We start from the raw sequence: 115,343 nt of genomic DNA, 5'->3' as shown, positions 1-115,343 counted from the left end.
AACGGAATAGAACGCCCTGTTAGCTTCGAAATGAAAGATTACAAAGGTGAAGTGATAGAAATTATCCATTCGCTTGCTAAATGGAAACGTTTAGCCCTGAAACGTTATGGTATTACAGCAGGCGAAGGCATTTATACTGATATGAATGCTATCCGTAGAGATGAAGAATTAGATAATACCCATTCTATTTATGTAGACCAATGGGATTGGGAAAAAGTGATAACTCCCTCTCAGCGCACTTTATCTTATCTCAAACAAACCGTAAAACAGCTATATAGTGCCTTTCTTGAAACAGAAGCGCTTTTAGTAAAAGAATATAACAAGTGTAGAGCTTTCCTACCTCGTGAAGTAACATTTATAAGTTCACAAGAATTAGAAGATATGTATCCTAACTTATCACCTTCTGAACGTGAACATAATTTCACCAAAGAAAAAGGAGCCGTTTTTATTACTCAAATAGGCAAAACACTTCTTTCAGGAAAAAAACACGACAATAGAGCCCCCGATTATGACGATTGGGAACTCAATGGCGACCTTATTATTTGGAATCCTGTACTAAACAGCGCTTTAGAACTTTCTTCAATGGGTATTCGAGTAAACGAAGCCTCTCTACATTCTCAACTGAAAGCTTCAAAATCAGAAGAACGTGAGAAGTTAGAATATCATCAGATGCTATTACGCGGTGAATTACCCTTAACTATTGGGGGAGGTATCGGTCAATCTCGTATCTGTATGCTACTCTTGCAAAAAGCTCATATCGGTGAAGTACAAGCATCCATATGGACAGATGATATGGTTCAGTTATGCGATAAGAACGGAATTCATTTATTGTAAACGGATATTGTACATATTGAGAAAAGATGTATCTTTGCACCAAAATATAACAAGATAAACTATGAAATGGGAAGGAAGAAGACAAAGTAGCAATGTAGACGACCGTCGCGGAATAAGTGCTAAAGGTGGTCTTATAGCAGGCGGTGGTATCGTAGGTATCATCGTAGTATTGTTACAACTTTTTGGAGGCGAAACAGGACAACAAGTAGCCTCTGTAGTAAGTCAAGTAGCAGGTGGTAACCAAACTCAACAAGCGGTAGAACGCGTGGAACTCACTGCCGAACAAAAGAAAATAGGTGAATTTACCGCTACAGTACTCGCCGATACCGAAGATGTATGGGATAAAATATTTGCTCAAAATGGTTTAGGAACCTATAAGAAACCTACCTTGGTACTCTTTACCGCTAATGTAAATACAGGCTGTGGAACTGCCTCTTCTGCAGTAGGTCCATTCTATTGTCCTGCTGACCAAAAGCTCTATATGGATATGGATTTCTTTGAAGAACTCAAAACACGCTTCGGAGCTAAAGGTGGCGATTTTGCTATTGCCTACGTAATGGCACACGAGGTAGGGCATCATATCCAAACGCTTTTAGGCACTTCGCAACAAGTACGCCAAAAACAACAAGGGCTCTCCAAAGCAGCTGCCAATAAATGGTCGGTAGCACAAGAATTACAAGCCGATTTCTATGCGGGAGTATGGGCTCATCACAACCAAAAATATTTAGATGCCGACGATATTGACGAAGCTCTTAGTGCGGCTAACGCTGTAGGTGATGATGCTATACAAAAACGTATGCAAGGACACGTAGTACCTGATTCTTTCACTCACGGTACTTCTGAACAACGCAAATATTGGTTTACCAAAGGTTACAATACTGGAGATATCCGTCAGGGTAATATTCAAACTATTTATGAACAAACAAGTAATCGTTAAGGATTTAGGTAATAAAGACTACAAAGAAACGTGGGACTACCAAGAGTCGCTGTTTGAAAAAATAGTCACGCAAAAAACAAATAACAAAGCTAATGGCACAACCTTGCCTACTACTAATTATTTCCTTTTTGTAGAACACCCTCACGTATATACACTTGGCAAAAGCGGTCATATAGAGAATCTGCTCATTGATGAAGAAGGACTAAAAAATAAAGGGGCTACTTTTTACAAAATCAATCGTGGTGGAGATATCACCTATCACGGACCTGGACAGATTGTGGGATATCCTATCTTAGATTTAGAAAACTTTTTTACTGATATCCACAAATATTTGCGTTCTTTAGAAGAAGTAATTATCCGTACTCTTTCCGATTATGGTCTCAAAGGCGAACGCAGTGAAGGTGAGACAGGGGTTTGGCTTGATGTAGGAACGCCTTTTGCTCGCAAAATTTGCGCAATGGGAGTCCGTTGTTCTCGTTGGGTAACAATGCACGGTTTTGCCCTAAATGTAAATACTGATTTAGGCTATTTTGATAATATCATCCCTTGTGGTATTCGCGGTAAAGCAGTAACGTCTCTAAATGTGGAATTAGCAAAAGATAAGGTGGATACTCAAGAGGTAAAACAACGTATCCTTACTCATTTTAAAGAAATCTTTGAAGCAACATTATAAAGAATAAAAAAAGGGAGGTATCAAAATGATAACCTCCCTCCTATTTTATAGAAATATTCTTTTCTTACATTGATATAATAATAAATTCACTACGACGGTTTGCTTGATGCTGTTCTTCAGTACAGGGTACTCCATTTGAGCAACCATTTACTAATTGCGTTTCTCCATATCCCTTACCCGTAATCCTATCTTTGTGAATACCGTGAGCTATAAGCCACTTAATAGTTGATTTTGCACGTCTTTGTGACAATGCTAAGTTATAGCTATCAGAACCTCTACTATCAGTATGTAAGCGCACATCTATTTTCATAGTAGGGTATTCTTCCATTACTTTTACTATTTTAGCCAACTGTTCAGCTGCATCAGGACGAATATTAGCTTTATCATAGTCGAAGTATATATTATCTATTTTTAATTCCTTTGATAAATCATCTCCTATTTTTATAGGTTTCTTCTCAACAATAGGAGATAACAATACTTCAGCATATGTGTCTTTTAATCCTGTTAAAGTAATATTTTGCTCATCAGAAGAAAAACCTTCCTTTATTGTTTTAATTATTAGCTGTTCATCTTTGCAATTGGAAGTATAAAGAAAATTAAAAGTCCCCCCTTATCCGAGATTTGTTCTTCTATTAACTTCAATGACTTATCTAATAAAGTAATTTTAGCATCTGCTATTACTTCTAAACTTTTTGCATTTTTAACAATCCCATTAATGACTTGTTTGCACGAGAACTGTACTGGGGCTTCCTCATAAAAACTATAAATATCATCACTCCCTTTACCTCCTGGTCTGTTCGAAGTAAGATAACCTATTTTAGTATGAGTGTTAATTACATAACAGAAATCATCTTCAGCACTATTGGCAGGGCGACCTACATTCACAGGTTTAGAAATAGGATTGCCTTCCTCATCTAATTTTACGGCATAAATATCTAATCCACCTAAACCTGGAAAACCATCTGATGAATAATACAATATGTTATCATCTGAAACAAATGGGAAAGACTCTCTACCTTGTGTATTGATAAGTGCTCCTAAATTCTCTGGTTTCCCATAACCGTTTTTCAGTATTTTAGCACGATAAATATCCGATGCTCCAATAGTGCCTTTCATATCCGATGCAAAATAAATATATTTGCCATCAGGACTTAAAGCAGGGTGAGCTACACTATGAATATTACTATTAAAAGGCATTTCTTTTACATCTTCCCACTTACCGCTCTTATTTTTGGTAGCTTTAAATATTTTCAACAATACTGTTTCGTCCCCATTAGTCTTTACTTCATTATGGATAAAGTTATTACGAGTAAAATAAATCGTGTTTCCATCTTTGCTAAACGCAGCTGTCGATTCGTTAAACTTAGTATTGATACCATTGAGCTTTCCTTTCTTAAAAACTTGCAAGCTATCGGTAGTTGCCTCATACAAACTATAAAAATTATCTCCTGTCCAATCTGCACGCTTCTTTAAAATACCACCTTTGCTAGTAGCATATACTATATTATTACCATAAAAAGCTGTCCCATACTCTGATTTATTAGTATTAATCTGCAAGGGGTGTAATACCATCCTATGAGAATTTCGCTTAATTTCTGCCTGATAATCTCTATTTTTTTGAAAGAGTACTGCACGCGAATCAGTATTCCCTTTAAGAGCAACAAACTTATCCATCATTTTGTCAGAGGCTTCATAATCTTCCACTGATTTTAAAGTTTGCGCATAACGATAGTAATATTCAGGATTAATATTATAAGGTTTTCCTGTCTTAGCATCAGTATTTGCAAAGAGTTTTGCATACCACTTATTCGCTTGTTTGTAATCAGCATTATAGTAGTAAGCATTAGCCAAATTTTCTAATAGCTCTTGGGTTTCTACTCCTTTACGGGCAATACTTTCATAGGCATTAATAGCCTGTACATAATCCAAGTTCCTGTAATAGTTAGCTGCTTTCTGTAAAGCTTCTTTTTCACTTTGTCCACAAATAGTTTGTGTGAAAGTACTTACAAGAATGGCTAATAAATAGAAAGGTATTTGTTTCTTCATAAATCAATAAAAGGGAAAAATTATAAAAAAGAAGGTTTGTAATATCAACTGGGTAAATAGAAAAATAGGAGTTAATTTATAACTCCTAATCTTCCATTACAATATTTCTATTAATCCATACTTACCACAATAAACTCACTACGGCGGTTAGCTTGATGTTGTTCTTCAGTGCAAGGCACTCCATTTGAGCAACCATTTACTAATTGCGTTTCTCCATAGCCTTTCGCTTTCAATCGCTTGCGGTCAATACCTTGCTTAACTATCCATTCAAGAGTTGATTTAGCCCGACGGTCAGATAAAGCTAAGTTATAAGCATCTGTAGCTCGGCTATCGGTGTGCGAACGAATATCTATCTTCATCTTAGGATATTGTTTCATCACTTCCACAATCTTAGCTAATTCTACCGCTGCATCTGGTCTGATGTTCGACTTGTTTAAATCGAAGTATATTTCTTTTATCTCAAATACTTTAGCTAAATCAGTATCCTTTGAGATAGCTATTTCTCTCGGTTTTAACAAGAACTCGTAGAAGATATCTCCTTCTTTACCCGTTAATACTTTCACTTCTGTGGTTTCATATTTATCTTTTTCAGCTCTTAGGTAATAATATAATTCTTTACAATCCACTTTCTTGAATGCAAAAGTACCATCTTCTTTAGTTCTTTGAGTATCTACCTGTTTCATTGTTCTATCTGATAGTACTATAAGAGCATCTACAATAACGCTTTTTGTATTAGCATCTTTCAGTACTCCTTTCAGCATTTTCTCACAGTCAAAGGATAAAGGTTTCTCTTCATAAAAGCTGTAAATATCATCTTTGCCTTTTCCTCCAGCTCTGTTAGAACTTAAAAATCCTATCTTACTGTCACTATCCATTATAAAACAAAAATCATCATCAGCACTATTACCTGGCTTACCTATATTAATAGGTTTTGATACTGTTCCGTCTTCATAAAACTTTACCGCAAAGATATCCAAACCTCCTAATCCTGGAAAACCATCTGATGAGTAATATAACACATTATTCTTAGAGATAAAAGGAAAAGATTCACGTCCCGACGTATTAATAACATCTCCTAAATTTTCGGGTCTACCGTATTTATTATTTCCTAAAATCTCTACGCGAAAGATATCCGAACTCCCTAAGGTTCCTTTCATATCTGAAGCAAAATAAAGATATTTTTCATCAGGACTCAAGGCTGGGTGTGCCACATTGTATTGGTTACTATTAAATGGCACCTCTACCACATTTCCCCAATCTCCATTTTCATCTTTTGTTGCTTTAAGTATTTTTAGTAAGATAGTATTTTCTCCATTCGTTCCTATCTTTTTATTTACATAGTTATTACGGGTAAAATACACTGTTTTTCCATCTTTTGTAAACACAGCCGTAGATTCATTAAACTTTGTATTTAAAGCTGATGAAAAAGGTTTCTTATTACTTAATTCTTGCTTATTGCGGTCTGCTATATACAGGTCATAAAAACTCTCTCCTGTCCATTGTGAAATTCCTCCTTTAGAAGCTCTACCGCTATTAGCTGCTGCAAAAACTATTTTATCACCATAAAAAGCTGTCCCATATTCTGAATATTCGGTATTAATAGCTACTGGGTGTAATTGCAAACGTCCTGAGTTACTCTCTATCACTTCCCGATAGTCCTTATTCTCTTCATAAAGTACAGCACGCGTATCATTATTACCTGTAAGCTCAGCAAACTGAGACATTAGCTTATTCGCTTCGTCATATTTCCCTACTGATTTTAGTACTTGCGCATAGCGATAGTAATATTCAGGTTTGATTTTATATTTCTTATTCTCAAATAGCTGTTTGTACCAAGGTAATGCTTTCTTGTATTCGGCATTGTAGTAGTATGAATTACCAAGATTTTCTAATATATCTTGATTCACAAATCCTTTCTTAGCAATGCTTTCATATATTTTTATAGCATCAACATAAGCAAAGTTTTTATACATTTCCTTTGCCTTTTGCAACTCTTTCTCATTCTGGGCAAACAGTACAGATATTCCACAAAATAAGGCTATTATAAAAGTGTATTTTCTCATCAACAATTCAATTTTAAGTAATTTATAAAGGCTTATACTCTCTGTTCTCCTTCCTAACTAAAAGAAACGAGGAGACACTATTTTCTTATAGGTTTTGAGCAGTTCATAACGCAAAAAGATTTCGTGTGAACCTGAGTTATATTTTGATAATTCAGTCGTCTCAAAGTCATAAGCATATCCCGCAAACCAACGTTCACTTATCTGAAAACCTGCCATTACACTCACTGCTGCCGACCATCTGTAAGCTGCCCCCAACACAAACTTCTCATTAAACATAAAGTTTGCCGATAAGTCCAATTGCAAAGGTGCTCCAAAGGCTATCTTAGAAAGCACTGCGGGTTTGAATTTTGTATTCTCTGACAAGTTGAACACATAACCACCGATTAAGTACATATGCTGCGTATTTTTCAACACAGACACTGAACTCTTGTTGTAATGAGTGGTTTCCAACATATTAGGCACTGAAAACCCTAAATAATACTTATCAGTATACCAATAAATACCCGCTCCTATATTAGGTGAAAAAACGCTCTCACTGCCCGATAAGTTAGGGTCTGCTTGGTCTTGTTTGGTTAGCTCATCATAATTTATTTGAAATAAGCTACCCGAACCATTGATACCAAAAGCTAATTTAGAGTTCTCAAAGTTCAAAGTATATGAAAAATCAATCGCTAAATCCGTTTGATTTTGAGGTCCTATACTCTCTCTAAAAATACTTCCTCCCAAACCTACATTGCGTAAGCTCTCCATTGGTTGATGATAACTAATGCTTCCATTAGTAGGGGCTCCTTTGATGCCTACCCATTGGGTACGAAACATACCAAAGAAACTGCCTACCTCTCTCGAGCCTGTATAAGCTGGGTTAAACATCATAGTGTTGTACATATACTGGGTATATTGCGACTCTTGTTGTCCATATACCCCTACACTAAACATTGTTAATACTAAAATAAACGCTTTTTTAATCATTTTTAAACTGTGTATTACTTAACTATTTTTCTTCATTACTGTTAATCAGGTAGATAGTAAATCTAACTAACTTTTATTTTGGCAAAAGTACAACTTTTTTACATTTCTACCACTTTTTACACAATATTTTATATCTATACCCTTATTATTTTTGTATATACAGCCACCCTATTTGTGTTTTTTTTCGTTGAGCATCGTAATATTCTAACACATAGTAGTAAGTTCCTAAGGGCATTTTATCTCCTTTTAATACGCGAGAAGTATTATTATATCCTTTTATATCAAACACTTTTTCACCTGCCCGATTGTATACCTTAACTCTATTATTGGGGTAATGCTCTATTCCTCTGATATAAAAATAATCATTCTTTCCATCTCCGTTTGCTGACAAACCATTGTAAACAGTAATTCTTTTCAATTCACTTGTTGTTGTAAAAGTATCTGCTTTTACCTCTATTTTGGCTACTGAACTCGTTACAGTGCCACATCTATCGGTTATAGTCACATAATAATACCTCTCCCCTACTGTTTCAGTTGAAGGTATATAACTATTCGCGCGAGAATCTATTGCCTTACCACCGATATTTGTATTCATAGTACTCTCATACCACTGATACACAGGTGTAGTGGTACCCTTCACTATTACATATAAAGGCGATGGTAAAGCTTTCTGAATATAAACACCTGAGGTAGGTTGTTGTTCGATAGTTAAATAATTCACCTTCAATATTGCTTCCTCAGAGTACTGAACGGTAGCAGTTTTTACATCTGTATAACTATATTTCACCCTATACTTATTCCCGTTTAAGTCAGCATTGACAGCTTCAAAAACTAAGGTTACTTTATTTCCACTTCTAACAGAACCCTTTTCTGTATCTATATCCTTCCATTGGGTGCTTTTATTAGTTAATTCTTGCCACTGATAGTCGATGTTTTTTCCCGTAGCACTTGCTGAGATAAGTTTAGCCTCAGAAGTAAATACAGCTCTTTCTCCATTGCATAACACTTGACTCTCAGGTTGTGTTACAACAACAATATCAGGTGTTACTCCTTTTTCATTTTCTACATTATACACAAGTTGTTGCATATTGCATTCCATTAAATTATCATTACAATTCCTGCCTGCATAAACCTCAACGGTAAAATGTGTCATATCGAAGTTAGTCACTCGGTATTCCAATCGATAAACCATATCTGCATAGGCTCGTAACTCACTTAAAGAATAATACTTCTTCCCTTGCACATCTTGGGCTGTGATAACTCTTTGCTCTTTCTGTTTAATAGGGTCTACTGCTAACAATCTCAATACTTCTATACCTTGTATATTGCGGAGCATAAGCCAAATATTATCTATGGGCTCCCTATTCAAATTTTGTAACCTAAAGTCTATAAAAAAGGTCGTGTTATGTATTTTCATATTCTGAGGGGTGATAGACTGCAAAGTAATAGAGCGCTGTCCCCATAAAGCAAAGTATTCGATGTATTCTGTTTCGTAATCTTTGTCTCTCCACTATTAGCATAATGATAATAAAAACCTTCATAGGTTACCCCCATAATTACTAATTGATTATGGTTAAAGGCTTCTTCTTCGCTTGTACATACTTTTGCTTTACAAGTAGGCTGTATAAAAACTTCTATATACTGAGTCTCATCATTTTGTCCCGAAATAATTTCTGGAGGTAAATACCCCTCCGTTCCTTTCATAGGGTTAGTATAAGTATACACTTTAAAATCCTTATTTTCATTCGTTGTAAAGCTTTCTAACGGAATATACACTACATTAGTTGCCGTATTTTCTAAATAATGATACGCCACCGGCTTTACCAAATCATAACCCTTAGGCACTTTTATCTCTATAATCTTTACAAGCCTCCTAGGACGATATTCATCTTTGAATATTCTATCGGTAGTCTGCTGAATAACACTACTCTCTGTCTTATTTCGTAGAGGAAATAACATACAATCTTTCATCTTATAGCAAGAATGAACATCTTCATCAGGTATATTTACAATATAAAATACACTTTTACTCTCTTCTCCACAATGTAATTGCTCCGTATGATAACCTCTTTCATTTATGTTTTGTTCTTTTGTTTTATCAACTCTATAGAAAAAAGAACCTATCTCTTCTTTTAATTGAGAGGTTGAAGTAACATCTTCGGCAGTACAACTCTCCACTCGATAAGTAGCAACGGCAGTAAATTTCTCATCTGCTAAAACTCCTCGAGAAGGTAATGCCTCTGTTAAATTCCATAAGAAATAATTATTTTTATCATCGGTGGTCTGGCGAAGGACACCCTGCTTGGCAACCAATGTTATGAGATGCTCTCCTATCTTTAAACTAACCTGTTTAGGCAATAATACCACTGTTTTAGGTACCTGCACATAATAATAAAGATTCTTAGTAGAGCCCCCTAATTGTTCCCCCTCCGATATTATTTCAATATCGTCTAAGTAAAGAGCTCGCTTGCAGTCTTCTTGTCTCAGTTTAGCGCGCTTTTGCCGTTGGATCATTGTATAATCTGTCCAACCATATGAATTTTCAGCCCTTTCTATTGTTGTTGAAAGTGTTTTAGGGGCATTCTCAAAGCACACATCAGGACACTTGGCAACTATCGCCCTTTGTGTACAAATATAGGGTATTTTGCAATAAGTATTATACCTATTCTTATCCATTTGCCAAATTGAATATTGCAAAGAAACCTTGTTTGCCTTACAGGTTGTTAAAATCATATCAAAAGTGATATATCCCCAAACCTCATCTGCTGTGGTATAACTGAATGTTCCTCCCGAAGGGACATCAGGCAGAGTTATTGCAGATGCTACCGAACCCCCATAAGCATCGGCTTTATAAAACTTTATATTCATCATTGCCATTCCTTCGGGTAACAACAGCTCATAACGATACTTCCTTTCTGCTATTTCTTTGTGATGTGATTGTAATTGTTGAATATTGTCTTGTGTAGTTACAGAAGCAGTAAAAGATATTGAAGCCGATATAGGTTGGTTAAGTGCTAATAAGGTAGGAAATTTTGAAGTGTCCTTCACATCTTTTATTTTTCGTTTAAAAGTATGGTCACTTAATGACTCTTGTTTATGAAAAGAAATACCACACAAGTTATGGTAAGAAAGCTCAGCAATAATACTTACTGCAAATATCCCTTCGGTAGATGATAAACAGGGAATATTATCATTTCTAACTAAATCAAAACGTATTTCTAACTTTTCTTCTGGTGCCAAATCATCTCTTATCCCGTCACCATCTTCATCAGTAAGACCTATATTGCTTTGTCCTAATGCTAAATCCTTAAAACTTTCTAATTCAGCAAAGCTAATGATGCGTTTTCCTAACACACCATCAGGCATTTGTATGGCTTTATCAGGGATAATGATTTCTTTTTTCTCACTATCTATAATACGGAAATTCGTGGGTTTATAAGCCTTAAATTTCACCAAATCCTCTTCTTCATAAAGGGTCAGTTGAAGGTCATAAGCCGTTGCATTCCCTTTATTAATGTATTGTGCAGTAAACATTCCCAAAGTATTTCCACAGAAGCCTTCACTCCATTTAAAATAAGTTGCTGTACTCTGTCGATTTAAAATAACATTAGGTTTTTCATCAGTTGCCACCTGCATTGTAATCGATTGAACAGCACTACTCACTTCATATAATTCCAAAGGATTTTCTCCCCAATAAGCCTCATAACGCACCTCTCCATTGGCTTTACAACCTTTCGCTGTATACTCTTCTGTAATCCAAACTCCTTCCTTCTCTTTTAATCCTTCCGAAATTCGTATCACATACAAATCCTCTCCTCCATTTTGCCCTATATGCTGTGGCACTTTACCTATGGGAGTAAGTACTTTTTTATTGTAAATCATTTTTCGTGTTTTAACCCCTAATGGGTGTTTCACCGAAAAATAAATATCGTTTATGATACCTACTCTTTTTCCTTCTATGGTTTTATTCTCAATACTGAATACTCTCGAATAATCCCTCATAGGATTCTCTTTCACCTTTTGTGTCGTAATTTGCAGATTAGGAGTATTTAAAAAATATTCATTAGATTTTTTAGTAGCAACCGTTACCTCATCAATCATTATCCCCACTTCATCTTGAAGAGATAGATGTGTTTTCAGATAGCTGTACCCTCTTTTAGTAATTCTGCGTTTCACTAAAAGATGTGTTGTACTTCCTGGTCTACTTAGTACAGTAAGCACAGGGTTATTGGGTAAATTTATATCTTTGGGAGTAACTTTTCGTATGGCACTGTTCTTTTCAAGAGTATATCCCGCATATTCAATTCCTTCAGGAAAAGTAAATCTTACATCTATCTTTTCTTTATCTTTAGGAAAAATAATTCTCACGGAAATATAAGTACCTTCTTGAAAACTAGAAGTAGTAAATTTTATATTCTCTGAAATTACAGTTTTTAGTTGCTGTGCTTTAAGAATCTCTGTTGAAGAAAAGAGTATAAGTAGTAGTATTAGAGTAAATACATTTACTGTTCGTTTAAAATCCCACATCATTATTAAGCCTTAAAAAAACTTCTTTCTGCAAGGCAAAATTAGGTCTTCACCCATAAAAACACAAGATTTTTAACATTTATTTTTTATCAGTGCCTAATAAATATATTATTCATCTATAATAGCTGTCATTACAATACCCGCTTAGCAGGTATCAGCAATTGGAAAATAAGTGAATAAAGAAACCTTTTTAATATATCTCTCCTTCACTTTACTTCCACTTTACATTCGTTGTTCCTTCGTTTATCGTTCGTTTATCGTTCGTCTTTTGTTCGTCTTTTGTTCGTCTTTTGTTCGTCTTTTGTTCGTCTTTTGTTCGTTGTAGACCCACTGTAGACCCACTGTAGACCCACTGTAGACCCACTGTAGAGCCACTCATTGTTCGTTTATCCTATAAGCTCTGTATAAGTTACCCCTAATTTCACCATTAACCATTAATCATCTTCTATTTAATTCCTTTGTCATCAACCCATCTTGTATATTGCTTTTTCCCTTGTAGGTGTTGCATATAGGTACGCGAAAATTTGTGATAACCGTAGTTTTCAGTATCAGCAACAAAAAAGAGATAATCGTGTTGCTCAGGGTTGAGCACAGCTTCAATACTCGATATGTCGGGCATCGTGATAAGTCCCACAGGTAAACCGTAATTCCGATAAGTATTATAAGGGTTTAGCAAACTTGTATGCACCTCGGTAACACGTTTTATTACCATATTATAGTCACCCGTATGGTTTTTCATAGCAAAGATAGCAGTAGGGTCAGCCTGCAATTTCATATTGATATGTAAGCGGTTCAAGTAAACCCCTGCTATGCGGGGACGCTCGTCTACTTTAGCCGTTTCTTTCTGTACAATTGATGCCAATATACTCACTTCTATGGGCGTAAGCCCTTGCTTTTGGGCTTGGGCTTTGCGTTCAGGTGTCCAAAAACGCTCATATTCTTTGAGCATACGGTCGCGAAATTCTTCGGCAGAGGTATTCCAATAGAACTCATACGTATTGGGGATATACATTGCCAATGCAGTAGCATCGGTAAAACCGTTTTCTTTGAGGAAGTTAGCGTCTAAAAAAGCACGCATTAAAGTAGTGCTATCAGGCTCTATTTGTGCAGCGATACGTCCTGCAAAGTCTTCTAATCGCTCCTGATTGTTGAATTTGAGTTTTACTGGGGTATTACGATTGCGAAGAGTGCGCACAATATCTATATTGGTAGCCCCTTTTTTGATAATGTATTTACCTGCTTTTACTTTATCGGCATAACCTATACGCTTAGCTACTTGGATAAAAGAAGTACGGTCTTTCAACAAGGGACTCATCACGTGCAACACATCGCTAAAATCGGCTCCTGTAGGGATATATACTATTTCTTCTTTGGTTTGAAAAGCTGTATTGCTCACCAGTACAGCGCGATAAATAAAGAAGCCTAATACGGCTATCACGGCAATCACCGCTCCTATAATCCATTTTTTCATAGTTGTTTTTCTATTTTAAAATTTCCATTCTATGGTTTTGTCTTCTTTTTCTCTAAAATCCTTCTCTTTAGCAATCTCATTTTGTAAATGCTTAGTATACTGACTGAACATAAAAGCATTATATGCCTCAAAGTTTTCGTTTGTTCGCACAGAGTTCAAAGCCTCGTAATAAGCTGCTTTATCCTCTGCAAATACAATACCCAAAGGCAAACCATACCACTGTTGAATAAAGTTCATCAGCAGGCGTGAGGTTCTGCCGTTGCCATCGAGAAAAGGGTGAATGTTCACTAACTCATAATGAGCATAAAATGACAGTACTAATTGAGCTTCTTCGGTAGTTTGCTTAGGGAGTAACTCATTTAGTTTTTTTATTAACTGCTCTAATGCTGTTGGTACTTTTTCAAAACTCATAAACGATACACCTCCTGCGGTTACTCTCACCTTACGCAATTCGCCTTTGCTGGCATCTACAGTACCTAAGGCATTAGTAAGCACTTCTCCTGTAGTTTTCATAACTTTGGCAGCTATTTCCTGAATAAAAGCTACTGATAGAAGTCGTTGTTGTGTAGCTTCTTTTAGTACAAAATTTAATGCCTCATAATGATCTTTAGTTTGATTGGCAAACAATAGAGGCTTACCATTAGGAGTGTTGCCTTCTTCAATCAGTACGCGAGTTTCGTTTAAAGTTAAAGTAGAGCCTTCTATACGGGTAGAGTGACTGGTAATAAGAATCTTGTTGAACTCATTATAATTCAACGAGGATTCTAAACCAAGTGATCTGTAGGTTTGTATAATTTCTGAAATAGTCATTGGTTTCTATCTTTTAAACAACTGGCACCCCCATTTTGGGATGAGATAAACCCCTATGAGGCAGGTTACCATTACTGGGGAATAAGAATGGGTGAAATAGCTTACCAAGATATGCCATACCAAGAAGAAAGTCAATCCTGCGAGGTATATCCCAAGAGCAATTCTTGTAGCTTTTTCGTTCTTTCGACATAAAAAAGCAATGACCACTACCAAAACGAGTTGTCCTATAGAAGCTCCTATAAAATATTCAGGGTGTTCATTGGCTAAATGAGCATTCTCAGCAACTCTAGGGAGTTGCAACCATTGGGGTATCTTATCTACAAAGTCAATATACCATTGCCAGAATGAAATACTCTCTTCTACTTGATGCAAAGCGTGTAGTCCCATTATGGGTAACCACAAGTGTATATATTTATTTGTTTCCATATACTTCTGCTTTTAATGCGGTAATATAGTTTTGTTGTATCCGTTTTAAATTCCAAAAGAGAGGCGCAATAAGTCTTAAAAAGAAGTTTTTGATATGTATTTTCTCTTTAAAGCAAACTTTAGTACCTCCGTTATACGATTCAAACTTTCCTTCCCATTCTCCATAGAATAGTTTGTGTTGCATTGTAAAGGCATAATACTCATTTTTTTTCTTCTGAATATTCTTAAAAAACGTGTGTCCCCCACCTTTGTAATATTCAATAAAACCGTCTTCTAATAACTCAATATTCTCCACTTCCTTTCGCCACTGAAAGTTCTTGTTATCAGTAACAATGTTATATACCAATGCTATAGGTGCATCAATCACATCAGTTACTATTAAAATTAGAAAGGGTTTCATTTTGAAATCTTTTATCTGATGGCAAAGATACTAAAAAAAAGAAAAACCGAAAACTTTATACTATAAAAGTACAAAATCTTCGGTTTTAAAAATATTATGAATACAAAAATTCTTATAACATACGCCTATTCTTGACGTGGTTTTTGGTGATTATTGTGTCCTTTATTGCGGTCGTTGCGAGGCTTGTCGTTGTAAGGCTTGTCAGACTTAGGACGATCTTCACGCGGTGGACGTGGCAACAAAGCTTTGCGCGATACTCTTGTTTTCTTGGTTTTGGGGTCGATACCGAGGTACTTAACTTCTATAATATCACCCTCTTTAAGAGCATCTTCTATTTTGTCAATTCTATCCCAAGATACTTCAGAGATGTGGAGCAAAGAGTCTTTACCAGGAACAAACTCTACAAAAGCCCCAAATTCTACCAAGCGCACTACTTTTACAGTGTAAGTTTCTCCTTCTACAGGTTCAAATTTCACTGCGTTTACTGCCTCAATAGCTTCTTGAATACCAGCTTCGTCGGTACCTAAGATTTCTATGATGCCCAATTCGCCCACTTCTTCTACCACAATAGTAGTATTGGTGCGCGCTTGCAAATCTTGAATGTTCTTACCACCCGTACCGATAAATGCTCCGATGTATTCCTTAGGCATATCCATCTTAACGATTTTAGGTGCGTGAGGTTTCACAGTAGGGTTAGGTTTTGCAATCGTATCGGTGATTTTGCCTAAGATGTGCATACGTCCTTCGCGGGCTTGGTTCAAAGCTTTTTCGAGTATTTCGTAAGAAAGACCTTTAATTTTGATATCCATTTGGCAAGCGGTAATACCATCGGCTGTACCGGTTACCTTAAAGTCCATATCACCTAAGTGGTCTTCATCACCTAAGATATCGGAAAGTACTGCATAACGCTCGCCATCGGTGATGAGTCCCATAGCAATACCCGATACAGGTTTTACCATTTGTACCCCTGCGTCCATCAGTGCTAAAGTACCTGCACATACGGTAGCCATAGATGATGAACCGTTAGATTCCAAAATCTCGGATACTACACGCACGGTATATGGGCAATCCTCAGGAATCATACGTTTGAGGGCGCGTTGTGCTAAGTTACCGTGACCTATCTCACGGCGTGATGTTCCGCGTAACGGACGTGCTTCACCGGTAGAGAAAGGAGGGAAGTTGTAATGCAAGTAGAAACGTTCTTCACCTTGTTCTGAAGGCAAATCGATTACGTTTGCTTCGCGTGAAGTTCCCAACGTAACGGTAGTAAGCGATTGGGTCTCACCACGTGTAAAGATAGATGAACCGTGTGCTGATGGCAAATAGCCTACTTCGCACCAAATAGGGCGTATTTGGGTAGTGTTACGACCGTCTAAACGAATATTTTCGTTTAAGATAAGGTTGCGCACGGCTTCTTTTTCAGCCTCGTCAAAATAACGAGTGATGATAGGAGTAAGCTCTTCTAATTCTTCTTCGGTGAAGAGTGCCAAGCATTCTTCTTTTACCGCATTGAACTTTTCACCACGTTCTTGTTTGGTTGTATTTTCTTTGGCAATAGCATAGCATTTTTCGTAAGCCAAAGGATATACTTTTGCTTTTACCTCTTCGTTTTCTACTTCTGGCTCATAAGTACGTTTTTCGGTCTTACCTACTTTTTCAGCCAAACGCAATTGTGCTTCGATATGAGGTTTGATAGCCTCGTGTGCGAATTTGATAGCTTCAGCCATATCCTTTTCGCTCACCTCGTCCATTTCACCTTCTACCATTGCCACAAAGTCTTTAGAAGCACCTACCATAATATCAATATCAGAAGCTTCTAATTGTTCACGGCTTGGGTTTACGATAAATTTACCGTTTACACGACCTACGCGTACTTCGGAAATAGGACCATCGAACGGAATATCGGACACTGCCAAACAAGCAGAGGCAGCAAGACCTGCCAAAGCGTCGGGCATTACATTCTCGTCGTGAGAAATAAGCTGAATCATCACCTGAGTTTCAGCGTGATAATCTTTAGGGAATAGTGGACGCAATACGCGGTCTACCAAGCGCATTGTAAGGATTTCTTGGTCGCTAGGGCGCGTTTCACGTTTGAAAAAGCCCCCAGGGAAACGACCTGCTGCTGCAAACTTCTCACGATAGTCTACAGTAAGAGGCAAAAAGTCAGTTTCAGGATTGATTTCTTTTGCAGATACTACAGTAGCCAATAGCATCGCATTGCCCATTTGCACCACAACAGCACCGTCGGCTTGTTTAGCCAACTTGCCAGTTTCGATAGTGATGATACGACCATCACCTAATTCGATGATTTCTTTTTTTACTTCTGGAATCATTCTTTAATTGTTAATTAATAATTAATAATTGTTGTGTTGTGGGCTTTAGGGTCTAACCAATGAAAAACTGCTGTAATAAACAAAAGGAGGCACAAAGCCTCCTTACTATTGCTTATTTTCTGATGTTTAGCTCTTTGATAATCGCACGGTATCTTTCGATATCTGTGTTCTTCAAATAATCGAGCAAACTTCTGCGTCTACCTACTAATTTCACCAAGGAACGCTCGGTATTAAAATCTTTGCGATTTACTTTCAAGTGTTCTGTAAGGTGATTGATTCTAAGGGTAAAAAGAGCAATTTGCCCTTCTGCTGAACCAGTGTTGGTTTCTGAACCTGCGTACTTTTTGAAAATTTCCGCTTTTACTTCTTTTGTTAAATACATTCCAATATTAATTTAATGATTATTATGTACATTTTTTTTCGGGTGCAAAGATAAAAAGATTTTATAAGCTGTGCAAATTTATAGATAGATTTTTCCTCTTCTCAATTTATCCTTAACCTATACAAAGCTTATAGGAAGCTTGAACGAATCTTGGAAGATTGTTATTCAAAGGGCATATGACATATTGATTATCATTAGATTACAAATTTATTTTTTACTACAAAATATAACATTTTGTATTATATTTTTAGTTTGCTGGCATATTCTTTAACAACTTGTTTATCAAAATAAGGTTCTTCATCTATACGTAAAAGCACGGGGAGTCCTGTTTTATGAAGAATAAACTCCTCGGTAGACGGTGTGGAGGTACCACTGAAAATAATGCCGTGAACGTTGAGTCCTTTGTTTTTAAGGGCCTCATAAGTGAGCATTGTATGATTAATACTACCCAAATAGTGGCGAGAGACGAGCACTACCTTATCGGTGGGGAGGATAAGATCGAGCATAGTATCTTCATCATTTAAAGGAACATAGAGACCTCCTGCTGCTTCAATAATTAAAGTGTTATCGGTAGTAGGACGCACAATTTTGGAAAGCTCAATACGAACGCCATCTAACTGAGCAGAAAGATGTGGACTAGCAGGTGTGTGTAGCCCATAACTATTAGGGTGAAATACCGTGCGGGAGTTGCTAATGAGACGTTTTACCTTATGAGTATCGGAGTTTTCTAAATCGCCAGATTGGATTGGTTTCCAATAATCGGCTTGGAGAGCTTCGGTAAGGATAGCCGAAACGACGGTCTTACCGACTTCGGTGGAGATGCCCACCACAAAATAAGTGTCTTTCATTTTGAATGGTTTATTAGTTTTGAAAGTGCAAAAGTACATAAAAAGCACATAGCATAAAATGAAAAAGTAAAAAGAATGTCAAAAATATTTTTAAAGATAATTTGGAGGATTTGCTAAAAGTCCTTACTTTTGTTGCTTGAAAATAACCATCAGGAGGCTTCTCCTGACTTAAATAATAGATTATATGAAAGTTACAGTAGTAGGCGCTGGTGCCGTAGGAGCAAGTTGCGCAGAGTACATTGCTATTAAAGACTTCGCGTCTGAAGTAGTTTTAATTGACATCAAAGAAGGTTTTGCCGAAGGTAAAGCTATGGATTTGATGCAAACCGCCTCCCTCAATGGGTTTGACACTCGTATTGTGGGGGTAACCAATGATTATTCAAAAACAGCAGGCAGTGATGTAGCTGTGATTACCTCAGGTATTCCTCGTAAACCAGGTATGACTCGTGAAGAGCTTATCGGTACCAATGCAAACATTGTGAAATCGGTTGTAGAACAATTGGTAAAATACTCACCTAATGTAATTGTGATTGTAGTAAGCAATCCTATGGATACTATGGCTTATTTGGTACATAAAGCTACTAAGTTGCCTAAGAACCACATTATTGGTATGGGTGGAGCACTCGATAGCGCTCGCTTTAAATATCGCTTGGCAGAAGCGCTCAACAGTCCGATTTCAGACGTAGATGGTATGGTAATCGCTGCTCACAGCGATAGCGGTATGTTACCTCTTACTCGTTTGGCAAGCTATCGTGGAGTGCCTGTAACTGAGTTTTTAAGTGCTGACCGCCTCAATCAGGTTGCTGAAGACACTAAAGTAGGTGGAGCGACTCTTACTAAACTCTTGGGAACTTCGGCTTGGTATGCACCAGGGGCTGCCGTATCAGCTTTAGTACAAGCAATCGCTTGCGACCAAAAGAAACTCTTCCCTTGCTCTGTATTGCTCGAAGGAGAATACGGACAAAAGGATGTGTGTGTAGGGGTACCTGTAATCATCGGTAAAAATGGTGTAGAAAAAATTGTAGAGGTAAAACTCAACGATGCTGAAAAAGCCAAATTTGCTGAAAGTACCGGAGCAGTACGCGAAGTAAACAAAGCGTTAGCAAGCGTATTATAGTTGGGATAGAACAACTATATAAACACTAAAAAAGTGATTATTTTCAAGAGAAAGTAATCACTTTTTTATTTGTTCTATTTGAGTAAAAAACTAAGTTTTTACTTAGATGTATATCGTCTAAAACTGAAAGTAAATAAAGGGTTGTGCTCCACTTGAAGCAGTGGCATATACCACCCAAAAAGTAAGTGCCAAAATAATTGCTTTAAAGAGAATAGGCATTGCACCAAATACCTTTTTAAGCCATTCGTTTAAACTGGTGGGGAAAAAGTGCCAAACAAAGCCTATTGCCATTAACAAAAATACATTTTGATAGCCCTTGGCAATAACTTGAAATTGATGAATATCATAAGTTATAGACTGGATATTGTAGATTACACTTAAAGCGATATCGAAATCTTTGGCTCTAAAAAATATCCAGCAAAAAGCTACAAAGTGGAAAGTAATCACTACAAAAATGATATTAGCGATTCCTTTAAAAAAAGTTCTTTTCTCAGGATTCTTATTAGGAAAGAACTCCGTAAAGGTTTTATGGACAGCCAAAGCTAACCCGTGTAATGCTCCCCAAATAATGAAACGCAAATTAGCTCCGTGCCATAAACCACCTAGGAGCATTGTCGTCATCTGGTTGAAATGACTACGCACTGATTTTTGTCGGTTTTTAGAGATAAGTATAGCCAATACAAACACAACGATTGCCCCTAAGGTAATGTAAAGAGGCAACATTGTTTTTTCTTGCATATGAAATGCCCATAGCAAAGTGGAAGCAAAAAAGACGGTCGGGAAGAAGTAGCCCCAAAAAGTACCTTTGCGGTTTCCTCCTACTGAAAAGTAAAGATAATCTTTTAGCCAAGTAGATAAGGAAATGTGCCAACGTCTCCAAAATTCAGTGATATTTTTAGACTGATAAGGAGTACGGAAGTTTATGGGGAGAGTGAAGCCCATTAATAGCGCTAAACCTATAGCCATATCGGAATAGCCTGAGAAGTCACAATATATTTGTAAAGAATAGCCATATACTGCCATTAAGTTCTCAAAAGCTGTATAGCTATTAGGAGCATCGAAAACTCTATCTACAAAGTTTAGAGAGATATAATCGGAAATAACTGCTTTTTTAATTAGTCCTCCAATGATAAGGAATAAAGCAAAAGAAGTTTCTTCTTTCGTTAAGCTTATTTTTTTGTATATCTGTGGTATGAAATCCTTGGCACGCACAATAGGCCCTGCCACTAATTGAGGGAAGAAACATACAAAGAAAGTAAAATCTAAGAATGATTTAGCAGGTTCTATCTCTCGGCGATATACATCAATAGTGTAGCTCATTGTTTGGAATGTATAGAACGAGATACCTATAGGCAAGATTATATCTTGTAAGGCAAAATTGCTTTGAAGCAGTGTATTGAGACTATCAATTAAAAAGTTAGTATACTTAAAATAGGCTAAAATACCCAAATCGGCAACCATACTCACTGCCAGGAAGAACTTGCGCAATGAGGCGTTCTGTCTTCTATAGATTTGTCCTGCAAAGAAATAATTTAACAATGAGGAGATTATCAGCAACACAAAGAAGTTACCTCCTGCCTTATAATAGAAGAATAAGGAAAATAAGGTAACATAAACAGTACGGAAATGAGCGTGTTTTTTGGTAATAATATACACCAAATAAAACACCAAAAATAACCCTAAAAACAAACTACTATTAAATAATAGTGGATGATTAGGGTCATAAATGAACCATTGTCTTACTTGTTCGGTTGTGAATGAAAAATTATCAACAAACCATTTAGAGATGTTTTCAGTTGTGAATGTATCAATAAACCATTGCAGTAAGGCATCTATACTCAATTTAGATAGGGTTTTAAAGATAGTTTATATTGTTTTTTATAATTCAAGTAATTGCTCATAAAAGCATCATAAAAGAGAGCTCCTTGCTCAGTATAGCCACTTCTTGTGTAATGTATGCGGTCACCAGCAATAAGATTTTGCTGAATAAAGCGTTGAATCGCTTCATTTCCTCCTACAGCTCGATAAAGGTCGAAAACACTGTAATTATCTTTTACTGAATTATCGATGAGAGTATCGGCGTATTCCATACACAAGGGGTTAGGACTTTTCTTTTTGTAAAGAGAAGGCGGAGGTGTAGTAAGCAATATAGGACATTGACCATATTGAGAGCGAATTGCTTTTATGAATTTATTTACTTCTTCGTCATAACGAGTTGCTGACATTCGACAATAAGCTTCATTAGTACCCAAAGATATAATGATTAAATCGGGTTCTAAGGCTTTGATTTGGTCGAAAAAGAGCTGTGATTTGTTATAATCAGAGAAATGAGCTCCATTTACCCCTATGCTGTGATATATAACTCCGTTTTTATCATTTTCTAAGACAATTCCATTAAGCGTAAATGAAGAGTTCTCGGTATTGGCTGTGAGATAAACCTTATCGGAAGGGGTTAGATTATCATAAGAATAATAGCTATATAAAGAATTACCGTTTAAAATGGTAGCATTAGATAAATCTACTTTTTGTTTAGGAGTAGAAGCTACCATCTCTTTAGTAGGGATACGCAATACTTGCCCTATTCTTATTTGCGCGCTTTTTAAGTTATTAGCTTGTTGTATTTTTTCTACTGAAGTGTGATACTTCTTTGAAATACCATAAAGTGTTTGCCCTTGCTCTACTTTGTGTGAAAGTGTTTTAGGCACACTAGGTCTCAAACGAGCTACTTTACCTACATTGGTAGCTAATTCGAACAAACGTTCGTTATTAGGGGTAATAATCTTTACCGTATTAAAGGTGTAGTTTTTATTTTTTAAGTCCAATTCAATAACAAAATTCTTGTTACTGGTAGAAAGAGAATAACCTGTAATACCAACAGTTGCAGAAGAAGTATTCTTCTCACTATTCCAAGAGATATTGGAAGTAAAGCTCACATTATGTCCCCCATTAGTTCTAATAAGTGAATACGGGAATACTAAACCTAAACCAGCATTTCCAAACTCTTCTTGCAAGCGTTGTCTTACAATATTAGTCATTACATCGGCTTGAATGTGAGAGTCGCCAATATGAACAATATTAATCTTCCTATCTTTCAAGTTCTCCAAAGCAGCAAGCTTTTCGAAAAAAGGGTTCAAGGCTGAGGCATTGTACAGATTATTGTACTCCTTAGGAGAGTCATCATCACCTGCAGCATATGCCAAAGGCTGGGGAATAGCTTCCTTGAAGGCATCTTTATCAATTCCTTCTTTATTCTCTATATTTACTATCTTTGAAGTAAGTGAAGATAAATTAATAGCTGTAGTATAATTAACATTAAAATAGAGGGCTACTGTAATGATAAACAATACAGGAGCTATTAGTTTCTTTATGAATGGCGTTCGCTTTTTCATTGTTCTATTTTTTTAGTGTGTTATCTATCTTGTTATGTTATCTATGTAAATTGTCTTTTTTTTCTTTAATAGTATCTTTATGCACTTTATTTGTAATATTCTGTACTGCCTGAATTGTTGATGGTTGTACTCGCTGAGTCGTTGGTGATTGCACTCGCTGAGTAGTCGCACTTTGTACTCGTTGAGTCGTTGTACTTTGCACTCGTTGAGTCGTTGTACTTTGCACTCGCTGAGTAGTCGCACTTTGTACTCGTTGAGTCGTTGTACTTTGCACTCGTTGAGTCGTTGTACTTTGCACTCGTTGAGTCGTTGTACTTTGCACTCGTTGAGTCGTTGTACTTTGTACTCGTTGAGTTGTTACAGTTTGTGTTCTTGTTCTATTTACATTAGGTTGAGTAGTAGGAGTAACGGTTCGTACTGTTTGAATTTCTTTTATTCTTTCTTGGAACACATCAGCTTTTTCACTATTACGAGGATCTTTATAGTGCTCATACTCTTCCATAAGTTTATTATAGATGAGGTGGGCTACTTTTTTAGCTCCTCTTGGATTAAAGTGAGTATAGTCTTTACCTGCTAACGGTGGATTTGCCTCTACCCATTGTTTCATAGAGCCTCTACCCCCCATCAGTTCATATAAATTAATAAAACCAGAGCGAGTATCTTGTGCATATTTCCGTTGTGCATTTGCCAAAGGTACTACTGCTTTATCGGTTTGCATCTCCATCTCTACTTTAGTAGACTTATCGGCGGTAGAGATAACAAGAATTGAGGTATGAGGGAAGCAAGCTCTTATCTGGTTAATCACCTTTGTCATTCCGCGTTCATACCACGAATAATCGAGTGTACCGTAATTGAGTACATTAGCACCAAAGTGTAATACTACAAGGTCATATCCGCCTAACGCTCTATCGAAAGCTCTCATTAAATCAGGATTAAAGAGCGATAAGGGTAAGCCTGAGTTACCTCTGCTTGAAAAGTTATCTATATATACGCCTTTACCTTGCATTGAGCCCACTCCATAAATAGGAATAGAATCGGACTTATAGAAAGTAATACGCACTGATTTAGTGTTTGCCCCTTCGGTTAAAGGCAATACATTCAGCAATTTATCAGTGTCTAATGATTTTACTACCCTTACAGTATCGTTATAGGCAATTTCTACTTTTGCTTCTTTATTACCAGAAGCACCATAGAACAATGCTGGTGCATACAACTGACTAATATGAGCTTGGTTTGATGACCTATATTGTACCCACGTGCCATTGCCTTGTGTAAAGAACACTTGCCCAGAGACACCAAAAGGACGTTTAGGGCGTTTTACATTCACATAAGATTGGGTTTTCCAAGTATTGGAATAAGAATGGAATACGCTTCCTCTTGATTTAGCCGACTCAGAAGCAATGGGCAAAAAGCCAATTCCTAACCCCCCGAAAGCGTTTTGGAAAAGAGCTCTCAAATCTTGCACGATGAGGTCGCCATCAGTCATCGAATCGCCGTAATAAGCGATTCTTATTTTACCATTTTTAGTTTGTTCTAACTCTTCTAATTTTTTAAAGAAAGAAAAAAGATACTGGTCAGACTTTTTAAGTCGTTGTTCTTGTGCTAAAGAATCATTGGCTTGGCTGAGTACTTTGTCGATTTCTTTACCTGAAATGGCTTCCAACATTAAGCTATCTACTACTACATTGCTTCCTGAGGCTTTAGTTTCGGGAAAAATACGCGCGGGTAAGCAGTTCTTAAATCCAATGAAAATGAGTGTTGCAAATAAAACAATAAGAAAAGATTGTTTAAAATAGGGTGTCTTCACAAGTTAGCTTCTTTTTCTTCCAGCGGGCAAAGATACAAATAAATAATGAATCAACAGCAAATTTTTTACAAATTATTTTTCTAAGGCTTGTTTAAAATCGGCGATAAGGTCGTCAGCATCTTCAATTCCTACTGCTACGCGGATGAGTGTACGGGTAACGCCTCGTGCTACTTTTTCTTCTTCGGGGAACTCGGTGTGAGTAAGTGAACTGGGGTGAGTTACCAATGTTTCGACTCCTCCTAAGCTCACTGCAAAAAGGGCTACTTTTAGACTCTCGAAAAACTTTTTGGCTTTGGCTTCGGTTTTTACTGTAAAAGAAAATACTGAACCTCCACCAGAAGCTTGGCGTTCTTGTATTGCTTTTCCTTTATTTTGTGTATCAGTAGGATAATACACCTTTTCTACTTCGGGGTGCGTTTTAAGGAAATCTAATAGTTTAAGGGTATTGGCTTGTGCTTTTTCGACTCTTAGTTTAAGGGTTTTCATACTGCGCAAGAGCAACCAGCTATCAAACGGAGAAAGCAATGCCCCTATGGCTACTTGTGCAAAACGTATTTTCTCGGCTAAGGTTTCATCATTTACCACCACAGCTCCTGCGATGATATCGTTATGACCTCCTAAATATTTGGTAGCACTGTGTAATACTATGTCGGCTCCTAACTCTAAAGGGCGTTGTAACACGGGCGACATAAAGGTATTATCGACCATAGTGAGCAGATTATGTTTCTTGGCGATTTCTATTACCCCGCATATATCGGTAACGTCTAACAGAGGATTGGAGGGTGTTTCTATAAAGATGGCTTTTGTATTAGGGCGAATAGCTTTCTCTATTTTGGTTAGGTCGGTCATATCGACAAAAGTAGCTTCAAAACCAAATTTACTGAAAATATCGTGCATAATGCGATAAGTACCTCCGTAGATATCTAAGCCTAACACAAAATGGTCGCCTGTTTTAAACATTGTAAAAACAGAAGAAATGGCAGCCATACCCGATGAGAATCCGAATCCGTGTATGCCACTTTCTAATTGAGCTATAAGACTTTCAAAATCCTTACGAGTAGGGTTTGAAACGCGTCCGTATTCAAACTCTTGTTCTACACCGTATTCTTCAATAGGGAAAGTAGAAGCCATATTGATGGTGCTTCCCCAGTTTTCTGTGTTTTTATTGGCAGTTCTTACGCCGTGAATGGCTTTAGTTTCAAACTTCATTTCTTATATCTTTGCTATTAGAGCGACAAAAGTAGTACTTTTTTATATGTTACGCAAAAAAAGTTAATTATTAATGATGAATGGTCAGTGGTTAATGGTTAATGGTTAATGGTGAATTAGAGGTAGGGAATTATACAAAGATTATAGGAAACTTATAGGATAGATGGACAAAGAGTGGGGTTACAGTGGCTCTACAGTGGGTCTACAGTGGCTCTACAGTGGCTCTACAGTGGCTCTACAATGAATGAAAAGTGAATGAAAAGTGAATGAAAAGTGACTAATGAATGAAAGATAAATGAACAAATTATAAATGTAAGATGAATGTAAGGCGGAGGTAAGGAACTAGTAGGATGAACAAAAAAGGTGCAAGCCACACGGACAGATGAAGAGGGACGAGAAGTAAATATATAAAAAGAGTTCTTTCGCAGAAAATAAAGTTTGTTTTTGGAATATTCAAAATAAATAACTACTTTTGTTGCGATATTTATAATATCAACTAAAAATTAGAATAAGTATCATTATTATGTCAAAAGATAAAATAAACAAGTCTTTATCAGAATATACTGATGATGATTTTAGCGAAAAGGAGATGGCTTTTTATGAGAGTTGCCTCAACTCAGATGAAGCGCAACAGATAGAAGAAGCACAGAAAAAGAAAGTACAATCACAAAAAAATAAGCTGATTGTAATAGATGGAGCACAATTTCAGTTTGGGGCACATTTAGCAACGTTTAAACCCCTTACTAAAACATCTAAGATACAAGGAAAACTTGTAGGTACTATTGTAGAGAGACAACCGATGAACTTTACTTTTGCCGATGGTTTTCAAGTGATTTCCTTGGGGCAATGGGAGGAATATGGCACGGTGAAATTTCAGAACAACGCAGTGATATTGCAAGGCTCAGAAATTAGCTATACAGGACAAATGCCAGGGTCTAACACAGTTGAGACAGGGAAAGCAAAATGCATACAATCAGGACAGAAAAAGAGTTTTGAAGGGATAGACACGACAGACGCAACTTTTCTTGCTTATACAACAAAACCTAAAGTGGTAGAATTTTATGCTGCTGATAGAAGTTCAGATGAAATAAGAGATACTGAATACGAAGAGATGATATATTTAAAAGTGAATACCTATGGTTTGAAGGGACAAAGAATTACAATAGAGTTAGGCACCCCAGAAATAGGTTATGAATATAATGGCGAACGACTTGTAGACAATACTTTGAAAGACTATTTGGTACAATACGATGAAGAGAGAATAGAACTAAAAGTTGTAAAACCTTAAAAAATAGAATTATGCCAGTTACAACATTTACCCTTAAAGTACCCAGTATAGGGTATGAAAAAACAATATCTTTGACAGTGAACGAGAAACCTAATTTCACAGTCTTTACAGAACCTTTCCTTAATGATCCTGAAGATATTAGCTATAATTTAGACCGCTATATTAAAGAAGATACTCAAGCGGGTAGTATTACTAAATGCACTAAGGGGAGAGAACTTTACGACCAATATTACCTAAAAAACAGAATAAGAATAGGTTCTGAAGATTATATTCCTTCTTATCTTCGTATGTTTGAAAAACATAAGGAAAAGACAGGAAGAGAGGTGTTATTGTCTCTTAAAATAACTTATAACGATAGGGATAAATTAATAAAAGACAAAATAACCTTGGACTATGACGCCTCTTTGTTTGAAATAGGGTTCACCGATGATGGTACAACTATAAATACTAAAGAATTTGTTTTCGAAAAGAAATATTTTACTGAAGATTTCTATACTATTCCCGTAGAGAACAAAAATGGCGAAAATTATTTTGATGTATTCGCCCCAACAAGTAATGATCCTACGGATAAAGAACCTTTTATGATACACAAATTGCTTATCAGATGTAAAAAAGGGTTTTCAGAGGAGCAAAAAGTAACTTTTTTAAATAAGAAAGGGCAAAAAGTAGGGCTTTTAATCATAAAGCCTACTACCGAAGTTTATCATTCTAAAAGGAAATTTAGGTTTATAAAAGTTTTTCGCAAATCGCATAAAGAAAATGATTTTAGAAAGATTAATAGAGATATTTTAAAACAAAATGTAAGGGATGAAAAGTATAAAACTATAGACTTTGAGTTGCTTACTAAGACTCCTAATGACTTTGATGAGAATATAAGGTTATTCTATAAATATCTTTGCAATAATTATTATAGCAGGCTAAGGGTTGTTTATCCTCCAGAAATAGAGATTGAAGAGATGGAAATTGAGGATATCTCATTTGCAGATGAAAATTTTTACAAACAGATACGACACCTGTATATAGATAAAAAACAGCTAAAAGAAGAAGAGTATAAAAATCTTGTTTTAGTATTTTTAAGTCCGTTAGAATATAGTAATCACGGAGCTGCTATATCCTATGATAATGTATATATGTTCTCTATGATTGTATATATTCTTTCATCGGAATCTGTATTGCACGAGACCGCTCACAAAATGGGATTACCTCATATCTTTGAAGATCAATATATAGATGAATCTATTGGGAGGGCTATAAAAAGTGTAAAAACCTCTAAGGAAAACTGTGAAGAATGGATTTCTAAGTACCAAAAAATGAAAGGTAATACAATTACTTTTGGAACAGAAACTATTACTAAGGCTGAACTTGAAAAAAGGATAAAAGCTGAGCAAAAAAATATCCCCATAAAAGAGCAGATGTTAGAGTTCTTGCAAAAAATGAAACGTTATCACCAGATTTATTTTGCAGAAGGGATTTCAAATAACATAATGGACTATGCAAGTCAGCATTTTGGGTTCTTTGAGTTTCAGTTTGAAATTATTAAAAAGTTAAACGATGAATACCACCATATTTAAAATAGCTATTATTACTGTATTATGTACCCTTGTTTCTTGTGGGATAAAAACACAAACGAGAGAGAGTTCTGATATAAAAGAATTTCTTAGGGACTTACAATATGCTATAATGCATAAAAAAACAGGAATTTATGATTATCCTAATATTAAATGTAAATATTCAGTAGTAAAAGGAAATCTTAACGGAGAACTTTTATTTAGTTATGATGTAACGAAAAATAATGAAGGCTACTACTATAAAGAGAAAGATACATTTTTTTACGCTAATTTTGAGAAAAATACTCCCAGAGGATATTTGGTAAATGAAAGGTTTGGAGCTTATCATTACTATCACTCTTTATGTTTAATATTAAATATTATAGTGCGAATAGATGGAGAACGCGTAGAATTAGATAAAATTTTAAGTGGTAGAGGGATGTTAAACGCTAATGGGAAAAAAGAAGATTTTTGGATAGAAAGTAATAACTTGGGACAAAAATCAAAAGGTTGTTATAAAAATGGGATAAAAGATGGCTATTGGGATGAAACAATAGGACATACAAGAGGAATAGGCTACTATGTCAATGGGAAAAAGGAAGGTTACTGGATAGAAGATGGTCGTGTTTGTACAAGTAAGGGCTATTATGAAAAAGGAAAAAGAGAAGGTTTGTGGTTATTAGAATTTCCAAGCGAGGGGCATTATAAAGAACCTTATGAAAAAGACGGAGTATTAGTGATAGAATTTGTTCCACCAGCAGAAGGAGAAAAAGATATTATAAAAGCCTATTACAAAAACGATGTAGAAATTAAAGAAAATGAATAGAAACGATGAATACCACCATATTTAAAATAGCTATTATTATTGTATTGTGTACGCTCGTTTCTTGTGGAATAAAAACTTATACAAGAGACACGAATGATATAGGAGTTTTTCTTTATGATATGCATATATCTATGTTACATAAGGAGACAGGGAATTACGATTACCCTACTATTAAATCTAAATATTCAGTGGTTAAGGGGAAACTTAACGGAGCGTTTTTGTTGAGTTATGCCCCTAGAAAATTAGATGATAATTTAAATTTTTATAGAGGGGAAATGGATACTCTTTTTTATGCCAATTTTGAAAACAATACTCTCAAAGAAGGATATATAGTAAATAGACCCAATAATTGGAATTCAGAAACAAGTGATTACTATCGGTTTTTGTACTCTTATTTGGACTATGAAATACGAATAAATGGAGAGAGGATAGATTTGAGAAGCTTTAATTATGAAGGAAAAGGGGTGTTAAATGCTAATGGAAAAAAAGAAGATTTTTGGGTAGAAAGTAATAACTTGGGACAAAAATCAAAAGGTTGTTATAAAAATGGGATAAAAGATGGCTATTGGGAAGAAGTAAACGAAGATGATAGAAATAAAGGCTACTATGTTGATGGGAAAAAGGAAGGATATTGGGAAGAGAAAAATCAGTATTTTACAAGTAAGGGCTATTATGAAAAGGGAAAAAGAGAAGGGTTGTGGCTATTAGAATTTCCAAGCGAAGGGCACTATAAAGAACCTTATGAAAAAGACGGAGTATTAGTGATAGAATTTGTTCCCCCAGCTGAAGGAGAAAAAAGAATTATAAAAAGATATTACAAAAATGATGTAGAAATTAAAGAAAATGAATAGAAACGATGAATACCACCATATTTAAAATAGTTGCTCTTGGCTATTCACAAAAATATTTGTCGGTTTAGTAAGAAAAAAATACTTTTGTAACCCGTACTAATAACAAGACGGCACAGTATTTGTATTAAAGAAAAACGCTAAAAAAATAATTTGTACTATGGAACAAAGAACATCTGTAGATATCAGTCAGATAAACGAAATGATAGAGCGTGAAAGTGTGTTTATCGATGCGCTCACCAATGAGATGAACAAGGTGATTGTAGGGCAAAAACATATGGTAAATGCCCTGCTTATAGGGTTATTAGGCAAAGGACATATCCTCTTGGAAGGGGTACCTGGGCTAGCAAAAACGCTATCCATCAACACCCTTGCTAAATCAGTACACGGGTCGTTTAGCCGTATCCAGTTTACGCCGGACTTATTGCCTGCCGATGTGATAGGAACAATGACCTACAACATCAAACAAAACGAGTTTTCTATAAAAAAGGGACCTATCTTTGCGAACTTTGTATTGGCTGACGAGATTAACCGTGCGCCTGCCAAAGTACAGTCTGCCCTATTGGAAGCAATGCAAGAGCGACAAGTAACCATTGGTGATTCGACCTTTAAGTTAGACGCTCCTTTTATGGTAATGGCAACTCAGAACCCTGTAGAGCAAGAAGGAACTTACCCACTACCCGAGGCACAAGTAGACCGTTTTATGCTTAAAACAGTTATTGATTATCCTAAATTGGACGAAGAGCAACGGATTATGCGCGACAACCTCAGCAATAGTTATGCAGTGGTGAACCAAACAGTGAGTTTGGAACAAATCCTAAAAGCACAAACAGCCGTGCGCGAGGTGTATATGGACGAAAAGATTGAGAAATACATCTTAGACATTGTTTTTGCGACTCGTTATCCTGAAAAATACAACTTGGCAGAGCTTAAACCACTTATTAGCTTTGGGGCATCGCCACGTGGTAGTATCAACTTGGCAATGGCGGCAAAATGTTATGCTTTCATCAAACGTCGTGGTTATGTAATTCCTGAGGACGTACGTGCGGTAGTATTTGACGTATTGCGCCATCGTATCGGTATCACCTATGAAGCAGAGGCTGAGAATATTACCTCAGTAGAGATGATTCACAAGATAGTGAATACTATTGAAGTACCATAGGAGGTAAAAGATAAAAGGTAAAAGGTAAAAGGTAAAAGGTAAAGCCAGCAAGGGCTCACAGTTGGGTATGTGAATGAGTGGCAGTATTTGGGGTATCAAACAATGATAGAAGTACTCGAAATAGGCGAACCTAAAGCAGAGGTGAAAAACTACAAGGAGAGGCTTTCTCGGTGTGGTTACGACTTGCCGTGGGACGAAAAAAAGTTTGATATACAAAGCATCAATGAGCAACTCATTGCTGATGTACAAGACAATTACGAGAGTTTTAAAAGGCATTAAAATAGTTAATTAATTTTGGATACTAAAGAACTATTAAAGAAGGTACGCAAGATAGAGATAAAGACGCGCAAACTCTCCGATAATATTTTCGGAGGGGAGTATCACTCTACCTTCAAAGGTCGGGGTATGACTTTCAGCGAAGTACGTCCGTACCAGTTTGGTGATGATATTCGCAATATCGACTGGAACGTAACGGCGCGCTACAACGAGCCTTTTGTAAAAGTATTTGAAGAGGAACGCGAACTTACGCTTATGTTGATGATAGACGTGAGCGGTAGTGAGCTTTTTGGCACGAAACAGGAATTCAAAAGTGAAGTGATTACCGAAATAGCAGCTACCTTGGCGTTCTCAGCTTTACAGAATAACGACAAAACGGGCTTGATACTCTTTTCTGACCAAATAGAACTGTATATTCCACCTAAAAAAGGGAAATCGCACGTGTTGCGCATCATCAGAGAGCTTATAGAGTTTCAGCCCAAAAGTTTTAAGACTAATATCTCGGAGGCTTTACAGTTCCTCAGTAGGGTAACGAAGAAAAAAGCGATTGTGTTTATGCTCTCGGACTTTATGGATAAAGGCTATGAGAAACCTATACAGATAGCTGCCAGAAAACACGATATTACCGGTATTCGCATTTATGACAAAAAAGAAACTGAACTACCTAACTTAGGTTATGTGATGGTAAAAGATGCTGAAACGGGAGCGCTGATGCGTGTGAACACCGCTTCATCGGCAGTGCGAAATGAATATGCAAAACAATATCACGAGACGGTGAACTATTTTGAGACGCTTTGGCAAAAATCGGGTGCAGGGGTAGTGAGCTGTAGAGACGATGAGAGTTATACCCAAAAGCTGTTGGGATACTTTAAAAATAGGTAAGAGATAAGAAGAGGTAAGAGACTAAATTAAGTATTAAGCGGTAAAATGAGACGAATATTATATTTCATATTAATATTATTTGTATTTCCTACTCTTTACGCACAAGAGGTGAAGGTAGAGACTAATACAAAGAACATAAAAATAGGAGAACAGATAGAATACAAGATATCGGTAGAAGCCCCTGCTGATGCGGCTGTGGTATTTCCGGAAGGACAGAGTTTTAGTCCGCTAGAAATGGTAAAAGCCGACCCTACTGATACCTTGAAAGAGGGAGGTAAGTTTCGTTTGGAAAAAGCCTACTACCTTACCCAATTTGATGAAGGGAAGTACACCATTCCGCGACAAAGGATACACATCAGTAACAAAGACTACTATACCGATTCGCTACTCGTAGAAGTACATACCGTAGCGGTAGATACGCTCAAACAGCCTTTATACGACATTAAACCTATTACCGAGGTAGCCTCACCTACGGCTTCACGTATGTGGTTATGGATTATTTTAGGAATTATAGGACTCCTTTTAGTAGCAAGTGGATTATACTTCTTCGTCTTCCGCAAGAGAAAACTAACGGCTGAAGAAGAGCGCAAAAAGTTACCTCCTTTTGAGCGCGCCATACAAGACCTAAAAGACTTACAAAATTCTAAATACCTTATAGAATCGCAACACAAAGCCTATTATACTCGGCTTACCGATATTGTAAAAGAATACTTGGAAGACGAGGTGCATATTTTAGCCAAAGAGAGTACCACAGATGAGCTTCTGGCTAAAATTAATGTTTTGCAAGAAGCAGGAAAGCTACACTTATCGGAAGAAACTATCAGTAACCTCAAACGGGTATTACAAAATGCCGACTTGGTGAAATTTGCCAAGAGTAAGCCCTCGGACAACAATGCTGAATACGACCGTGAGACTATTGAGAATGTGGTTATCAAAACCAAAGAGGCTATCCCTGTGGTAGTAGCCGAAGGGGAAGTACCTACACAAGACGCTTTCGCAATGAGCGTACTGAAAATAAGAGAACGCAGAAAAAGACGCAACCGAGTGGCTCTTATCGTCGCGCTTTGTTTTGTAGTATTAGCTCCTGTATTGCTTATGGGATATAGTATCTTGTACAACAAATACTTCAATACTTATGCGAGTATCAATCGCAGCGAGTGGGTAACAAGTGATTACGGTTATCCTATTACTGAGCTCACTACCCCAGAGATACTCATTCGCAAGCAAATAGTAGACGTGACGGAATACAAATCGATTATAGATAAGCAATATACTTTCTATTACGGCAGTCTTAATTCACCTTTATACATAATGACCAATATCATTACCTTTAAGAAAGACGCCCAACATACAGCACCTCAACAAGAGGAACAAGGCGGTGGACTTACCTTAGACCCACAAAAGGTGAATGAAATAGTGCTTTCGCAATTGGATAAAGCTAAGGCGAAGAACATCACTACCTTGCAGGAAGAATACACCTCGCCCGGCGGTGCAAAAGGTATAAAAGTTTTTGGCAAAATGAGTATTCCTAATGAGAAAGGTAAATATTTTAGCGCTTCTTATGAGCTGTACAGTTTTACTGAAAACAATGCACTCCAACAAGTTCTTATCACCCATATAGACGAACCTAACGCCGATAAGATAGCACAAAGAGTTATCAATTCTATTGTATTTAAAACAGAATAATATGCTTAAAAATATTACTTTCGCCAATCCACAGTTCTTTTGGTTACTATTAGTCTTACCACTAATGGTGGCGTGGTATTGGCATTGGAATAAGAAATCTAAACCGAATGTAACTATATCTTCCACTATCGCTTTTAAGAAGATGAGTTCGTGGAAAGACCATTTATACCATTCTTTATTTGCCTTGCGCTTATTGGCAGTGGCCTTATTAATTATAGCATTAGCACGCCCACAAACCCATTCAGAAAACGCACACACAAAGATTACTGATGGGATAGATATTGTAATGGCAATAGACGTATCGGCGAGTATGCTTTCAAAAGACTTAAAGCCTAACCGTTTTGAAGCACTAAAAAAGGTAGCTTCACAATTTGTAAAAGACCGTCCTAACGACCGTATTGGACTTGTTATCTACGCAGGGGAAAGTTATACTAAAACTCCTGTGACTACGGATAAAGGTATTATCTTAAACGCTCTTTCTGAACTTACTTATGGACAAATAGAAGACGGCACAGCCATCGGTATGGGACTGGCAACGGCTGTAAACCGACTCAAAGAAAGTAAAGCCAAGAGTAGAGTTATTATCCTCCTTACCGATGGGGTGAACAACACAGGGTTTATAGACCCACAAACCGCAGCTGAGTTGGCTGCTGAGTATGGTATTAGAGTATATACAATAGGGATAGGCTCCAATGGAACGGCGCTCTCTCCTTACGCACTCAATCCTGACGGTAGCATAATGTACCGTATGTTACAAGTGGAAATAGATGAGCCTCTAATGAAAAAGATAGCTGAAGTAACACACGGGAGATACTTTCGTGCCACTGACAACCAGAAGCTCCAACAGATTTACAATGAAATCAACAAGATGGAGACTACCAAAATTGAAGAGTTTAAATACACTGAGGTAGATGAGAAGTTCAGACCCTTAGCGATAATTGCTGTGGTTTTATTACTTCTTGAGTTTTTATTAAAAAATACTATCTTTAGAAACGAAATATAAAAAATTGTCGTATCTTTGCCCCCGCAATGAAAAGAAAACTTATCAACATATTATTATCAGCGCTTATCCTGTTCTCCAATTCAGGGTGGGCGATTACTTTTCATTATTGCAAAGAAACCTTATCGTCAGTGTCCTTAGAGTACCCTACTTCTGCAAGTGAAGAAGAGGAAGACTGTACTACAATGGACTCTTGTTGTGCTTCAGATGACGATGAGAACGAAACAGAAACTTCACATAAAAAATGTTGTGACGACACATCTATCACTTCTTCTATTTCTGATAGTACATCGGTAGTAAAGGTATTGGAGTTGCAATTACAGCTCTTTGTAATAGCTACCCCTACCCTACCCATATTAGAGGAGGTAAGCATTACTGAGACGGTAAAGAAATCTATCACTACTGATTTCTTTACACAGCTGAATGCTCCGCCTCTGTACGAATTGTACTGCCAGAGAGTGTTTTATTCAAGTAACAGGTAAAAGATAAAAGGTAAGAGGTAAACTCCTTTACCTCTGTTTTCTAATCCTTAAATTCTAATTCCTGAACTGAATAAAACAGAACAATAATGTACAAAAAATATATCTTTTTATTAGGGCTATTGTTGCCCTTGTCGCTCTTTGCTCAAAATTTTAGCAAAGGGTCTGTAATCGATGAAAACAAGACGCCACTTATAGGTGCTGATGTATATTGGGAAGGTACCCAAATAGGGACTTCTACTGATAACGAAGGAGCTTTTACCTTAAAACGACCTGAGGGAAGTTCTACTTTAGTAGTAAGCTATGTAGGGTATAAAAAGAAAACTGTGAAAGTAAGCGGTAACACACCCTTACACATTCAGTTAGAGCCTGAAACTACTTTAGAAGAGGTAGTAGTAAGCTACAAACGTGCTAATACAATGAAATCGCAGTGGCAAGTAGCCGATGTGCACACAATGAGCAGTGGGGAACTGCTGAAAGCCGCTTGTTGCAACCTATCGGAGAGTTTTTCTACCAATCCGTCGATTGATGTGAACTTCTCAGACGCTGTTACGGGTAACAAACAGATAAAGATGTTAGGTTTGACCAGTCCGTACATATTAATGGCAGAGGAGAATATTCCTACGATGCGCGGAGCTTCGCAAGCCTACGGACTCTCATTTGTGCCTGGTACGTGGATTGAGAGTATCCAGATTACCAAAGGAGCAGGGAGTGTGATTAACGGGTATGAAAGTATTTCGGGGCAAATCAATTATGAAATAGAGAAACCTATCAGTGCCATTCCTTTTTTCTTGAACTTATACGCATCGGAGGATAACCGCTACGAAATCAACGCCCATACCAATAAAAAGCTCTCTGATAAATGGGCAACTACCCTCTTTGCTCACGGCAATGTGCGTCAGCAAAAAGCTGACCACAATCACGATGGTTTTATAGATAACCCGATAGGTAACCAAATCAACTTGTTGAATCGTTGGCAATACGCCGATGCTCAAAAGGGTTGGGTAGGCTTTTTGAACCTCCATTATATGAAAGATGAGCGCCAGGCAGGTGAATTGCGCTTTAATCCGCTGACTGACAAAGGAACTACGAATGCTTGGGGCAGTGAGGTAAACTCCGAACGCCTCAGCGCATCTAACAAAATAGGGTATGTATTTCCTGATACGCCTTATAAGAGCATAGGCTTACAGAACTCTTTTCAATCGCACAAGCAGGATTCCTACTTTGGTTTGAATCGCTATGATATACACCAAAAAAGTTGGTATGGCAACTTGATATACAACTCCATCATCACCAATACCAAGCACAAGTTTGCCACAGGGCTCAACGGTACTTACGACGATTACAACGAGATGCTTAGTACTAGAGCTCTCACAGGGGATTTTTCACGTGTAGACCGCTCGGTAGGTGCCTTCTTTGAATACACTTACGACAATTTAAGCAACTTCAGTTTTGTGGCAGGGGTACGCGCCGACAGTCATAATCACTTAGGAAACTTTATCACTCCACGCTTACACGTGCGTTACAATCCTTGGAAGCAAGCTACTTTTAGAGTATCGGCAGGACGAGGCAAACGAGCTGCTAATGTGATTGCTGAGAACCAACAGCTCTTGGCTTCTGCACGAGAGTTTACTATCGTAGGAAGTAATGGTGGTAAGCTCTACGGTTTGAACCCTGAAATCGCTTGGAATTACGGCGTGAGCTTTTTGCAAGCGTTTAAAGTATTGGGCAAGAACGCTGAGTTCTCTATAGACTTCTACCGCACTGATTTTGACAATCAAGTAGTAGTAGATTTGGATAACTCACCCCAACAAGCCTTGTTTTATAACCTGAATGGTAATAGCTTTGCTAACTCTTTACAAGCTGAGTTCAGCATCACACCTGTCAAAGGTTTGGACTTTAAAGCAGCCTACAAGTATTACGATGTGCAAACACAGTTTACCAAAGGACAATTGGAGAAGACCCTTACTCCAAAACACCGTTGGTTTGCCAATGTAGCTTACGAGACTCCCGAGCGTCACGAGAACAACCATTCGCAATGGAAGTTTGATGTAACTTTCAATTGGTTAGGAGAACAACGCTTACCTACTACGGCTACGAACCCAGTGGCTTATAGGCTTAACGATTACGCTCCCTCATTTGCTACACTCAATGCCCAAATCACCAAAGTATTCTCTAAGACTTTTGAGATATATGTAGGCGGTGAAAATATCACCAATTATAAACAAGAGAACGGAATTTTGGCTGCCAACGACCCTTTTGGTGCGTATTTTGATAGTACTATGCAGTACGCTCCTGCTTTCGGACAGATGTATTACGCAGGACTAAGATTTAAAATTCTATAATTAGCAAATAATCGTTAGTGGTTAGAAAGCTAACGATTAATGACTAAAAACGAACAACTAATAAGTATTTTTCAGAATGAAAACACGTATTTTATTATGGATAGCTTTGAGTTTCTTTGGACTCACTACCGCAAGTGCTCAACAAGCACCTAACAAAAACAAGAAAGTAGAGTTTACCGTAGGAGGCAATTGTGAACAGTGCAAAGCGCGCATAGAAAAAGCAGCTTACAGTGTAAAAGGCGTAAAGAGCGCTAATTGGAACATCAAGAGTGGGAATATGACCCTTATTTTTGACGAACGCAAATGTAGCGAAAGCGATGTACAAAAAGCCATTGCCAAAGTAGGACACGACGCAGGCAAAGAACGCGCTGACGACGAAGTGTACAATAAGTTACACCACTGTTGCTTGTACCAACGCTTGCCTTAGAACCTAAGCAAAAACACAATCGTAGGAAGAGATAAGTCCATCTCTTCCTATTTTTTTATCATTTGTATACAAAATATATCAAATAAAGTAGTATCTTTGCGACTGTTAAATTATTAGAGATGATAGATTACTATAAAACCTTAGGGGTAGAAAAAACTGCTACCCAAGACGATATAAAGAAGGCTTACCGCAAGTTGGCGCGCAAGTATCACCCTGATATGAACCCCAACGATAAGACGGCAGAGCAGAAATTTAAAGAGATTAACGAGGCTAACGAAGTACTTAGCAATCCTGAAAACCGTGCTAAATACGACAAGTATGGCGAACACTGGAAATACGGAGAAGAGTACGAAAAAGCCCAACAACAGCAACGCTCCCAAGGTGGTTTTGGAGGATTTGAAGGCTTTGGCGGAGGTAACTACTCTGAGGGAGACTATTCTGATTTCTTCAGAGATATGTTCGGCGGACGGACTTCGGGATTTGGTAGAGGTTACGGTAGTGCCTCAGGTAAGTTTAAAGGACAGGATATTTTTGCGGATATGTCGCTACCACTGCGAGAAGTGGCAACTGCTCAGCAACGTACTTTTACGGTGAACGGCAAGAATATACGTATTACAGTACCTGCGGGGGTATATGAAGGGTTGCAAATTAAGCTAAAGGGTCACGGATACGAAGGATATAACGGAGGACCTAACGGTGATTTGTATATCACTTTCCATATTGAACCCGACGCTCAGTTTGAACGCAATGGCAACGATTTGAAAACTACTGTAAATATCGACCTATATACAGCTATGCTAGGAGGCGAAGTACAGATAGATACCCTCAGTGGTAAAGTGAAAATGAAAGTAGCTCCTGAGACACAAAATGGCACTACGGTGCGCTTAAAAGGTAAAGGTTTTCCTGTGTACAAGCAAGAAGGCTCATTTGGCGACCTTTTTGTAACGTATCAAGTACAATTGCCTAAAAATCTTACGGAACAACAAAAAGCATTATTTGAACAACTTAAAAATTCATAATTATGAAAGATAGAATTTCAAGAGAAGACATCGTTCGTTTGTACAATATAGAAATCACATTCTTTGACGATTTAGAATCAAGCGGACTTATAGAAACGGAAGTGATTGACAACACTACTTATCTGCATTACGACCAGCTTTCGGCTTTTGAACGTTTTACTAATTGGCATTACGACCTTGATGTGAATATGGCTGGGTTGGAGATTATTCATAGGCTATTACAACAAATTGAAGAATTAAAGGGAGTGAGATTGGAGGTAAAAGATAATGGTTAATGATTAATGGTTAATTTGGGAGAAGCTTATAGAAAGCTTATAGGAAAGACGGTGCGAGCCGCACGGGTAGTCGTAGCACGACAGGCAGGTGCGAGCGGCACAGACAGATAAACAATTAACGAAGAAAAGACGAACAAAAGACGAACAAAAGACGAACAAAAGACGAACAAAAGACGAACAAAAGACGAACAAAAGACGAACAAAAGACGAACAAAAGACGAACAAAAGACGAACAAAAGACGAACAAAAGACGAACAAAAGACGAACAAAAGACGAACAAAAGACGAACAAAAAACGAACAAAAAACGGTGCGAGCCGCACGAGCAGATGGAGAAAGAACGAACAAATGACGGTGCGAGCCACACGGGCAGATAAACAAATGACGAAGGAAGGGCAAACAAATGACGAAGAAATGATGAAGGATAATCGGGGAAAGCTTAAGGATTGATTATTGCAGATTTAAAGGAGGTATGTTAACTTCATACTTATATATTTATGCTGTTTTAAACTTGATATCATTATAACAAAAGGAATGAAAATCATTACATTAACTACTGATTTTGGTTTACGAGATTACTCGGTGGGAGCTGTAAAGGGTGCTATTTATAGTAAGTGCCCCGAAGCTTGCGTGGTAGATATCTCGCATTTGATATCACCTTTTGATGTGTTTCAAGCTGCCTTCATCTTAAAGAATGCTTATGTACATTACCCAAAAGGGAGTATACATATCATAGGAGTAGATGCGGAGCGCACTCCTGAGAAAAGGCATATGGTAATGAAACTGAACGGGCATTATTTTATCGGGGCTGATAACGGTATTTTTCATCTTTTAGCAGAAGATAAAAAGAACGCTGAACTGTATGAAATAAAAGGCGAACAAAGCACTGAACTTTTCCCTACGCTGTATTCATTCCCTTTGATTGCCAAGAAAATATGCGAAAATATCCCCCTTAACAAAATAGGCAAGAAAACCGATACGTATTTAGAGGCTACTCATTTTAAACCAGAGATATCTGCTGATAAACGTTTCGTTTACGGTACGATTATTTATATTGACCACTATGGCAATGCGGTGAGCAATATCAGTAGGAAATTATTTGAAGAAATAAGGCAGAATAGAGCTTTTGAGGTTATCTTTAATATGTATACTTTCAAAAAGATTTATAACCAATACAGCGAATTTATTGATTTTAGTGTTCCTCTCGACCTTCGCGCTCCTGATGGAAAACGAATGCTTCTGTTTAACGACCTCGACTATTTGCAGTGTAGTGTTTACAAAAGTGATACTCATACAGTAGGGGGAGCTTCTTCTTTATTAGACATCAATTACCTTGATAGAGTGAGCGTTCACTTCATTTAATAGCAAATAAAACAACCCAATGAAGAATGAGAAAAAAGTGAATGAAGATAAAAATATGGAAACTTTTTTTGTTTATTAAGTTTTTTGTTATACCTTTGCCCCCGATTTAGAACACTTAATACAGTAATTTAAGAAAAATGAAAAAAATAATTACTACAGTTATCATAATAGTCCTTGTAGGATTAATGGGGCTCCGCCTATATTCTAACAAACAGAAAAATGCTGAAGAGGTGGCTATTGTAGCCCAAAAAGAAGCCCAAGTAGCCGTGCGTGCTGCCAAAGTAACAGAAGAAAAAGTAGCCGACCTTTTTACGGCTAACGGTACTTTTGTAGCGGAACAAGACCTAAATGTATCTTCAGAAGTAGGAGGACAAGTCATAAAAATTTACGTAAAAGAGGGTGATTTTGTGAGAGCAGGGCAAGTATTGGCGCAAACAAAAGCCGACAGAACCAATGTGCAGTTAGACAATGCCAAAGCGGTACTCGAAACTGCAAAATCGGATTTAAAGCGCTTTGAAAGTGCTTACCAAACAGGAGGAGTTACGGCTCAACAATTGGAACAAGCGCGCTTGCAACTCAAAAACGCCCAAGCGAACTACAATTCGGCAGCTATCGTATCGGGTGATACAGCGGTGCGTAGTAAAATTAACGGGATTGTAACTAGCAAAGAGGTAGAAGAAGGAACACTTGTAAGTGCCGGACAGACGTTATTCAACGTGGTAAATATCGACAATTTGAAATTGAAAATTACCGTAGATGAAAGTCAAGTAGGAGAACTAAAAGTGGGTGAAGTCATCAAAATAAAACCTAGTACTTCCTCAGAATTAGTAGACGGAAAGATTATTTTTATCGCACCGAAATCTAATGGAGCTCTCAAATTCCCCGTAGAAATATTGGTAGCCAACAAAGACAAAAAGCTAAAAGCGGGAATGTATGCGACTGCACAGTTTGGCAGTGGTAATGATGAGGTTACAGCTCTTGTAGTACCTCATTCTGCTTTCGTGGGTAGTGTGAGCCAAAATAAAATTTTCAAAATAGTAAGTAGCAAAAATGCTAAAGGTCAGGAGGTGCTTAAAGCTGAAATGGCAAATGTGAAAAGCGGTCGCAACTTTGGTGATAAGGTAGAAATCATCAGCGGACTTACTGTTGGTGAAGAAGTGATTACCAGTGGACAAATTAATATAGATAACGGAACACCTGTGAAAATAGTAGAGTAACTTACTATTTATCTTAATATTTGAATCTCTCCGTCTGTATCAAACCTAATCAGACGTGAGGGATTTTTTATTTGGGTATCGTCTTGACGGTAAGGTACTACATAATCACATTGCGCAATAATTTGGGGATTAATGAGTTGGTAATACAAAGGTGTTGGCTCTCCACTGATATTAGCAGAAGTAGAGACTATGGGTTTGCCAAAATCGGCAATCATCTGTTGGCAGAACACATCTTGTACGACCCTAATGGCTACTGTATTATCAGCAGCTATCACATTCTTAGCCAAATGCAAAGGGTGACTATAAATAATAGTGGTAGGCTCTTGCAAGGTTTGAAGATAGGTAAGCACCTTAGGAGGTATATCAGTTACATAGTGCTGTAACATCACTGTATCACTCACTAAAATGATGAGGCTTTTGCTCTCACTGCGTTGTTTTATTTGGAAAATTTTAGCTACCGCTTTAGGATTTGTAGCATCGCACCCCAAACCCCAAACGGTATCGGTGGGGTATAGAATTATCTTTCCTGCCTTTAATATTTCAGTTATCAGATGGTTATTTGCCATTAGTTTTGTAATTTTGCCCGCAAATATATGTAAAAAATGTATACCTCCATCATATCATTCTTTAAAAGTTTTTCTTTCTTCAAAGGGTGCCTCAAAACCATTGCGGTGCTTATTCCCTTAGGGTTGGGCTATTGCTTTGACCTAATGGATATTGGCATACCTATAGCTTTGAGTGTGATTGCGATTTCGCCCAGTGATATTCCAGGGAATCAAAAACACCTTTACGGAGGTCTTTTAATAGCAACGCTATTAGCGATTCTCAGTTGTGTTTTAATAAATCTCACGGCTCCTTACGAATACTTATTACTGCCTACCATATTTCTACTCACCTTCGGAAACGCTTATATTTCGTTATACGGACATCGCGCTACAATGGTAGCTTTCGCGGGATTATTTGAGATAGCCTCTACTTTAGCCCACTTGCAAACAGGGTGGGGTATTGTTTTGTACAGTGGTTGTGTGTTATTAGGAGGTTTGTGGTACAGTGTATTAGTGTATATATTCCTAAAAATACGTCCGCGTTTGTACAGTGAACAGCTGTTAGGGAAGTGCTTTGCTCTTACGGCAGAGTTTTTTTCGGTAAGAGCTGATTTACTCATCGCCAAAGACAGAAGCGAGGGACTCAAAAAGCTCATCAACCTGCAAACAAGCCTCAATGAAAAATATGAAAAGCTCCGCGAAGCCGTACTTGATTCACGGAGCAAATCAGGTAAAACCGATTACCTGCAACGCCAATTTTTGATGTTTATAGAGCTAGTGGATATCTTCGAGCTAGCTTTAGCCAACCCCGTACAATATGAGAAAGTGGACAAGGCTTTTGCCGAGCATCGTGAATATTTACAAACTTATGTAGATTTCCTCAAAGAGCTATCGAGACAGCTACAACAAATGTCCGAATACATTGGGTCACGCAAAAAGATACAATTAGACAACTGTTTAAAAGACTTATTAACGCAAACCAAAGAGAAGAACGAAGCCTTGAAAGCACTTTCAGAAGTATCGGAAGAAGATAAAGAACGCGCTTTGCTGTTGCGAAATTTTTATATTTATATAGAAAGTCAATATCATTCTATTGAAAATATCCGACATATTTTTGAGAACTATTATAGCAACGATGCAGGGGTACGCGATGAGAGTACTTATCGCAAGTTTGTGAGTTACCAAAACTACTCGTGGCGACGGCTCAAAGACCATATATCTTTAAAATCTACCTTTTTTAGGCACGCAATGCGTCTATCTATAGTGGTATTTTTGGGTTACCTCATAGGTGATATATTCCCTATCAACAATGCCTACTGGATTATCCTTACCATCTTCATTATTATGCGCCCTGGTTTTGGGATTACCCAAGAGCGCTCACTCAGCAGGGTTTATGGCACTATGATTGGTGGGGTTGCCTCGTTTGCAGTAATTTACCTACTCCCCTACCCTAGCTTGTACCTCTATGTCGCTATTTTGTGTATGCCTATTGCTTTTGGGTTGATTCAGGAGAACTATATGTACGCCTCTATATTCATCACTATCAGTGCGATATTTATTTTTGCACTGATTACACCTAATGTTTACAGCCTTATTTATGACCGCCTATTGGATACCGTTATAGGTGTTGGGCTATCGTTTGCAGGGAATTATCTCATTTTGCCCACGTGGGAACACAATACTTATAGGGAAGCGGTCACCAAATCAGTAAAAGCTAATATCGGTTACTTACAGCAAGTAAAGGAGATTTTTAACACCGGAGAAGGGATTACCACTGCCTATAAAGTATCGCGCAAAGAAGCTGTGTTAGCACTCTCAAACCTAAATACCACCTTCCAACGAATGTTACAAGAGCCAAAGTTTATGCAGTACAAAAATCCATCAGTATACGGAATTATTGTAATACAGCAAGCCTTCTTAGCCTCTGTGGCTTCGTTTGGCATTAGGTTGAACAGCAAGAAAGTAACCTTCCCTAAATCGGTATTCAACGAGGCAATTGAGAGTCTTATAGCAGCCTTGCAACACTGTTTGACGTTACTTGTTGAACCTACGGCTACTGCTCAAACTGATTATAAAACGTCTATTGAACAATTTAATCAGTCCATTAGAGAAATAATAAACACTCCTCAAAATACAGATACCTCTTCACCTATCTCAATGCGAGAGACACAATTCTATGGAGAACAGTTCAACTATCTGTTTGGATTAGCGAAGAACTTAGAACAAGCTATTCGGTCTATCAATACGTAATAAAAACTAAGGCGTCACCAAATTGATGACGCCTTAGTTTTTATTATTTATCTTATAATTATAATTGTTCTACAAATGGAATAGTTACTAACCAAAAGCCTTTAAGTAAAGTTTCGAGGTTGTTGAAAACTTCTAACATAAGTATAGTATTTTAAGATAAAAGGCAATATCTCTTAGCGAATTGTTTTGGGGTCTACCCCCATATTCACAATAGCTTGGCGAATATCAGCAAAAGTTTTGAGATTAGCCTTCCCTTTTACCAATTCGTAATTGGTTCCTTTTTTAAGGTAATTAATCAAGCTAGTCTGTCCTCCAAAGTAAGAAGGTTTAACTTGGTCAATAGAAGTACCATTTTTAAGTGCTGTAAAGAACATACTATATTGGTTCGCACGTTCCTCTATCTCTCTTCTACCTTGGTTAAATTCAAACATTACCACACTCCAATCATTGCCTTCCAAACGTTTTAAATTCATTTTCACTCTATCTACAACTTCTTCAGAACAAGCCTGTGAATTAAAGCGTTTCATATCTGTAACAAAGGTTTCTGTAAGCGATACATTTTTAGCGATAGGTCGAGTAGTATTTTCTCCTCGTTTCACTGTTTTAGGATCACGTGGCTCACTTATAGTTACAGGTCTTTCAGTATTGTGAGAAGGGGTAACTGTTTTAGGTGTTCTTCCTACTGTATTTTCATTTCTATTAACAACAGTTGCTTCAGGTCTGGTAGCAGGCTGTTCTTCTCTCTTAGGTCTTTCTACAGCTACTTCCACTTGGTCACGTGCTTTACTTTCTCTAATTATTCTTTGTAAATCTGTTTGATAAGACTTTAATTCAGAACTACCTCCTTTTAAATAAGGACGTAAAAGGCTATCTACTTGTTCGCCATTATAAGCAGAATAATCAAAATCCTTTAAGAAGTTTTCCCATACGGCTTTTTCAAACTCAGGTCGTAATTTATCTGTAAGGAAATTGCGCTTTTGAGCTTCTGCTATAAAAAGACTTCCCTTAGGGTCTGCGTGAGTTTCTTTCCAATTATTCACATCCAAAAGAAATGCCATTGCAGGCGAAATCAAATCTATTTTAAGAGTATCTTTGCTATTTGCTTCCACCATTTTAGCTAACTTATTGAGTTGTTCTTCACTTAATAACAAGGTGTCTTTCCCCTCTTCTTTGAAGCTAACAACCAATTTTGTCTCAGCGATAGGCAAGCTCTTTTTTAACCTAATATAAGAATCCTCAATCTCGTAAGTGCGCTCATCTATATTGGTTAAGAAGTGCATTTCGTCTATTTCACTCTCCGAATTGATTGCTACATAAGCCTTCACAGGATTTTTAAGCATCGGGAAAATAAACCAATAGCCTACACCTACTAATATTAAAACAAAAGCAACTGCCGAAGCAATCTTTATCCAAAACGCACGAGACTTAGTGTTCATCTCTATCGCTTCGCCTCGTTCAGTGGTAGCAACTCCTCTGTTTACTACTGATAAACCATTAGAAAACTCAGGACTCTCTGAGGCAATCATTTGTGGATTGTAAGCACCTTTAGCTCTATCAAAATTAACCTCTCCGCTCTTCGATATACTAATAACTCTTCCTGTATCTTGATTTTCAAATTCAAAATGGTATAAGTTCTCAGGTAAAACAATCTCTACAGGCGAATCACTGCGCAAGTTTTTACTGAATAGAATACCATTGATTTTTAGAGATACTGAAGTTATAGTGCTCGAAATAATCGTAAACTGATATTTCTCAAAAGGTACTGATAAGGCCACCCTATCATCTACCATATAGTTACTCTTGAAAACAATACCATTGTAACTAAGGTTGAATACATTACGTGCCTCATCTCCTTTTAGTAAAAAGTAATATCCCTTTGTATTAGAGTATAGCTTAGCTTTAAAAGTCGTACTCTCTAATGATAAGAACGAAATGTATTTCTCAAACTCTCGTTGAGGAGTTTCCACGTACACCTTAAACTCTTTTGGAGCAAACGGAATTAAATCAAAAGTATAATTGTTTTGTACTTTCTTGATATAACCTCTTTTTATTGCTTTCTTAATCGTATCGTGATAAGAGAACATCTCGTGGTATCTAGATTTTTCAAGAAGCACTTCAATAGTATCATCGTCCGAGAAGACTTCGTTCATATAGGTAGCTCCCACGTCTTTACCATTCTTCATAAAAGCTAATATCTTAATATTAGCATTAGAAGGCACAAACCGAGAAGCTCCACTACTTCCTCCTGCATAGGTTGTTTGGAAAGTAGAGGTACTTGTTCTAGGTATCGCGTATTCTGGAAAGAGAAAGTCAATACTATAAGCTCGGGGGTCTTCCACGAATTCTTTACGCAAGAACACAAGGTCTTGGTATTTCTCAAACTCAGGACGGTAAGGCATATTGAAGTACTTATCTACCTCATAAATATCCATATAAGGGAAAACCTTAGGCATATAGCTTTGGTCTAATGCGAAAGAAGCCGTTACTGGTTCCTCTACCAACTGCTTTTCATACCCTCTCAGAAGATTAAAATATGGGAATATATCCTCTTTTTCATTGAGTAACGGAATATTGTTCTCGTAATTGATATGCTCTGCAAAGTACATATCCATTAACAAGTTCAATACTTGTCGTACCCCTCTCCATTGTAAAAAATGTGGTATATACAATGAAATGGCTATATACACACCGCTCTGTCCATTCACTTCTTTTGAGGAACGGTATTGTGTGTATATCTTGTAACTATTGCTAAACTGCAATGTGTAAAAATCTACACGCGGGGTGTGTATGCGTATAAAGGCACTGATATCTTTCAATCTGTCCTTTACTTCTTGCAGCTGAAAGTTAACTCCTTGTGAGGCTAACACCTTGCATCCCTGCTTGTAACCCCATATTGTTAGACCTATTGTATTAATTTTGGATTCCATAGTATTTTTTGAGATTCTGCTAAAATTGGTACAAAAGTACACATTATTTTTAATATACAAAAATTTTATTGTAAAAAAAATACCTACAAAGGCAAATTTCCCTTATAGGTATCAAAAATTATAATTGATATGAACTATTTAAATCCTTATAATTTATTAGTTTCCAGCAGGTTGCTCAGTAGCAATTTCCGCTTTGAGCTCTTCAGCCTTTTCTGCAGGTTTTGCCTCTACTTTTGCTACTTCTGCTACAATTTCAAATGGAAAATCAACAATTACTTCACGGTGTAAACGGATAGAAGCATTGTATTTCCCAGCACGTTTGAGAGTGTTACCAGCGATAGAAATAAATTTCTTATCAATATCGTGACCCGCTTTGGCTAATTCTTGTGCCAAATCACCATTATTAATTGACCCAAAAAGCTTATCTCCAGCACCTACTTTGGCAATAATTTTTACCACCAATGACGAAAGTGCTTGAGCTGTTTTCTTAGCCTCATCAATAATGTGTTGCTCTTTGTAAGCTTTCTGTTTTAAATTTTCAGCTAATACCTTTTTTGCTGAGGGAGTAGCCAAAATTGCAAATCCTTGCGGAATGAGGTAATTACGTCCGTAGCCGTTCTTTACTGTAACGACATCGTCCTTAAAACCTAAATTATGTACGTCTTGTTTTAGTATAATTTCCATAGTTTCTACTCCTGTTATTATTTTAATAAATCGGCTACATAAGGCATTAATGCCAAGTGGCGTGCTCTCTTCACAGCGGTAGCCACCTTGCGTTGGAACTTCAATGAAGTACCTGTAAGACGACGAGGTAACAACTTACCTTGTTCGTTTACAAACTTCAAGAGGAAGTCAGCATCTTTGTAATCAATGTATTTAATACCTGATTTTTTAAAACGACAATATTTCTTTTGTTTTGAAGTGTCGATGTTTAGCGGAGTAAGATATTTGATATCTCCTTTTTTTTGTTCTACTGCCATTTTCTTACGCTTTTTTAGTGTTTAACTTTGCTCTTCTCTTTTCAGCCCACTCAATGGCGTGCTTATCTAATTTCACAGTCAAGTAACGCATCACGCGCTCATCACGACGGAATTCCAATTCAAAAGCATCAATTACTTCACCAGCTACTTTAAACTCGAAGAGGTGGTAAAATCCGCTTTTCTTGTTCTGGATTGGGTAAGCTAATTTCTTCAAGCCCCAATTCTCTTTTGCTACAAATTCTGCACCCCTTGAAGTAAGAAAATTCTCAAACTTTTCTACTGCTTCCTTTATCTGTGTATCAGATAAAACGGGATTCAAAATGAAAACAGTTTCGTATTGATTCATAAATAAAATGATTAATTTTTAATTCGAGGTGCAAAAGTACTACAATTATTTTACCTGACCAAATAATCTGCAATATTTTTTAGAAAATAATATCCAAATACCTGACAATGAATAATTATCACAACTCCCTCACCTTTCTTAAAATCTATATTAAACCTTCTTGTATCAAATTATGCAAGTGTATAATCCCCTCGTATTGCCCTTCACGCGTTACCAATAACTGCGTAATTTTATTCTTCTCCATTAGGTGTAACGCATCAATAGCCAAACTCTCCAAGTCAATCGTCTTAGGGTTAGCACTCATTATATCTTTAGCCACCAATCCCTTTATACTATCCGTTTTACTGAGCATTCTGCGGATATCCCCATCAGTCACTACCCCCACAATTCGTCCATTATCAATCACAGCAGCTACCCCCAACATCTTTTCCGATATTTCCACAATCACCTTCTTAATATCAGTATTCGGAGCCACTTCGGGTTTTTGGTTGTGCACTACAATGTCAGCCACTTTCAAATACAAGCGTTTCCCTAATGCTCCACCGGGGTGATATTTAGCAAAATCACTGCTACCAAAATGCTTCATTTCAAGCAAACACACCGCTAAGGCATCACCCAAAACCAACTGAGCGGTAGTGCTAGTCGTCGGAGCTAAGTTATTAGGGCAAGCCTCTTTCTCTACGTAAGCATAAAGCACACTATTAGCCTGTTGGGCTAAAACCGAATTTCTGTTAGAAGTAATCGCTATCAATTTGTTATTACCGCGCTTGAGCAATGGTACCAATACTTTTATTTCGGGCGTATTACCACTTTTTGAAATGCATATCACCACATCGTCCTGTTGTATGATGCCCAAGTCACCGTGAATCGCATCAGCAGCGTGCATAAAGATAGCAGGTGTACCGGTAGAATTCATTGTCGCCACTATTTTATTAGCAATAATAGCACTCTTCCCGATACCCGTAATCACCACACGCCCCTTCGATTGCAGTATATACTCAATCGATTTAGTAAAATCGTCATCTATATAGTCTACTAATTTAGCAACAGCCTGAGCTTCTTCACTGATAGTTTGTTTGGCAATGGTTATAATTTCTTCTGTTTTCATTCTCAATAAATTGTTTTGCGTGAGGCAAAAGTAATACTTTTTTTGTTCATATAAAAACACCATTCGCTTTTTTGCTTTCTAACAAACATCTTTTCTATACAATTAAAACGCTTTATTCACTCGCTTTTTGCGGTACTCTCTTGGCTAAAAAGAACTGTTTGTCGTGCTACAACCTTCTGTATAAGATGAAATCTTGAATAGCCATTTTACAAGGCACATCCTTGATTTTGCTTTAAATTTGAAATCAATTTTGTTTAATTTCTGAGGTAAAGCCTCACTTCTCTACTTCAAACTCACATTATCTACTATCCCCACATACTTTGCCAAAGTTTGAGATTCTGGCAAAGTTGAAATCACCTTCGCCCTCCTATGCACTTTTCTCTTTAACCCTTTCGTTTCTCCTCTCTTCTTCCTTCGCTTAATTAACACTTTTTAACTCTTCACCCTTCGCTCTTAATCCCTCATTCTTAACTACTTATATACCCTTTCTATACCAATCGTCCAAGATTCGTATAAGCTTCCTATAAGCTTTCTATAAGCTAACTATACCATAACCCTATCTTCGATACTTTCCGATTCTCTCCGAGACTTTCCGATATTTTATTTATCACTCAATAAATCCTCTTTACCTTATCATATTTTATTCACATACCCAACTATTATTGGGTCTACTATCTATATTTTACCTCCTTTTTTCACTTTTTTCTCCAAAAAATTTCCATTATCCAAATAATTTTTCTACTTTTGCAGGAATTTTGTAAGGTAAAATAGTTGCCTTACTGAACTTATATCAATGGAAGAACCAGTATTAGATTTAAAAGAAGTATCAGTATATCAGAAGAATACCCTCATTCTCTCCAATGTAAATCTCACCATTGGGAAAGGTGAATTAGTGTACCTTATCGGCAAAACAGGGTCAGGAAAGAGTAGCTTAATCAAGTTGCTCTACGGCGATTTGCCCCTTACCAAAGGACAAGGAAAAGTCGTAGGTTTCAACCTAAATAAACTCACCGAAGACGAAATCCCTCTGCTCCGCCGTAAACTGGGAGTCGTATTCCAAGATTTCAAACTGCTTACCGATAGAAGCGTGCACGATAATCTCGCTTTTGTGCTGAAAGCTACCGGATGGACTGATAAAGCAAAAATACAACAACGCATAGAAGAGGTACTTGCAAAAGTAAAAATGCAGAATACAGGTTTTAAGTTCCCTCACGAGCTATCAGGAGGCGAACAACAACGCATAGCTATCGCACGTGCCTTGCTCAACAACCCCGAACTCATCTTAGCCGATGAACCCACAGGTAACTTAGATCCCGAGACCAGTGTAGAAGTAATGCAAGTTCTCAAAGAAATCAACGCCTCAGGACGAACCATACTTATGGCAACTCACGACTATGCCCTCATTCTCAAGTTCCCTTCCAAAACCCTAAAATGCGATGGCGAACGCATCTTTGAGGTTGTACAGAGAAGGGTATAATTGAAATTGGCAATTTGCTAATTCACTAATTTACTAATTAAATTAATATAATGGCGATAAAGATACTTGCAAACGATGGAATTTCCGATTCAGGAAAAGAAGCGTTAGAAAAAGAAGGTTTTGAAGTTATCACTACTAAGGTAGCTCAAAACCAATTGATAGACTATATAAACAAACACGCAATCGATGTGCTCTTAGTGCGTTCGGCTACACAAGTGCGAAAAGATATCATCGATGGCTGTCCGTCACTCAAACTCATCGGTAGAGGAGGCGTAGGAATGGACAATATAGATGTGGCACACGCCAAAAGCAAAAACCTACACGTGATTAATACCCCAGCCTCTTCGGCTAATTCGGTAGCCGAGCTCGTTTTTGCTCACCTTTTCAGTGGCGTACGCTTTCTACACGATGCCAACCGCAATATGCCTTTGGAAGGTGACACTCAGTTTAACGAACTCAAAAAAAACTATAACAATGGCGCCGAATTGCGCGGTAAAACCATAGGCATTATAGGGTTCGGGCGTAGCGGACAAGCGGTAGCTCGCATTGCTATCGGTTTAGGTATGAACGTAATGGCTTACGACCCCAAAGTATCTGAGGCAGTAATAACCCTCGACTTTTTCGACGGACAAACCTTGCCTTTCACTATCAAAACCGTAGAAAAAGAACACCTACTGGCAAAAGCTGATTTTATCACTCTCAACAACAGCCCAGCAGAAGGAGGTTATATACTCGATGCAAAAGAGTTTGCCTTGATGAAAGATGGTGTAGGAGTCATCAATTTAGCACGTGGAGGCGCTTTAAATGAAGTAGCCCTTATAGAAGCCTTAGATAGTGGCAAAGTAGCTTTCGCAGGTTTAGATGTATTTGAAAACGAACCCAACCCCGCTATACAAGTGTTAATGCACCCTCAGGTATCGCTTACCCCACACATAGGGGCAGCTACTAACGAAGCTCAGAACCGTATAGGCTTTGAGTTAGCCTCACAAATTATAACCTTATTTAAATAATTATTATATGGCAGGAATGTTAGATTTTTTAGGAGGTGATAACCTTCAACAACTCGTAAAAGGATTGAGCGAGAAAACAGGTATCGGTAGCGATAAAGTAAGCTCGGTAATGGATTCACTCAAATCGATGCTCGGCAAAGCCGAAGGTAGTGAGATTTTAAACAAACTCACTGGAGACGGGCAATCGTCTACCTTAAAAGCTATCAGTGAGAAAACAGGTGTTTCATTGGATAATGTAAGCAAGATTTTCCAAAACTTAACCCCAATGATATCCAACTTTTTATCAGGCAAAGGAGGTAACATCAGTGAAATGATGAACTCTTTCTTCGACAAAAACAAAGACGGAAATGTAATGGATAATATTATGGGAGGTATTGGCAACCTCTTTGGCGGTAATAAATAATTACCTTATAACCGTATTTTTAACATTACTTTGGCAAAGTTTTTGTACTTTGCCAAAGTAATTTTTATTTCAATGAATACTGACGAATACTTTATGCAAAAGGCTTTAGAAGAAGCACAATTAGCTTTCGAGGAAGACGAGATTCCCGTAGGAGCCATTATCACCATTGATAACAGAATTATCGCCAAAGCCCATAACCTTACCGAGCGCCTCAACGATGTGACAGCACACGCCGAAATGCAAGCCATTACTATGGCAGCTCACTATTTGGGAGGTAAATACCTCACAGGTTGCACTATGTACCTCACGTTAGAGCCTTGTGCAATGTGTGCAGGTGCTTTGTATTGGAGTCAATTATCGCGTTTAGTCTATGCTGCCCCCGATACCCATAGAGGTTACAGCGTAATGGGGGGCAAACTACACCCAAAAACCGAAGTAGTTACCGGCATTTTAAGCCAGGAAGCTACGGCCTTATTAAAACAGTTCTTTCAGCAAAAAAGGAAATGAGAAAAACCTTTACTCTTATAGCACTCTTTCTCTTGGGAATGAATTATCTTCTTTCTCAAGAAATAGATACTTTAAAGGTAAAAGACTCGCTATTAGAAGGCATTTCACCTGAAAGAGAAGCTAAAAACAGAGTATTTTATGAGAGAATCAGAAACTTCTTTAGCAAATATAAGCTCACTAAAAATCTCAATAACTTTATTATAATTGAGGAAAAGACATACGAAGGTACAAGCACCTCTACCGTTACTCCTAAAAAAGCCCCTTCTTATCAAGGGAAAATCATTAGAAATATCGTTATTACTACCTTAGACCCTTTTGGGTTTGACGAGAAAGATTTAAGCAAAGTACCTAACACTCGTTTGGAGCGTTTTGGTAATGCACTTCACGTGAAAACCCGCGAAAGCACGGTACGAAAGTTTCTTCTGTTTAAAAAAGACAAGCCCTTAGACACCCTTTTGCTGAGTGAAACCGAACGTGTATTGCGCAATCAGCGGTATATCCGTAGGGCACAAGTGTGTGCTATCCCTGTGAGTCAAACCTCCGATTCAGTAGATGTGCAAGTGAATGTGCTCGATAGCTGGTCTATATACGTCGACGGCGACTTGGCAGGCAGTAGAGGCTGGACACGACTTACCGAGCAAAATCTCTTTGGGATAGGACACGAACTCTCGCTCACCTATCAACAATACTTTTCAGGAATCGGGAACAATGGCAAAGGTTTTAACTATGTGGTGAGGAACATCAAAAACACTTACATCAATGTGCGAACCGGTTATTATTCCGATTACGAGAACTATTTTTCAAAGAGCATACAGGTAGAGCGACCACTGTATTCACCTTTGGCACGCTGGTCGGGGCGCTTAGGTTATTACGAATACCGATATGAAGACGAAGGTATTAGTTATCGCGACTCTATCTATATTCCTATCCTAATGACACGCACCTTCGATGCTTTTGGTAGTTGGGTAAAGCCCCTCAAAAAAGTAGAAAATAAGCGCATCAATAACTTTATCATAGCTGGGCGTTTTCGCAATATAAATTATTACGAGAAACCTTCTCCCGAGATAGACCCCGAGCAATATTACGGCAACGAGAACCTATATCTCACTCAATTCAGTCTCAATAGTACAGGCTTTGTGAAAGACCGCTATATATTTCGCAACGGCGATATCGAGGACGTAGGAATAGGACGCTCTTTGTTTCTCACCTCAGGGATACTGCGGAAGAACTACGCTACTTTGTCCTATCTCGGTATAGGCTTTGCTGAAGCAAACTATACCAAGCGAGGTTACCATTCTATCAATTTTGAGGTAGGCACTTTCTTCAAGGACGGCACGAACAAAGAAACTGTGCTAAAAGGTGAAGGTACCTATTTCAGTAAATTGTTCGACATAGGCGATTGGCATTTTCGTCAGTTCTTGCGTTCCTCATTTGTAGTAGGTTTTAACCGAAATGTATACCAGCGAGACAGGATCAACTTAAATGAATCTAATGGTATCTTAGGCTTTAGTAGTCGTGAAGTATACGGCACACGCAAACTTATTCTCACCTCACAAACGCAAGTATATGCTCCTTTTCAGCTGATAGGTTTTAGGTTTAGCCCGTTTCTCTCAGCCGATATAGGTTTTATAGGTAGGGAAAACACTGCCTTTCTAAAAACAGAAGTATACTCTAAGGTTTCCATAGGTTTTTATATCTCCAACGACTATTTTCCCTTTGGAGCCATACAATTCTCCTTTGGGTATTATCCTAATATCCCAGGTACAGGTAACAATATCTTCAAATTTACAGGCGTTACCAACGACGATTTCAGGCTACACAGCTTTTCTCAACGCTTGCCTAATATCGTATCGTTTAGATAACTTCGCCTTACCTTCGTTCATTGTTCGTTCATCATTCGTTCATCATTCGTTCTTTCTTCATTCATTGTTCGTTCATTGTTCGTTCATTGTTCGTTTATTGTTCGTTTATTGTTCGTCTTTTCTTCGTTCATTGTTCGTCTTTCCTTCGTTCATCATTCGTCATTTCTTCGTCTATCGTTCGTCTTTTCTTCGTTCATTGTTCGTTTTTCCTTCATTCATCTGCCCGTGCAACTCATACCGTCTTTTATTCGTCTTAGCTTCAAATAGCCTTTGATTTTCAATCTTATTCCCCTTCTCTAAAAACTTTTCACCCTTCATTTCTCATTTGCTAATTATCAAATTTACTAATTTACTAATTACACCTGCTCGTGCGGCTCGCACCTCCGCATTTTTAACTACGTGACAAAATGTCTGAAACTAACTGACAGAAGAATAATGGCAATGTTTTTGCTTTTCTAAAAGGAATGTTTTATCTTTGCGCGCTTTCAAGAGAGATACAACAAGTTTAAACTGTAAAAATAAAGAACATTGAATAAGGAAATATCATCAAATCAGCTTATTAGTAATATTATAGCTGGTATAGAAAAAGTAAAAGGAACCGATATTACCATTATGGATTTGCGCGAGGTAGAGAATACCGTGTGCGATTATTTTATTTTGTGCAATGGGTCTTCTAATACCCAAGTGTCGGCTATCTCTGGTGCTATCCAAAAGGTAGTGAGTCAAGCCGAAGGTCATCAACACCCGTGGCACGTAGAAGGTGAAGCTAATGCCGAGTGGGTACTCATCGATTATGTGGATGTAGTGGTGCATATCTTCCAAACAAAAATACGTGAGCATTACGACCTCGAAGGACTTTGGGGAGACGCTAAAATTATCAACTTAGAAACTAACTATTAAAAATATGTCGGACAATAAAAGCAACGGGTCTCGTTTTTCAGCCTATTGGTTATATGCCATATTACTGCTGATACTTATAGGTTTTAATTATTATTCAGGAGCCAGTTTTTGGTCACAACCCAAAGAGATTCCGCAATCTAAATTTGAGGAATACCTTAGCAATGGTGATGTATCCAAAATCATCATCTTAAACCATAAAGAAGCTAATGTATATCTCACCCCCGATGCTCTTAAAAAAGAAGAGCACAAAGAGGTAAAACCTACGGGAAATACTTTTATGCAAGGTGCTAACGCAGGCGACGTACCCCAATACCGTTTTGAATTAGGCGATTTGAGTAATTTCGAAAACCGATTCGACCAAATTGTAAAAGATAACAATCTCAGCACTACTCGTGAGAACAAAACCCAGCAAAATATCTTCGGCGATTTGCTGTTCTCTATTTTGCCTTTTATAGTTATCATAGGCTTATGGATTTACGTAATGCGCCGTATGGCAGGAGGCGGAGGAGCTGGTGGTATCTTCAGCATTGGCAAATCTAAGGCGCGTGTATTCGATGAAAAGAAAGAAACGCGTGTAACTTTTCAAGATGTAGCAGGCTTAGAGGGAGCAAAAGAAGAAGTACAAGAGATTGTAGACTTCCTCAAAAACCCCGATAAATACACTTCATTAGGAGGTAAAATACCGCGTGGAGCCCTATTAGTAGGTCCTCCTGGTACAGGTAAAACTCTTCTTGCGAAAGCTGTAGCAGGTGAAGCCCAAGTACCTTTCTTCTCACTCTCTGGTTCTGACTTTGTAGAGATGTTCGTAGGGGTAGGTGCCTCTCGTGTGCGCGACCTTTTCAAACAAGCTAAAGAAAAGTCTCCTTGTATTATCTTTATTGATGAAATTGATGCTATAGGTCGTGCTCGTGGTAAAAATGTAATGACGGGAGCTAATGATGAGCGTGAGAATACTCTCAACCAACTCCTTACCGAGATGGACGGTTTTGGTTCACATACTAATGTTATCGTATTGGCAGCTACTAACCGCGCTGATATCCTCGATAAAGCACTAATGCGCGCAGGACGTTTCGACCGTCAGATTTATGTGGAGCTTCCTAACTTAAATGAGCGCAAACAGATATTTGAAGTACATTTGCGTCCTATCAAAACAGCAGAAACATTAGATATAGACTTCTTAGCAAAACAGACCCCAGGATTCTCTGGTGCTGATATTGCTAATGTATGTAATGAAGCTGCTCTTATTGCAGCACGTAAAGGTAAAACAGCGGTAAGCAAACAAGAATTCCTTGATGCAGTGGATAGAATTGTAGGTGGTTTGGAGAAGAAAACTAAAATCCTTACTCCCGAAGAACGCAAGACAATAGCCTTCCACGAAGCAGGTCACGCTACTGTAAGTTGGCTCTTAGAACACGCCGCACCACTTGTAAAAGTAACTATCGTGCCTCGCGGACAGTCGTTAGGCGCAGCTTGGTATTTGCCAGAAGAACGCCAAATAGTGCGTACTGAACAGATACTCGATGAAATGTGTGCTGCCCTTGGCGGTAGAGCTGCAGAGAAAGTGATATTCGATAAGATTTCTACAGGTGCTCTCAGCGACCTTGAGAAGGTAACCAAACAAGCGCGTGCAATGGTAACCATTTATGGGCTTAATGATAAGATAGGTAACCTTACTTATTACGATTCAGCCCAAGCCGATTATAGTTTTACCAAACCTTATAGTGAGAAAACAGCGCACCTAATAGATGAAGAGATTTCTAAGATTATAGAAGAACAATATCAGCGTGCTATTGATATTCTCACCGAGAATAAGGATAAACTTACTACTTTGGCAAACTTGCTCTTAGAACGTGAAGTAATCTTCCGCGAAGATCTTGAAAATATCTTTGGTAAGCGCAAGTTTAAAGACCCACACGATATTATTGAGGAGGAAGATAAATCCTCAGAAGTTGTATCGTAATTACAATAAAAAAGATGTATCAAAGAGAGTTTGATACATCTTTTTTATTCTTTATTTTTCTGCTTTTGCTAATCTTTGGTACTCACCCCACGCTTCTATAAGCATAAACTCCATTTGCTTATTTTCCTTCTTCCTTACAAGATCGTGGAACTCGGTTCTCTCCATTACATAATAGGCTAAAACGTCTATTTCCTCTTCGTTTAGTTTGAGTTCTTTTTGTAGAAAGACTTTCATATTTTCACGTATATAGTTAGCGACAGCTAAGTTCTGTTCATTAGCTACAATTTTCTTTAAGAGCTTCTTTCGTCCACTTATAGTATTAATGAGTAAATCAATGCTTAATAAATTTCCTCCTGCACTATGAGTAGCACTATACAACCGTTTTTCAGCAAAAGTACGCTCTACAGGAGTATGTTGTAAAATACCTAACCTTTGAGCAGAAACCCCTTGATATTTTGATACTTCAACCTCATCAAGCTGATTGACCTGTTCTTTCATCTGTATTAAAACTCCTCCGAAACCAAAATCAGCTTTTGTAAGAGTGCGATAAACAGTTTGCATTCCTACAAAAGTAATTTGCAAAGTATTACGTTCACTTGCTTTCAGTGTAAAATAACCATTGGCATCAGTAGTAGTAACAGCATTGGTATAAAGATTCATCACGTGCGCTCCTGACAAAGGTATTGTATCACGCACCACTCTACCACGCACTTGTTTTTGTGCAAAGACTCCTACACTAAAAAACAACCATATAATTGTTAGATATTTCATAAAATTGCTATGAATATTTTACTGTTTCCAAGTATCCGGACTTTTGCGCCATTGCTGGAGCATCTCTAAATCTTCTTTTTTGATACGACCAAAAAGTAAGGCTTTTTCTAATAGACTGGCGTAATCGCCAGCAGTGTAAAGCGGTACCTTTTCCTCGGTAAAACGCTCATTGGCTACATCAAAATTGTAAGAGAAAAGGGCTATCATTCCCAATACCTCAGCACCACTATCGCGTAGGGCTTTTACCGCATTAAGGCTACTCATTCCGGTACTTATCAGGTCTTCTACCACTACTACCTTTTGTTCAGGGCGCAAAAAACCTTCAATTTGGTTTTGTCTGCCGTGTTTTTTAGGTTCAGGACGCACATACACGAAAGGCAATTGGAGTGCATTAGCTACCAACATACCAATACCAATAGCCCCCGTAGCTACCCCTGCAATAACTTGTACTTCGGGAAATTTCTCTTTTACACCTCTTGCCAATACGCTTGCAAAGTACGAACGAACCTCTGGAAATGAGAGAATTATACGGTTATCGCAATAAATTGGTGACTTCCAACCGCTCGCCCAAGTAAAATAATTTTCAGAATTCAATTTAATTGCGTTAATTTGCAATAAAAATTCAGCGGTATTTTGTGCCGTAATACTATCTAAAATCATAGGTTATGTATGAAATATTTTTAGACGAAAAGTCGATTATTTTGACAAATGTACGAGAAAATATTGAGAACGTCAAATGTTTTCCAATAAAAGATGTTACTCTTGAGGTTATCTTGGAGGAACTCAAGCGAAAAGAGGTAGAAAAAATCTACTTATATCACCCTAAGGAAGAAAAACTTATGAAGAAATTTAAGCAACTTATTCCTACCATAAAAGCAGGGGGTGGCATTGTGTATAATCAAGATGGAAAAGTACTGATGATTAAGCGTCACGGCAAGTGGGATTTGCCCAAAGGAAAGAAAGAAAAGGGCGAAAATATCGCTACTTGTGCTTTGCGTGAGGTAGAGGAAGAAACAGGTGTTAAAAAACTGCTTATCCAGCGCTTCCGAATGATTACTTATCACATATTCAAACGCGATGGGCAATATTTTTTGAAAGAGACCTATTGGTATGATATGACTACTACCTTTAAGAAGAAATTGGTACCTCAAACCGAAGAAGATATAGAAAAAGCGTGTTGGAAAGACGAGGCAGAGGTACGAGAGTTGGTGAAGGATTCGTATAAGAATATTCAGAAGCTATTCAATTAGCAAAGAATCTCTCTCACAAGCTGGTGCGAGCAAAACGCTCGTGTCCTTTTTATTACTACCTACACCGAAGCTAAACCGAATCTTCAGTGGTTCTTCAGTGGTTCTTCAGTGGTTCTTCAGTGGTTCTTCAGTGGTTCTTCAGTGGCTCTACAGTGGCTCTACAGTGGCTCTACAGTGGCTCTACAGTGGCTCTACAGTGGCTCTACAGTGGCTCTACCCAGAACACTAAGCGAAGTTATAGCGAATACCACTGGAATACAATCACTATATCAAACAGTTAATTGTTAATGGTTAGTTGAAAATTTATCCTTACCTTTGTATCACTAATCTAAATCCTAAAACCTAACCTCTAAACTCTAAGTAAACTATGGCGAAAACAAAAAACAACTGCCTAACAAAAGGGCTTTCGGGAAAAGTCGGTAACCAATTTTTCTTTCGTAAAGTGCGGAATAAGACTACCAACTAAGAGTAAAAGACAATTTCTATATGGTAAAATAATAACATCACACACAATTTTGGCATCTTTGCGTCATTTAATTTTATTAATCAATTTTTATGACTTTACAACAACACTTTGCTAAATACATTTTTGGAGAAACCGAACAAATAGAAGCCCTTTGTGCGCTTTTTAGTGAGCATACTCTTAAAAAGAAAGAATATCTTTTGCGAGAAGGAGAAACTTGTAAGTTTGAGGCTTTTATCACCAAAGGACTTTTGCGCACTTACCATATCGACCGCAATGGGAATGAGCAAGTGCTTTTCTTTGGCGCTGAAGACTGGTGGGTAACCGATTTTGATAGCTTTATGCACCAAACGCCCTCTCGGCTCTATATCCAAGCCTTAGAAGATAGCGAACTACTCATCATCACTCCCGAAGACAAACGCTATGCTTTTGAGCATATTCCTATTACCGAGCGACTTTTTAGACTGATGACCCTCCGCACCCATATCGCTCTACAGCGCCGTATGATTGATGCCCTTAGCAAAACCGCCGAAGAGCGTTACCACGACTTCCTGAGCCAATATCCACACATTGCTCACCGGCTTACTAATATACAAATAGCAGCTTATCTGGGCGTTACCCACGAGTTTGTAAGCAAAATTAGAAAAAGAATTAGCAAATTTACCAATTAGCAAATTGCTTGTGCATCTCGCACTTATTGAACTACTTCAATGCAAAACCCCTCATCACTGCCATACCTTTGCACCGTGAAATAAACGTTGTAAAAGTATGGCAGTTTTTATATTAATACTCGGCATTATTCTCTTTAGTGTACTCTTTCGCAAACGCGAAGAGCACTGGCTTCCTTTTGGTAAAGACCATATTTTGCGAAAATTCAAGCAAGGCGGTCGTACCTTTATTTATGAACAAGCCTCTTTTGGAGCTTCGCAAGAAACCGTGTATTACCTTTTTCAGTTGGTGTATGAACTCACTAAGCGCAAAGGTTTTTCGCAGTACAAATACGACCTATACGACTTTTCGTATAACATCTTTTGTTATGAAGAAACAACCCTAAAAATATTCCGCTACAAAACCTATATCTATCTTATTCGCTGTACCGAGCCTATAAGTATTGAAGAGTTTGAAAGAATAAACCCGTATGTTAAATTAGAAAATTAATATGATGTTAGAAAAGCGTGTATAATAAAAAAGAAATAAGTTTTTCTATATATTTTGCACTTATTGAACTAGTTCAATGTTTTTCGCCCCTAACCCGCCGTACCTTTGCACCCGAAATAGAATGAGAAAATTAGCAGATTAGCAAATTAGAAAATTGCTTGTGCGACTCGCACCAACAACACTCAAAACAGTAATAATCAAGAAAATCAAAAAACAGAAGAAATGATGACACAGAAATCTCAAAAACAACAAGTAACCGAGCTTTTAAAAGCTATTGAAACAGGTGCCGCTGAGCCCGTAGGCTATATAAATGCCGAGCATTACAAACAACACAACCTCGCCATTGCCGATGGTTTGGCTGGTTTCGGGGCTGCCTTACAAGCACTACCTGCTGGCTCTGCCCGCGTGAATACCGTGCGTGTATTTCAAGATGGCGACTATGTATTTGCCCACACCGATTACAACTTCTTTGGCGATAAGATAGGCTTTGATATTTTCCGCTTCGAGAATGGCAAAATCGTAGAACACTGGGACAACTTACAAGAAAAACCTACCCAACCTAACCCCAGCGGTCGCACAATGACTGATGGTACTACTGAAGTAAAAGATTTGGATAAGACTGAAAGTAATAAAACCCTTGTCCGCAACTTTGTAGAGGATATTTTGGTAAATGGCAAAATGGAAAAGCTCGCAGGGTATTTCGATGGCGACAATTATTTGCAACACAATCCGCAAATACCTGATAACCTTTCAGGTTTGGGCAGTGCGTTGCAGGCTATGGCTAAGCAAGGTATCACGATGAAGTACGACACCATTCACAAAGTACTGGGCGAAGGCAACTTTGTACTTGTAGTAAGCGAAGGACATTTGGGCGGTGTACATTCTTCATTCTACGACCTTTTCCGCGTAGAGAACGGCAAAATAGCAGAACATTGGGATACTATCGAGCCTATTGCTAAAAAAGAAACGTGGCAAAACCAAAACGGCAAGTTTGGGTTTTAGTTGTTAAATAATAGCTATTAGTGGTTAGTTTTCAGTTGTTAGCAAGCGACTAAAAACTAACCACTTTTTTAATGTTCAGGTGTTAGGAATAGAGAAATCTTGTGTTGGTTTCTAATTACTAAATTCTAAGTCATTTGTAGTATATTTTTTCTATAAATAGAGTTTTTATACTTTTAGGTTGGATAAGGGGTAAGTATAGGTATAGGTATAGCGTGAGTATACTATGGGTATAGGTGAGGGGTGGGAGAAAATCTTCTGTTTGTACTATTGTAGAAAAAGATGTATCTTTGCCCCTATTTTGTCTCTTTTATTAATTTATTTTTATGACTTTACAACAACATTTTGCTAAATATATTTTTGGAGAAACCGAACAAATAGACATATCAGCTAATTAACAAATTAACATTATGACCTCAGACGAATTTGCAAAGAATTTTTATATTGAAAAACTAGAGTTTTTAAAGTCGTGCTTTCAGGTACAACCAGACTATCCTTCAGCTGTAAATACCAAAATAAAAAAAATGGCACTGAGCAGTACTCAAAAAGAACAATTAGAAGAAGTGATTGACCTGTTGTTAAACGATGTGTTTTACAGCGTGCTATTAGGCTTAGACGGTGAATGCCCCATAGGCAACATACAGCAAGTTTATAGTATATACGATGAAGAAGAGTGTCTTATTTCTGATTGCGGGGAATTGGAAGTGAGTGCTTACGAATACTTTCACGGAGGCAAATACGAAAAAGAAACTGATTAATATAAAACAATATGTTCTGAGGGTACGAGCGACACGCTCGCGCCTGCAAGACAAATTGGCAAATCGGCAAATTAACTAATTCATCTCCCATTTTTCTTCTTCTAAATTCAACTGTCGGTGGAAATTGCGTATTTGCTCTTCATCAATACAGGGTACAAAAATAACAAAAAATACTTTTAACCCATAAGCGATAAGTTTTTTTTGTATCTTTGCACGCTATACAACACAACAAATTACCTCTTAACTCTTACCTAAATAAGGATTGAGGGCGTCAATCAATCCTGTAAAAACTCTGTTATATTTTCCTTTACCTGAACAAATGAATACTATGGAACCCTATATCACCCCAATTATCAATCATTTTGAGAAGATTATTCCGCTTAACGCCGAAGAGAAAGCCTATGTAACTGAGGCTTTTCAGCCACGTTTGTACCGCAAGAAGCAATACATATTGCAGGAAGGCGATGTGTGTCACGTGCTCAATTTTGTAGTGAGCGGTTGCCTACGGATGTACACCATCAATGAGAAAGGTACCCAGCATATTGTACATTTCGCACCTGAAAACGAGTGGATATCGAACCTAATGAGCCTCTATAAAGAGACACCTTCAGAGTTTAGTATCGATGCCCTCGAAAATACTACTGTACTACAGATAAAACGAGAGGATTTATTTCAACTCTACGGCTATTCGCCTAAGTTTAACCGCATCTTCCGCGTGTTGATAGAAGAAGCCTATGCCCAACTCCAACAACGCTTCCTATTGAGTATCAGTGCTTCGGCACAAGAAAAATATCGTTACTTCACCCAAGCCTATCCTCACCTACTACAACGACTACCACAAACGCAAATCGCTGCTTTTTTGGGGATTACTCCTGTATCGCTTAGCAACGTAAAAGCTGAATTGCTAAGAAATGGATAACTTCCTGCCATGCTACTATCTGCCCGTACGGCTCGTACTTAAAATAGTTTAAGGGTATTTCTTAAAATACTTTATTACTTTCGCCTGCCGTATTGCCGTACCTTTGCACCAGAATTTTAAACATATTATCACAATGAAAAACGCAGAAAAAATTGCCGTTATAGGCTTAGGAAACATTGGTAAGGCAGTAGCCGAAAACCTTAACAAATCAGGTCGCAAATTTATAGTAGCAGGTAGAGATACTGCCAAAGTGCAAGAAGTAGCTAAAGCTTGGCAAAACGCACAAGTAGCCGACATCGCTACTGCGGTAAAAGAAGCCGACATCGTAATCCCCGCTATTTATTTTCCTCTTGTTACTGACTTCTTGAAAGAACACGCTGAGGCACTCAAAGGAAAAGTAATTGTAGATGTATCTAACCCTATTGCTCCCGATGAAAACGGAGGCTTTAAGAAAGTAATTGCTGCTGAAGCCTCAGCAGGTGAAATCAACGCCTCACACTTGCCACAAGGAGCACACTTGGTAAAAGCCTTAGGTACCCTATTGGCAGGATCGCTCAGTGCTGAAGCCTTTACCACTCCACGCAAGGTGCTCTTCTATGCTACCGATGAGGTAAGTATCAACCCAGTGGTAGAGCAACTTATCAAAGATACAGGTTTTGAACCCGTACGTGTAGGAGGTCTCAACCAGTCTATCCGTTTAGAGGTATTCGGCGACCTAAACGAAGCAGGAGCTGTAGGCAAACCCGTTACCTTAGAAGAAGCAAGACAATTGGTTAAATAGTCGATTTGCTAATTTGCCGATGAGTTAATTAACAATTAATATTTTACAAAAATGAAGAAAGTATTTTTATTTATCGCCGTGATGATAGGGCTTAGTGCAACTGCCCAATCAAAAGAACAAAAAGCTGTTGAAGGAGTTATAAATACTTATTTTCAAGCACTTAACGCCTCTGATGCTACTAAAATAGTGTCATTATTTACCTCTGATGCCGAGCTATTGGCTCCGCAAGCCCCTACAGCTGTAGGTAGTGAGCAGATTTTAGGTACTTATCAATATGTATTTCAAAATCTTAAGCTCAATTTGAAGGTAACTATCGACAAGGTAACCCTACTTAAAGACTATGCTATCGTAACTTCTACCTCAGCAGGTACAGCTAACGGAGCAGAAGTAACGGGTGGTTATCGCGAGACTTTTGTATTGCGCAAAGACAAAGGCGCTTGGAAGATAGCAAGGTATATGTACAATACCCCACAATAAAACAGAATCTTTTTCAACCATTTAATTAGCCAATGTGTCGATAACACATTGGCTAATTGGCTAATTATTTTTATCTTTGCACTATTATCACATTGGCAAATTAACACATCAACACATTGGTAAATTTTATCACTCTTCTTCGTGAGGAAGCACCGTTCTTCCTGCACCTGACTGCTGAGCATTTACTTATCTCGCTCTTGGCAATTGTTATCGCAACGTTTATAGGGGTGCTATTGGGGATTTTTATCAGCGAGTACCGCAAGTATGCCGTTTGGCTCTTGGGGGCTGTGAATGTGCTCTATACTATCCCTTCTATCGCTTTATTGGGTTTCTTTATCACTATTACGGGGGTAGGGAACCTCACGGCTCTTATTGCTCTAATACTCTATGCTTTACTGCCTATTATCCGCAGTACTTATACGGGCATTACCCAAATCAATCCGCTGATTGTAGAAGCTGCAGAGGCAATGGGTAGCACCCGCAGGCAACTGCTTTGGAAAATCAAAATCCCTTTAGCCCTGCCTGTACTGATGTCGGGTATTCGCAATATGGTAACGATGACCATTGCGCTGGCAGGGATTGCCTCATTTGTAGGTGCCGGAGGCTTGGGTGTGGCTATCTATAGAGGTATCACTACCAATAACAGTGCGATGACCCTCATAGGCAGTGTGCTGATTGCGCTCTTGGCTTTAGATTTTGATTTTCTTTTGGCAAAAGTAGAGCAACGATTGGTGCACCGTGAAGTTGCCTATAAGCGCAATCCGCTAAAGCTGGTAGGGATAGGAGTATTGGCTTTACTCATCACTCTCTTCTTTGTGCTTTCGCCAAAAAAGACGAAAGATATTCATATCGCTACTAAACCGATGACTGAGAGCTATTTGCTGGGGCAGATGCTTTCTTTACTTATTGAACAAGACACGGGGCTTTCGGTGCGACTGACCAATGGTGTAGGGGGTGGCACTTCTAACATTCACCCAGCAATGTTGCGCGGAGACTTTGATATGTACCCCGAGTACACCGGCACCGCGTGGGAAGCAGTACTCAAACGCAAAGACCCTTACAACGAAAACAAGTTTGCCGACTTAGAAACTGCCTATAAAAAGCAATACGGATTGGAATGGGCTAACCTATATGGCTTCAACAATACTTATAGCTTGGCAGTGAGCAAGGAAATGGCTCAAAAATACCAGCTCAAAACCTTTACTGACTTGGCTAAGGTGAGCGAGCGACTTATCTTTGGGGCTGAATATGATTTCTTCGAGCGCGAAGACGGCTACAAGCAACTGCAAGAAGTCTATGGTATGCACTTTGGTAAAGTAATCGATATGGACATCGGACTGAAATACCAAGCGATGCGCGATAAGAAGATTGATGCTATGGTAGTATTCACTACCGACGGACAACTTTCTATCAGTGAGGTGGTGGTACTGCAAGACGACCGTAATATGTACCCCTCCTACAAGGCAGGTACGGTAATACGCACCGAGCTACTGACCACCTACCCCACCCTGCGCACTACTTTGGCAAAGCTGAACCAGCTAATAGACAATACTACGATGGCGCACCTCAACTTCTTAGTAGAAACTGAAAGAAAACGACCTGAAGAAGTTGCTAAAAACTATCTGCTACAAAAAGGACTTTTAGACCCACAACGATGATTACTTTTTCTCATATACACAAAAATTATAATGGTAAGGAAATTATTGCTGACTTCAATCTCACCATTGAAAGCGGCACTTTCCTCACCATCATAGGCACTTCGGGCTCTGGTAAAACCACCGTACTAAAAATGATTAACGGATTGGTATTACCCGACAAGGGCGAAATATACATTGATGGCAAGAATATTTTGGAGGAAGACCTCATTGCCTTACGCCGTAACATAGGTTATGTAATTCAAGGGAATATCCTCTTCCCGCACCTCACTGTTGCTGAGAATATAGCTTATGTACTCCGTCTGAAAAACTACTCTAAAACCGACATCACACACATTGTAACCGAAAAACTACAACAGGTAAACCTTGACCCTGAACTCGCCAACCGATTCCCACATCAGCTTTCGGGCGGACAGCAGCAGCGGGTAGGTATTGCAAGAGCCTTAGCGGCAAGCCCTTCAATCATCTTAATGGACGAGCCTTTTGGAGCGTTAGACATCATTACCCGTCAGCAGCTACAGCGAGAGCTCAAAGTGCTGCATCAGCTCTCAGGGGATACTATCGTATTTGTCACTCACGACATAGCCGAAGCCTTAACACTTGGTACCAAAGTATTGGTGTTGGACAAGGGTGTTATTCAGCAATACGACACCCCCAAAATGATTAAACAACACCCTGCCAATGAATTTGTAAGACAATTAGTTAATTAGTAATTTATAAAAATGAAAGCAATCGTTATTTACAAAGCGGGCGATGCCCAACAATTACAGTTAGAAGAACGCCCTATCCCTACACTCAAAGAGGGGTGGACGTTAGTTAAAATCAAAGGTTTCGGCATCAACCGTTCCGAGATATTCACGCGGCAAGGACACTCACCCTCTGTCGTTTTCCCGCGTATCTTAGGCATTGAGTGTGTAGGGGTAGTGGAAGCTACTACCTGTCCTACTTTGCAAAAAGGGCAGACTGTTGTTTCGCTAATGGGTGAAATGGGCAGGGCTTTTGACGGTAGTTATGCCGAGTATACCCTCTTGCCCAATACACAGGTATATCCTATAACCACCTCACTAAGTTGGGACGACCTTGCTGCGGTACCCGAAACCTATTACACTGCTTTTGGCTCTATGCAGAATCTACAAATCAAACCCACCGATACCGTACTGGTGCGTGCTGCTGCCAGTGGGGTAGGCATTGCTTTTTTACGATTGGTAAAAGCTCAATACCCTACGCTGAGGGTAGTAGGTTCTATCAGAGGTAATAATACTGAGAAAGCAGCTGTACTCTTGGGGTTGGGTTACGATGCTATTATCGCCGATAATGATAACGTTTTGGCTACCGATGAGTGTTTTGATAAAATATTAGAGTTGGTGGGACCTGCAAGTATTAAGGATTCATTTGCCCATATAAAAGAATATGGCATCATCTGTGCTACAGGACTTTTAGGCGGTAAGTGGTATTTAGAAGACTTTGACCCTACTCGCGACCTCCTGTACAATGCCTATCTTACCACTTTCTATTCAGGCAGTGTAAATGCCGAAAAGATTACCCAGTTATTTGCTTATATTGACGAACACAATGTACCTGTTGCTCCCGAGAAAGTATTTGCCTTAGAAGAAATAGTTGCTGCTCATCAATATGTTGAAAGCAGTGCAGGTTATGGCAAAGTAGTAGTACGCATTAACTAATTTGCTAATTATTTTTGTATCTTTGCCCCTAAATCATCAAATACAAATCCAATGAAAAAGATTTTTTTATTCTGTTTAGCCCTTGTGGGCTTTGTAGCTACAGCACAAACCTACGAATTTAAAGTAGTAACCGCTGTAGAATCGGTTATACCTTCTGGTATGGGGCGTTCGCGCTTGATTTCGGCTAACGATGAACGCAATTACAAAGATTTTACCACCACCCGCTCCGAAGACGGCGATGAACGCAACAAAAGTGACCGTGATGAGATTCGTGTCAAAGGTTTTGACGAAACCAAATTGCTGAACTTCTTTAACATCGGGGGGATTCGCTTTCAGAATATCGCTGCCAACGATGCCCTTATCACTTCCAAACTCAATGCAATGAGTGAAGAAGGATGGGAGCTCGCCTTTGTTACCAGTGGTGTAGAAAGTAATTCAGGTAAAGACGATTCTACAGGGCTTTTTATCACCCGCTTTGTTTTCAAACGATTGAAAAAGTAGTCTTCAAAATTAGTAAACGTAAAATTGTCAATTTCGTGAAAATTTATCTTCCACATTACCCAGCAGCGCCAACTCGCTGGTTTTGTGGAAGATTAAAATACTTTGCTGTTTTTTAAATAATTACTTACGTTGAACTCTCATTATTTATCACAGAGTCATTTCAAATGGATAACTATATAGTCCCTGTAAAATAATAAACACTAAATATCAGATAAGATGAAAAAAGTATTAACTTTATTGTTCTTAACGACGTTTTTTTGGGCTAATGCCAAAACTGAACCCATAGAGATACAAGGTGCAGTAGGCAAACTCCGAGGGGTGCTTACTACTCCCGACAATTTTAACCAAAAGAAAATCCCCGTGGTGATTATGTTTCACGGTTTTACTGGAAATATCAACGAGAAAATAAACATTACTATAGCCGAAACCCTTGCCAAAGAAGGCATTGCTTCTGTGCGCTTCGACTTCAACGGACACGGGAAAAGCGATGGCGACTTCGAGAAAATGAGCCTCGATAACGAATTAGAAGATGCCCGCCGTATTGTTCAGTATGTTGAACAACTGCCTTTTGTGAGCAAAATAGGCATCTATGGCCATTCACAAGGAGGGCTGATCTCAATATTGCTCAGTTCAGAACTCGGCAAGAGCAAAATCAAGGCAGTGGCAATGCTAGCTCCAGCAGTTATCATTCACGATAATATGTTACAAGGGTCTTTTTTTGGCACTACCTTCGACCCCCTAAATGTCCCCGATAAGGTGAGCCTCTTCTCAGGCAAAATTACTGTAGGCAAGGACTATATTCTTTCAGGGCAACGCATAAAGCCTTTTGAAGCCGCTAAACGTTACAAAGGAAAGGTAAAAATCATTCACGGAACAGGTGATAGAGCTGTACCTTACTCGTATAGTGAATATCTTTTGTATTTCTACAAAAACGCCGAATTAACAATCACTCCAAAAGCCGACCACGTTTTCTCTAACCAAGAAGATATCCCCGCCACCGAGGTAAGTCAATGGATGAAAAAACAACTTAAATAACGTGAGTTCGATATAACACTGACTTTACTTGTTACCTGAATAAAATGAACACTTTCGCAGCCTTAGACTTTGAAACCGCCAACCAATACCGCAGTAGCGTATGCAGTATCGGACTTGTTTTTGTAGAAAATAACGAGATTGTCGATACTTATTACCAACTGATTAAACCTGCACCAAACTTTTATAGTTATTTCAACACCCAAATACACGGTCTTTCGCAGCACGACACCGAAAAAGCACCGCTCTTCCCCGAAGTATGGGCAGAAATATTGCCAAAAATAAAAGATTTACCCCTTGTAGCTCATAATAGTGTGTTTGATGAAGGTTGTTTGCGGGCTGTATTAGCTTATTACGAGCTCCCACAACACACTAATCCTTTCTTTTGTACCTACCGAAAAGCGCGTAAACTCCTCCCACAGCTTGTGAATCACAAGTTAGACACTGTATCCGCTTATTTTGGCTTTGATCTCAAGCAACATCACCACGCCTTAGCCGATGCCGAGGCTTGCGCTCATATCGCTTTAGAACTTTTCAAGTGAAGCTTTGCACCCGTTTATCTATAGCCATAGCGCTTCGCAAAGAGCCTTGGGGCGACCGCCTTTTTGCCATTATAGACCCCAACGGCATCGGAATAGATATCGTGACCTATTCTGCACCTGAGTAAAAATAAAAAATCCCCGCTGAAAGAGAAATCTACCGGAGGGGATTTTTTAATTAGCTAATTTTCTCATTTGCTAATTCGCTAATTCTTCATATCTTTGCCTCAGTAATAAAAGCACTTATGAAAAAGAATATTATAACTTTAGTATTAGTATGTATGGCATTAATACATTCAGTAAAAGCCCAACAAACAGAAGACCTTACCCTACAAGGGGCTAAAGGCAAATTAGCAGCTACCCTACAAACGCCTAAGATAGAGAAAGGCAAAAAGGTGCGAATGGTAATTATCTGTCACGGTTTTGGTGGCGATAAAGAACGTCCCCTATTGCGTACTATCGCCGACAAACTCCAAGAAGCGGGTATCGCCAGTATCCGTTTTGATTTTAATGGTTGTGGCAAAAGCGAAGGACGTTTTCAAGATATGACCGTACTCAACGAAATTGAAGACGCCAAAAAGGTGATAGATTATGCTCAGAAACTCCCTTGGGTGAGTGGCATCAGTATCGTAGGGCATTCTCAGGGAGGTGTAGTAGCCTCGATGGTAGCCGGTGAGCTGAAGAAAAGCATCAAGAGTGTGGCTCTTTGTGCCCCTGCGGCTGTTTTGCGCGATGATGCCCTGCGCGGCAGCACACAAGGCGCTACTTACGACCCACATCATATTCCTGAATATGTAGACCTCCCCAGAGGAATGCGTATGGGACGGGACTATGTTGTAACAGCACAAACGCTTCCTATTTACGAAACTGCCAAAGAGTACAAAGGCGCAGTACTCGTTATTCACGGCACTTGGGATGTGATAGTCCCCTACACCTATGGCGAGCGCTACCACCAAGGGTATAAAAATAGTCGATTAATACTTCTCCCCCAAGTAGACCACGTTTTTTCTACTGAAGAAGCCCGAACCAAAACCGCCGCTGAAATTACGGAATTTATAAAGAAACATTAGAAACAAATCCCCGCTGATAGTATTCTCTACGAGCGGGGATTTTTTAATTCGCTAATTATTCACTACTTTTGCACTCATCAAGAGCACAGATACCCTATCGACACTAGGCTCAAATTACCCCCTAATAATATAGAAATTTCTTATCTGTTTAGGCTTGTTTGACTTTTTATTTATAAAACGCTTATGTTACTCCATTACCTTTCTTCCCTTACTCCCCTTACTGAAAAAGAGAGCGCCCTTATAGACAGTCTCTTTGTAGAACGTACTTTCCGCAAACGCGAAACATTGTGGCAGGAAGGCGACCCTTGTAAGTATTTCTATTTCGTAGAAGAAGGCTGTCTAAAACTCTATAAAGTAGATGACAAAGGAGGTGAACATATCTTCCAATTCGCCACCGAAAACCATTGGCTTACCGATATGAGGAGCTTCCAAGAAAAAACACCTTCCCTACTTACTGCCGAGGCATTGGAAGAAACCTCTACAAGAGCCATTACCTTAGAGAACCTCAACAGATTGTATGAAGAAATCCCTGCGCTAAACCTCGTATTTAGAAAACTCTCCGAACGCAACCAGCAAGTGCTACAAGACCGTATTTTGGAGCTACTCAGCGGGAGTGCACAAGACTGTTATATGTCTTTTTCAAAACATTATCCTCAACTTATTCACCGCTTACCACAAACTCAAATAGCTGCTTTCTTGGGTATTACACCTGAGTTTTTCAGCAAGATGAAAGCCCAATTACTCCGTCAATAGCATTTCTTAATCTACATTAAGGCACAGCTTGTTTTCCTGCCGTACTTTTGCACCCGAAATCATAAAGAAAGGAACAACAAATGAAAACAAGAACTGTAGAATTGGTAGCTTCGCCTCGTGAACCTCACTTTGTAGGCGATGGTTTTAGAGTACATAATTTTATCCCCAGCGGGTTTAGAATGGATATGGAGCGTATGGATCCTTTCATTCTATTAGATTACAATTCCAAATATGAATTTCCTGCTAGTGAAAAGCCTAAAGGCGTAGATGTACACCCTCATCGCGGTTTTGAGACCGTAACTATTGCCTACCAAGGTAGCGTAGCCCATAACGATAGCAACGGAGGCGGTGGCGTTATCAGCCAAGGCGATGTACAATGGATGACCGCTGCCAGTGGCGTACTCCACAAAGAATTTCACGAAAAAGAATGGAGCAAAAAAGGGGGACTCTTCCAAATGGTTCAACTATGGGTGAATTTGCCCGCTCAATACAAGATGTCTGCTCCTAAATATCAGGCTATCAAAAACGCCGATATCCCTCGCTATACAAGTGAAGGCGTAGAAATAGAAGTTATCGCAGGTGATTATAAGGAAGTAGCAGGCATCGCCAGCACTTTCAGCCCTGTAAATATGCTCAATGTGAAATTGAGCAAGGGTGCTACTGCCGATTTTAGCTTCCCAGCACATTACAACACGGCTGTTTTGGTGATAGAAGGCAATGTATTGGTAAACAATACAGATGAAGCCCCTACTGATCACTTTGTACTAATGGAAAATGACGGCGAAACCTTCAGAGTAACCGCTCAAGATGATGCCATTGTATTAGTACTCAGTGGCGAACCGCTCAACGAGCCTATTGTAGCCTACGGACCTTTTGTGATGAACACCCGTGAGGAAATCGTACAAGCCTTTGAAGATGTTAGAGCTGGAAAATTCGGGCACTTAGATTAATTAACCAATTAACTAATCAGCAAGTTAGTTAATTAGCTTATATATCAAACTTAATTTAAAGAAAGGAACAAGAAAATGAAAACCATCTTACACAAAGCTGAAACTCGTGGACACGCTAACCACGGCTGGCTTGATACTTATCACACTTTTAGCTTTGCTAACTATTACAATCCTGAACGCGTGCACTTTGGCGCTCTTAGAGTGATTAACGACGATACCGTAGCTGGGGGAATGGGCTTTAGCAAACACCCTCACCGCGATATGGAAATCATCTCTATTCCTACCGAAGGCGACCTTCGTCACGGCGATAGTATGGGCAACCAAGGCATCATTAGCAAGGGAGAAATACAAGTAATGAGTGCGGGTACTGGCATTATGCACTCCGAAATAAATGGCAATAGCAATAAGCCCGTGAAATTCTTCCAGATTTGGGTAGTGCCCAACAAGATGAATGTAGAGCCTCGTTACGCAGAAATGGAAATTGCCAGTGAAGCCAAACCTAACGATTTCCAACAAATCGTTTCTCCAAACCCCGACGATGCAGGTTTGTGGATACACCAAGACGCTTGGTTCAATTTAGCGAACTTCACCGCTGGAAATGCTAAGGAATACCGCTTGCACAATGCTTCCAATGGCGTGTATGTATTCGTCATCAGCGGACAGGCGAAAATAGGCGACCAAGTGCTTGATGCACGCGATGGTTTAGGTATTACCGAAACCGAGGCATTCACCTTGGAAGCTACCACCAACAGTGAAATCCTCCTTATGGAAGTACCGATGTTGGAATTATAAGATAATGAGCCAATTTGTTAATTAACAAAGTAACAAATTATGCCCTCCCCGCTTGTAGAGAAATCTATTGGCGGGGAGTTTTATGTTATACTAGACCTTAGGTATTTCCATTACATTGGTAACTTACTGCAATTTTTATAGAACAAAGGTGCTTCTATACCTTTTTTCTTACCTTCTTCATACACGCACTTGCATACATATAATAAGTCGGGGAGATTGTTGTGGAGGGTCATTATTTTTTGGGTAAGGATATTGTTGGCGAACATTCTTTTCATCAAAGGTGCTGAAAGGAAAGTAGGCAATTTGTAAGGTAGTAACTCGTTGTTGTAGTGTTTTAGTACCACCCCTCGTGAGGCTACTATCTTCACTGTTTCACGTACCGATTTTACGGCTTGCTTCAGTAGTTTGGCAGACTGCATTAGCTTCTCGGCTGCCTCAGTAGTTTGTGCATTATTGCTATAATTTTCTATTGTAGTACTTGCTACCGAAATAACTCCCGCATTAATAGCCAGATGTAACCATATCCATTCGAGCATATCGTAAGGGTGTTCTAAGGCTATGTGGCAATCGCTAAATAGCTTTACTAAATCGTCATAATTATTGATAGTAGTTTTTGCTTTGCTCTCCAGCATAAAATGGTCAAACAGACAAGCATTAAGGGTCTCACCTTCTAAGTTGCCTCCTGCTACGGGATAACCCAATACATAAGGACGATTGCCTAAGAGTTTTTCCAGATAATTCTTATCTTCCCAAATGCCACAAGCAATGAGCAGTGTTCCTGTAATATGCTCTCTATTGAGTTCTTCTATCACACTTGCCAATTTTCCAGAAGGTACCGCAATGAAGATAAAATCATACTCTTTTTCTGTGGCGCGCTCAATAGAATAGCTATCGGTATACGAAAGTCCTTTCTTGTGTCCACGCCCGTCCAAGATATGAACGTTTAAAGTGTGTATGTTATTCTTTTTACTGTCTTTTCTAAGATAATGTGTTACTGTGTGTCCTGCTTTAGAAAACACATAGCCGTAAATAGAGCCTATAACGCCTATGCCTATTACTAAGATTTTCATAGTGTTTTTTTTATCTAAGGACAAAGGTATAAAATTATTATCATCCCCTTCTATTTCCTCAAAATACCTATCCAAATGGTAGTATATTCCCATATCTTCATCAGAAGTATCACGTAATACCATAAACTGACAATTTTTCTCGGCATTGACAAATACAAAATTGTGTTCGCCATAGTAAGTTTGGTATCCTTCTCTTACTAACGACCAAACTTCACCCGCTTTAAAATTGAAAATATCATTTTTTACCCGATAGCTCTTTTCTACTTGTAATTCCATAATATGTTTTTTTTAAGGCACAAAGATAATAATAATTAGTCAATTTGCTAATTAGCTAATTAGCAAATTATTTACTACCTTTGCCGAGTAAATAGATAGCAAAAAAGAAAAGGATATGAGCGATTTTAAACTAACACTTTTGAGAAAATGGGAATTTGACAATGAATTCTCATTTGTTTATGCTTCAACTTTACTACCCAATGGCACTGCTGTAATCCTAACTTCCGATCATACCGATTGGCATAAATATTACGCCCTTGTTCTTTCAACCGAAGGCGTCAAAAAGATTCCTATTGAATATACCCCAACATCCAACAGAGATTATCCTATGCTCTTCAGATATAAAGAAGGGTTTGGCATCATCATTTCGGCAAAAGAAGTGCAATATTACTCAGATATGCATTCGTCTCCAGCACTCATTCCGGTAAAAAATAAATCATTACTCAGATATAACATTGTACCAGAGAAGGCAGAACAGCGATATTTTCAAAATATATCCGATAGCCAAATAATTCCCGTTTGCTTTGAAAATGAAGTTTATTACGGCAATGCAAGATGTTTTGCCCTTTTAGAATTTGATGATACAGCCAAAACTGCCAAATGGAAATCTTTTTCTTACATAGATAAAAAAGCATTTACACATCGTGACAACAGAACCTCCGACACCCCAAAAATAGACAGTCTTAAAATATCGGATAAAAAAATCTACGCCTTCATTCCGGGTGAAAGCGCTTCATCGGTTAATAAATGGGGAATGGATTATTATGCACTCGCACAAATCTCTGCCGAAGGGAAGGTCATCGAGAAAATTATTGAATCGGACAATTTGCATACCGATCATAAAAAACGCGGTGTTAATGGCTGTTTCACAGACTCAGAATATGTGATACTAACACCTGTTTTTAAAACCGATGAATGGAAGGGCAACCAAAAAGTCTTTTCGCTCACCACACGCGAATATGGCAATATTTTCTTACCTAAAGGAATGACAAAACACAAACTCCAAAATATCACAGGCGAACTTTGCTTAACCTCTCTTTTCGACAGAGGTTTAAAAGAAATATCTTTGTGTAATTACAATAACTTAACGTGAGTTCGACGTAAGAAAAGTGTAGCTTACGCTACAGAAATCTTACAAATCTTAAAAAAATCAAACAAATAGGCAACAAGTTGCCTTTAGACACATACTCTGCTATGCCAGCTCGCAGACTACACACAGATTACACGGATTGCACGGATAGTCTTTCAATTGACAATTGATAATTGACAAATGTGATGGGCACGAATTGGCAACTGCGTTGCTGGATTTCACAGATTACAATATAAATGCAACTGTAAATCAGTATTATATATATCGAATTGACATTAACTTATAAAAACACCTTAGGCATTTTATGTCTCAAAAAATCAAAGTTTTCAATAAATTATTAGCCCATTATGGCAAGCAATATTGGTGGAATGACCCCAATCGCATTACCGACTGGATTTCGATGATTCTCATTCAGCAAACCACCCAACAGAATACCGAAAAAGCCCTTGCTAACTTAGAGGGTAACTTATCAGTAGAGGCTTTACACGCTATGGAACTGAACACTTTGCAGGAATATATACGTCCGGCAGGCTTCTACAAGCAGAAAAGCACTTACATCAAAGCCCTTATAGAATGGTATGTGTCGCACGGGGCTTCTTTAACAGTGTTTGAAAACGCTACTACTGAGGAGCTTCGCAAGGAACTGCTCTCTATCAAAGGTGTAGGCGAAGAAACTGCCGATGCAATGTTGTTGTACATTTTTGAGCGAAAAGTGTTCATAGCCGACCAGTACGCTATACGACTTTTGAACCGCCTGAATCTCTCTTCTGCACAAACCTATAAAGCTCTCCGCGAAGAGTGTATGCCCTTAGTGGCTAAAATTCCCTTAGAAACCTGCCAAGAATGGCACGCTGTGATTGATGTACACGGCAAGGCTTACCGCAAAGGTTTTACTGATGAACAATGGCTGATAGAGTAATAAATAAAAAATTATGAGCAAAATATGGAAAAATATCATTGCCCAAACACAAGAAGAAGTAAAGGCAACTTTTCAAGAACTATACGCTTCTGTAGATTTCGGAGCTTATATAGCCCCGAAAGATTACTTTGTGTCTTACATCTTTAAAACAGAGGAAGAACTGAGCAAAGCAAAGGAAACAGGCTTACTGCAAAAGATAAACAACTATCACCAAAAACTATTGCGTGAGCAACAATACCCTGAGGAAGGTATAAAGGACTGTACTTTTGCCTCTCAGGAAGATTGCGACAAAGAGTGGAACGGAAATTGGTATTATTATTACAAGTAAACAAACAACATCACAGCGAACTATCAAGAGAAGATAAAAATAAAACAAGTGGAAAATATAAAGTTCTCCGAAGAGCTAGTGGACAGAGAAGATTTCTTCTTTGTAGGCTATTGCGAAGCCCTCGAAACTCATTTAATGACGGTTTTTGTGAGTTGGGCAGGCGATAAACAAATCTAACAGTATTAACAAATAATTGTAAGTATGATAAAATCAGTTTTAATAGTAGGGCTTGGGAGCTTTATGGGCGGAGTTTTTCGTTATGTGCTTTCAGTAGGATTGAGCAGATGGGGTAAAATATTGTCCTTCCCCATAAGTATTTTTATGGTAAATATATTGGGGTGTTTCTTGATAGGAATACTCTACGGTTATTTCAAGAATAAAGAAGTAGATAGCTATTTAGTTTTATTACTAATGACAGGCATTTTGGGAGGCTTCACCACGTTTTCTACTTTTTCATTGGAAGTACTGCAATTATTTCAGCAAAATGAACTACTAAAAGCTACTTTTTATATAGTAGGAAGCGTAGGATTAGGAATTTTGGCGTGCTTTTTGGGATACATTATAGGCAATAGATAAAAGGTAATAGATTAAACTAGCAATAGCTGGTATTTAAATAAGAAGTTTATACATTAAGAGATATATACGACAATGAAGAAATTTTTGTTAGGAGTAGCTGTGGCTGTAGTAGCCTTGCTATTAATAAAGTATTTTACTGATAAGAAAGAAGACAAAGAGAGATTGGAGGCTGATACGGCTCTGATACAAACGCAAATAGCCAACGTAAGCAAGTTGGTTGTTACTGAAGGACATTTTGCAGAAGTACTCTCGTATACCGATACTCAAAAGTACTTTATGGATTTGCTTTCGTTTGATAAGAAAATCCTCACAGTAGTAAATGCTGATGTAACAGTAGCTTACGACCTGCACAAAATCAGCTATGAGGTAAACGAAGAGCAAAAGAAAGTCATCATTAAATCGTTACCAGAGGCAGAGGTAAAGATATACCCAACGATGAAATATTACGACGTGAGCCAGAGTCAGGTGAACCCTTTTACTCCTGCCGATGTAGAGAAGATACAGAAGAAGGTAAAAGCCGAGTTGGAACGCAAAGTGAATGCTTCAACCCTAAGGAGCAATGCCGAAAATCGATTGCTTACCGAACTTTCTAACCTTATTTTTGCTACCCGAGCTGTGGGCTGGACGTTAGAGTACCAAAATACGCCTATTGAGAGTAGAGAAGATTTTAAAATGCTGAAACCATAACAAAAGTGTATTAGTTTTGATTATTTTCTGTATATTTGCCCCATAAATCAAATATTGAATATTCACTTATGAAAACGGAAAAACAATTAAATATTAAATATAGCGTTTTTGAGGGGGTTACTGACCTGCCAAAAAAAGCACAAGAACTAATGCAACAAGCCATTATGGCTAGAGAAAATGCTTATGCTCCTTACTCGAAATTTAAAGTAGGAGCGGCGGTTCGTCTTAAAAACGGACAGATTTTCATAGGTTCTAATCAGGAGAATGCCGCTTATCCGTCGGGGTTATGTGCTGAAAGAGTGGCTATTTATCAGGCTTCTACCCAATGTCCTGATGAAGAAATAGAGATGATTGCTATTTCGGGCACTGCCGAAGACCCTACTTGTTACCCTGTTTCTCCGTGTGGAGCGTGTAGGCAATCACTTTCAGAATACGAGACTAAGCAGAAAAAGCTAATCCCTGTTTATTTTATGGGAGCAGAAGGGAATATCATCAGAACAGCTTCTATCAAAGATTTACTACCTTTCCTTTTTGACGGTAGTTTGATGTAAAAGTGCGAGCCACAAGGGCAGGTGAGAGTTAATAGATAAACGTGAAAAAGAAATATAAAGAGTAACTGCTATAAGGCAATGGTATGAAAAACCATTGCCTTATTTTTTGCAAAAGAGAGGGATTTACAAAAGTGCATTATCGGAGTATTTCGGATATATACGGAAGATATCGAAGATAGGGTTATGGTATAGTTAGCTTATAGAAAGCTTATAGGAAGCTTATACGAATCTTGGACGATTGTTATAGAAAGGGTATATAAGTGGTTAATAATGAGAGGGTAAGAACAGATATTAAAAAGTTAAAAAATGTTAATTAAGCGAAGAGTAAAGAGGGGAAAAACGAAAGTGAAGAGCGAGTTGGGAGGGGGAAGGTGATTTCAACTGGGGTGGTTATCCATTTGAAAGGCGAAGGTAGGATAATGATAAGATAGGGTGAAGGTGAAGTATATTTAAAAAAATAATTTACACATTTGGTGTAGAAAAAAAGTGATATCCTTTGCTAATTATACTTTATTTTATATTTTTGCACCAAATTACATTATCTCATAATGTACCTATCTGCCAAAAAAGAGGTTATAACGTTATAGCAATAATTTGGTTTATAGGTGTTTAATTATTTCTTATAAGATGTCAGTAAAGCAACGTTTAACCTTATTTCTACTACTTTTAGCAGGATTCAGTGTTCAAGCACAAGTAACCCCTACGACCCAAACCGCTACGAGTACTCAAACTGAGACGACTGTGCGGAATGGCATTGGGCGTATAGGGTTAGAGCAACCTAAAAGCATTGTGTATCAGTACACCTATAACCCGACGCTCGACCGCTATGTATACACTGAGAAATTAGGGAATTACGACCTTTCTACCCCTATGTTTCTCACGGTACAACAATATGAAAACTTGGTGTTGCGTGAGCGTATGAAGGAATACTACCGAACTAAATTGGACGCCATAGGCGATACCCAAAGCAATACTGCCGATAAGAAAAAAACGCAACGCGACCTCTTGCCCGAATTATACGTAAATTCTGACTTTTTTGAAAGCGTGTTCGGGGGACGCAATATAGAACTGATTCCGCAGGGAAGTGTAGGGGTAGATTTAGGTGTACGCTATACGCGCAACGACAACCCCGTAGTGAGTCCGCGTTACCGCAGTTCGTGGGGCTTAGATTTTGAACAGCGCATCAGCTTAGGGCTTACCGGTAAGATAGGTACACGCCTAACACTTAACGCTCAGTACGACACACAAGCCTCTTTTGATTTCCAAAATGTATTTAAATTAGAATATACCCCTGATGAAGACGATATCGTACAAAAAATAGAATTGGGTAATATCTCAATGCCGATGTCTAACTCACTCATCACAGGTTCGCAGAGCCTTTTCGGGGTGAAGACAGAACTTAAATTTGGGCGTACTACTGTCACGGGTGTTTTCTCTGAACAGAAATCGGAGCGCAAGACCGTAAGTGCCCAAGGCAGTGGTACTATTACAGAGTTTGAATTTTCGGCTCTTGACTACGACGAAAACCGCAACTACTTCCTGGCACAGTTCTTCCGTGATAACTACGACCGCGCTTTAGAAAACTACCCATTTATCAATAGTAAAGTGCAAATTACCCGTTTGGAGGTGTGGGTAACCAACCGCAATAGCCGTATGGGGAATATCCGCAATATCTTGGCTGTACAAGACTTAGGTGAACCCAAAATGGAGAATACGCGTTTGGGAAATAAAGCAGGAGCTAGCTTCTTTAATGCTACTACCAATAATATGCCTGCCAATGGGGCTAACAAATACGACCCTACACGTTTGGGCACGCCAAATTCGGTACTTACGAGTGCTATTCGGGATGTGGCTACGGTACAACAAGGTTTTGGCACGAACAGCTCCTACGTGAGTCAGGGTTACGACTACGCCGTTATAGAGAACGCTCGTAAACTTGAAGAGGGAGTGGACTATAAAGTAGATACCAAACTCGGTTATATATCGCTGAACACAGCCCTTAGTAGCGATGAGGTATTGGCGGTGGCTTATCAATATACCTACGGTAGCCAAGTGTATCAAGTGGGTGAGTTTGCCAACGACGGTATCTCGGCAACTACCAATCAGTTCTACGGAGGTGGTAACAATGCGATTACCAACAACCTTTTGGTGTTGAAGATGCTTAAAAGTAACCGCCTGAATGTGAAAGACCCTATTTGGGATTTGATGATGAAGAACGTGTATTCAGTAGGTTCAGCACAGCTTTCACCAGAAGATTTCCGTATGAATATCTTCTACTCCAACCCCTCCCCTATTAACTATATCGAAAAAGTAAACAATAACGGTTGGCCTACCGGATTGGAAGACCGTATTTTGTTAAATCTCTTCAACTTCGACCGCCTCAACAAATACAACGACCCTCAGCCAGGTGGTGACGGGTTCTTTGATTTTGTTCCGGGCATTACCGTAGACGAACAATACGGAAAAATATTCTTTACCAAAGTAGAGCCTTTTGGTGAATACCTCTACAACACCTTAGGTGGTGGTGCAAATTACGACGACCCTGCAACTTATAATGACAACCAACGAAAATACGTATATACTTCACTATACAAAAATACGAAAACCCAAGCCCAGATGGACGGTGATAAGAATAAGTTCCAAATGAAAGGACGCTATAAGTCATCGGGAAGAAGGGGGATTTCGTTGGGGGCTTTCAATGTGCCTCGTGGTTCAGTAACTGTGATTGCAGGTGGGCGTATACTGGTAGAAGGGTTAGACTATTTAGTAGACTATCAATCAGGAATTGTGGAGATTATCAATCCGAGTCTTGAAGCCAGCAACTTGCCCATACAGGTTTCAGTAGAGAACAACCTGATTTTCGGTGGGCAAACCACCCGCTTTATGGGCGTGAATGTGGAACACAAATTCAACGATAAATTTATCATCGGGGGTTCCATCGTGAACCTACGCGAACGACCTTATACTCAAAAGACCAGCTACGGACAAGAAGCCGTAAACAATACTATCTTCGGTTTTGGAGGAACTTACTCTACTGAGCTACCTTTCCTCACTCGGTGGGTAAACCGTATTCCTACGATTAAGAGCGATGCGCCGTCGAATCTATCTATACGAGGTGAATTTGCTTACCTAAGAGCCGGCACCCCTAAGGCAGATGATTTTGACGGGGAAACTACCGTGTACTTAGACGACTTTGAGGCAGCGCAAGCCACTATTGATATGCGTTCGCCCCTTGCGTGGAAATTGGCGAGCACGCCTTTGGAATTTGGACAAGGCAGTGGTACAGCTTCGCGCACCCTATACGGTAATGGGCCTGATGACCCCGATAACCTACGCAATGGTTATGGGCGTGCTAAACTGTCGTGGTATACCATAGACCCTGTGTTCTATTCAAACCAAAAGCCTTCGGAGATAAGTAGTAGCGAAATCTCTAAGAATAGTACGCGTCGTATTTTTATAGAAGAAATCTTCCCACAACAGCAATTAGCCCAAGGACAATCGTTAGTACAAACTACCTTAGACTTAGCTTATTACCCTAACGTAAAAGGCCCTTATAACAACGACCCAAGTTTTGCTTCTCGTACCCAAAACGACAAATGGGCAGGGATTATGCGCGGTATGAGCTATTCGGATTTTCAAGAAAGTAACATAGAGTTCTTGCAGTTCTGGGTGATGGATCCTTATTATTCAGGTGAATACAGTGGTAATGGAGAATTGGTTTTCAACTTAGGAAATATATCAGAAGACGTACTTAAAGACGGTAGGAAACAATACGAAAACGGCTTACCAGGACTTTCTTCTACCTCAAGTGTTAATACCTCGTCTTGGGGTAAAGTACCTGCGGCACAATCACTGATATATGCTTTTGATGACAACTCATCTAACCGTGCCTTGCAAGATATAGGATTAGATGGACTCAACGACACCGAAGAATCGAGAATATACAACAATAACGTAGCTACCTCACCTAACGACCCTGCGATGGATAACTACGAATACTTTTTGGCGCGTAGTGGTGGTATCTTAAACCGTTATTACAACTACAATGGTACGCAAGGAAACTCGTCTGTGGCAGTAACTAATACGAACAGAGGTTCGACCACAATTCCTGATTATGAAGATATCAACGGTGATTATACGATGAACACCGCCAACAACTACCTTGAATACAGAGTGCGTATTAAACCTAATATCACCACTGCTGACCCTTATGTGAATGATATTCGCGTGGTATCGGTAGAAGCACCTAACGGGCAACAAGTAAGTGCCCGCTGGATACAGTTTAAAATACCGATTGCCAGCGGTGAGATGTGGCGAGAAGGGTTCCAATATCCATTGAACAACAACGACAAGATGGATATCATCAACTCGATGACCCATATGCGTATGTACCTTACAGGTTTCCCTCAAGAAATGCTATTACGCTTTGGTACACTTGACCTTATTCGGGGTGATTGGCGTTATTACAACTATACCCTCAGCACCGATAAGGACGACCCAAGTGATGACGGCACCAAAGTAGAAATCAATTCAGTAAACTTAATTGAGAACGAAACTCGTCAGCCTATCCCTTACCGTATGCCACCAGGGGTACGCCGTGAGCGTATTAATACCAACAACACCTTGGTAGAACAAAACGAGCAAGCTTTATCTTACATAGTGGATAACCTTGAAAACAACGATAGTAGGGCGGTATACAAGGCAATGCGCTTTGACCTTCGACAATACAAGTATATCAAGATGTTTGTACACGCTGAAGCCTATAAGAACAAACCGCTGAGCGATAATCAGGCAGTGGCTTTCTTGCGGGTAGGTACTGACTTTAACGACAACTATTACCAAGTGGAAGTACCCTTACAGGTAACGCCTGCGGGTGCTTCGACAGAGCAACTGATATGGCCACAAAACAACCAATTGGTTATCCCAATGGACGTGCTCACCAAGTTAAAAGCTATCAGCATACGCAACCAAACAATGAGTGATGCGGTATACTACGATGCAAACTTCAATGTAGTACCTGAGAGTGCGCCACACGTAGCGGGACAAAACCGTTATGTAATCAAAGGGAATCCGTCGCTCGGTAGTGTAAGAGCCGTAATGATAGGGGTGAAAAACGTATCGGGCAGTAATGGACTGAGTGGGGAATATTGGTTCAACGAATTGCGTGTAGCCGAATTGGAAAACCACGGCGGTTGGGCAGCCGTAGGCTCTCTTGATGCGAATGCCTCTGAACTAATGAACATCTCGGCTACAGGACGTATGCATACCGTAGGTTTTGGAGCGGTAGACCAAGCTCCTAATCAGCGCGCCTTAGAAAGTACCCGCGAATACGATGTAATGATGAACATCAATGCGGGGAAACTGCTCCCTCCTAAGTGGAATATGCAAATACCGGTAGGTTTGAATCACTCGCAGAAACTCTCGACCCCAGAGTACGACCCCGTATATCAAGACATCAAATTAGAAGACCGATTGGACGTAGCACAAAACGCACGCGAGCGAGAAATTATTAAAGAACAAGCGGAAGATTATACACTAAGACGCGGTATTAACCTCATCGGGGTGAAGAAAAACTTAGGCGAAGGACAGAAAAACCGTATTTACAACATAGAGAACTTTACTTTTAACTACGCTTACAACGAGAAGAACCACCGCGATTACGAGTTGCGTTACGAAGATGAACAACAAGTGCGCGCAGGCTTTATGTACAACTATACTTTCAAACCTACTGCCGTAGAGCCTTTCAAGAAAAGTAGTAAGTTTGCTAATAAGCGCTATTGGCAATGGTTAGCAGATGTAAACTTAAACATTCTGCCTACCAGCATTATGTTTACTAGTGATATCAATCGTTCTTTCACCAAGCAATTGTTCCGCGATGTACATTTTGATGGTGTGAATGCAAATCAGCAAAAAGCACTCCCTGAGCTACAACAGCGCAATTACCAGATGAATCACCAATACGCTATTAACTACAATTTGACTAAATCATTGCGATTAAACTTTAATGCTACTAATAACAGTATCATTCGCAACTACTATGTGTACGATGGCAATGGCGATATATCAGGCATTAATAAAGAAGTATCACTTTGGTCAGATTTCTGGGATTTAGGAACTCCAGACCACTTCTTCTCGAAGTTCCAAGTGAACTACGATTTACCTTTTAGTAAGTTCCCTTTCTTTGAATTTATGAAAGCTAACTATACTTATTCTGGTGATTTCGACTATCAGCGCGGTTCACAAACTCTCTTACAATTGGCACGCCAAGAAGTAAACACCTTGCAAAACGGCAATACGCATAACTTTACAGCAAACCTTACTTTCGACCAGCTGTATCGTTACTTAGGCGTAAAAGCTACTCCAAGAGGAGAAAAAGCCAGTGTAGCTAAAACTTTCTTGACAATGCTCAAAACAGTAGGAGTGAACTACTCAGTTACCAATGCCCGCACCATACCAGGATATACGCAACAAGTGGGCTTCTTAGGTACCTTTAAACCATCGGCAGGCTTTATGTTTGGCGATCAAACTGACTTGCGTTACGAGATGGCAAAACGCGGTTACCTTACTGAGTTTCCTGATTTCAACGACCAATACATCAAATCACAAGAAAAACAACTATTGCTTACGGCTAATTTGCAACCTATCCCTGATTTGCAAATCAACTTAAAGGCTAATCGTCAGTATACCGAGAACTATACTGAAACCTTTGAAGTGCGCAACTTTGTTTATAATCCATTAGTAGGTAACCAAGTAGGTAGCTTCAATATCTCTACCAACTTGATAGCTACTACCTTTAATAAGATTGATGAATACAAGTCGGAAGCCTTTGAACGTTTCAAAGAAAACCGACTTACCGTAGCACGTCGTTTGGCTGAGGCGCGCGGTTTGAATCCAGCTAGCGTAGATGCAGAAGGTTACCCTATAGGTTATAGCAAAAAGAGCCAAGCAGTGATGATACCAGCTTTCTTTGCAGCCTATTCAGGAAGTAGCGCCAGTGGCGTATCGCTTGACGCTTTCAAGAATATTCCTATCCCTGAGTGGAATATACGCTATACCGGACTAATGCGCGTAGAGTTTATCAAGAATACTTTCCGTCGTTTCTCATTGGCACACGGTTATCGTGCTAGCTACTCGCTTAGTGAGTTCCGCACTAACTTAGAATATGAACCGGCTAACCCTAATAAAACGAACGTAGCAGGTGATTTTCTCAATGAGAAACTCTATTCTACCGTTACTCTCGCTGAGCAGTTCAATCCGCTTATTAGGGCAGATATGGAATTCAAAAACTCTATGAGCTTCTTGGCAGAATTCAACCGAGACCGCACTATTTCTATCAGTTTAGATAATGATTACCTAACTGAGATTCTCAAACGCGAATACAAATTCGGGGTAGGATACCGATTTAAAGATTTGCGTTTCGTTACCCGAGTAAATGGTAATCTCACTACCTTGAAGAGCGATTTAGTACTGAAAGGCACTCTTTCTTACCTCAATGAGTTTACGGTAATACGCAATATGGAAATATTCAACAACCAAGTAACAGCAGGACAAACCTCGTGGTTGGGTAACCTCACTGCCGAGTATGCCCTTACTCGTAACCTTTTGGCATCGTATTATTTCCAATACAATTTCTCTAAATCGGCTATCTCAACTGCCTTCCCAATGACGACTATTCGCACAGGACTTTCAGTGAAATATACCTTTCAATAATTAGCTGATTTGGATACCTACAAAACCATAGCAACCTCAGTAGAAGAGGTGATTTTTAAGGAGAAAAGCAGTAAGTTTTTAGGCTATGCTTTCCCGATTACTTCTGAAGAGGAGATAAAGGTGCATCTCGAAGCTGTGAAGAAAGAACATTTCTCGGCACGGCATTGGTGTTATGCGTGGCAATTGGGTTATGGCACTACCCAGCGTTATCGCACTAACGACGACGGTGAACCTAACAATACAGCAGGGATTCCTATTTATGGACAAATACAGTCATTTGAGCTTACTAACGTACTGGTGGTAGTAGTGCGCTATTTCGGAGGAATTAAATTAGGGGTAGGCGGATTGGTGCAGGCTTACAAAACTACTGCTCAGCTCACCTTGCAAGAAGTAGAAATTGTAGAAAAGCTCATTACCGAGGAGCTTATCATCAGTTTTGAATATCCACTGATGAACAAAGTAATGCGGGTAGTAAAAGAGCAGAACCTCTCTATCAGTCATCAACTGCTCACCGAAAACTGCGTGCTACATTTAGCCGTACGACAAAGTGATTTTATAAAAGTAAAAGAGATCTTTAGTAATCTCTTTGGGGTACATATAATAGAAGAAGATTAGGGTGTTTCTTTTCTTGGGTGCTTACTTTCTATATGAGGATGGTAATATTGATTGCCTATTTGTATTTCCTCTTTAAGAATAACAAGAAAGAAATCAGAGTTTTCATTTTTCTAATACAAGTATAGGGTTTTCAGAGCGCATTGCTGGGCGCTTGGTTTCTAAGTTGGGTTTATAAAAACTATTATCAATCTTTACTATACATTCCTGCTCCGACTCTCCTCCCATAAAAACTTCCCACTTACTCAGATGAACTGTCTGTAAGTTGTATTCATTACCTTTGTGGTCTATGAACAAAGGCGTAAGTCCGTCGTACACTAATATATAATCCCAATAGAGGGTACGCATTTCTATTTTGCTGTATACAGCAGGAATAAATAAATAAGGCTTTTTTGACGAAGAGTTAATATCATAGGTAAAATAGCCTACTTTATCACCTATCCCTAAATTATAACTTTTTCCACTACATCGTTTTTCAATATAACTATAAATAAGAGGTAAGATAGGTGCTCCTGAAGGTTCTAAAAACCCGTAGCATCTTTCTTTTTGTGCTATAAACAAAGGGTGACTGTCTACTGATTTATCATACTGCAAAGCATCGTATTCTAAAGGAATGATCATCTGACCATTTTTATCAATCGTTCCCCACTTGCCTCCTTGTTCTACGATAAAGAAACCATCGGTATAGGCACTGATATAATCATATTGAGCAGGTATGAACAATTTCCCTCCCTTGTTGATACCATATTTACCATTTTCAAAAAAAGGAATCATCAGCTCTTCATCATTGATACGCTTATAAATATGTTTCAATTTATAGGAATAACCTGTTCCTAATATAACTAATACAGCCCCTTCTCTATCTACATAAGTATCCACTCTCAAATTTCCTTCTTCAGTAGGGCGCAAACGCAACCGGTGAATATAAATCCTCATATAAATAGGAAAATAAGGTTCTATTTCACGAGCAGCATAATAGCGCCAAAAGTGCCGTTTTTGCTTACCTTTAAAGCCTCTTACTACAGGAATAGTTGAGTCATTAGCAATTGAGTCGTAAGTTACAAACAAAGAATCTTTTTTAAAATGCAACCGAAAAGTATTTACTACTGCCTTTTGTTGTTGATATTCCAAAGGTACAAAAGGAAATTTACGTTCATTATCTCCTTCCTTTTCTTTAGAAAAAGCATAAAAAGGCACATCATTTAGTACCGTCATATCTACTGTTTTACAAGCGATAAGTAAGAAGCATAAAATAAAGGGTAAGAGGAGTTTCATTGTTAAGAGCTAGAAGTTAAAAACTTTGCCAAAGTTTTTCTGCCTGCACGGCTCGCTCCCTTGGCAAAGTTGAATATTATAGAGAACTACACTTTCTTCACTATAAAGTAGTTTTTCTTTCCGCGTTGTAATAAGATAAATTTCCCATCTACAAGGTCTTTTTCCCCTATTTGGTAGTCTTCACCTACTTTCTCTTTATTTACGGAAATAGAGTTCTCTTTCAAGGCACGACGTGCTTCGGAATTAGAACTGATAAAACCTGTTTTTGCTGAAAGAATGGCAATCATATCAAGTCCACCAGCAATATCGGCGGCACTTACTTCGGCTTGAGGTACGCCGTCAAACACTTCTAAGAAAGTTTTCTCGTCTAAAGTGCGTAAATCGGCAGAAGTAGAGTTACCAAAGAGGATTTGTGATGCTTTTTTGGCTTTCTCAAGCTCTTCGCGTCCGTGTACTAATAGGGTGAGTTCTTCTGCCAATTTGTTTTGCAATATGCGCAAGTGAGGCGCCTCGGTGTGCTGAGCGATGAGACTGTTGATTTCCTCTTTGCTGAGCATTGTAAAGATTTTTATATAACGTTCTGCATCGGCATCGGAAGTATTAATCCAATATTGGAAGAACTTGTAAGGCGAGGTTTTCTCAGGATCAAGCCACACATTACCACCTTCACTTTTACCAAATTTAGTGCCATCGGCTTTGGTAATCAGCGGGCAAGTAAGGGCATACGCCTTTCCGCCTGCAATACGGCGAATAAGTTCAGTACCCGTAGTGATATTTCCCCATTGGTCAGAGCCTCCTATTTGTAAAGTGAGGTTTTTCTCGCGATAGAGATGCAAAAAGTCGTAACCTTGCAAAAGTTGGTATGAGAACTCAGTAAACGACATTCCATCAGTATTTTCATTAGGATCGAAGCGTTTTTTTACCGAATCCTTAGCCATCATATAGTTTACGGTGATGTGCTTACCAATATCGCGAATGAATGAAAGGAATGAGAACTCTTTCATCCAATCGTAGTTATTCACGAGTTCAGCGCGATTAGGCGCAGTGCTTTCAAAATCAAGAAATTTTGCTAATTGTTTTTTGATACCCGCTATATTGTGTGCTAATACTTCTTCGGTGAGCAAATTGCGTTCTACTGATTTACCTGAAGGATCGCCTATCATACCTGTTGCTCCTCCTACGAGTGCATAAGGTTTATGTCCGCAATTTTGGAAGTGGCGCAATATCATTACGCCCACTAAATGACCGATATGCAGTGAGTCGGCTGTAGGGTCAAATCCCACATAAGCGGCGCGTAAGCCTTTCATAAGGTGTTGTTCCGTTTCAGGCATTATATCCTGAATCATACCGCGCCAACGCAATTCTTCTATAAAATTCTTCATTAGTTTTGTTCGTTTATAATCTATTTGGGTGCAAAGGTACGAAAAAAGTAAAAACACTCTTTTCTTCTTGCTAAAGTTCTAAATAAATAAGTATAAATATCTGTTTGTAGTTGATTTATTATTCGCTTTTTCTTCGGTTTAGATTCGTCATTTGTTCGCCTTTCCTTCGTTCATTGTTCGTCTTTCCTTCGTTCATTGTTCGTCTTTTGTTCGTCTTTTGTTCGTCTTTTGTTCGTCTTTTGTTCGTCTTTCCTTCGTTCTTTGTTCGTCTTTTGTTCGTTCTTTGTTCGTCTTTTGTTCGTCTTTTGTTCGTTCTTTGTTCGTCTTTTGTTTATCTGCCCGTGCGGCTCGCATCTGCCCGTGCGGCTCGCACCTGCCTGTGCGACTCGCATCTATACCCTAAACTTATTGCTCAAACGATTGCATTTCCACTAACTTTTTATACATACCGTTCTTTTGTATCAGCTCAGTATGGGTACCCTGCTCTACTATTTGCCCTTTTTGCATTACTACTATTTGGTCAGCATTTTGGATTGTTGAAAGCCGGTGCGCAATCACTACCGAGGTGCGGTTCTTCATCATATTTTCTAAGGCATTCTGTACCAAACGCTCGCTTTCTGTATCAAGTGCCGAAGTTGCCTCATCGAGTACCATTATAGGTGGATTTTTCAGCACTGCACGAGCAATACTAAGGCGTTGTTTTTGTCCGCCACTCAGTTTACTACCTGCATCGCCTATGTTGGTATCGAAACCCTTGGGAAGGTCTTTTATAAATTCGTAAGCATTAGCTATTTTAGCCGCTGTCACTAGTTCTTCATCAGTAGCATCGGGCTTTCCTATCAGGAGATTATTCTTTACCGTATCATTAAAAAGAATAGAATCCTGCGATACCACCCCTATGAGCTTTCGCAAGGAGGCAGTTTGCATATCTTTTACATTCACCCCATCGATAAGTACCTCTCCCTGATTTACATCGTAAAAACGAGTAATAAGGTTCGCAATAGTGCTCTTGCCACTCCCTGATTGCCCTACTAAGGCAATTGTCTTTCCTTTAGGTATTTCCAAAGAAAAATGACTGAGTACTGGCAGTTCAGCATACGCAAAAGTAATATCTTTCAGAGCTACAGCAGTGGTAAAATCAGAAATTACAACAGGATTTTCACACTCTTTAATAGGATTCTCGTAATCAAGGATTTCCAAAATACGTTCGGCTGCTGCATTCCCTTTTCGCATATCGTATGATGCCTTACTGATAGCCTTAGCGGGGGTGAGAATATTGTACGCCAATCCCATAAAGGCAATGAATTGAGTGCCCTCTAATGTTTTATCTACCAATACTAAAGAGCCTCCAAACCACAGCAAAATAGCAATCATCAGGATACCGAGAAACTCACTCATTGGCGACCCTAAGTTCTGACGATTCATTACCTTATTGCTCAATCGGTTAAAAGTATTGCTAGATTCCTTAAATTTCTTAGAGAAAATACCCTCAGCATTAAATGCCTTTATAATGCGCAATCCGCCTATAGTCTCTTCTATAAGCGAAAGGAATCGCCCTTGTTCTTGTTGTAAAGCTATTGAATTCTTTTTTAGTGATTTACCTATCCTCGAAATTACTGCCGCTGCAATAGGAATAAATACAAAGGTAAATACTGTGAGTTTCACGCTAATACCTAGCATCACCAAAATAGAAAAAAGAATAGTAAGAGGTTCTCTCACAAAAGCCTCCAATCCCGAGAGCAATGAGTATTGTACTTCGTTTACATCACCTACCATACGCGACATAATATCGCCTTTGCGCTGTTCTGAGAAAAATGCTATCGGTTGGCTTACAACTTTTTTGTAAAGTGCATCACGCAAATCGCGTAATACACCATTGCGAAGGTAAGTGATGAAAAAAGAAGCTAAATAGCTAAACATATTCTTCAGCAAGAAGAGTGAAATTACCAAAGCAATCACTATTCCAAGAGCCCAAATAGTATTTTCTCCCGCAAGAATTCCTACTTTGTAGTTTAAGTAGGCTTTACCATAACTCCCTAAATCCAACAAATTACCCGAATATACAGGAGCTTCAGCTACTGTTTGCGCCTTGCCAAAAAGTACATCAAGCATCGGGATAAGTGCCACAAACGAAAGTGCACTAAAGAGTGAATAAAGAATATTGAAAAATATGTTCAGTATTGCCTGTTTCTTATAAGGCAATATATAAGGGATAAATCTCTTGAGTTTCATCTTATTTCTTGTATTTCTTAACCGTTTCGTCCCTCCTTAGCTTTTGATTATCGGTATACACAAACTTAGGAACGAAATAGATTTGGCGAGGCACTTCGTATTTCAGTATATCTTTATCCATATAAATATCGTGTGCCAAAGTAGGGTAATCCTTCTCCTCTCCCTGTACGTAAAGCACTGCTCGTTGTCCTAATTCATCATCAGGTTCTTTAGTAATAAAGTAATCACCTTTGATGTACTTCTTAATCTTGTGTTCTACACTTTCCGGAAAGACTTTAAAGCCGCCCGAATTGATAATATTGTCAAAACGCCCTAACCACTCAAATTCGCTATGCGATATGAGATTTACAATATCATTAGTAATCACAGGGTGGTCGGCAATCAAAGGTGCATTTATTACCAAACAATTGCGGTCGTCTTGAGTAAACGTAACATTAGGCATTGCTTTATAGGTAGTTTCATGCTCCATCGTGTGATTTACCCTACGCATCGCAATATGCGAAATAGTTTCAGTCATTCCGTAAGACGAATACACTTCTGTGGGAATATTCTGCAATTTAGCTTCTAATTCTCCATCAATAGAAGCTCCTCCTAATATTACCTTCTTCACACGAGGCAAATCAGTAAGAGATTTCGCCGCTTGCAAAGGTATCATTGCACAAAAATCATAATCCTTACTGGTAAGCGATAAAGGCATAGACGAAGGACGAATAATATCAAGGTGTAAACCTAAAATAATGGCGCGAATAAGCATCATCTTACCTGCAATAAAGTCAGCTGGCAAACACAACAAAGCACGATTCTTAGGTGAAAGATTAAGGTATTCACCCGTAGCCAAAGCCGAATTAACCATACCTTGTTTCTTAAGGTGAATTTGTTTAGGAATGCCAGTAGAACCAGAGGTCGTCGCTTCTATATAATCCCTGTCGTCAAGCCAATCCAAAAGAAACCTCCCCACCGATTTACGGTAAGGCAAACCATCTTTCACGTAGGCTACCGCCAAGATAATAAGTCGTTCTCTATCTATAGGAAATCCATTGATTCTAAAATCTTTATGTACAAATTTGTAGTCTATTTCGTTCATCTTAAATGTAATATTGTTTTAATAGCAGTGGCAAAGCTACAATAATTAAACGAAATGAGCAAAATTAAATGTAAAATCTTATATTTTCATCGTTACAATTCACCTTCATTGGGGTTGTCGGCAATTACCAAACCATCGCTCTATTCTCATTTTATCTTTCTATTACTTTCGCTTCAAAACCTCGTTTTTAGCACTTTTAGCCTTGCTGTATTACAATATAAATCAACTACTTATACACCCTTTCTATACCAATCGTCCAAGATTCGTATAAGCTTCCTATAAGCTCTCTATAAGCTAACCCCACCCTTCTCACAGCCTTTTTTCATCAAAAACCCCTCCAACCCTCTTTTGATATTCTTCGTTTCCCTTCGATGATTCTGTGTCTCTCCAAAAACGCTAATGTGTCCTTTTTGCGACACACACTTTGGCAAAGCTGATTAAATTGATAATCAATTTAAAGACAATACAAACTATTATTGAAAATAACCTATTCTGTAAAACATACTTTACTCAGAAAATATTTCTATAGTTTTAGCCTTTTACAACCCAATTATTTATCTAAAAATAATAATGATTATGAGCCTTTTATAAAAAAACAGAAAAAATATTTTGTCTTTTCCCCTGGTATATCGAAAATATTTTCTAATTTTACCCCCAATAAATTTATAAAAGTATGTATGCATTAGACCGTATTGATTTAGCACTTTTAGATGAATTACAACAAGATAGCAAACAATCTATTAAAAAATTATCCGAAAAAGTAAGCCTATCAATCACTCCAGTTCACGAACGTATCAAACGATTAGAATCACTAGGAATAATTCAAAGATATGTAGCGGTAGCCAATCCTAAAGCTCTCGGAAAAAAATTGGTAGCTTATTGTCAAGTAAAACTTCTTAAGCATAGTGCCGAATTATTTAATGAGTTCGAAAAATATATAAGCACTTTAGATGAAGTGTTAGAAGCCTCGTATATGGCAGGAGGCTACGACTTCCTGCTAAAAGTTATGCTCAACGATATGGAAGATTATCAGAGATTTGTAGTACACAAAATATCTAAATTAGAAATTATCTCTAACATTCAAAGTTCTTTCGTAATACAAGAAATCAAGAACACCTCTATGATAAAATGTCTACGTGAGGAAGCTGAAAAAACTAATTAAAAATGCACATAGCAATTGCAGGAAATATAGGAGCTGGAAAAACTACCCTTACCTCTCTATTAGCCAAACACTACCAATGGGAAGCCCATTTCGAAGATGTGGTAGATAACCCTTATTTAGATGATTTTTATCACCAAATGGAGCGCTGGAGTTTTAATTTACAAATATACTTTCTAAACAGTCGCTTCCGACAGATTTTGGATTTTAGAGAGAAAGGGAATAACATCATTCAAGACCGCACTATTTACGAAGATGCTCACATCTTTGCCCCTAACTTACACGAAATGGGACTGATGAGCTCTCGTGATTTCGATAATTACAAATCACTATTCGCTCTGATGGAGCGTCTTGTTCTCCCACCAGACCTACTGATTTACCTCAGAAGCTCAGTACCCAACTTGGTAAACCAAATACAAAAGCGCGGTCGAGATTACGAAAATACAATCTCAATAGACTATCTTAACCGCCTCAACCAGCGATACGAACAGTGGATAAAAAGTTATGACAAGGGGAAACTACTCATTATAGAAGTAGATAATATTGATTTCGTAAACAACCCTGAAGATTTAGGTGAAATCATCAATAAAATAGATGCTCTCCTCTACGGATTGTTCTAAAATAAAAAAGACACCCACAATAGTGAGTGTCTTTTTTATTTTATCTTTTATTCGTTATTAAAAGAATTTGTTTACGTGGAAAGCAACCAAACCATCAATTGGTTTTCTTAGCACTGTACCCAATTTAAGGTTGTTTTCTGTCAATATTTCTTCCAAAATATCTTGGAGGAAGAAAGCAATACTACCTACAAAGTTGATAGGCACTTCGTAACGGTCTTCATACTGAGAAATCCAGTGGTCTACAAATAGTTGCATACCTTTTCTCACCATCTCACGGCAATATTCGTGATTCTTATTTTCTACTACGAATTTCGCAAAAGTAGCCAAGTAACTGTTAGGGTTTGGCATCTTGTACAAATGATTTTTAATCACATCTGAACCCAATTCATATTGGTTTTCAAATTTTTGTACAAGGTCTGATGGCATTTTCTTGAAGTAATAGTCGATAATCAATCGTTTACCATAAAAATTCCCACTCGATTCGTCCATCAAAATATAGCCTAATGAATCTACTGCTTGGTATAATTCTTTACCATTCCAATAAGAGCAGTTAGCACCTGTACCTAAGATACATACGATAGCTTTATCGGTGGGAGCTGTAGTGGCAAACACAGCTGCATAAGTATCTTCTTTCACATCTATTTTAGCGTTTTTGAAGATAGTTGCCAAACTGCGTTCTACAAAGTAACGAATGCGTTCAGTACCACAACCAGCACCATAGAAATAAATTTCTGATACTGAATTTCTGTTCTCAAACAATTGATAATTGGTGGTAATACGCTCTACGAGAATTTCTTCTGTAAGAACTTCAGGATTTAACCCTAAAGTTTGAGTAAAAAATATTTTTTCACCTTTGCTATTTAAGGCTGTCCAATCCGCCTTAGTAGCTCCACTGTCTACAATTAAAATCATATCGTTTCGGTTTTATTAAGTTGTTTACTATTAAAAAAGGTGAGTATGCCTCCATAGGCAACTCACCTTTTTTCTTTATGAATTACAATTTAGCAATGTGCTGTGCCAAATCTACCAATTTGTTTGAATAACCAGTTTCGTTATCGTACCAAGAAACTACTTTGAAGAAGTTAGCACTCAAACCGATACCAGCTTTAGCATCGTAAATAGAAGTAAGTTTGCAACCTACAAAATCTTGAGAAACTACCATGTCTTCAGTGTAGCCAAGGATACCTTTCAATTCACCTTCTGATGCTTTTTTCATAGCAGCATTGATTTCTTCTAAGGTAGTTGCCTTTTTAGTACGAACGGTAACATCTACTACTGAAACATCAGCAGTAGGCACACGGAATGCCATACCAGTAAGTTTACCATTCAATTCAGGGATTACTTTACCTACAGCCTTAGCAGCACCAGTAGTAGAAGGGATAATGTTGCAAAGTGCTGAACGTCCACCTCTCCAGTCTTTTTTAGAAGGACCGTCTACAGTCAATTGAGTAGCTGTTGTAGCGTGAACAGTAGTCATTAAGGCTTCTTCAATACCAAAGTTATCATTCAATACTTTAGCAACAGGAGATAAACAGTTGGTAGTACAAGAAGCGTTAGACACAATAGTATCAGTAGGTTTTACTGATTTGTGGTTCACGCCCATTACAAACATAGGAGCATCAGCTGATGGAGCAGAAATAACTACTTTTTTAGCCCCTGCATTGATGTGAGCTTGCGCTTTTTCTAAGGTAGTGAAGATACCAGTACATTCAGCAACTACATCGGCGTGTACTTCGTTCCATTTAAGGTTGTTAGGATCTTTTTCAGCAGTGATACGCACTTTTTTGCCATCTACTACTAAGTGACCATTTTCTACTTTCACATCACCTTTAAAAGTTCCGTGAACTGAATCGTATTTCAAAAGATAAGCGATGTAATTTACATCCAAAAGGTCGTTAATACCAACGATTTCTACGTCGGCTCTTTCATAAGTAGCACGGAATACAAGACGTCCAATACGTCCGAAACCGTTAATTCCAATTTTTACTGACATAATTCTCTTTTAATTTAATTTATTCGTTATTTAATTTTGTTACGTTACTAAGTTGCCATTATTTCGGCTACACGGAGGAGTTCCGTATCTATTTTAGAACTGCCTTTGATAGCTTTTTCAAGCGGAGTGAGTTCCATTTTGTTGTTGCGAGTACCCACCATATAGTTAGATTTCCCTTCAAGGAGTGATTCTACTGCTTTTACCCCCATACGGCTTGCCAATACGCGGTCGAAGCAAGAAGGAGCACCTCCACGTTGCATATGCCCTAATACTGATACACGCACATCGTAATCGGGGTGGTGTTGCTCTACATATTCTTTAAGTTCGAATACGTTTTTACCTATTTTATCGCCTTCAGCAACCACTACCAAGCTAGAAGTTTTACCAGTCCTACGACTTTTTTCCAAAGATTCAAGTAGCTTTTTAAGTCCTATATTCTCTTCTGGAATCAAGATTTCTTCAGCACCTGCCCCTACTCCAGAGTTCAAGGCGATGTGTCCTGCATCACGTCCCATTACTTCTATGAAAAACAAGCGGTTGTGAGAGCTTGCGGTATCTCTAATCTTGTCGATAGCCTCAATTACAGTGTTGAGAGCGGTATCATATCCCAAAGTAAAATCAGTACCATAGATATCGTTATCGATAGTACCAGGGATTCCCATTACGGGGAAACCAAATTCTTTGTTGAACAAGAGTGCCCCAGTGAAAGAGCCATCACCTCCTATTACTACCAAAGAATCTACCCCTGCAGCTTTTAATTTTTCATAAGCTGCCTTACGCCCTTCAGGAGTTTTAAAATCTTTAGAGCGAGCTGATTTCAAGATAGTACCTCCTCTATTGATAATATCTCGAACACTACGTGCGTTCATTTCTTCAAAATCGCCTTCTATCATTCCCTGATAGCCACGATATACACCTACCACTTCGATGTTGTGGTATGCACAAGTACGTACCACTGAACGAATGGCGGCGTTCATACCAGGAGCGTCTCCTCCTGATGTTAATACTGCTATTTTTTTTACTGACATTGTCTGTTTTTAATTTTCCGCCTCAAAAGTACAAAATATTTTTGATATAGCAATAACTTTATATGTTTTTTTAACACTAAAAAATATAACTGTTTAGTTTATTAGGAATTAGAAAATCTTAATGTTTGTTGTATTCCTTTAGAGCTTCACCTAATATGTGAATAGCTTTTACTATCTTCTCCTTCTCGAGTACATAAGCTATACGCACTTGGTTGCGCCCTAAACCTTCGGTAGCATAAAAACCTTCGGCAGGAGCTAACATTACCGTTTCGTTATTTACTGAAAAATGGTCTAAAAGCCATATACAGAAGTCTTCTGCATTTTCTACAGGCAATTCGGCTATACAATAGAAAGCCCCCTTAGGCATCGATACACGTACACCTTCTACTTTTCGGAGTTCTTCAATGAGCACGTTCCTACGCTGAGTATATTCCTTTAATACCTCTTCAAAATAAGTTTCGGGTACATCAAAAGCGCGTTCGGCTCCTATTTGTGAATAAGTAGGGGGAGACAAGCGGGCTTGAGCGAACTTCAAAACAGACATCATCACGTCCTTATTCTTAGAGACTACCCACCCGATGCGTGCTCCACACATACTAAAACGTTTAGATACCGAATCTATCATTATAGCATTTTGTTCAATGTCTTCTACTTGCATAATGGAATAATGGGTAGCACCATCATACACGAACTCTCGGTATACCTCATCGAAAATAAGGAAAATATCGTGTTTTTTAGCTATTGTTGCCAATTGCAAGATTTCTTCTTTAGAATACAAATAGCCTGTAGGATTTCCGGGGTTACAAATGAGAAAAGCTTTGGTTCTAGGAGTTATCTTTTTCTCAAACTCTTCTATAGGAGGTAAGGCAAAGTTATCATCAAAAGAAGACGTAATAGGCACACACACTGCATCAAAGGCTTCTGAAAAGCTAATATAGTTCGCATAGTAAGGTTCTGGAATGATAATTTCATCATCGGCATTAGCAACAGTAGCAATTACATAGGTAAGAGCTTCAGAACCTCCACAAGTGATGATAATATCACTACTTTCTACCTTAATATCGTGTTTTTTGTAGTATTCCACCACCTTTTCTCTAAGAGAATCGATTCCCTCACTTTTGGTATATTCCAATACCTTAGGGGTAAAATCTTTGACTGCTTGTACGGCTATTTCAGGGGTTTTAATGTCAGGCTGACCAATATTGAGGTGATAAATAGTCTTCCCTTCCTTAGCTGCTTTTTCAGCGTAAGGGGTCAGTTTTCTAATGGGTGACTGAGGCAATATTTGCGCTCTATGTGATATTGTAGGCATTTTTTTTAATTATTAATGGTTAATGAAAAATTAGCAAATTAGCCAATTTGTCAATTAACACATTGGCTAATTGATAAATCGGCTAATTATATTATTTTTTTGCTACTAATTCAGCAATGCGAATAATCACTTCGGTAGCTTTTTCGAGGTTTTCTACAGGTACAAATTCGTATTTACCGTGGAAATTATGTCCGCCTGCAAAGATATTGGGACAAGGCAATCCCATAAAGCTAAGTTGAGAACCATCGGTACCACCGCGGATAGGTTTGGTAATAGGAGTAATACCTAATTCTTTCATCGCACGTTCGGCTACTTCCACAATATGCATCACAGGTTTGATTTTTTCACCCATATTGTAGTATTGGTCTTTTATTTCGGCTACTGCTACATTAGGGATTTGCTTGTTAAGGTCGTCTACAATTTGCTGTACTACGGCTTTGCGTTTGTTGAAAAGGTCGCGGTCGTGGTCGCGGATGATAAGCTGTACTACTGTATTTTCTACATCTCCAGAAATATCGGTAATGTGGTAGAACCCTTCGCGACCTTCGGTGCGCGCTGGAATCTCATCGGCTGGTAATGCATTGATAAACTGAGTAGCTACGAGCATTGAGTTTATCATTTTGTTTTTGGCAGTACCAGGATGCACGTTCTTTCCTTTGAAGTGAATTTTAGCTCCTGCTGCATTGAAACTCTCATATTCAAGTTCGCCTATTTGTCCGCCGTCCATTGTATAAGCCCAGTCGGCAGCGAATTTTTTGACATCGAATTTATGAGCTCCACGACCTATTTCCTCATCAGGGGTAAAGCCTACGCGTATTTTTCCGTGTTTGATTTCGGGGTGTTGCACGAGGTATTCCATAGCGGTTACGATTTCAGCAATACCAGCCTTATCGTCAGCTCCTAAAAGGGTAGTACCATCGGTTGTGATAATGGTATTGCCTTTGTAGAGCAACAAATCCTCAAAATAAGAAGGTGATAACACTATATTTTGTTCTTTGTTGAGGACAATATCTCCCCCATCATAATTTTCTATAAACTGTGGATTTACGTTTTCACCAGAGAAGTCAGGTGATGTATCGAAGTGAGAAATAAAACCAATGGTAGGCACTGGGTAATCTACATTCGATGGCAACGTAGCCATCACGTAGGCGTTTTCATCTACAGTTACGTCTTGCAAACCAATGGCTTTCAATTCTTCTACCAATAGGTTTGCCATATTCCATTGTTTTTTGGTGCTAGGAGTTGTTTCGCTCTCAGGGTTGGACTGAGAGTCTATTTTTATATACTTAATAAAACGGTCTACTAAATTTTTCATTATATTATAGTTTTTAGTTATTTCTTCTTATTGTTAATTGGCTAATCTTCTAATATTTTCTTGCGTCTCAATTCAAAGTTTCTTCCAAGGTATACTTTTCTTACCATCTCATCAGCTGCTAATTCTTCAGGCACTCCTGATTTGAGGATTCCTCCCTCGAACATCAAATAAGTGCGGTCGGTAATGGCTAGTGTTTCCTGTACATTGTGGTCGGTGATGAGAATACCTATATTCTTGTCTTTGAGCTGTGCTACAATGCGTTGGATATCTTCCACCGCTATAGGGTCTACCCCTGCAAAAGGCTCGTCGAGCAAGATAAACTTCGGACTGGTAGCCAAAGCACGTGCAATTTCTGTACGACGGCGTTCTCCCCCTGAAAGCAAGTCTCCACGATTTTTACGAATATGTCCTAAGCCAAACTCTTCTATCAGCTCATCGGTTTTGCGTTGTTGTTCTGCCTTAGAGAGTTTGGTGAGTTGCAGGACACTTTTGATATTGTCCTCAATACTCAGCTTTCTAAATACCGAAGCCTCTTGTGCCAAATACCCAATACCGCTTTGAGCACGTTTGTACATCGGATAACTGGTGATTTCGGTATTATCCAAAAAAATAGTACCACCGTTGGGCTTGATGAGTCCCACTATCATATAAAAGGAAGTCGTTTTTCCTGCTCCGTTAGGCCCCAAGAGTCCTACGATTTCACCTTGGTTTACTTCCAGCGAAACGCCTTTTACTACTTTTCTTCCTTTGTATATTTTGATGATGTTATTTACTACTAATTTCATATAATCTTAAAACGAAAAGCGATAAGGCATTTCGTTGAGTTCTGTTTCTAAATCTACCCAATCGTGCACTTCGGTTACGATACTGTACACCATCTCTTCGGTAAGCACTTTCCCTTCGTAAAGGTCGGTAATGGTTTGTTCACTCATTACTTCTTGCAAGAAGCCTTCGTCGCCCAAGTATTCCACTGCCCATTCTTTGTATTTCATAGGGTCAGTAGAAATATACTCAAACTTATCGATGTGTTCTTCCACAGGGAAGTTCTCTACACATTGCCACGTTTCGCCATCTAAAGAGTATATCACGAAAGGAATATCACTTTCTGAAAAGTTTTTACGATAGTACGGCAAGAACACCTTCGGGATACGCTTCTCGAAGTCGTGATTATCGCCTCCTTTGCTATCTTCGGCGCTCGAAGAGGGAACGATTAAGCAGGCTTTATCAATAAAATAAAACGACAGCGACGAACCGTCTTCATCTTCAAAGCCGTGCCCCCATTGGGCTTCATAGCCTTCATATTCTTCTTCATTTACTTTGTAGTAGGTGTGATAAACTTCAAACTCGTGACCACAAATAATCCAATCTAATACGGCTTCGCCTTTGCAAAGCTGTTTCAACGTTTTCACGTTGGGTAGGTGCTGTAAGTAGGTATTACAATCCATTAAAAATATTAAATTACCTTGTTTTGTTCTTTTTTTAAGACGTAAGCTGAAATAAAAATACTTATTTCGTATAAGAGCATTATCGGTATCGACACGATAATTTGGCTTACTACATCAGGAGGGGTTATAATTGCTGCAATGATAAGCACTACAATGACTGCGTGCCGGCGATATTTTCGCATAAAAGCAGGTGTTATCACTCCTAATTTGGTAAGAAAATAAACAACAATAGGTAGCTCAAAAATAATGCCACACGAAATGACTGACGAGCGTACTACCGAAATATAAGAGTTTAAATCTATTTGGTTTCTCACTTCGGGACTTACTGAATAAGACCCTAAGAAATTCACTGATAGTGGGGTGATGAGATAATAGCCAAACAAAACTCCTATAAAAAACAGCAAAGAAGCAATGAGAATAAAGCCACGAGCCAACTTGCGCTCGTTTTCATATAGTGCTGGACTGATGAATTTCCACACTTCATAAAGCACATAAGGAAACGCGAGAATCACTCCTGCCCAAATAGACGTCCAGATATGAGCTGAAAACTGCCCTGCCATTGTACGGCTTTGAATTGTAAAAGGCAATTGTTCAGCACAAAAAGCACTTTCAAATCCAAAAAGATGACCTATCTTACAGAACATTCTGTAAGTAAAGAAATCGCCATTCTTAGGAGCAAAGATGATTTGGAAAATAAAATCCTTACACACAAACGCTACCACACCCACTGCTAAAACAGCTATAATAGCACGTATCAAGTGCCAGCGCAAGGCTTCCAAATGGTCTAAAAAGGACATTTCATCTTGTGATGATTCCATCGTTGCTTTGTTGTTTTTATCTTTTATAACAAATTTGATGGTGCAAAGATAATAAATAATTCATAATTCACAATTAGCAACTAACTTTTTTAACTTACCACCAGTAATACCAGAAATACCAATAATCATCTTTGCCAGAGGTCGTAGCACGATGGGCAGGTGAATAAAGTAGTTGGACTTTTTAGACTTTCCGGGGAAGCTCGGAAAGACTCAGTGCTATCGAAGAAAAACGAAGGATATCAGAAGTGAGAATTCAGTCAAAAGGTAAAAGATGAGAGGTAAATTGGGTATGCTTAGCTTATAGAAAGCTTATAGGAAGCTTGAACGAATCTTGGAAGATAGATATACAAAGGATATATAAAAAATTGATACTGAATAATTAAGAGTGAAGAAAAAAACGTAGTTTTGAGGGCAATAAAACGAAAGAAAAGAGAAGAGAAATTAGATATGAGCTACACAAACAATGTGAGCCACACAATATACTATGCAAAAAAGGCTGTTCAGCGAAATGCTGAACAGCCTTTTTTGAGGTTCTTCTATTTATATAATGCTATTTCTTAATGTATAACCAACCAACTAAAGATTCTTTGTTGTTATTACTATCATAATACTCTATCACGTAATAATACGTTCCTTGTGGGAGCTTATCGGCTTGTTCGATAGTTACACGTCCGTTAGAGATGCCTCTAAACACGCGAGTAACATTGTCATAACCTTCGGTCTCGAATACTTTCACACCCCAACGGTTATAGATACGTACCACATTGTTAGGGTAACGCTCAATGCCACCGATATGAAAATAATCGTTTTTGCCATCGCCATTTACCGACATACCATTGTACGGCACTATCTTGTTCACTACATCGACAGTAACAGTAGCTGAAGCACAACCATCGGTGTTGCAAAGTTTATACACAAAGGTATCAGTGCCCTCAAAATTAGTATTTGGACGATATTCTATAGAACCATCTACATTCACAACTACTGTACCGTTAGCAGGGGTGGCTACCACATTAGGAGTTGTTGCTCCATTAGGGATATCGTTACCCAATACATTCACCACTACTGGAGTATTGATAGTGGTTGTAGAACGATCATCTACTGCTATTGGCAATACTGGGGTGGTGCTTGTGGTTGTATCACTCACTGTTACCACAATACTTGCGGTGCTACATACCGTAGGACTTGCTACGGCGCATATAGTGTAGCTTATCGTATGGATACCCACAGGAGTGTTTGGTGCTACCGTAATCGTTCCATTAGGGTTCAAGGTGAAGCCCGTAGGAGTTGCTGTATTCCAAGCAAGTGTTACAGAACTGATACTTGGATTTGGTACACCATTGAGTTTATCGTTAGTAAGAACGCTTGGCGTAGTACCACCTACAGTGCTTGTAATCGTAGTTACCCCATCGTTCACTGCTTCAATAGTCGTTGGCGTTACTACAGTAGGAACAAACACTTTTACAGTAGCTGTGGCTGTTGCACAGTTATCAGGGTTCAAACGCTCACAGATGCTGTATACTATCTCATAAGTACCCGATTTAGTACCCGAAGGTACCGTAACAGTACCATTGTTGTTGAGCGTAGGCGTTTTAGTCGCTCCTACTACATCGGTGGTGGTAGTTACTACGGTAAGAATCACATCGACAGTGGTTGGAGTTTTAGTGCCGAGTTTATCGTTATCTAATACCGTACCGGTGGTAATTGTTGTGCTAGTACCATTGGTTATCGTATAAGTATCAGCTTTAGCAACAATTGGCGTACTGCCTACTTTTATAGTAGCTGTGGCTGTTGCACAGTTATCAGGGTTCAAACGCTCACAGATGCTATACACTATCTCATAAGTACCCGATTTAGTGCCCGAAGGTACCGTAACAGTACCATTGTTGTTGAGCGTAGGCGTTTTAGTCGCTCCTACTACATCGGTGGTGGTAGTTACTACGGTAAGAATCACATCGGTAGTGGTTGGAGTTTTAGTGCCGAGTTTATCGTTATCTAATACCGTACCGGTGGTAATTGTTGTGCTAGTACCATTGGTTATCGTATAAGTATCAGCTTTGGCAACAATTGGCGTACTGCCTACTTTTACAGTAGCTGTGGCTGTTGCACAATTATCAGGGTTCAAACGCTCACAGATGCTATACACTATCTCATAAGTACCCGATTTAGTTCCCGAAGGTACCGTAACAGTACCATTGTTGTTGAGCGTAGGCGTTTTAGTTGCTCCTACTACATCGGTGGTGGTAGTTACTACGGTAAGAATCACATCGGTAGTTGTTGGCGTTTTAGTGCCGAGTTTATCGTTATCTAATACCGTACCTGTGGTAGTTGTTGTGCTAGTACCATTGGTTATCGTATAAGTATCAGTTTTGGCAACAATTGGCGTACTGCCTACTTTTATAGTGGCGGTGGCTGTGTCGCAAACGGTTATACTATTTTCGGTATGACAGATTTTGTACTGAATAGTATAAGTACCCGATTTAGTACCTACAGGGACTGATATTTTACCTGTAGCGATATCAAGAGTTGGTACATTAGTTCCTCCAGTAGCAGGGGTTACTATCGTAAGCTGTACATTGCTTATAGTAGCTTGTATACCTCCTACTCTATCATTTTGCAATACATCAATCACATCATTAACTCCATTGCCTCCATTGATGATACCCGTATGCGTATCGTCTACAGCATCAATTTGCAATACTTTGATAGTGCTTGTTTTGGTAACGGTGTTGCCTAATGGGTCTTTACCTACAAAGGTAATAGTTACTATCGAAGTGTTACACCAATCCGTCGGTTTCACCGCAGTGTAGTTGTGGGTAAGGGTAGCCGTACCACAAGTATCGGTAACTGTAGCTTGGTTGAGCCAATTGCCTACAGTTGTTGCTATGTTAGCATCATCGCAAGCAATGGTTAAAGGTGCTGGTACAGTAAGGCTTAATGTATTGCTATAGACTACATTCACTGCTGCACGGAGACTTTCACAACTGCCATTTCTCTGAGCTACATAGTAAGTACTACCCGCTACCAAAGGTGTTGTATTTGCTAGAGGTGTTGTGCTGGTAGCTGTAGCATACCATACTATATTAGCACCTTGCGGTTGCAAGGAAGCTATGGTGGCATTACTACAGAAAGATTGGGTAGTTTGGGTAACTGTAGGAGTGGCAGGACGCTGCAAAAGTGTAAAGGTAATAGGAGCCTTTTCACTCACACATTTCCCAATATCGCGAAGGGTGTAGTAATAATTGGTAACAGCATTAAGAGCTGTAGCATCTGCTTCCTCTACATATTTATTTTGACCATTAAGTGTATAGATTTTCACTTCATTACCCTGCAAGGCTACTTTCAAATCCCCTATAGTAGCATTGCTATTGCACAATGATAAAGAGACTGGCTGTGCTAAAGTTTTACCTCCTAATGATTTTGAAAGGTATATCCTTTCTTTTCTACTTTCACAAGTATCTCCTGTGTTTTTTATAGTATAGAAATATTCCATACCTGCTGTCCAATCTATATTATCATTGTCATTAACTTCCATAGATAGAACAGCCTGCTGAGAGTTTGTCTTTAATCTTTTATAGATTTTGATATTATTTCCTGTTAATTTAGCTCTTATAGTCGATACTTTATCTTCTTCACACACACTTATAGCTACCGAAGTAGCTATAGCACGATTAATATCGGCTACAACGATGATTTTCTGTTTAGCTGATTCACATTTTCCTGCTTCTTGCAAAGTATACGAAAAACTATCATTATTCAGATATATTTTATCAGTAGGTTTTACCTGAGGAATATAATTAGGTCCAAAACTTCGATACAATTTAACTGTCTTACCTGCATACTTCGCTTGAAGGTAATTCATTACCACAGCATAAGTAGTATAATAAGATAGATTTTCCACCTCGTAATCACAAACTGTTACACTCTCTACTGGAGGTATGGGAGTTACAGGGGTAAGGGTGAGATTTATGTTAGCCGAAGGTGTTTCACAAGTGCCCACTTTATACGTATAAGTATACTGGATGCCTGTTTGTAACACATCATCGTTAGAAAGTAGGGTTGTACCCTTATAAACAGCTACTTTATTTACATCGGAAGTAGAAGGCTTAGCAATTTCTTTCTTCAAGTCGGTTATGGTAGCTCCTTCACAAAGTGTTATGGTTTTATCACCTTTAGAAGATGAGGAAAGACGCGTGATATTCACTTGTGCAGGAGATGAAAAACAGAAACTATCGCCTACGTGTTTCCCTTTTATGTAATACTGATTATTCCCTTCGGATAGAGACAGCGATGGAGCGGTAATTCTATTCGTTTCATTAATTGCATCTGCGGAAGTAGGATACCACTGAAACTCAAAGTTATTACCAAATATAGATGTTGTTATACCTGCGTTTGTATTTTTAATAATCGTTTCGAGTTCAGTCAATGTTTTGGTAGCTTCACAAACATTTATACTTGTGGCAGGAATTCCTTTATAAGTTTTTACTTCTAAAGTAGCTTCCGTTTGTGTAATCACAGAACCACAAGCTGATTTTATGCGGTATATAAAAGTATGTTTCCCTACAAGTGCCGGACTCATTTTAATCATATCTTTTATACCCACATAATCCATTTTGGTAGTAGAAATCAATCCATCCTTATCAATTATATCGTAAGAAATGCCACTTTCAAAAGAAGTAGGAACGTTTTTAAACAGCTTATTTACATCGTAAATGTTATTAACACTATTATTTGTTTCGTCTAAACACTCCACTCTATTAACCGCTACAGGAGCTTTATAAGTTTGGCTATAAGGAGCGTGAGCATTGAAACGAATAGTGTCAAAACCATTGAGATTTTGCTCTATACAGTTTTTTACATTAGGGTCGGTAATTTGAGTAAGTGTTAGCTTCAAGCTAAAAGTATTGTCGAGATCGGCTTGAGTAAGGTTGTTTATAACAAGTTCATTGTTTGTACTCAACACCGTTGTAGGCTGATCGTTGCGATACCACTGATAGCTAACGCCACTTATTTGTGGCACTGATAGTACTCCTTTAGAGCCCACACAATAGTAGTCTTGACTTTTCTGTACAGCAAGAGGTGCAATTTGTGAAAGAGTCTCTTCATACACTTTCCCTTTGCCACAAGAATCTTTTACCAAAAACTTATAGCGAGCCTGAGGTTTAGAAGCATCTATATTGATAAAGAAATTGTTATTGGCATTATTTTGATACACAGCATTCGTAGTGCTACCATCTATCTCAGCTTCCGATAGTTCAAAAGTATAAGGAGGCACTCCCCCTTGTGGAATAATGGCTATATGATATTTTTGAGTCCCCCCTATTGCCGAGCAATCCATACGTACTCCTTTAGGCTGTTGCATTTCACCTTCGGTAAATTCGTGTTCAGCTACCACACGGGTACATTCTTTAAATCTATTTCTACTATCGGGTTGTATAATGCGTAAGACGCGATATTTGCCTTGTTGAGGATTCGGGATATTGAACTCAAATCTATCTCTTCTCGCATCAAGAAAAGTATCTCCTCCATAATAACCATAAGTAACCGATGCCCATCGGTTTTCTTTAGTCTCATAGCGTTCTAAAATATACTGTATTCCCTCTGTAAGCGAATAAGAAGTATTTCTTTTCACTATCAATTTAGGATTACAACCGTCTTGCCATTCAAAGGTAGTGCTCTCAGTACCTCCGGTTTGCACTTTTAGAGTTTCTGTTTTATTACACGACCCCGACCATCGCACATTGTAAACTCCTGCGGGGAGCTTTATTCTCCACTGTTGTGCTCCCAATCTATAGGCTTCAGTAATATCGATAGGCAATGTAACAGGCATTAAGGCACTATAGTCGGCAAAGCGACTATCTTTTTCATAGGAAATAATTTCGACTTTGGTAATGGTACCATCGGCAATACTTCCCCTTTGGAGTACAACTTCTTTCCAAAGAGAATTATCATCGGGAGTTCCCGAAGGACTACTACAAGTAGCATAGGTTTTAGCCTCTAATGTAAAACGTTCTTGACTAGTAGCGTAACCTGTATAACTGAGGTCATTAGTAGTATTCGTACATTCGTCTACCACTTTAAATTTGTAATTACTACCTTCTTCTACAAACTTTGCAGGCAATAATGTTTTTTTACCATCAGCACTTTCAAAGAATTTCACCCATTTGTTTTGCAAATGAGGATTAGAAGTCGTTATTTTATAAAAACCCGCCGCCTGATAATCAAATCCTGCAGGAGCATTTTCTAACACTGTATAGAAGTTCTTTAAAGGTTGTACATTATTACTATTAGTAAGAACAAGTTTTTGATTTCTACATCCAATAGCAAAATCATCTTGAGCAGTACCTATCCCTATCCCTGTAATAGGCAAAAAAACCTCTTTTTCAGTTTCAGGGATAACATTCTGTTTGCCACAAATAGTATAACTCCCTTTAAGTTTCCATTTGCCCGCCTCATAAGGAATGTTGTTGTTAGAAAGTTTGAGAGGTCTTAGTGCGAAACTATTGCTACTCACATTAAAAGTATCTTCTAACTCTTGCTGGTTATTCACCACAAAAGAGAAGTGATACACCTTATTAGAAGGAGAAGTCATCTCAAAAGTAAAAGCAAGTGGATAAGGAATCAAGTTCTTTTCAACCATTTCTCTTGCATCTTTCACGTAGAGTTCCGAGGTAAACGAAACCATATAAGGACAGTCGGCTTTAGGCGAGAAGCCACTGTGATTAGTAACCTTGAAGAACCCTAATCTTTTGGTAACTTTGTAAGTTTGAGTAGAAAAGTTACCACCACTGGTACCACAGGCATCGTACACACGCACTTCATAGGTAGCTCCTTCTTCTACATCTTTAAATATAGGAGAAGTTTGATTTTTTATCTCTACATTATTTTTGAGCAAAGTAAAAAATAGGGGATAACTGTTATCAACTGAACCTCCTGCCTTTCCTTTTTTAGTATCTACATAAATAGCCATTTTGCCAGTACACACATCGGCTACACTACTCAATTGAAAATCGACATGTTTGGTAAGCTTCTCTATTTTTACTTTTTGTGTATAGGTTTTACTACTGTCATTCTTGTTAACCGCTTTTACTTCGTAGGTACCCGCATCTAAACTAGTATAAGAATGTCCTGCCAATTGCTCAAAATTGCCATTAGGCTTTTTGAAGAAGAAATTGTAATTGGCATTATCATCACCCACCATATTCATATGCACTGCTCCTGAGTGTGCACACCATTCATGTTCGACACTGAGAGAAAGTTTGAGTTGAGTATTGGGGGTAATTACATAATATCGCTTATTAACATCGCGATTGTCCAACGATTGATAAGCACAATCGCCGTTGGTAGCCCTAAATATAAAGCTCTGCTCAGTAGTTACCTTCCCTACTGGAATCTCAATAGTGAGTTCCTCAGGCATACCTGTGTAAAGTTTACTATAAGCAACACCAGTTGCCTTATCTATAAATGAATAGGTAGTTCCTTTCAGAGGGTTTTTAATGAAGAATGAAGCATTACTGTCTTTGGTTACTTCTTTATGGTAATAAATACGGGTTCTTTCCAACCCTTTTAATACGTTTTCATCACACGACTGTGCTTGTCCTTTTACAAATAGAAATAGTAAAATAAATAGCGATAACTTAATAGTTAAATGTTTGTACATTTTGAGTTTTATAATTGTTTCGTTAGTGATTTTCGGGGTGCAAAAGTAGGGAAAATTTTTCACATACAAAATATTTTGAGTAATATTTTCTTTTTCTTCTCAACTATTGTTACTTTTTCTACGAAACTGTACAACAAAAAAGCTCTTACTAAGTCCTAAAAACTTAGTAAGAGCCTATGTTTATACTTTATATAAGTAGCCTATAATTTACTAATATGCAAACAAAGGTCTGTCTTCCATAAACATATTTACTTCTTCTGCTATTTCTTCAAGCACTTCATCATTATCTCGATTAGTAATTGCACGGTCTATAAAGTCGGCAATGCGTTCCATATCAGCTTCTTTCAGTCCACGAGTAGTGATTGCTGATACTCCCACCCTAATACCACTAGTTACAAAAGGCGAGCGAGTATCGAAAGGTACCATATTCTTGTTCACAGTAATATCTGCTTTACCAAGGGCTTCTTCTGCTTCTTTACCACTTACATCTTTATTGCGCAAATCAATAAGCATTAGGTGATTGTCAGTTCCTTTAGAAATAATATCATAGCCTTTTGCTAAAAGTACAGATGCTAATTTACGCGCATTCTTTTGCACTTGTATAGCGTAATAGAGAAAATCATCAGAAAGAGCTTCGCCAAAGGCTACTGCTTTTGCTGCGATGATATGTTCCAAAGGGCCTCCTTGGTTACCTGGGAATACCGCACTGTCTATGAGTGACGACATCATTCGCACTTCTCCCTTAGGAGTCTTTATACCAAAAGGGTTCTCAAAATCTTTACCCATCAAGATAAGTCCTCCTCGAGGCCCTCGCAGTGTTTTATGAGTAGTAGTAGTTACAATATGGCAATACGGGATAGGGTCGTTCAAGAGTCCTTTGGCTATAAGCCCTGCAGGGTGTGCTATATCAGCAAAGAGGATAGCACCTACCTTATCGGCTATTTCCCTAAAGCATTTAAAATCGATATCACGAGAATACGCCGAAGCTCCTGCTACTATCATTTTAGGGCGCTCTCGTTCCGCTATTTCTAATATATTGTTGTAATTGAGTCTTCCTGTTTCCTTTTCTACCCCATAAAATACGGGCTCATACAATCTACCTGAAAAATTCACAGGTGAGCCGTGTGTAAGGTGTCCACCGTGTGAGAGGTCGAAACCGAGAATTTTATCACCTGGTTTAAGACAGGTAGCATAAACTGCCGCATTAGCTTGCGAACCGCTATGAGGTTGTACATTGGCATATTTAGCACCAAAAAGCGCTTTAGCGCGGTTAATAGCTATTTGCTCTATTTCATCAATTACTTCACAACCGCCGTAGTAACGCTTACCTGGATAACCTTCAGCATATTTGTTAGTCAGTACCGAACCTGCTGCTTCCATTACTTGGTCACTCACAAAATTCTCTGAAGCGATGAGCTCAATTCCCAACTCTTGGCGCTCTCTTTCGTCTTCAATTAGTTCAAAAATATCAATGTCTCTTTGCATATTAAAATTATTTAATGTTTAATACTCTTCTCATTGCTTCTATTTCTGGGCAAATATATGTTTTTTTTCAGTATCACACAAACATCTGTAAAGAAATATTTGTTAGCCCAATACCACGTCCATTGCCATCATCACTACAAAACCTATTAAAAAGCCTATGGTAGAAACATCGGTGTTCTCATTTTGCTGGGCTTCAGGTATTACCTCTTCTATGACCACATAAATCATAGCTCCTGCCGCAAAAGCAAGGGCATAAGGAAGTATCGGAGTAAAAAAGAGTACTGCAAAAGCTCCTAATACCCCTGCTATGGGCTCTACAATAGCCGAAAGCTGCCCATAAAAAAAGCTCTTACATCTACCCACACCCATACGTCTGAGTGGCATCGCTACAGCTATTCCTTCAGGAAAGTTCTGTAACCCAATACCGATGGCAAGAGTTACCGCTCCCGCAATAGAGGCTTCGGGAATACCAGCGGCTACCCCTCCAAAGAGTACCCCTACCGCCAATCCTTCGGGAATGTTGTGCAAGGTGATAGCTAAAATAAGTAAAGTAGTTTTTTGCCAATCGGTTTTAATACCTTCTGTTTGTTTGAAGTTGGCGTGAAAGTGTGGTAATAACTTATCTAATACATAAAGAAAAAATGCTCCCATAAATATCCCTACCGTAGCAGGTAGAACCTTTATAAAGCCTTCACCTTCTGTCATATTAATAGAGGGTATTATCAAACTCCACACACTGGCTGCCAGCATCACCCCTCCTGTAAAGCCTAGCATACCATCTAACACGGTCTTGTTTTCTTTCTTAAAAAAGAATACCACTGCAGCCCCCAAAGCTGTTACGCTCCACGTGAAAATGGTAGCGTATAAGGCAGCAAGTATAGGGTTTATGGTCTCTAAATAAGTAATAATATCTCGTATCATTTTATGACTTATCTGAAAATATTTTGGTATAATAACATATCTTTATAAACTCCTTGACTGTAAAGCCAGTCTTTTTGTACACCACTGCAACT

At 38.6% G+C, this 115,343-nt stretch carries 101 protein-coding genes and 3 pseudogenes (2 of these 104 cut by a window edge); 60 read left to right on the top strand and 44 right to left on the bottom strand.

Annotated features, from left to right (window positions below):
* The 3 genes from asnA to lipB form a co-directional block, all read left to right on the top strand.
* Positions 1-834, top strand: partial view of an aspartate--ammonia ligase gene (asnA, locus tag HW278_RS10800; RefSeq protein ID WP_178977813.1) — the 3' portion only. 174 nt of this gene lie to the left of the window's left edge; only the last 834 of its 1,008 coding nucleotides appear in the window; its start codon lies beyond the left edge, outside the window; its stop codon occupies positions 832-834.
* Between the two features lie 61 nt (positions 835-895).
* Positions 896-1,771: a neutral zinc metallopeptidase gene (locus HW278_RS10795; protein WP_009420053.1), complete on the top strand. Its 876-nt coding sequence runs from the start codon at positions 896-898 to the stop codon at positions 1,769-1,771.
* Entirely contained in the window at positions 1,749-2,444 is a 696-nt protein-coding gene (gene lipB, locus HW278_RS10790) for a lipoyl(octanoyl) transferase LipB (RefSeq protein WP_178977812.1), read from the top strand. The genes HW278_RS10795 and lipB overlap by 23 nt, the downstream gene beginning before the upstream one ends.
* Before the next feature lie 64 nt (positions 2,445-2,508).
* On the opposite strand, the pseudogene HW278_RS10785 reads toward lipB, so the two are convergent.
* From HW278_RS10785 to bioD, 13 genes and pseudogenes are all read right to left on the bottom strand, one after another.
* Positions 2,509-4,490, bottom strand: a pseudogene (locus HW278_RS10785) (OmpA family protein).
* A gap of 110 nt (positions 4,491-4,600) precedes the next feature.
* Positions 4,601-6,553, bottom strand: coding sequence for an OmpA family protein (locus HW278_RS10780; RefSeq protein ID WP_178977811.1), 1,953 nt, complete (start codon positions 6,551-6,553; stop codon positions 4,601-4,603).
* 57 nt (positions 6,554-6,610) lie between these two features.
* On the bottom strand, positions 6,611-7,522 hold the full coding sequence (locus HW278_RS10775) for a type IX secretion system membrane protein PorP/SprF (RefSeq protein ID WP_178977810.1): 912 nt from the start codon (positions 7,520-7,522) through the stop codon (positions 6,611-6,613).
* A gap of 145 nt (positions 7,523-7,667) precedes the next feature.
* Positions 7,668-8,858 carry a gliding motility-associated C-terminal domain-containing protein gene (locus tag HW278_RS12920; RefSeq protein ID WP_255493624.1) on the bottom strand — a complete coding sequence of 397 codons (1,191 nt, stop codon included), beginning with the start codon at positions 8,856-8,858 and terminating at the stop codon, positions 7,668-7,670.
* Between the two features lie 77 nt (positions 8,859-8,935).
* Positions 8,936-12,052, bottom strand: a complete 3,117-nt coding sequence (locus HW278_RS10770) for a gliding motility-associated C-terminal domain-containing protein (RefSeq protein WP_255493623.1) — start codon at positions 12,050-12,052, stop codon at positions 8,936-8,938.
* A gap of 208 nt (positions 12,053-12,260) precedes the next feature.
* Positions 12,261-12,428, bottom strand: coding sequence for a hypothetical protein (locus tag HW278_RS10765; RefSeq protein WP_178977809.1), 168 nt, complete (start codon positions 12,426-12,428; stop codon positions 12,261-12,263).
* Positions 12,429-12,494: 66 nt separating this feature from the next.
* The gene (mltG, locus tag HW278_RS10760) at positions 12,495-13,520 is read right to left on the bottom strand and encodes an endolytic transglycosylase MltG (protein ID WP_178977808.1); all 1,026 of its coding nucleotides are present in this window, start codon (positions 13,518-13,520) and stop codon (positions 12,495-12,497) included.
* A gap of 15 nt (positions 13,521-13,535) precedes the next feature.
* Complete coding sequence (locus HW278_RS10755) at positions 13,536-14,330, bottom strand: Fic family protein (protein WP_178977807.1); 795 nt, start codon at positions 14,328-14,330, stop codon at positions 13,536-13,538.
* Positions 14,331-14,336: 6 nt separating this feature from the next.
* Positions 14,337-14,756, bottom strand: a complete 420-nt coding sequence (locus tag HW278_RS10750) for an HXXEE domain-containing protein (protein ID WP_178977806.1) — start codon at positions 14,754-14,756, stop codon at positions 14,337-14,339.
* On the bottom strand, positions 14,743-15,156 hold the full coding sequence (locus HW278_RS10745) for an SRPBCC family protein (protein ID WP_178977805.1): 414 nt from the start codon (positions 15,154-15,156) through the stop codon (positions 14,743-14,745). The genes HW278_RS10750 and HW278_RS10745 overlap by 14 nt, the downstream gene beginning before the upstream one ends.
* 125 nt (positions 15,157-15,281) lie before the next feature.
* Complete coding sequence (locus tag HW278_RS10740) at positions 15,282-17,489, bottom strand: polyribonucleotide nucleotidyltransferase (protein WP_178977804.1); 2,208 nt, start codon at positions 17,487-17,489, stop codon at positions 15,282-15,284.
* Between the two features lie 112 nt (positions 17,490-17,601).
* Positions 17,602-17,871, bottom strand: a complete 270-nt coding sequence (gene rpsO / locus HW278_RS10735) for a 30S ribosomal protein S15 (RefSeq protein WP_002671426.1) — start codon at positions 17,869-17,871, stop codon at positions 17,602-17,604.
* 239 nt (positions 17,872-18,110) lie between these two features.
* Complete coding sequence (gene bioD, locus HW278_RS10730; protein ID WP_178977803.1) at positions 18,111-18,719, bottom strand: dethiobiotin synthase; 609 nt, start codon at positions 18,717-18,719, stop codon at positions 18,111-18,113.
* A gap of 184 nt (positions 18,720-18,903) precedes the next feature.
* Here bioD and HW278_RS10725 point away from each other — a divergent pair, with 184 nt between their 5' ends.
* The gene (locus HW278_RS10725) at positions 18,904-19,836 is read left to right on the top strand and encodes a malate dehydrogenase (protein ID WP_009418361.1); all 933 of its coding nucleotides are present in this window, start codon (positions 18,904-18,906) and stop codon (positions 19,834-19,836) included.
* A 117-nt stretch (positions 19,837-19,953) separates the two neighbouring features.
* Here the strand turns inward: HW278_RS10725 and HW278_RS10720 are convergent, their stop codons facing one another.
* From HW278_RS10720 to HW278_RS10705, 4 genes are all read right to left on the bottom strand, one after another.
* Positions 19,954-21,678, bottom strand: coding sequence for an MBOAT family O-acyltransferase (locus HW278_RS10720; RefSeq protein WP_178977802.1), 1,725 nt, complete (start codon positions 21,676-21,678; stop codon positions 19,954-19,956).
* A complete protein-coding gene (locus HW278_RS10715; RefSeq protein WP_178977801.1) occupies positions 21,675-23,225 on the bottom strand; it encodes a LysM peptidoglycan-binding domain-containing protein in 1,551 nt (516 codons plus the stop codon). The genes HW278_RS10720 and HW278_RS10715 overlap by 4 nt, the downstream gene beginning before the upstream one ends.
* Before the next feature lie 37 nt (positions 23,226-23,262).
* Positions 23,263-25,032: a GDSL-type esterase/lipase family protein gene (locus HW278_RS10710; RefSeq protein WP_178977800.1), complete on the bottom strand. Its 1,770-nt coding sequence runs from the start codon at positions 25,030-25,032 to the stop codon at positions 23,263-23,265.
* A 72-nt stretch (positions 25,033-25,104) separates the two neighbouring features.
* The gene (locus HW278_RS10705; RefSeq protein ID WP_178977799.1) at positions 25,105-26,241 is read right to left on the bottom strand and encodes a trans-sulfuration enzyme family protein; all 1,137 of its coding nucleotides are present in this window, start codon (positions 26,239-26,241) and stop codon (positions 25,105-25,107) included.
* Positions 26,242-26,764: 523 nt separating this feature from the next.
* Between HW278_RS10705 and HW278_RS10700 the strand changes: the two genes are divergently transcribed.
* The 17 genes from HW278_RS10700 to HW278_RS10620 all read left to right on the top strand — a co-directional run bounded on the left by HW278_RS10700 (position 26,765) and on the right by HW278_RS10620 (position 42,878).
* Complete coding sequence (locus tag HW278_RS10700; RefSeq protein ID WP_178977798.1) at positions 26,765-27,529, top strand: hypothetical protein; 765 nt, start codon at positions 26,765-26,767, stop codon at positions 27,527-27,529.
* 11 nt (positions 27,530-27,540) lie between these two features.
* Entirely contained in the window at positions 27,541-29,100 is a 1,560-nt protein-coding gene (locus HW278_RS10695) for a hypothetical protein (RefSeq protein ID WP_178977797.1), read from the top strand.
* Positions 29,081-29,902, top strand: a complete 822-nt coding sequence (locus tag HW278_RS10690; RefSeq protein WP_178977796.1) for a hypothetical protein — start codon at positions 29,081-29,083, stop codon at positions 29,900-29,902. The genes HW278_RS10695 and HW278_RS10690 overlap by 20 nt, the downstream gene beginning before the upstream one ends.
* Positions 29,903-29,907: 5 nt before the next feature.
* The gene (locus HW278_RS10685; RefSeq protein ID WP_178977795.1) at positions 29,908-30,753 is read left to right on the top strand and encodes a hypothetical protein; all 846 of its coding nucleotides are present in this window, start codon (positions 29,908-29,910) and stop codon (positions 30,751-30,753) included.
* A 157-nt stretch (positions 30,754-30,910) separates the two neighbouring features.
* The gene (locus HW278_RS10680; RefSeq protein WP_002671404.1) at positions 30,911-31,912 is read left to right on the top strand and encodes an AAA family ATPase; all 1,002 of its coding nucleotides are present in this window, start codon (positions 30,911-30,913) and stop codon (positions 31,910-31,912) included.
* A gap of 102 nt (positions 31,913-32,014) precedes the next feature.
* Positions 32,015-32,191, top strand: a complete 177-nt coding sequence (locus tag HW278_RS10675) for a hypothetical protein (protein ID WP_178977794.1) — start codon at positions 32,015-32,017, stop codon at positions 32,189-32,191.
* A gap of 15 nt (positions 32,192-32,206) precedes the next feature.
* Complete coding sequence (locus HW278_RS10670) at positions 32,207-33,070, top strand: DUF58 domain-containing protein (RefSeq protein ID WP_009411879.1); 864 nt, start codon at positions 32,207-32,209, stop codon at positions 33,068-33,070.
* A 45-nt stretch (positions 33,071-33,115) separates the two neighbouring features.
* Positions 33,116-34,756: a hypothetical protein gene (locus HW278_RS10665; protein ID WP_178977793.1), complete on the top strand. Its 1,641-nt coding sequence runs from the start codon at positions 33,116-33,118 to the stop codon at positions 34,754-34,756.
* A gap of 1 nt (position 34,757) precedes the next feature.
* The gene (locus tag HW278_RS10660) at positions 34,758-35,759 is read left to right on the top strand and encodes a vWA domain-containing protein (protein WP_178977792.1); all 1,002 of its coding nucleotides are present in this window, start codon (positions 34,758-34,760) and stop codon (positions 35,757-35,759) included.
* 26 nt (positions 35,760-35,785) lie between these two features.
* Positions 35,786-36,238: an HYC_CC_PP family protein gene (locus tag HW278_RS10655; protein WP_178977791.1), complete on the top strand. Its 453-nt coding sequence runs from the start codon at positions 35,786-35,788 to the stop codon at positions 36,236-36,238.
* Between the two features lie 86 nt (positions 36,239-36,324).
* On the top strand, positions 36,325-38,580 hold the full coding sequence (locus HW278_RS10650) for a TonB-dependent receptor (RefSeq protein WP_178977790.1): 2,256 nt from the start codon (positions 36,325-36,327) through the stop codon (positions 38,578-38,580).
* Between the two features lie 76 nt (positions 38,581-38,656).
* Complete coding sequence (locus tag HW278_RS10645) at positions 38,657-39,007, top strand: heavy-metal-associated domain-containing protein (protein WP_178977789.1); 351 nt, start codon at positions 38,657-38,659, stop codon at positions 39,005-39,007.
* Positions 39,008-39,126: 119 nt separating this feature from the next.
* A complete protein-coding gene (locus HW278_RS10640) occupies positions 39,127-40,026 on the top strand; it encodes a DnaJ C-terminal domain-containing protein (protein WP_009422336.1) in 900 nt (299 codons plus the stop codon).
* Positions 40,027-40,028: 2 nt separating this feature from the next.
* Entirely contained in the window at positions 40,029-40,301 is a 273-nt protein-coding gene (locus tag HW278_RS10635; RefSeq protein ID WP_009422326.1) for a chaperone modulator CbpM, read from the top strand.
* Between the two features lie 88 nt (positions 40,302-40,389).
* A complete protein-coding gene (locus tag HW278_RS10630; protein ID WP_178977788.1) occupies positions 40,390-40,749 on the top strand; it encodes a hypothetical protein in 360 nt (119 codons plus the stop codon).
* Positions 40,750-40,833: 84 nt separating this feature from the next.
* Positions 40,834-41,661, top strand: a complete 828-nt coding sequence (locus HW278_RS10625) for an S-adenosyl-l-methionine hydroxide adenosyltransferase family protein (protein WP_178977787.1) — start codon at positions 40,834-40,836, stop codon at positions 41,659-41,661.
* A gap of 137 nt (positions 41,662-41,798) precedes the next feature.
* Complete coding sequence (locus HW278_RS10620; protein ID WP_034554435.1) at positions 41,799-42,878, top strand: efflux RND transporter periplasmic adaptor subunit; 1,080 nt, start codon at positions 41,799-41,801, stop codon at positions 42,876-42,878.
* 8 nt (positions 42,879-42,886) lie between these two features.
* Here HW278_RS10620 and HW278_RS10615 read toward each other — a convergent pair whose 3' ends face one another.
* A complete protein-coding gene (locus HW278_RS10615; RefSeq protein ID WP_178958572.1) occupies positions 42,887-43,444 on the bottom strand; it encodes an L-threonylcarbamoyladenylate synthase in 558 nt (185 codons plus the stop codon).
* 36 nt (positions 43,445-43,480) lie between these two features.
* On the opposite strand from HW278_RS10615, the gene HW278_RS10610 reads away from it, so the two are divergent.
* Positions 43,481-45,673: an FUSC family protein gene (locus HW278_RS10610; protein WP_178977786.1), complete on the top strand. Its 2,193-nt coding sequence runs from the start codon at positions 43,481-43,483 to the stop codon at positions 45,671-45,673.
* A 173-nt stretch (positions 45,674-45,846) separates the two neighbouring features.
* Here HW278_RS10610 and HW278_RS10605 read toward each other — a convergent pair whose 3' ends face one another.
* The 5 genes from HW278_RS10605 to HW278_RS10585 form a co-directional block, all read right to left on the bottom strand.
* Positions 45,847-48,600, bottom strand: coding sequence for a hypothetical protein (locus tag HW278_RS10605; protein ID WP_178977785.1), 2,754 nt, complete (start codon positions 48,598-48,600; stop codon positions 45,847-45,849).
* 156 nt (positions 48,601-48,756) lie between these two features.
* Complete coding sequence (gene rplI / locus HW278_RS10600) at positions 48,757-49,284, bottom strand: 50S ribosomal protein L9 (RefSeq protein ID WP_178977784.1); 528 nt, start codon at positions 49,282-49,284, stop codon at positions 48,757-48,759.
* Between the two features lie 17 nt (positions 49,285-49,301).
* Positions 49,302-49,580 carry a 30S ribosomal protein S18 gene (gene rpsR / locus HW278_RS10595; protein WP_002671374.1) on the bottom strand — a complete coding sequence of 93 codons (279 nt, stop codon included), beginning with the start codon at positions 49,578-49,580 and terminating at the stop codon, positions 49,302-49,304.
* 4 nt (positions 49,581-49,584) lie between these two features.
* Positions 49,585-49,926 carry a 30S ribosomal protein S6 gene (rpsF, locus tag HW278_RS10590; RefSeq protein ID WP_002671370.1) on the bottom strand — a complete coding sequence of 114 codons (342 nt, stop codon included), beginning with the start codon at positions 49,924-49,926 and terminating at the stop codon, positions 49,585-49,587.
* A gap of 145 nt (positions 49,927-50,071) precedes the next feature.
* Positions 50,072-51,034, bottom strand: coding sequence for an SIS domain-containing protein (locus tag HW278_RS10585; protein WP_178977783.1), 963 nt, complete (start codon positions 51,032-51,034; stop codon positions 50,072-50,074).
* A gap of 793 nt (positions 51,035-51,827) precedes the next feature.
* On the opposite strand from HW278_RS10585, the gene HW278_RS10580 reads away from it, so the two are divergent.
* From HW278_RS10580 to ftsH, 7 genes are all read left to right on the top strand, one after another.
* Entirely contained in the window at positions 51,828-52,511 is a 684-nt protein-coding gene (locus HW278_RS10580) for a cell division ATP-binding protein FtsE (protein WP_009418270.1), read from the top strand.
* A 50-nt stretch (positions 52,512-52,561) separates the two neighbouring features.
* On the top strand, positions 52,562-53,521 hold the full coding sequence (locus HW278_RS10575) for a D-2-hydroxyacid dehydrogenase (protein ID WP_178977782.1): 960 nt from the start codon (positions 52,562-52,564) through the stop codon (positions 53,519-53,521).
* Positions 53,522-53,528: 7 nt separating this feature from the next.
* Positions 53,529-53,924, top strand: a complete 396-nt coding sequence (locus HW278_RS10570) for a DUF937 domain-containing protein (RefSeq protein WP_178977781.1) — start codon at positions 53,529-53,531, stop codon at positions 53,922-53,924.
* Between the two features lie 72 nt (positions 53,925-53,996).
* On the top strand, positions 53,997-54,431 hold the full coding sequence (locus tag HW278_RS10565; protein WP_034554431.1) for a nucleoside deaminase: 435 nt from the start codon (positions 53,997-53,999) through the stop codon (positions 54,429-54,431).
* Positions 54,428-56,293 (top strand): hypothetical protein, encoded by a 1,866-nt coding sequence (locus HW278_RS10560; protein ID WP_178977780.1) that lies wholly within the window; start codon positions 54,428-54,430, stop codon positions 56,291-56,293. The genes HW278_RS10565 and HW278_RS10560 overlap by 4 nt, the downstream gene beginning before the upstream one ends.
* A 528-nt stretch (positions 56,294-56,821) precedes the next feature.
* Positions 56,822-57,193 (top strand): ribosome silencing factor, encoded by a 372-nt coding sequence (gene rsfS / locus HW278_RS10555; protein WP_002671325.1) that lies wholly within the window; start codon positions 56,822-56,824, stop codon positions 57,191-57,193.
* A gap of 4 nt (positions 57,194-57,197) precedes the next feature.
* Positions 57,198-59,153, top strand: coding sequence for an ATP-dependent zinc metalloprotease FtsH (gene ftsH / locus HW278_RS10550; RefSeq protein WP_009419393.1), 1,956 nt, complete (start codon positions 57,198-57,200; stop codon positions 59,151-59,153).
* Between the two features lie 51 nt (positions 59,154-59,204).
* Here the strand turns inward: ftsH and HW278_RS10545 are convergent, their stop codons facing one another.
* Together HW278_RS10545 and pyrE are read right to left on the bottom strand one after the other, a co-directional pair.
* Positions 59,205-59,924 carry a carboxypeptidase-like regulatory domain-containing protein gene (locus HW278_RS10545; protein ID WP_002671321.1) on the bottom strand — a complete coding sequence of 240 codons (720 nt, stop codon included), beginning with the start codon at positions 59,922-59,924 and terminating at the stop codon, positions 59,205-59,207.
* Between the two features lie 18 nt (positions 59,925-59,942).
* A complete protein-coding gene (gene pyrE, locus HW278_RS10540) occupies positions 59,943-60,584 on the bottom strand; it encodes an orotate phosphoribosyltransferase (protein WP_178977779.1) in 642 nt (213 codons plus the stop codon).
* Positions 60,585-60,589: 5 nt separating this feature from the next.
* On the opposite strand from pyrE, the gene HW278_RS10535 reads away from it, so the two are divergent.
* From HW278_RS10535 to HW278_RS10510, 6 genes are all read left to right on the top strand, one after another.
* Positions 60,590-61,174 (top strand): NUDIX hydrolase, encoded by a 585-nt coding sequence (locus HW278_RS10535; protein WP_178977778.1) that lies wholly within the window; start codon positions 60,590-60,592, stop codon positions 61,172-61,174.
* Positions 61,175-61,260: 86 nt separating this feature from the next.
* Positions 61,261-61,455 carry a hypothetical protein gene (locus tag HW278_RS10530; RefSeq protein WP_178977777.1) on the top strand — a complete coding sequence of 65 codons (195 nt, stop codon included), beginning with the start codon at positions 61,261-61,263 and terminating at the stop codon, positions 61,453-61,455.
* 274 nt (positions 61,456-61,729) lie between these two features.
* On the top strand, positions 61,730-62,308 hold the full coding sequence (locus HW278_RS10525) for a Crp/Fnr family transcriptional regulator (RefSeq protein WP_178977776.1): 579 nt from the start codon (positions 61,730-61,732) through the stop codon (positions 62,306-62,308).
* A 97-nt stretch (positions 62,309-62,405) separates the two neighbouring features.
* Positions 62,406-62,795 carry a hypothetical protein gene (locus tag HW278_RS10520; protein WP_178977775.1) on the top strand — a complete coding sequence of 130 codons (390 nt, stop codon included), beginning with the start codon at positions 62,406-62,408 and terminating at the stop codon, positions 62,793-62,795.
* Between the two features lie 222 nt (positions 62,796-63,017).
* A complete protein-coding gene (locus HW278_RS10515) occupies positions 63,018-63,797 on the top strand; it encodes a nuclear transport factor 2 family protein (RefSeq protein WP_178977774.1) in 780 nt (259 codons plus the stop codon).
* Between the two features lie 407 nt (positions 63,798-64,204).
* Complete coding sequence (locus HW278_RS10510) at positions 64,205-64,552, top strand: hypothetical protein (RefSeq protein WP_178977773.1); 348 nt, start codon at positions 64,205-64,207, stop codon at positions 64,550-64,552.
* A 75-nt stretch (positions 64,553-64,627) separates the two neighbouring features.
* On the opposite strand, the pseudogene HW278_RS12915 reads toward HW278_RS10510, so the two are convergent.
* Positions 64,628-64,705, bottom strand: a pseudogene (locus HW278_RS12915) (sodium:proton antiporter); the annotation flags it as partial.
* Between the two features lie 175 nt (positions 64,706-64,880).
* Between HW278_RS12915 and HW278_RS10505 the strand changes: the two are divergent.
* The 14 genes and pseudogenes from HW278_RS10505 to HW278_RS10445 all read left to right on the top strand — a co-directional run bounded on the left by HW278_RS10505 (position 64,881) and on the right by HW278_RS10445 (position 75,703).
* Complete coding sequence (locus tag HW278_RS10505) at positions 64,881-65,471, top strand: Crp/Fnr family transcriptional regulator (protein WP_178977772.1); 591 nt, start codon at positions 64,881-64,883, stop codon at positions 65,469-65,471.
* Between the two features lie 133 nt (positions 65,472-65,604).
* Positions 65,605-66,252 carry an NADPH-dependent F420 reductase gene (locus tag HW278_RS10500; RefSeq protein WP_178977771.1) on the top strand — a complete coding sequence of 216 codons (648 nt, stop codon included), beginning with the start codon at positions 65,605-65,607 and terminating at the stop codon, positions 66,250-66,252.
* Between the two features lie 51 nt (positions 66,253-66,303).
* A complete protein-coding gene (locus HW278_RS10495) occupies positions 66,304-66,729 on the top strand; it encodes a YybH family protein (protein ID WP_088595177.1) in 426 nt (141 codons plus the stop codon).
* 116 nt (positions 66,730-66,845) lie between these two features.
* A complete protein-coding gene (locus HW278_RS10490) occupies positions 66,846-68,387 on the top strand; it encodes a glycine betaine ABC transporter substrate-binding protein (RefSeq protein ID WP_178977770.1) in 1,542 nt (513 codons plus the stop codon).
* Entirely contained in the window at positions 68,384-69,094 is a 711-nt protein-coding gene (locus HW278_RS10485) for an ABC transporter ATP-binding protein (protein WP_178977769.1), read from the top strand. The genes HW278_RS10490 and HW278_RS10485 overlap by 4 nt, the downstream gene beginning before the upstream one ends.
* Before the next feature lie 12 nt (positions 69,095-69,106).
* Positions 69,107-70,066, top strand: coding sequence for a zinc-binding dehydrogenase (locus HW278_RS10480; protein ID WP_178977768.1), 960 nt, complete (start codon positions 69,107-69,109; stop codon positions 70,064-70,066).
* A gap of 51 nt (positions 70,067-70,117) precedes the next feature.
* The gene (locus HW278_RS10475; RefSeq protein WP_053580421.1) at positions 70,118-70,567 is read left to right on the top strand and encodes a hypothetical protein; all 450 of its coding nucleotides are present in this window, start codon (positions 70,118-70,120) and stop codon (positions 70,565-70,567) included.
* A 216-nt stretch (positions 70,568-70,783) separates the two neighbouring features.
* Positions 70,784-71,602 (top strand): alpha/beta hydrolase, encoded by an 819-nt coding sequence (locus HW278_RS10470; RefSeq protein ID WP_053580420.1) that lies wholly within the window; start codon positions 70,784-70,786, stop codon positions 71,600-71,602.
* Positions 71,603-71,646: 44 nt separating this feature from the next.
* Positions 71,647-72,141 (top strand): 3'-5' exonuclease, encoded by a 495-nt coding sequence (locus HW278_RS10465; RefSeq protein ID WP_178977767.1) that lies wholly within the window; start codon positions 71,647-71,649, stop codon positions 72,139-72,141.
* A 20-nt stretch (positions 72,142-72,161) separates the two neighbouring features.
* Positions 72,162-72,266, top strand: a pseudogene (locus HW278_RS12750) (glyoxalase); the annotation flags it as partial.
* Positions 72,267-72,383: 117 nt separating this feature from the next.
* Positions 72,384-73,208 carry an alpha/beta hydrolase gene (locus tag HW278_RS10460; RefSeq protein WP_178977766.1) on the top strand — a complete coding sequence of 275 codons (825 nt, stop codon included), beginning with the start codon at positions 72,384-72,386 and terminating at the stop codon, positions 73,206-73,208.
* A gap of 183 nt (positions 73,209-73,391) precedes the next feature.
* Positions 73,392-73,961 (top strand): Crp/Fnr family transcriptional regulator, encoded by a 570-nt coding sequence (locus HW278_RS10455; RefSeq protein WP_178977765.1) that lies wholly within the window; start codon positions 73,392-73,394, stop codon positions 73,959-73,961.
* Between the two features lie 80 nt (positions 73,962-74,041).
* On the top strand, positions 74,042-74,911 hold the full coding sequence (locus HW278_RS10450) for a pirin family protein (RefSeq protein WP_178977764.1): 870 nt from the start codon (positions 74,042-74,044) through the stop codon (positions 74,909-74,911).
* A 75-nt stretch (positions 74,912-74,986) separates the two neighbouring features.
* A complete protein-coding gene (locus tag HW278_RS10445) occupies positions 74,987-75,703 on the top strand; it encodes a pirin family protein (RefSeq protein ID WP_178977763.1) in 717 nt (238 codons plus the stop codon).
* Positions 75,704-75,813: 110 nt separating this feature from the next.
* On the opposite strand, the gene HW278_RS10440 is transcribed toward HW278_RS10445, so the two are convergent.
* Complete coding sequence (locus HW278_RS10440) at positions 75,814-77,049, bottom strand: ketopantoate reductase family protein (protein WP_220389375.1); 1,236 nt, start codon at positions 77,047-77,049, stop codon at positions 75,814-75,816.
* A gap of 115 nt (positions 77,050-77,164) precedes the next feature.
* Between HW278_RS10440 and HW278_RS10435 the strand changes: the two genes are divergently transcribed.
* From HW278_RS10435 to HW278_RS10400, 9 genes are all read left to right on the top strand, one after another.
* Positions 77,165-78,142: a hypothetical protein gene (locus tag HW278_RS10435; RefSeq protein ID WP_178977762.1), complete on the top strand. Its 978-nt coding sequence runs from the start codon at positions 77,165-77,167 to the stop codon at positions 78,140-78,142.
* 301 nt (positions 78,143-78,443) lie between these two features.
* On the top strand, positions 78,444-79,058 hold the full coding sequence (locus HW278_RS10430; protein ID WP_178977761.1) for an endonuclease III domain-containing protein: 615 nt from the start codon (positions 78,444-78,446) through the stop codon (positions 79,056-79,058).
* 13 nt (positions 79,059-79,071) lie between these two features.
* Positions 79,072-79,386, top strand: a complete 315-nt coding sequence (locus HW278_RS10425; RefSeq protein ID WP_178958548.1) for a hypothetical protein — start codon at positions 79,072-79,074, stop codon at positions 79,384-79,386.
* 48 nt (positions 79,387-79,434) lie between these two features.
* A complete protein-coding gene (locus HW278_RS12745; RefSeq protein ID WP_255493615.1) occupies positions 79,435-79,563 on the top strand; it encodes a hypothetical protein in 129 nt (42 codons plus the stop codon).
* A gap of 24 nt (positions 79,564-79,587) precedes the next feature.
* Positions 79,588-79,962, top strand: coding sequence for a fluoride efflux transporter CrcB (gene crcB, locus HW278_RS10420; protein WP_178958547.1), 375 nt, complete (start codon positions 79,588-79,590; stop codon positions 79,960-79,962).
* Between the two features lie 72 nt (positions 79,963-80,034).
* On the top strand, positions 80,035-80,649 hold the full coding sequence (locus HW278_RS10415) for a DUF4230 domain-containing protein (RefSeq protein ID WP_009417528.1): 615 nt from the start codon (positions 80,035-80,037) through the stop codon (positions 80,647-80,649).
* Between the two features lie 53 nt (positions 80,650-80,702).
* The gene (gene cdd, locus HW278_RS10410) at positions 80,703-81,200 is read left to right on the top strand and encodes a cytidine deaminase (RefSeq protein ID WP_323984882.1); all 498 of its coding nucleotides are present in this window, start codon (positions 80,703-80,705) and stop codon (positions 81,198-81,200) included.
* A 627-nt stretch (positions 81,201-81,827) separates the two neighbouring features.
* Positions 81,828-88,910 carry a cell surface protein SprA gene (gene sprA, locus HW278_RS10405; RefSeq protein WP_178977760.1) on the top strand — a complete coding sequence of 2,361 codons (7,083 nt, stop codon included), beginning with the start codon at positions 81,828-81,830 and terminating at the stop codon, positions 88,908-88,910.
* Positions 88,911-88,919: 9 nt separating this feature from the next.
* Positions 88,920-89,525, top strand: coding sequence for an IMPACT family protein (locus HW278_RS10400; protein ID WP_178977759.1), 606 nt, complete (start codon positions 88,920-88,922; stop codon positions 89,523-89,525).
* A 102-nt stretch (positions 89,526-89,627) separates the two neighbouring features.
* On the opposite strand, the gene HW278_RS10395 is transcribed toward HW278_RS10400, so the two are convergent.
* The 5 genes from HW278_RS10395 to HW278_RS10375 form a co-directional block, all read right to left on the bottom strand.
* The gene (locus HW278_RS10395; protein ID WP_255493614.1) at positions 89,628-90,797 is read right to left on the bottom strand and encodes a WG repeat-containing protein; all 1,170 of its coding nucleotides are present in this window, start codon (positions 90,795-90,797) and stop codon (positions 89,628-89,630) included.
* Positions 90,798-90,883: 86 nt separating this feature from the next.
* The gene (gene tyrS, locus HW278_RS10390; RefSeq protein ID WP_178977758.1) at positions 90,884-92,179 is read right to left on the bottom strand and encodes a tyrosine--tRNA ligase; all 1,296 of its coding nucleotides are present in this window, start codon (positions 92,177-92,179) and stop codon (positions 90,884-90,886) included.
* 170 nt (positions 92,180-92,349) lie between these two features.
* Positions 92,350-92,571 carry a hypothetical protein gene (locus HW278_RS10385; RefSeq protein ID WP_178977757.1) on the bottom strand — a complete coding sequence of 74 codons (222 nt, stop codon included), beginning with the start codon at positions 92,569-92,571 and terminating at the stop codon, positions 92,350-92,352.
* Between the two features lie 13 nt (positions 92,572-92,584).
* Positions 92,585-94,411, bottom strand: a complete 1,827-nt coding sequence (locus HW278_RS10380; protein ID WP_009410041.1) for an ABC transporter ATP-binding protein — start codon at positions 94,409-94,411, stop codon at positions 92,585-92,587.
* A gap of 1 nt (position 94,412) precedes the next feature.
* Positions 94,413-95,495 (bottom strand): AMP-binding protein, encoded by a 1,083-nt coding sequence (locus HW278_RS10375; RefSeq protein ID WP_002671241.1) that lies wholly within the window; start codon positions 95,493-95,495, stop codon positions 94,413-94,415.
* Positions 95,496-96,168: 673 nt separating this feature from the next.
* On the opposite strand from HW278_RS10375, the gene HW278_RS10370 reads away from it, so the two are divergent.
* On the top strand, positions 96,169-96,657 hold the full coding sequence (locus HW278_RS10370; protein WP_002671239.1) for an Lrp/AsnC family transcriptional regulator: 489 nt from the start codon (positions 96,169-96,171) through the stop codon (positions 96,655-96,657).
* Positions 96,658-96,659: 2 nt separating this feature from the next.
* Complete coding sequence (locus HW278_RS10365) at positions 96,660-97,274, top strand: deoxynucleoside kinase (RefSeq protein ID WP_002671237.1); 615 nt, start codon at positions 96,660-96,662, stop codon at positions 97,272-97,274.
* A gap of 57 nt (positions 97,275-97,331) precedes the next feature.
* Here HW278_RS10365 and HW278_RS10360 read toward each other — a convergent pair whose 3' ends face one another.
* From HW278_RS10360 to HW278_RS10305, 12 genes are all read right to left on the bottom strand, one after another.
* Positions 97,332-98,186, bottom strand: a complete 855-nt coding sequence (locus HW278_RS10360; RefSeq protein WP_009419361.1) for a hypothetical protein — start codon at positions 98,184-98,186, stop codon at positions 97,332-97,334.
* Positions 98,187-98,268: 82 nt separating this feature from the next.
* The gene (gene gap / locus HW278_RS10355) at positions 98,269-99,267 is read right to left on the bottom strand and encodes a type I glyceraldehyde-3-phosphate dehydrogenase (protein WP_178977756.1); all 999 of its coding nucleotides are present in this window, start codon (positions 99,265-99,267) and stop codon (positions 98,269-98,271) included.
* A gap of 47 nt (positions 99,268-99,314) precedes the next feature.
* The gene (gene pfkA, locus HW278_RS10350) at positions 99,315-100,295 is read right to left on the bottom strand and encodes a 6-phosphofructokinase (protein WP_009419359.1); all 981 of its coding nucleotides are present in this window, start codon (positions 100,293-100,295) and stop codon (positions 99,315-99,317) included.
* A 118-nt stretch (positions 100,296-100,413) separates the two neighbouring features.
* Positions 100,414-101,607 (bottom strand): pyridoxal phosphate-dependent aminotransferase, encoded by a 1,194-nt coding sequence (locus HW278_RS10345; RefSeq protein WP_178977755.1) that lies wholly within the window; start codon positions 101,605-101,607, stop codon positions 100,414-100,416.
* A 91-nt stretch (positions 101,608-101,698) separates the two neighbouring features.
* A complete protein-coding gene (gene pepT / locus HW278_RS10340; protein ID WP_009419357.1) occupies positions 101,699-102,922 on the bottom strand; it encodes a peptidase T in 1,224 nt (407 codons plus the stop codon).
* A 41-nt stretch (positions 102,923-102,963) separates the two neighbouring features.
* Complete coding sequence (lptB, locus tag HW278_RS10335; RefSeq protein WP_009410048.1) at positions 102,964-103,707, bottom strand: LPS export ABC transporter ATP-binding protein; 744 nt, start codon at positions 103,705-103,707, stop codon at positions 102,964-102,966.
* 6 nt (positions 103,708-103,713) lie between these two features.
* Positions 103,714-104,367, bottom strand: a complete 654-nt coding sequence (locus HW278_RS10330; RefSeq protein WP_009410049.1) for a hypothetical protein — start codon at positions 104,365-104,367, stop codon at positions 103,714-103,716.
* Positions 104,368-104,375: 8 nt separating this feature from the next.
* Positions 104,376-105,185 (bottom strand): twin-arginine translocase subunit TatC, encoded by an 810-nt coding sequence (tatC, locus tag HW278_RS10325; protein ID WP_002671220.1) that lies wholly within the window; start codon positions 105,183-105,185, stop codon positions 104,376-104,378.
* Between the two features lie 550 nt (positions 105,186-105,735).
* Entirely contained in the window at positions 105,736-112,845 is a 7,110-nt protein-coding gene (locus HW278_RS10320; RefSeq protein WP_178977754.1) for a gliding motility-associated C-terminal domain-containing protein, read from the bottom strand.
* 210 nt (positions 112,846-113,055) lie between these two features.
* Complete coding sequence (glyA, locus tag HW278_RS10315; protein WP_009410053.1) at positions 113,056-114,330, bottom strand: serine hydroxymethyltransferase; 1,275 nt, start codon at positions 114,328-114,330, stop codon at positions 113,056-113,058.
* 102 nt (positions 114,331-114,432) lie between these two features.
* The gene (locus HW278_RS10310; protein WP_178977753.1) at positions 114,433-115,251 is read right to left on the bottom strand and encodes a ZIP family metal transporter; all 819 of its coding nucleotides are present in this window, start codon (positions 115,249-115,251) and stop codon (positions 114,433-114,435) included.
* Between the two features lie 8 nt (positions 115,252-115,259).
* A protein-coding gene (locus HW278_RS10305; RefSeq protein WP_178977752.1) for a GNAT family N-acetyltransferase crosses the window boundary here: on the bottom strand, positions 115,260-115,343 show its 3' end. Its footprint extends 417 nt past the window's final position; only the last 84 of its 501 coding nucleotides appear in the window; its start codon lies beyond the right edge, outside the window — the gene reads right to left on this strand; the stop codon is at positions 115,260-115,262.

Origin of the sequence: Capnocytophaga sp. oral taxon 902, assembly GCF_013394735.1 — a bacterium.
Lineage (GTDB): Bacteria > Bacteroidota > Bacteroidia > Flavobacteriales > Flavobacteriaceae > Capnocytophaga > Capnocytophaga ochracea.
The sequence above is the reverse complement of the archived record's forward strand: the minus strand, read 5'-3'. Positions and strand labels throughout refer to the sequence as shown.

Bases quoted from the DNA above. Each gene is read 5' to 3' on its own strand.
- HW278_RS10450 (WP_178977764.1), top strand. From the start codon at position 74,042: ATGAAAACAAGAACTGTAGAATTGGTAGCTTCGCCTCGTGAACCTCAC.
- tatC (WP_002671220.1), bottom strand. From the start codon at position 105,185: ATGGAATCATCACAAGATGAAATGTCCTTTTTAGACCATTTGGAAGCC.
- HW278_RS10480 (WP_178977768.1), top strand. From the start codon at position 69,107: ATGAAAGCAATCGTTATTTACAAAGCGGGCGATGCCCAACAATTACAG.
- HW278_RS10310 (WP_178977753.1), bottom strand. From the start codon at position 115,251: ATGATACGAGATATTATTACTTATTTAGAGACCATAAACCCTATACTT.
- HW278_RS10455 (WP_178977765.1), top strand. From the start codon at position 73,392: ATGTTACTCCATTACCTTTCTTCCCTTACTCCCCTTACTGAAAAAGAG.
- HW278_RS10345 (WP_178977755.1), bottom strand. From the start codon at position 101,607: ATGCCTACAATATCACATAGAGCGCAAATATTGCCTCAGTCACCCATT.
- HW278_RS10585 (WP_178977783.1), bottom strand. From the start codon at position 51,034: ATGAAAACAGAAGAAATTATAACCATTGCCAAACAAACTATCAGTGAA.
- sprA (WP_178977760.1), top strand. From the start codon at position 81,828: ATGTCAGTAAAGCAACGTTTAACCTTATTTCTACTACTTTTAGCAGGA.
- HW278_RS10795 (WP_009420053.1), top strand. From the start codon at position 896: ATGAAATGGGAAGGAAGAAGACAAAGTAGCAATGTAGACGACCGTCGC.
- HW278_RS10465 (WP_178977767.1), top strand. From the start codon at position 71,647: ATGAACACTTTCGCAGCCTTAGACTTTGAAACCGCCAACCAATACCGC.
- HW278_RS10565 (WP_034554431.1), top strand. From the start codon at position 53,997: ATGAATACTGACGAATACTTTATGCAAAAGGCTTTAGAAGAAGCACAA.
- crcB (WP_178958547.1), top strand. From the start codon at position 79,588: ATGATAAAATCAGTTTTAATAGTAGGGCTTGGGAGCTTTATGGGCGGA.
- HW278_RS10715 (WP_178977801.1), bottom strand. From the start codon at position 23,225: ATGAAAAAGCGAACGCCATTCATAAAGAAACTAATAGCTCCTGTATTG.
- HW278_RS10725 (WP_009418361.1), top strand. From the start codon at position 18,904: ATGAAAGTTACAGTAGTAGGCGCTGGTGCCGTAGGAGCAAGTTGCGCA.
- HW278_RS10705 (WP_178977799.1), bottom strand. From the start codon at position 26,241: ATGAAGTTTGAAACTAAAGCCATTCACGGCGTAAGAACTGCCAATAAA.
- HW278_RS10650 (WP_178977790.1), top strand. From the start codon at position 36,325: ATGTACAAAAAATATATCTTTTTATTAGGGCTATTGTTGCCCTTGTCG.
- HW278_RS10640 (WP_009422336.1), top strand. From the start codon at position 39,127: ATGATAGATTACTATAAAACCTTAGGGGTAGAAAAAACTGCTACCCAA.
- HW278_RS10690 (WP_178977796.1), top strand. From the start codon at position 29,081: ATGAATACCACCATATTTAAAATAGCTATTATTACTGTATTATGTACC.
- HW278_RS10320 (WP_178977754.1), bottom strand. From the start codon at position 112,845: ATGTACAAACATTTAACTATTAAGTTATCGCTATTTATTTTACTATTT.
- HW278_RS10580 (WP_009418270.1), top strand. From the start codon at position 51,828: ATGGAAGAACCAGTATTAGATTTAAAAGAAGTATCAGTATATCAGAAG.
- HW278_RS10435 (WP_178977762.1), top strand. From the start codon at position 77,165: ATGAGCGATTTTAAACTAACACTTTTGAGAAAATGGGAATTTGACAAT.
- HW278_RS10620 (WP_034554435.1), top strand. From the start codon at position 41,799: ATGAAAAAAATAATTACTACAGTTATCATAATAGTCCTTGTAGGATTA.
- HW278_RS10415 (WP_009417528.1), top strand. From the start codon at position 80,035: ATGAAGAAATTTTTGTTAGGAGTAGCTGTGGCTGTAGTAGCCTTGCTA.
- HW278_RS10425 (WP_178958548.1), top strand. From the start codon at position 79,072: ATGAGCAAAATATGGAAAAATATCATTGCCCAAACACAAGAAGAAGTA.
- bioD (WP_178977803.1), bottom strand. From the start codon at position 18,719: ATGAAAGACACTTATTTTGTGGTGGGCATCTCCACCGAAGTCGGTAAG.
- rpsR (WP_002671374.1), bottom strand. From the start codon at position 49,580: ATGGCAGTAGAACAAAAAAAAGGAGATATCAAATATCTTACTCCGCTA.
- mltG (WP_178977808.1), bottom strand. From the start codon at position 13,520: ATGAAAAAATGGATTATAGGAGCGGTGATTGCCGTGATAGCCGTATTA.
- HW278_RS10470 (WP_053580420.1), top strand. From the start codon at position 70,784: ATGAAAAAAGTATTAACTTTATTGTTCTTAACGACGTTTTTTTGGGCT.
- HW278_RS10655 (WP_178977791.1), top strand. From the start codon at position 35,786: ATGAAAAGAAAACTTATCAACATATTATTATCAGCGCTTATCCTGTTC.
- HW278_RS10440 (WP_220389375.1), bottom strand. From the start codon at position 77,049: ATGGAATTACAAGTAGAAAAGAGCTATCGGGTAAAAAATGATATTTTC.
- HW278_RS10380 (WP_009410041.1), bottom strand. From the start codon at position 94,411: ATGAAACTCAAGAGATTTATCCCTTATATATTGCCTTATAAGAAACAG.
- rpsO (WP_002671426.1), bottom strand. From the start codon at position 17,871: ATGTATTTAACAAAAGAAGTAAAAGCGGAAATTTTCAAAAAGTACGCA.
- HW278_RS10360 (WP_009419361.1), bottom strand. From the start codon at position 98,186: ATGATTTTAATTGTAGACAGTGGAGCTACTAAGGCGGATTGGACAGCC.
- HW278_RS10695 (WP_178977797.1), top strand. From the start codon at position 27,541: ATGCCAGTTACAACATTTACCCTTAAAGTACCCAGTATAGGGTATGAA.
- HW278_RS10510 (WP_178977773.1), top strand. From the start codon at position 64,205: ATGACCTCAGACGAATTTGCAAAGAATTTTTATATTGAAAAACTAGAG.
- pyrE (WP_178977779.1), bottom strand. From the start codon at position 60,584: ATGATTTTAGATAGTATTACGGCACAAAATACCGCTGAATTTTTATTG.
- HW278_RS10685 (WP_178977795.1), top strand. From the start codon at position 29,908: ATGAATACCACCATATTTAAAATAGCTATTATTATTGTATTGTGTACG.
- rpsF (WP_002671370.1), bottom strand. From the start codon at position 49,926: ATGAATCAATACGAAACTGTTTTCATTTTGAATCCCGTTTTATCTGAT.
- HW278_RS10495 (WP_088595177.1), top strand. From the start codon at position 66,304: ATGAAGAAAGTATTTTTATTTATCGCCGTGATGATAGGGCTTAGTGCA.
- HW278_RS10570 (WP_178977781.1), top strand. From the start codon at position 53,529: ATGGCAGGAATGTTAGATTTTTTAGGAGGTGATAACCTTCAACAACTC.
- tyrS (WP_178977758.1), bottom strand. From the start codon at position 92,179: ATGAAGAATTTTATAGAAGAATTGCGTTGGCGCGGTATGATTCAGGAT.
- HW278_RS10560 (WP_178977780.1), top strand. From the start codon at position 54,428: ATGAGAAAAACCTTTACTCTTATAGCACTCTTTCTCTTGGGAATGAAT.
- HW278_RS10775 (WP_178977810.1), bottom strand. From the start codon at position 7,522: ATGATTAAAAAAGCGTTTATTTTAGTATTAACAATGTTTAGTGTAGGG.
- HW278_RS10770 (WP_255493623.1), bottom strand. From the start codon at position 12,052: ATGATGTGGGATTTTAAACGAACAGTAAATGTATTTACTCTAATACTA.
- HW278_RS10615 (WP_178958572.1), bottom strand. From the start codon at position 43,444: ATGGCAAATAACCATCTGATAACTGAAATATTAAAGGCAGGAAAGATA.
- HW278_RS10740 (WP_178977804.1), bottom strand. From the start codon at position 17,489: ATGATTCCAGAAGTAAAAAAAGAAATCATCGAATTAGGTGATGGTCGT.
- HW278_RS10385 (WP_178977757.1), bottom strand. From the start codon at position 92,571: ATGCGAGTCGCACAGGCAGGTGCGAGCCGCACGGGCAGATGCGAGCCG.
- HW278_RS10365 (WP_002671237.1), top strand. From the start codon at position 96,660: ATGCACATAGCAATTGCAGGAAATATAGGAGCTGGAAAAACTACCCTT.
- HW278_RS10575 (WP_178977782.1), top strand. From the start codon at position 52,562: ATGGCGATAAAGATACTTGCAAACGATGGAATTTCCGATTCAGGAAAA.
- HW278_RS10645 (WP_178977789.1), top strand. From the start codon at position 38,657: ATGAAAACACGTATTTTATTATGGATAGCTTTGAGTTTCTTTGGACTC.
- HW278_RS10535 (WP_178977778.1), top strand. From the start codon at position 60,590: ATGTATGAAATATTTTTAGACGAAAAGTCGATTATTTTGACAAATGTA.
- glyA (WP_009410053.1), bottom strand. From the start codon at position 114,330: ATGCAAAGAGACATTGATATTTTTGAACTAATTGAAGACGAAAGAGAG.
- HW278_RS10525 (WP_178977776.1), top strand. From the start codon at position 61,730: ATGACTTTACAACAACACTTTGCTAAATACATTTTTGGAGAAACCGAA.
- HW278_RS10520 (WP_178977775.1), top strand. From the start codon at position 62,406: ATGGCAGTTTTTATATTAATACTCGGCATTATTCTCTTTAGTGTACTC.
- HW278_RS10750 (WP_178977806.1), bottom strand. From the start codon at position 14,756: ATGGAAACAAATAAATATATACACTTGTGGTTACCCATAATGGGACTA.
- HW278_RS10755 (WP_178977807.1), bottom strand. From the start codon at position 14,330: ATGACTATTTCAGAAATTATACAAACCTACAGATCACTTGGTTTAGAA.
- HW278_RS10445 (WP_178977763.1), top strand. From the start codon at position 74,987: ATGAAAACCATCTTACACAAAGCTGAAACTCGTGGACACGCTAACCAC.
- HW278_RS10505 (WP_178977772.1), top strand. From the start codon at position 64,881: ATGGAACCCTATATCACCCCAATTATCAATCATTTTGAGAAGATTATT.
- pfkA (WP_009419359.1), bottom strand. From the start codon at position 100,295: ATGTCAGTAAAAAAAATAGCAGTATTAACATCAGGAGGAGACGCTCCT.
- HW278_RS10610 (WP_178977786.1), top strand. From the start codon at position 43,481: ATGTATACCTCCATCATATCATTCTTTAAAAGTTTTTCTTTCTTCAAA.
- HW278_RS10605 (WP_178977785.1), bottom strand. From the start codon at position 48,600: ATGGAATCCAAAATTAATACAATAGGTCTAACAATATGGGGTTACAAG.
- pepT (WP_009419357.1), bottom strand. From the start codon at position 102,922: ATGAAAAATTTAGTAGACCGTTTTATTAAGTATATAAAAATAGACTCT.
- HW278_RS10780 (WP_178977811.1), bottom strand. From the start codon at position 6,553: ATGAGAAAATACACTTTTATAATAGCCTTATTTTGTGGAATATCTGTA.
- HW278_RS10665 (WP_178977793.1), top strand. From the start codon at position 33,116: ATGAGACGAATATTATATTTCATATTAATATTATTTGTATTTCCTACT.
- gap (WP_178977756.1), bottom strand. From the start codon at position 99,267: ATGTCAGTAAAAATTGGAATTAACGGTTTCGGACGTATTGGACGTCTT.
- HW278_RS10330 (WP_009410049.1), bottom strand. From the start codon at position 104,367: ATGGATTGTAATACCTACTTACAGCACCTACCCAACGTGAAAACGTTG.
- HW278_RS10395 (WP_255493614.1), bottom strand. From the start codon at position 90,797: ATGAAACTCCTCTTACCCTTTATTTTATGCTTCTTACTTATCGCTTGT.
- HW278_RS10370 (WP_002671239.1), top strand. From the start codon at position 96,169: ATGTATGCATTAGACCGTATTGATTTAGCACTTTTAGATGAATTACAA.
- HW278_RS10375 (WP_002671241.1), bottom strand. From the start codon at position 95,495: ATGAACGAAATAGACTACAAATTTGTACATAAAGATTTTAGAATCAAT.
- HW278_RS10545 (WP_002671321.1), bottom strand. From the start codon at position 59,924: ATGAAATATCTAACAATTATATGGTTGTTTTTTAGTGTAGGAGTCTTT.
- HW278_RS10765 (WP_178977809.1), bottom strand. From the start codon at position 12,428: ATGAGTGGCTCTACAGTGGGTCTACAGTGGGTCTACAGTGGGTCTACA.
- HW278_RS10460 (WP_178977766.1), top strand. From the start codon at position 72,384: ATGAAAAAGAATATTATAACTTTAGTATTAGTATGTATGGCATTAATA.
- lptB (WP_009410048.1), bottom strand. From the start codon at position 103,707: ATGAAATTAGTAGTAAATAACATCATCAAAATATACAAAGGAAGAAAA.
- HW278_RS12920 (WP_255493624.1), bottom strand. From the start codon at position 8,858: ATGCTCCGCAATATACAAGGTATAGAAGTATTGAGATTGTTAGCAGTA.
- HW278_RS10625 (WP_178977787.1), top strand. From the start codon at position 40,834: ATGAAAATCATTACATTAACTACTGATTTTGGTTTACGAGATTACTCG.
- HW278_RS10500 (WP_178977771.1), top strand. From the start codon at position 65,605: ATGAAAAACGCAGAAAAAATTGCCGTTATAGGCTTAGGAAACATTGGT.
- HW278_RS10475 (WP_053580421.1), top strand. From the start codon at position 70,118: ATGAAAAAGATTTTTTTATTCTGTTTAGCCCTTGTGGGCTTTGTAGCT.
- rplI (WP_178977784.1), bottom strand. From the start codon at position 49,284: ATGGAAATTATACTAAAACAAGACGTACATAATTTAGGTTTTAAGGAC.
- HW278_RS10745 (WP_178977805.1), bottom strand. From the start codon at position 15,156: ATGAAACCCTTTCTAATTTTAATAGTAACTGATGTGATTGATGCACCT.
- HW278_RS10485 (WP_178977769.1), top strand. From the start codon at position 68,384: ATGATTACTTTTTCTCATATACACAAAAATTATAATGGTAAGGAAATT.
- lipB (WP_178977812.1), top strand. From the start codon at position 1,749: ATGAACAAACAAGTAATCGTTAAGGATTTAGGTAATAAAGACTACAAA.
- HW278_RS10675 (WP_178977794.1), top strand. From the start codon at position 32,015: ATGATAGAAGTACTCGAAATAGGCGAACCTAAAGCAGAGGTGAAAAAC.
- HW278_RS10700 (WP_178977798.1), top strand. From the start codon at position 26,765: ATGTCAAAAGATAAAATAAACAAGTCTTTATCAGAATATACTGATGAT.
- HW278_RS10660 (WP_178977792.1), top strand. From the start codon at position 34,758: ATGCTTAAAAATATTACTTTCGCCAATCCACAGTTCTTTTGGTTACTA.
- ftsH (WP_009419393.1), top strand. From the start codon at position 57,198: ATGTCGGACAATAAAAGCAACGGGTCTCGTTTTTCAGCCTATTGGTTA.
- HW278_RS10515 (WP_178977774.1), top strand. From the start codon at position 63,018: ATGATGACACAGAAATCTCAAAAACAACAAGTAACCGAGCTTTTAAAA.
- HW278_RS10635 (WP_009422326.1), top strand. From the start codon at position 40,029: ATGAAAGATAGAATTTCAAGAGAAGACATCGTTCGTTTGTACAATATA.
- HW278_RS10680 (WP_002671404.1), top strand. From the start codon at position 30,911: ATGGAACAAAGAACATCTGTAGATATCAGTCAGATAAACGAAATGATA.
- HW278_RS10430 (WP_178977761.1), top strand. From the start codon at position 78,444: ATGTCTCAAAAAATCAAAGTTTTCAATAAATTATTAGCCCATTATGGC.